Genomic DNA, 115343 nt, shown 5'->3' on the forward strand with positions numbered 1-115343 from the left:
AGCTTGAGCTCGACGCCGATCTCCTTCACCCAGTTCTGTAAGAGCTGGGCATAGGCCGGAATTTCCAGATATTGCGGGGCGGCAAGCGTCACCTGAAAGCCCTTCTCCATCCCCGCCGCCTTCATCAACTCTTTGGCCTTGCGGATGTCCTGGTTGCGCTGCGGCACGGTCGGATCGGTCATGGGATAGACTTTGGCGAAGGGGCTATCGTTGCCGACTTCGGCGCGGCCTTTCATCAGGCCCTTTACGAACTTCTCGCGATCCAAACACAGCGCCACCGCCTGACGGACACGTGGATCCCCGAATGGATCCGAGTCACAGTGCATGTGGACTGGCTGGTTCGCAGTGGATTTTAAGCTAACGATGTCAACGCTCGGGTCGCCTAGCAGTGCCACACCGTCGAGCACGGAGAACTGGTTGACGATGTCGACCTGCCCGGCCTGCAGCGCAAAGATTTGCGCCCGGATATCCTTGAAGAAGATGAATTCTGTTTTCGCCGGCAGCGCCTTTAGTCCCCAATAATCATCATTGCGGACGAAACTCGCGCCGACGTTGCGAGTGAACTTCTCGATCTTGAAAGGACCAGTGGCGTCCCAACTTTCCTCGAAATTTCCCGAATAGCCCGCCGGCAAGATAATAGCATTGTAGTTGTCGGACGACACCAAGTAAGGGAAACTGCCGCTCGCGCTGTCGAGATGGAACTCGACTGTGTAGTCGTCCACCTTTCGGGTGCCGCCCTTTTGCAAAATGCCCTTGAAGACGGAAAGCGCGTTTGACGAATTCTTTGGATCCGCCAGTCGATCCATAGTGGCGACGACATCATCGGCCTTCATCTCGCCGCCAGAATGGAACTTAACGCCTTTTTGTAGCGTGAACGTCCAAACGGTGCCGTCCTGGTTAGGGTTCCAGCTTGTCGCAAGACAGGGCTTCAGCACAAGGTCTGGCCCGTCGATGCAGAGGAACTCACCGACCTGATTGAGCATCAGGACCCCCCCCGTGTCGCCATTCAGGACGGGGTCGACCACGGTCTGCGGCGCATCGCAAGCAACTCGAATGGTGGAACCGGGTTGGACGGCCGCTCTCGCTACGGACGGTGTTGCGCCGAGGCCAACCACCAGCGTAGCCTGGCCAAGAAACGGCAGGGACAGGCCAAGCACACTGCCGTGCCGCAAAAACTCGCGACGACTGACGCGGCCATCGACGTGGCCATCGATCAGGTGGTTCTCGATCGGCGTTAGGCCAGAGCGAAGACCATCGAGCAAGTAAGTGTTTCGTGTCACAGCGGTTCCCCTTTTTCTCAACGTTGATCGTGCACCTGCGTTTACGCCCGGTTCCGATGTCGTCGGGAACCCACTGAGCGATTCCTATGGACTTCCGTCCCGACGCCGTTTTCCGCGTCTACTAGCCTTAGCTTCCTGCGGCGAGTGCCACCTTGACGAGGTCACAAGTGGCCCAAGCTTGAACGAGGCTTCTTCATTTTTTGATGATCAATTGCGCGGCGGCTCGGAGCAAATACAGTTATTTTATGCTCATCATCTGGGAACGAGATGGCCCAGGTCGCCACTGGGACAATGGGTCACCCTTCAGCACATTGCACGGTCAAACTGGGTCCCGCTTCGCCCTCGTTGCAGAAGGCCCCAACGTGTCCAGGACAACTGATTTGCTCCACTTTCCCGCGCCGACGGGCCCTCAGCGTGGAAGGCGGAGCTTTCCGATGTTAAAGCCCGTTCGTTTGATGACGCGCTCGTCTTGTGCAATCTGCTGATGCGGGAAGCGGGCTCCAAATCGACCGTTCGCTGGGTCTGGGCTTCATCGCTCGGCAAGATCAAGAACGGAGAGACGATCCGGATCGGCTTCTCCAACGAGATTCCCTGGGCCTATCCGCGCGACAACAAAGAGCCGCTCGGCTTGGTCAATACGACGCTCGACATTCTGAAGAAGATGGGCATCACCAAGGTCGAGCCGATCGTGACGGAATGGGGCTCGCTCGTCCCTAGCCTGCAGGACGGTCGCTTCGACATCATCACCGGCGGCATGTTCATCCTGCCCAAGCGACTGCAGCAACGTGCCGACAACCGATCCGATCGCCAAGATACGAGTGAGCTGTCTTAGAGTCCGTTTTGAATTCAGGGATGAGTGTTTCTGCGGATAAGATTGCCGGCCATAGCGACGAGGATCATGGCTTGCGAGACATCGATGCGCTGCTCGTAGTCGCGCACGAGGCGGCGCCATCTTGTCATCCAGCCGAAGGTGCGCTCGACAACCCAGCGGCGGGGCAGGATCTGGAAGCCCTTCTGGTCGTCGGATCGGCGGATGATCTCTACCACGAAGTCCAGATAGGCGGCCTTATCCGGTCGTAGGCGCCGTCGGCGAACAGATGCTTCACCCAGGGCCAGCGCTTGCGGATACCATCCAGAATCGCCTGAGCGCCGGCGCTGTCGGAGATGTCGGCGGTGGTGAGGTTGACCATCAAGAGCCACCCATCCGTATCGACGGCAACGTGTCGCTTGCAGCCGACAATCTTCTTGCCGGCGTCGCAACCTCTTGTTTCCGCTTGCGGGCCTCGACCGACTGGCTGTCGATCACGCCAGCCGTGGGACTGGCCTCGCGCCCGGCCCGCTCGCGATCCAGCATCAGCGCCACGTCTTGGATGGTCTGGAAAGCGCCGCGCCAACTCGCGAAACCAGCCGTAGACCGTCTGCCAGGCGCCGAAATGGATCGGCAGCATCCGCCAGCCGCAACCCGAGCGCACAAGGTAGCGCACCGCGTTGATCACCTCACGGAATTCAACCTCGCGCGGACGACCGCGACGCCCAGGCTTGGGCATCAGCGGCGCGATCTGTTCCCACTCCTCGTCCGTCAGATCGGACGGGTAGCGCTTGGTCTTCTTGGCGATCTTGGCCATCCGGCCACGGCTCTGTTCGGTCCACATCCCCAGCTTGAATCACAAACCAGCCTCAGACGAAATCCCAATTTTTCCGATTTTCCAAACGGCCTCTAACGGCTATCACGTTCATCGCGAACGAACCGTAGTTAGTTGGCAAGCGCACCGGCTTCCTGCAGGGCGTCCTAGAGAATAGGGTTGGCTCGCGCGCCGACCGTGGAGCTCCCAGCCGAGCTCGCCGGCATAGAACATTCGGAACGCCCACACCTTGTTGCCTGCGACCTCGATTTTTCTATGCAGTCAGCCATGGAAACGCCTCGTTGGTCAGCGCCGGATCGCGCTCTACAAACCCGATGACGGCCATATGGACCCGGCAGGTGCGACTTTCACGCTGACCAAGGGTGCGCGCCAGATCGGCGCAACGATTACCCGCCAGTGCCGGGTGACTGACATAAAGCCCGGCCAAATGGCGAATGGGGGGTATTCTCCGAGCAGGGCGAGATCGTTTGCGAAGTGAATGCCGGCAGCATCTCCACCGCACGGTGCGCCGTCGTGTCAAGCCGAGCGCACTCTACGGCCGTTTGAAGGAAAAGCGCGGTGTTCGAATGTCTACGGCTGGGAGCGGCCGCTCTCGTTCCCTCGCGGTGGCTTGAGCAGCGCGACCACTATTCATTCCGCCGCCCCGCCCTGGCACCATCTCGCGGGGAGGAGGTTCGCGCCGTGCGCGAACGGGCCGGGCTGATAGATATTTCCGCCTTCACCAAGATTGAGGTGTCGGCTCCAGACGGGCACGCTTTCTCGACCGGCTTGTGGCGAACCGGCTGCCGTCGAAGCCTGGCCGAATCGCGCTGGCGCATCTGCTGAACGACAATGGCCGCATTGAGCTCAAGACGACCATCGTTCGCTTCGCCGATGACCAGTTCTACTTCAGAGCCTTCTTTGAGCAGCGTCTGCTGAATTATTTGGCAATGAACAAAAAGGTCGACGAGGCGGTTACGATCGCGATCCTGTGTGAGGACTGGGGCGCACTCGCGCTGAACGGGCCACATGCGCGTGATATTCTTGCGGCCCGTAGCCGCGCTAGAGGAGCGCGACCTGCTATGAAGGTCACCCGGATTTGCGTGTGTCGGCTCAATCTTCCGCTGACGAACCCTCGCCATCTTGACGTTGGCAAGTTCCACCGCCGAACCGTCAGCCTTCACGCGAACCTTCACATTCGCATCCACGACCCGCTTCACGGGCACCAGGATCTTCACTGAACTCTTTTCCTTTAGTCGATCCACGAGAACTTGAACCCGGGAGAATAGCGAGATCGCCCGGAAGCCAGCTACATTTCTCAGCGCAAGGGCAACGCGATGTGGCAGGACGACAATTGTCGAATCGCGGTTTCATCGCGTAGCACCGCTTATTCGGCGGACAGTTGCTTGGCGGCCGCCATTATCGCGTTCTGCGTCCAAGCGAGATCGCTGCTGGAGAGAGCAAGGCTAGGATAAATCTTGCCCGGCGATTTAAAGATTCCATGCTGACGGAGCCGAGCATTAAACCTGCCTGCCAAACTATTGTCCGCCTTGAGAACATCTCTGTAGAACTTCACCGAACGCTTAGTGAATACGACATCAAAAAGAACAGGATCCCCAACGATTTGATAATCGACTCCTGTTTGATCGAGAGCATCCCTAAGGAAGCCCATGATGGCCTCCCCATTTCTGCGAAGCCGGTCATAGCTGTCCGGACGGCGAAGGATTTCGAGCGTCTTCAGGCCGGCAACGGCTGCAAGCGGATTGCCGCTCAGGGTTCCGATCTGCAGGGTAAAGCGATCTTTGCCGACCACGCTCTTGTCGAAATGAGCCATGATGTCTGCTTGGCCCACCACCGCGGCAAGCGGGAGACCGCCGCCTACGATTTTGCCGACGGTGCAAAGATCCGGCACAACGCCGTACTTTTCTTGTCCCCCGCCGTAGGCCAAACGGAATCCGGTAACTACCTCATCGAAAATTAGCACGATCCCGTGCTTCGAGGTTTCTTCGCGCAACACTTCGAGAAATCCTGGCTCCGGAGGAATCAGGCGCTGAAGCGGTTCAACGATCACACCAGCGATTCTCTCGCCATGTTCATCAAGGAACTGCCGAATAAAATCCGGATCGTTGAACGGCGCGACGTAGATGCTTTCGCGGACTTGTTCGGGTATTCCCGCTGAATCCGGAACGCCATTTGGATAGTTCTCCAGTCTGTCGGGGAAGACACTGATCAGGGCATCTGAAGACATGCCATGATAGCCGCCTTCGAATTTTAAAATGAGGTCCCGACCAGTATGCGCGCGAGCAAGGCGCATCGCGAACATGTCTGCCTCGCCACCGCTCGAAACAAATCGTAGCTTTTCCGCACACTGCAAGGCTTGGCATATCGCTTCGGCAAGCTCTATACCGTGCCTGTTGCTGGCGAAAAACGTCAGTCCTTTTCCTGCCTGCTCTCGAATTGCCTCAACGACCTCTTCATTGTCGTGTCCCAGGATCATCGGTCCCGAGCCAATGAGGTAGTCGACGTATTCCTTCCCGTCCTCATCCCAGACGCGAGCGCCATGGCCTTCGCGAATGACGATCGACGGGTCGAAATTACCGAATCCACCGCCGGGCAGCACACCTTTCGCCCTGTCGACCCACTGCTTCTGCGCCGGCTGCGCAACTGAATTGTCAAGCATTGGCCGCCACCCTCTTCCTCTGGCTGTCTGCGCCTGCATCGGCGCGGGGGCGAACATTGTCGGGATCGAAAGCCGGCTCGCCCAGCACCTCCGCCTTCCGGATTTCACCCATGATCGTGACATCCACCTTTGTTCCCGGGCTCGCGACATCGGGCGACACGTAGGCAAAGGCGAGAATCTTGCCGACGGACGGCGAGTAGGCGATCGAGGTCACCGATCCCACTTGACGGTCTCCCATCAGCACGGCTTCGCCGCCATTTCCATCCGACACCCCGTCGGACTCGATCTGCAGATAAGCGCAGATCCACGACGGGCCCTTCTCCAGAGCGGCCAGTGTGGCCTGCTTGCCCCTGAACTCAGCCTTGTCGGTCTTGACGAAGCGCATCACATCGGCCTCCGGCAAAGTGACCTCGTTGGTAAGTTCGCCAGCCCCCTTGAACATCTTCTCCAATCGCATGACGTTCATCGCGAAAGAGCCGTAGTCGATCAGCCCCATGGCATCGCCAATCTCATGCAATGCATCGTAGACGGCCGGGATGCTCTCTTTTGGTCCATGGAACTCCCAGCCCACCTCGCCCGCGTAGGACATCCGGAACGCCCATACCTTCTCCCCTGCGATCTCGATCTCCTGGGCCGTAAGCCAGGGGAACGCCTCGTTGGTCAAGGCAGCGCTTGTGTTCGGGGCCAGGATCTCGCGGGAGCGAGGTCCATTGAGAGCCAAGGCTCCCCAGGCATCAGACAGATTGGTGATGGTTACATCGTCGTGATCAGTGCGAGCGAACCTCAGATAGTCCAGCAAGCGCTGCTCGAAGAACGCCGCGCAGGTGAAATAGAAGCGATCGTCGGCGAGGCGAACAATGGTCGTTTCCAACTCGATGCGACCGTTCTCATTCAACAGGTGAGTCAACGCAATGCGACCGGGCTTCGAAGGCAGCCTGTTCGGGATGAGCCTATCGATGAATTTGGCCGCTCCCGGTCCAGAGACTTGAACCTTGGTGAACGCGGAAATGTCTATCACGCCGGCGCACTCGCGCACGCTGTTGACCTCTTGCTGGACAAGAGGAAACCAAGCGGGCCTGCGGAAAGAATAGTAGTCTCGTTGCTCGACACCGTCGCGCGCGAACCAGCGCGGACGTTCCCATCCGTAGACTTCTTCGAACACAGCACCCCGACTTTTGAGGCGTTCATAGAGGGCGCTGGGCTTGACTGGCCTGCCGGCATGCCTGTTGAGGTGAGGGAACGGAACTTCATGGCGCAGAAGGTAGTCCTCTTTCGCCTTTGTAACCTGATATCCCTGGTCGGCGAAGCGGCCGAAGCGCCGCGGATCGTAGTCGCGCATGTTGATGTCCGACGCACCGTGGACCATCCAGCGAGCCAGTTCACGTGTCAGCCCTGGGCCCCAACCGATACCGATTTGGCAACCGCAGTTCAGCCAAAAATTCCTGAGCCCCGGTGCTGGCCCGATCAGCGGGTTGCCGTCCGGCGGATGCGAAATCGCCCCGTGAACGGCTCGTTTGATGCCAAGCTGGGAAAGCACAGGCATACGGCCCATGGCGTTCTCTAGCCACGGCATAATCCGGTCATAATGCGGCTCGAAAAGTTCGTGTTCCGCCTCCCAAGGACATTCGTCGATCCAAACCGCATTCGGATTGGCCTTCTCATAAATGCCGATGAGGCCGGACTTCTGCTCCATTCGGATGTAACCGGAGACAAGCTGGTCGTCTCTGATGACGGGCAGCTCCCTTTCTAGGGACATGAATTCCGGCACGGTATCCGTAATCAGATAGTGGTGAGTCATCGACGTGATGGGCACGTCGAGACCCACCCACTTCCCAACCTGGCGGGCATAGGTGCCGCCAGCATTGACAACGTGTTCGCAAACGATCTCGCCCTGCTCCGTGAAGACCCTCCATTCGCCGTTCGGCTCTCGCTTGATGTCGGTGGCGCGGCACTGCCGAATAATTTTGGCACCAAATTGTCTCGCGCCCTGAGCCAAGGCGAATGTAGCGCCGGAGGGATCCACATGCCCATCATCGGGTGTGTAGAGCGCGGCTTGAACGCCTTCGAGATTGTAGAATGGATGCAGCTCCCTTATGCGCTGTGGTCCCACCAATTCCATGGTGAACCCAAGAGCCTTGCCGACGCTCAGGGTTTGACGAAGCCAATCGAGCTCATCGTCAGTGTAGGCGAGCCGCAGCGACCCGCAGCCATGCCAAGTCACCGACTGGCCAGTCTCTTGCTCCAGTACCTTGGAGTAGAGATCGATATTGTAGCCAACGCATTTGCCTAAGGAGAAACTCGATGTCGAATGGGTAATCTGGCCTGCTGCATGCCAGGTAGACCCCGACGTCAACTCGGCTTTCTCCAGGAGAACTACGTCTGTCCACCCCTCGTGCGCCAGGTGGTAGGCCAACCCACAGCCCATGACCCCGCCACCAATAATCACCACGCGCGCATGAGATACGCTCATTGTCAGTTCTCCTAATCGAATGGTCTCAAAACCTAATAGGACAGATGTGCGTTTGTCAATGATAAATCGAAAAATTGTACCATAGCGGGCCATGCGGCCAAGCTTGCGCGAGCAGCCTTACGGGGAGCCTCCTAATGAGATTTTGAGGAATTAGGTGGGCACAGCCGATGCCGCCGAGCGTGAGCACGCCGCGGCTGTTCCCGCTTCCCTAGTGGGAAAGAATCTTTGACAGGAAGTCCTTTGCCCGCCTGTCCGTCGGTGCGGTGAAAAATTGCTCCGGCTCAGCTTCTTCAACTATTCGCCCGGAATCCAAGAAAACGATGCGATCGGCGACCTTGCGCGCGAATCCCATTTCGTGCGTCACGACAACCATGGTCATGCCCGCCTGTGCGAGCTCACCCATGACATCCAGCACTTCTGAAATCATCTCCGGATCAAGGGCGGATGTCGGCTCGTCGAAAAGCATCACCTTTGGGTCCATGGCCAGTGAGCGGGCAATCGCGAGGCGCTGCCTTTGCCCGCCCGAAAGGCGGCCCGGGAACTCGCGGGCCTTGTCGCCTATGCCGACGCGTTTGAGCAGCGCGTGAGCGCGCTCCTCCGCCTCTCGCCTGGCGGTCCCACGCACCAGGCGGGGTGCCAGGGTAATGTTGTCGATCGCGTCGAGATGCGGATACAGATTGAAATTCTGAAAGACCATTCCGACTTCGCAACGAAGCTGCCGAAGGTTCTTCTTGGCTGCGTTCAGATTGTGATTAAGGACCCGCAAAGACCCGGTCTGAAACGTTTCCAGGCCATTGATGCATCGGGTCAGCGTTGACTTTCCCGAGCCGGACGGGCCGCACACAACGACGACTTCGCGCTCCCTCACATTGAGATCGATTTCGTGCAGCACCTGGGCGGTTCCAAAGCTCTTGCTGACCTTGGAGAACCGAATGATCGACTGAATCGTCATGTAACGAAATCCATTCCCTATGCTTCCGATCGCTCAAGCACCTACAGCGGAAACCCGCCCTCGCCACCTTTTCACGACCAAGGAGAGGGTGCCGCAAATGATAAAATATCCAATGCCAACCAAAGTATAGATCGCATACGGACTGAAGGTGTTGCTGTTTGTGATCTGCGCTGCTCTAAAGAAATCAATTACCCCCACCATTGAGACGAGAGACGTTGTCTTGAAAAGCATAATCACTTGCGACAGAAGGGCTGGCATCATGTTGGAAATAGCCTGGGGCAGGATTATCCATTTGAAGGATTGCCAGTTGTTCAAGCCCGTCGACGCAGCGGCCTCCCATTGACCCTTGTCCACGGAATACAACCCAGCTCGAATGACCTCAGCCAGGTACGAAGCCGCGATTATCGACATTGCCACCAGCGCCGCTGTCCAACCGTCGATTGGTTGACCCGTGATGGCCGGAGCGCCGAAGTAGACCCAAAATATCACCATCAACTCGGGCGTCGCGCGAACGATCTCGATCAGGAAAACCGCCGGAATCCTGGCGAAAGACGAACCGTGGACGCGCGCCACCGCCAAAGGTATCGCGGCCGCCAGTCCGATCGCAGTGGACAGGATGGAGAGCTGAATTGATAGCCATAGGCCTTGCGCGATCAGGCCGGCGCTCGGCCAAATGGGAGCCCAGCGAAACCCAGCCGCTTTCCAAGCACCCACAAAGCACAGGAACGCGAGGCAACCGTACCAAATAACCGCCTTCCGGCGATCGGCATCCTCTGGCTGGCGATCGAGATTCATCGGCGTTCCCGGTCCATTAGCACTTGGACAGCGCTCATCGCGCCCGCTATCAGCAAAGCAAGCATCAGGTACAGGACCGTCACCGCGATCGCGGCCTCCATGCCGCGAAACGTCTCCTGCTCGATCTGCTGGGTCATGAACGTGAGGTCTTCAATCGCGATCAGCATCACAGTCGATGAATTCTTCACGACTTGGATAAATTGGCTGGTCAGGGGCGGTACAGTGATCCGGATCGCCTGCGGCAGTATGATCCTCGTAAATACCTGTCGGCCTGACAGGCCGGAAGCGATGCCGGCCTCCCACTGCCCTGTGGGAAGAGCCCGGATTCCTGAGGTCACAACATCAGAGATATAGGCGCCCTGATGCAACGTTAAAGCTATCACGCCGGAAATGGATGCATCGATCCCGAAGGCGTAATATATGGCAAATAATTTTACAACTACTGGTATATCCCTGATGACTTCTACACACGTATCTAAGGACTTTCTGAGATGGAAGCCCGCAGTAACCTTCAAGCAGCCGACAACCGATCCGATCAGAAAAGACAGAGCTATCGAGATCAGAGATATGCGGAGCGTCGTACCCAAACCCTGGAACAGCAGAGCTCGGTACTCCCAGATTATTCCCCAGTCGAGATGCATGAGGTTTCCGTAGGGTTCCGCGTCAAGCCCCGATCACTCAGGTCGACCAGTGGCGCGGCTTTCGCGGCGCTTGTTGGTCCGGCCGACCTGCGTTCATGTCTGTCTGGAAGCTACCACTTATCGGGGCCGTGCACTTCCGCTACGCCAGGCTGCATCATGCCTGGCTGCCACAACACGAACCCTGGCTCTTCGTTGTAGTATTTGCGGTAGATCTCCTGGAGTTTGCCTTCAAGCCAAAGGCGCTGCAGGCCCCAGTTCACCCAGTTGCGCCATTTCGAATCGTTCTGCCGAACCATGATGGCGCTGGAGTCCCGATAGAAAGGCTCGCCCACCGCGAGCTTCGCGTCGGACATTTTTTCGATCATCAGCTCCGCCTGCAAGGAGTCGATCAGAACGCAGTCCACTTGCCCTTGGGCAACGGCCAGCAGCAGTTCCGGATACTGTTGGAAGAGCTTGAACTTGGCGCCAGCATTGGTCGCTCTCCAGTAGCCTATATAGACTGCGCCCTGCGTCGCGCCGATCGTCTTTTCCGTGCCGGCGTAAGCCTTGGGGTCCGTCGGTTCACCTTTCCGGACAAGTATGACCGCCTGCTCGGTGTTCCAGATCAAGGAAAAGTCCACGACTTCCTCGCGAATCTTGGAGTTTGTGGTAGGACCGAACTCGGCATCAATCTGCCCGTTCAGCAAGAGCGGGATTCGGGTCTGCGACGTCGTCTGCACGAACTTGACTTCGACACCCAAGTGCTTGCCGAACTCCCTCGCCACATCCGGTCCGTAGCCCTGCACGACGCCCTGCGCGTCAGCGAAGCTGCCCGGAGGATAATCGTATCGCGCGCCGGCTAACAAGTGGCCGCGCTTCATTATCGCATCCAAGGTCGAGGTGACCTCCTCGGCCTTGGCGCCTTTGGCCACGAGCGATGCGGCGGCCGTGGCCCCCATCGCCGATAACATGCTGCGTCTGTCCATGTTTCACTCCCCTGAGCTTAACCGCTTTTTCTTTTTTGGGATGGGGTTCGCCATCCCTGGCCATCACAACCGTGGAACCGACCGGCGGTTAGAGAACGATTGTTTTCCCGCAGAGAACCTGGCGTACAAACGTTTTTGAGTCAATTCGGATTCGGAGAATTGCTTGGACATCCCAGTGAGGATGAAACGACGTTGACCGGACGGAGCCCTGCGGTAGCTTTAAAAGATGGCCGTCGACCTGATAGGAATGGACAAAGCACCTTCGGCCAAAAGACCGACAAGCTCGGCAGGAGCATCGCAAGCTTTGGCCTTTCGTGTCAGATCGGCGTCCGTCATCGGATTCTTGGGCCCTCCGCGCACATAAGCCACGGCTTTTTCGAGGCGCTGCCCTGATTGCAATGTAACGACAAGGCGGTCGGGAGCTTCTGGCGATAGATCTTGGATGTCATCCGGGACTTGTTCAGGTACGATCGACACTTTCAGCATCAGGGCCCGAGTGTCCGGCTCGCTCAGCGCTGCCGGTTCGAAATCAGCAGGGGTCAACACGCCACACAACATTGCTCTTGCGACGCAATACCGAACTGAGAACCGCGCCTCCGCGGATGTCGTGGGTTCGGCGATCGACACAACTCGCACGAAAGGCGCGGGACTGTGGATCGCTATCGAAGCGATCGATGTGGGATCGATCTGGTGATTCTCGCGTAGCCCGATAGCTGCCTCGATCGGCCTTTGGGTATAGGAACAGCTTGGCCAAGATTTTCGCGCAACCGGATGGTCCATAATTCCTTGCCCGATGATTCTGGTCGCAAGGACCGCCCGAGTTCCTGGAGACGTGGGCGTCCCAAAATTCGCCAGGAAGCCCAAAGGGCCGTCCCAAACAAGGCCGGAAGCTGCTACCGCTCCGACCCTCGCGTACTGAGCCGCAAATACTCCGCCCCTGGCAGCTAAGCCAACATGGGCAACCTTCATGTCTGTTCCGAACTGATGCTGAAGCCCCGCAGATACGCTGGACCCCATATTCATCGCGGCCGCAATGCGTTCGCTTGGCAGGTCCATGGCGTGAGCACATGCGGCGGCAGCGGCGATCGGACCAAGCGTGGATGTTGAATGCCATCCCGACAGGTAGTGCCCGAAGCCGAGAGATTCACCCAGACGAACAATAACCTCATATCCGACCGTCCAGGCTCGAAGGATATCGCCAACGGTCAAGCCGTCGCGAAAGCCAACGGCAAGAAGCGCCGCAAGGATCGGTGCACTGGGGTGCGTCGAGCCGACGAATTCGTAATCGTCGAAATCGAGAGCATGGGAGCGCACGCCATTGAGAAAGGCAGCCCCACCGACACTGAGCATGCCGCCACCAACAATCGAAACCGCACCCTCTCCGGATTCTAACGATATCGCCTTCTCAGCCAGGGCAGACACGGCTGTAGTTCTGCCGCCAAACATGCAAGATGCGGTATCGACAAGGCTTCGGCGCGCCTCCCTTTCGATTGTGGGAGACATATCGCCCCTATAGCGCCCGGCCCATTCGGCAATTGACGAGGCGATATCGAGATTCGGCATATTCATTCAGCTTGCTGATCAAGACTTTGATCGTTTGCAATTGGAGGGCGGCTCAGCTGCGTTAGTGGTCTGCCGGCAGAAGCTCGTTCATTTCGGCGCGGGAAAGCAACTTTCAGAGGCTATGCCATTCCACAAGCTGGGGCACGCACACCCGTGCTTTCAACGCGTGCATCGCGTACATTCATGTGCCTTCTCCGAGCAAACACGCTATAGACAACGCTACCGAACAACTGTATGGATGTCAACCATGAAGCGAATGAATGTACCATCCGAAAGGTCCGCGGCCGCGGTTCTGGAAGAGATTAGAGGGCGGCTCATTTCGTTCACACCGGAATTGCACAAGGCCGCTACCCATGTACTTGAGAACTCAAATCTGATCAGCATCACGTCGATCAGAAACATGGCGCAGGGCGCCGATATCAAGCCAAATACTTTGGTCAGGATGGCCCGCGCTCTGGGCTTTGAAGGGTACGAGGATTTTCGTAGACCCTTTAGAGAACAAGTCATGCGAGGGCGCGACGACTTTCCGGACCGAGCGCGATGGCTTCAGTCACTTTCGAAGGGCGGCAAGCTCGCCAGCCTCTACAGCCAGATGGCGTCGACATCCATAGAGAATATTGAGGGTCTGTTTACTGGTACGAGCGCAACCGAGATAAAGAAGCTCGCCGACGCTATCGTGAGTGCGCGAATGACATATGTGCTTGGCGTAGGCTTCGCCAGTTCCATTGCCCGAAACTTCGCCTATCTTGCGAGCATGGCCGTAGGCGGCGTTGTCGCCATCCCGCGTGAAGGGTCCCTGCCTATTGACGGACTGGTCCACGCCGAGAAGGGCGACATCCTGGTGGCGATGACATTTAAGCCATATCGACGCGAGATCATCGAGGCTGTCGAAGTCGCCCGTTCTTACGGCCTCAAGGTGGTTGGCATATCTGACAGCCCGGCATCGCCGATCCTCGTCCGGGCAGATCAGCGTTTCGTCATACCCACCAACACCCCGCAATTTTTTCCCTCTACCGTTGCTGTTACCGCGCTTTTCGAGACGATCATGGCCTTTGTCGTAGCGGAAGCCAAGACCGGCGCTGTCAATAATATCGAGCGTTTCCACCAACGGCGGCATGATCTGGGTATCTACTGGAAAGATGAGCAAAGGTGATGCCGGCCCGTTCGCACATAGAGGACAGAATGGAACAAAATCTCTTTGAATTGGGCCTGTCCAAAAGAAAGGCCGTACTTGGCGCCGAGTACGTTGAGAAAAACCTCGCGTCGGCAGACGAATTCACCCGCCCGTTCCAGGAAGCGATGACGGCTTGGTGTTGGGGATTTGGCTGGGGAGATGAAGCAATCGATCCAAAGACGAGATCGCTGATGAACCTGGCCATGATCGGCGCCTTAGGGAAGATGCACGAATGGGAGACCCATTGTCGTGGCGCAATCAACAATGGTGTCTCAAAGGACGAGATCCGTGCTGCGATTCACATAGTTGGCATCTATTGCGGCGTGCCACAGGCTTTAGAGTGCTTCAGGGTTGCTCGCAAAGTACTTGAGGAACGAAATCTCTTATAAGCCTAAGAACTCGTCGGGCCTGATATGGTCGACGTTGGGCTGGCGGCCGGCGAAAAGGCTCGGCTTGTGCGAGAATCTTTTCGAGGCCGCGTAGCGTAGCCACCATCAGGTGTTGGGCCGCGGCTTCTGAGCGACATCGAACAATTCTGGGGGTGCGCCGTGAGAATTTGGTCCGGCAACGATGAACGTACTCAGGCTACTCGTGTGAAGACAGGGTTTCGATTTTGCAACGGCTGACACCGCTTGACGCAGCGCGGGGCTCCTCGGGTCGATACAACGAGGCCCGAAAGCAAGGCCTGGAAACCATGCCCGGCAGGTTTAACTTTTACCTGCTTCCCGCTTTTTCCCTGCATGCTTTTTCCTCCGCGATTGAAGTGCTTACGCTGGCTAACGAAGCGACGGGACGAAACGCCTATAGTTGGCAGGTTGTTTCGGGCGACGGACAACCGGTGGTGTCGAGTTGCGGCATCACCATAAGCTCAGCCGCCGCATTGCGATCGGAGCGTGACCGCCTTCGATCAAACCCAGCCACGGTCGCGATAGTGTGTGGAGGCCGTTCCCTCCCTCGACATGACAGCCAGTTGGATGCCTGGCTCAGAGAGTGCCGCAACCGTCGCGCGCGCCTTATCGGCATAGGTGGCGGAACCCTAGTCCTTGCTCGAGCGGGCCTGGCAGAAGGTCGCCGCTGCGCCGTGCACTGGGAGCAATTCCCGCTATTCCTGGAGAAGTTTCCAAGCGTTATAGCTACGCAAGCCGCATTCGAGGAAGATGGTGAGCTGTATACCTGCTCTGGCGCAGGCGCATCCTTTGATACATTCCTGGATCTGGTTGGACGCGATCATGGAGCTGCCGTCGTAAATCGCATATGTGAGAAGGCCATCGCGTGTCGTGTCCGCTCTGTTGGGGACCGTCAACGCTTGCCGCCGAATTCCCGCGTACGATGCAATCACAAGGCAGTGATAACAGTCATCGATCAGATGGAAGCACATATCGGCGATCCCAAGTCGGTAAATGGACTGGTGGCAGCGACTGGCCTTACACGCCGCCAAATTGAGCGACTCTTCAGGCGTGAACTAGGACGAGGTCCGAGCCGCTACTACCTGGAACTGCGTCTCGAGCGCGCGCACTTGCTGCTTCGAAGCTCGAACCTGCCCGTTATAGAGATAGCTGTAGCGTGCGGATTCGTCTCTGCATCACATTTCTCAAAAGTCTATCGGGAAATGTACGGCTGCGCCCCACATCAAACTCGATTGTTGTCGTACGGAACTGGACAAGATCGCCCATATGATCCGCTCGCTGATCCTGCTGGCGGTCCAGCTGCCGACTGCATGACTGCATCCTCCAGAACCATGCGCGCAGAATCATCGGGCTTTAAACCCCGTTAGTCAGGTGCAAGAGACCCATAGGAGGTCCACGGGCAATCAAAATTCAGGGCAAAGGCGGATAAAAGGTCAAACAACCGCTCGGATTGAGCAATGCCGTCAGCCTTGTCGAGAAATCGGCTGAACTCGACCGCAAACGCCTCCCTGGGTGCCTCGGGGAATGCATCGACGAGACTAAGGATCCGCGGGCGTTCCATAATCTCTCTCCGCAGCCATTTTGCGCTGGATGTTGTGATTGGCATACAGATGCACAGAGCTGTCAGGTACCAGGCTCGCCATGCCGTCACCGCAGGTCGGGCGTCGCCAAAGCTGTATCACATTGCCGCAATGCGTAAGGTTATTTTGCGTGAAGTAGATGTTGCGCTAGTATTTCGAAATGTGACCTGTGCAGGTACAATTCTCCAATTTCGGTTGCTGACGCAAATTGATTTCCCACCGGTTAATTTTCAGATTGGATTGGAGACCGGCCTCGTTAAGGTAAGCGTCGTTCTCAGGCCAAGGCCTTGAGCTCCGGCTTGGCGATGTAGGTCCAGGGCAGGAGTTCGTCAATTTGCTGTTCGGATGGCCGTTGACGATCCTGGCGAGCACGTCGGCCAGGTAGCCGAGCGGCTCGACGCCGTTCAGCTTGCACGTCTCGATCAGCGAAGCGACGACGGCCCAGTGCTCGGCGCCGCCGTCAGAGCCCGCGAAGAGGGCGTTCTTCCGGTTGAGCGCGATCGGGCGGATCGACCGCTCGACGATATTGGAGTCGACCTCGATGCGTCCGTCGTCGAGGAAGTGGGTGAGCCCCTCGCAGCGTGACAGCGTATAGCGGATCGCCTCGGCGAGCTTGGTCTTCTGGCTGATCAGGCCGAGCTTCTCGCGCAGCCACGGCTCGAGCTCGACCAGGATGGGCCGGCTCCTTTCCTGGCGCGCGGCACGACGTGCGTCTGCCGGCTGGCCGCGGATGTCGTCCTTGACGCGATAGAGTTCTGAGATGCGCCGGAGCGCCTCGCTCGCGATCGGCGCTGGGCCAGCCGCGGCGAGTTCGTAGAAGCGCCGGCGCACGTGTGCCCAGCAGAAGGCGAGCGTTGCGCCGCCATCAGGCCAGCATCTCGGGTCGCCTTCCGCTTCCGTGGCTGTGCTGGACGCGTCGGCGCGGGTTCCGGAGGCGCCACCACCGCCGGCACGAAGGTCGGGGATTCCTGCTGCACCGAAGCGGCCTGTTTGCGCGCTTCGCGCCGCCAGGCGAACACCTGCTGTGGCCTGAGACCATAACGCCGGGCGACTTCGGAAATGATTGCGTTCGGTTCCAGCGTCTCCGCGACGATCCGCGCCTTGTCATCCAGCGACCAGTGACGCCGGCCGCCAGCACCGTTGATCACCTCGAAACGCCGAGGCTGCCGCTCCGGGTCGAGCGTAAGGTCAAGTCCAGACACAAGCCTATCTCCGATCCCAATACAGGATCGGCAACCTCACAGATCGCGATCACTCCCGAAAGGTGGCCCCGAAACACCGCTTACTCGTTAAGCACGGACTGAAACTGACCATGTGATCCGGATTGGTTCCATGGCGAGGACCTCCATAGTGGGCTGATGCGCCGCGACGCGCTGTGAACGTCCCGCCAGGTCGCCGATCGTGCCCCTGCGGACTCTGGAAGTCCGCTACCTCAGCGAAGAAAAACGAAACGGAGCTTTCGAGCTTTCCGATCACAAGCCCGTTCGTTTTTTTGATGACGCGCACGTCTCGTGCGATCTGTTGATGCGGAAAGCGGGCTCCGAATTGACCGTTCACTGAGTTCGGGCTTCTGGCAAGATCAAGAATGAGAGATCATCCGGATCGGCTTTCGAAGGAGAGAACAACGAGCCTCTCGGCTTGGTCGCTGCGATGAGTTAGGCTCTCACAATGAACCAATTGCAACATATCCTTCAAACAAGCTTGCAGAATCTTTGCGATTGCAAACCGCTGATAGTGGTACGCTGCTGACGACAGTACGTTCACTAGACACTCTGGTCAGGCGAAACTGAAGAAGTTGATGCCTATTTATCTCGACCGCACGCAACGTGGAGACAGCAGAAAATGGCAAGAAGATCGCTCATACTAGTTGAAGCCGGGAGGAGCAATGGTCTTATGTACGTCCAAGCGGCCCAGCGTCTTGGTCTTCATCCAATTACCTTGTCGACTGATCCAACTCAGTACGACTATCTTGCAACCCGAAGCATTGACGCAGTCCGTATCGATACAGACAATCTCGATGCGCTGATCCGTGAATGTTCCCAGCTGCGTGCAACCTATGATATTGCTGGAATTACATCCTCCGCGGAACCGTTCTGTGCGAAAGTTGGCAAGCTCTGCCGGCATTTCGATCTACCCGGACCGGACCCCACCTCTATTGAGCGATGCTGCGACAAATTCGTCCAACGCCAGCTTCTCGCGGAAGCCGGGGTTCCAATACCAGCGTATCGCGTGGCCACTAATGTGGCGGACGTCGAAAGCTCTGCCGCAGAGATCGGCCTGCCAGTGATTCTCAAGCCAGCCGTAGGCACTGGCAGCCAAGGCGTCCGATTGTGCCGCAATATCCACGAGCTAGCCGAACACACGACCTATCTATTGGGCGGCAAGCACATTTGGCGGTCCCCGCCGAGAATACTGGTCGAAGAATTCGCAGAAGGTCCGCATTATATCACTCATGTGATGGGACATGAGGTCATTGGGATTGAGGCAGCTGACTTCGACCGCCCACCGCATTTCGTCTTTCGTGGGGGCATCTTTCCCGCTCCGCTAACTGATGACGAGCATAAGCGTATCATCGATACTTCGTTGAGCTGTTTGCAAGCTCTGAGCCTTGGCTGGGGGCCAACGTGCATTGAACTCCGGTGGACGAAGTGTGGCCCAGTCGTCATTGAAGTCAATCCGCGTCTTGGTGGCGGTCCTGAACACATTCAGCTGGCTTACGGTATCGATCTCATCACCGAGCACATCAAACTTGTCACCGGCGACGAATGGGATTTGCGTAAAAGGCATTCGGAAATTGCTGGCTGGCGGAACCTACTTCCCGATCACGAGGGTACCCTCGACTGGATCGATGACGGCAGTCGGGCAGCTGCGGTACCTGGTGTGGCCGAGATCAAATTGTGGGTCAAACCCAAGATGCCGATCGTTAGGAAAGGCGATTACCTAGACTCCATGGGATATGTCATCGCCTTTTCACGCAGCCATACTCGGACCGAGGCAATACTTCAAAGTGCCGTCGAATTGATCAATTGGTCGATCACACCGTTTCCGCCCGTTAGTGAATAGGAACAGCCTGATCTAACTGGACCGCTTTTGGCCAAGGCATAGATCGGTACACTTGCGAAGCTGGGCGGCGTTTTGTCCTGCGGTCTCAAAGATGTGTCCGCATGATCGCCTTCGGGAAGCGCCAGTTTGGCGGCTACCCGGCCGATTGGTAAGACGCCCGTCGGCACGAACGCCCATCTTTGGTTGAGTGTGACTCGGCCCCTTGCACACCATTGCTGTCGTCGCCGCTTCGACCAAGAAAGGAAAGGCCGGTCAAGGTCCTGTCGCCGACAGTGGCCGGCTTCTTGCCCCCTGTGGTGAGGGACAGCCGGCAACTTCCAGTCCGGGCAAGAGTTCATCGAGCGGGCTGACGATGTGGTCATTGATGCTAGATAGCACGTTGGCGAGACAGTCCTGCAGGTTCAGGTCGGAGAGTTTCGCCGGTCCAATGGTCATCTGATCAGCGATGGTCGCCCCGCAAGGGGAGCGCGACGCGGCGGACGGGGGCGCAGGGCTGATCCTCAGCGTCCCATCCAGCCGCGAAACGTCAGGACATAGCGACCACGATATTGCCGACATGCCGCTTTTCCATGAACGCCTGCTGGGCAGCGGCAAGCTCGCGTAGTGGGTACTGAGCGGCGAGTATCGGCTTCAGCAGACCCCGCTCGATCAGGCGAACAAGGCGTGATGCCGTGCCTGGGGGCACGATCGTCGCGCCGGTGAGTTGCAGGTCCTTGTAGACCAGTTGGCGCAGGTCGAATTCGACAACCGGCCCGGCGATCGCGCCTGAAGTGGAATAGCGGCCGCCGTGACGCAACGCCTCGATCAAATATCCGAAAACGCTGCCGCCAACGACGTCGAGTGCGACATCGACACCGCCGCCGACAGCCGCGCGAATTGCTTCGGCCAAGTCGGGCGATGCGCGGTCAATCACCGTCTCAGCGCCGAGTTCCTCGAGCAGGGCCGCCTTCGAGCGCGAGGCGATCGCGATGACGCGAGCGCCGCGCAACCGGCAAAGTTGTATCGCGGCCGATCCCACTCCTCCCGAGGCGCCGGCGATCACCACGGCCTCCCCAGGCTTCAGACAGGTGCGCGAGATCAAATTCTCCGCCGTGGTGTAGGCACAGGGAAAGGTTGCCAGCTCGGCATCCGACAGCGGGCTCTCGATTCGGATCGCGTTGTCGCCGCGCACGGTAGTGAAGTCGGCAAATCCGCCGTCGCATTCGGACCCGAAATAGGCCGCGCTTTTGGCGTCAAACCAGTCCTCCGGGCCAAGCAGCCACGGGTCGACGATAACCCGTTCGCCGATCCGGCCGGTGTCAACGCCGTCGCCGATGGCCACGATCCGGCCCGCCACATCGGCGCCCTGGACGCGCGGAAACTGCAGCGCCGCGCTTCCCCAACCGCCGACATCGGCCTCGGCCACGGCGAAGCCCGCGCTGCCGCTCGACAGCGTGATGCCGTCATGGACGGCTTTGGAATACCATGCGGTGCGGGTGTTGATGTCGGTGTTGTTGAGGCCGCAGGCTCCGACCTTGATCAACACTTCGCCGGCAGCCGGCGCGGGAATGGGCCAATCTTCGCGGTATTCGAGCTTATCGAGACCGCCGTGGCCGGTCAGGATCACCGCACGCATAGATGTCGGCCGAGTCACGTTTTTCTCCTCGGGATCACGAATAGACCGCAACTGCCTCACCCAGCACCTCGACGTCCGGTTCGACGCCGAGACCGGGGTCGCTCGGCGGGGTAGCAAAGCCGTCGATGTTCCTGGCACCCTGGCCCGCAACCAGGTCGACAGCGAGATGATGATGGCAAAGCCAGCTCGCAAGCCTGTTTTCGGCTGCCGTGGAGGACGCCAGGTGGATGGCAGCCGTATCGGCCAGTGCGGAGCCGCCGAGGTCCTCGATATGCATCTGCCACCCCACCGACACGCCGAAATCCCGGATCTGCCTGGCCTTAGTCAGTCCCCCGACCCGGTTCGGCTTCACCTTGACGCCTTCGCAGGCACCGAGCTTCCAGGCTTCCAGATGGTCCTCGAAAGTGTGCAGGCATTCGTCCAGCATGATCGGCTGGCTCACCCTTCTCGCCACCTGCGCGCACTGCGACAGGGTCTGGCAGGGCTGCTCGACCCAGCCCCGCAGGCCTACATTATTCAAGACCCGGATCGCGACCGCCGGCAGCCAGGCACGATTGACATCATAGGTCACGGTCTCGTCGGGCTGCAGGGCGGCCTCGATTGCCTCTATCCTGGAGATGTCGTGCGCCGGGTCGCTGCCACCCACCTTTGCCGAATGGGTGCGGTAGCCGTGCGCATACGCCTCCCGGATAAGGGCAATCATCTCCTCATTCGAGCCGGTCGAGATCGACGAATTGACTGCGACCGGATCTGCTTCTTCGCCACCAAACAGGCGCCACAGCGGCATGCCGCTCGCCCTGCCGAGAATGTCCCAGCAGGCCATGTCGATGGCCGACTTGACGTAGAGATGGCCGGGCAAGGCTTTGTCCATAGTGCGGTTGATCGCGTCAAGCGCGCACGGGTCGCGCCCGAGCAGCGCTGGCACCAGCGTTGCGATGCCAGCCCGGATGCCAGGTCCGTGGGCAGGCAGGTAGGTGTTGCCCCATGGACAGCCTTCGCCCCAGCCGGACAGACCGGCATCCGTGTCGATGCGCACGAAAGTGCTGTCGAGTTTCTCGAACTTCAGCCGGCCGCCGGACAGCCAGTAAGGTTTCGTCAGCGGAAGCTCGTGCTGCCACACGTAAATCCGGGTGATCTTCATAGCAGCGGGGCGCTCCTCAAGAACCTTGCTGGCGACACGAAAGCTCAAGCGCCTGCGGCACGCCACAGTAGATACCGACGACATGGATCGCGGCGCGGATCTCTTCCATGGACACACCGTTGTTGAGCGCGCCGCGGCAATGGGTTTCCCACTCGTGCATCTTTCCGAGCCCCCCGATTATCGCGAGGTTCATGAGCGATCGCGTCTGGGCGTCGAGCGCTTCGTCGCCCCAGCCGAACCCCCAGCACCAGGCGGTCATCGCCTCTTGGAAGGGACGGGTGAAGGCGTCTGCAGCGGCGAGGTTCTTCTCCACGTATTCGGCCTCCAAGGTGGCCTTGCGCCTGGGAAGGCCCTCGTCGAACAAATCTTTCTTCACACGAAACTCCTAAGATTGAAGTGAGATCGCGATGTTCTTGGTTTGCACGTAGTTCCATAACGCCTCGCGGCCCTTTTCCCGCCCGTAGCCGGACTTGCCATAGCCGCCGAAGGGCGTCTCGACGCCCCCGGCGAACCATTCGTTAACGAAGACTTGTCCGGCGCGCAGCCGCGCGGCTGTTTTCATCGCTCGGGTGACGTCGGCGGTAAAGACGCCACCTACGAGCCCGTAATCGGTTCCGTTGGCAATGCGCACTGCCTCCTCGTCCTCACCGAACTTTAGGACGGACAGGACCGGTCCGAAGATCTCGTCTCGGGCGATGTTCATGTCCGGTGTAACACCGTCAAATATGGTCGGCTCGAGGAAGTAACCGGGCTGGTTGAGTTTGCGACCACCGACCACGGGTCGGGCGCCCTGGCGTTTAGCCTCGCGGCACATTGCCTCGGCGCGATCGCGCTGAGCAGCGGAGATCATCGCCCCCATATTTGCGCCGAAGTCCGGTCGATCGAGGCCCGGTCCGACCGAGATCGAGCGGGCCATATCGGCCACCCGTTCGACGACCTCGTCGTGAACGTCATCATGGACGATCAGTCTGGACATGGCGGAGCATACCTGGCCGGCATTGAAGAAAATCCCCCAGCGCACCGACGACACAAGCGCGTCGAGGTCGGCGTCGGGCCAGACGATCGCGGCCGATTTGCCGCCGAGCTCCAGCACGCAGGGGACGACGTTCCTGGCCGCAGCTGAGGCGATACTGATGCCAGTCGTCACGGAGCCGATGAAGACGATCTGGCTGACGTCTCGGTGGCCGACCAGCGATGCCCCGGCTTCGCGACCAAGCCCGCACAGTATGTTGACTGCGCCGCGCGGCAGGCCAGCATGCTCGGCCGCCTTAGCGATGTATGCGCTGGACAGCGGGGCGAGTTCGGGGGTCTTGACGACGCAGGCATTGCCCGTGGCCAAAGCCGGCGCTAGCGAGCGTGCGGCCATCTCCAGCGGATAGTTCCACGGGATCACCTGCGCGGACACGCCATAGGGCTCGTAGCTGGTGAAGTCGTAATAGCCCTCGCCGAGCGGGATCGAGCGGCCCTCGAACGTTTCGGCCTGGTTGCCGTAATATTCGAAGTAACGCGCCGCACCCTCGACCTCGAGCCGCGCCTCCCAGAGCGGCTTGCCCGCCTCACGACACAGCACTTCCGCAATGATGTCGATATTGGCCAGAAGGTAGTCACCCATCGCCTGGACCATCCGGCCGCGCTCGACCGGACGCATTGCAGTCAGCACGCCAGTTTCGTGACACGCTCTGGCAGCTACGACCGCACGGTTGACATCGCCGGCATCGGCAAGCCCCTGCTCGGCCAGATTTTCACCTGTTGCGGGATCGTCGACCACGATCCTGCCGGCACCGCCGTCGGTCCATGCGCCGTCAATATAGTTCTGCCAATATGCCTTAACCTCAGGCATGGACGGCCTCGCGCATCCACTCTTGGAGCACACGTATCGAGTGCTCGGAATTGACGCCGCAATTGGGGTCGATAACGAGTGGGCCAGGCCGATAGCCGCGGCTTTTCAGACCGCGCTGGACGGATTCAACGATGTGGATATCTTCCTCCACCGTGGTCGCCCGATCTTGGATAGCCAGCTTGCGTATCATATCCGAATCGGCTCCGTTGATCGTGTACCAGCCGCGCCATACGACGACCTCATCCACGCCCTTGGGGCGCCAGTGATAGGTGTTCAGCACGTTGCCGGGGTAGACCTGGAAGGAGAATGTTGGCCACAAGAACCACGACGAATACTTCCGGGCGCGGGGATTGGCGGCGAGATCAATCGGGTAGCTCATGCGCTCCAGGTTCTGGCATTCGGTTGTATGCCTGAGGCAATAGCCTTGAGGCTGGATGTCATAGGTTTCCGGCTTGATCACGCCGGTCGAAAAAGTTTTGTGATTGAACTGGCAGTGATAGCACTCGGAATAGTTTTCGACGGAGACTTTCCAGTTGCAGCGTTCGGGAATCTCGACCCATTCTAGTGGTTTCAACCGCTCGATGTCAGGGACATATTCAGTTAGTTCTTCTCGAACTCTCGAGAACCATTCATCCATGGGGTGCGCATCTGGATCGAGATTCACGAACACGAAGCCCAGAAAAACCTCGGTTCTCACGGATGGCAAACAAACGTCGTGCCGGTCGAAACCCGGAACCGCCTTAATGTTCGGACCGCTGCGCAGTTGTCCGCTGATCTCATACGTCCAAGCATGATAGGGGCAAACGGTGAGCTTTGAATTTCCGGTCCCGTGCACCAACTCATGCGCCCGGTGCTGGCACACATTGTAGAAGGATCGCACTTCACCGTCGCGATCCCGGATACAGAACAGGTTCTGGCCGGCGATCTCGAACGTGAAGTAGTCGCCCGGCTTCTCCACCAGACTGACGTGCCCGGCAAATTGCCATGAGCGAGCTAGCAGGCCGGCCTGTTCCTTGGCAAAGATCTCTAGGTCGGTGTAGTAATGGGCTTCCAGAGATCGCAGGGGCACAATCGGCGGCATCGCGGGGATATTCATCGTTGATCCTCACTCCAGTAGATACCAAGCTCCTGGCGTCGCTGATGAAATCGCTGGATGTTGCTGACGGCCTCGGGACCAGCCTCGGGATGTAGCACCTCGCCGTGCAAGGGACTGTATCCACGGGCGGTAGTGGGGTACACGTCTTGGGCGGCGTGGCCGAAACGTTCCTTTGTCGATTGTGGCAACGCGAAGAACCGCCGGGAAGCCTGGATGGCTTCTGTAATCTGTTCTTTCGGGATGCCGTGCTCAAGGTAGAAGAACCCGGACTCCTCGCATGCCAGGCGCAGGCGCTCGCGCTCTTCGTGTCGCGTTGCATCGGCTGTCAATTTTGTCAGTGAGATTTGCGGTAGCGTGATCATAGCTGCTTCTCCGTTCGCGCATTGGCTTTATGGGTCACCTGGAAAACCCAGTAGTGGGCGCCCTCCTCCGCGAGGTATCTGCCGTTGCTTAAACACTGTGCCGTCACAAGCAGGTCCTCATCCTGCAGACGCCGCACCTCATCTTCAAAGGATGTGGCCTCCGCATAGCTTTTGCGGGTGCTTGCGATGATGAACCCATCGGGGCGCGTCACGCGAGCAAGTTCGCGCAATGCGTCCGGTCGGACGTGCCCGAGCGTGAAGACGCCGCAGCAAACAGTAATGTCATAAGTCGCACTGGAGTAGTCGGAGAGCGGCCCATTAAGGTCGACATCGCCTTGGACATGGCGGTAGACGTGGCTTTTTCGCGCCTTTCCTGCCATGTCTTCGGAAAGGTCGAACCCGTCTAGCAACTGGAAGCCGAGGCGATTCAACTGCGCGCCAACGAGGCCCGTTCCGCACCCGGCGTCAAGGATTGCGATGGCTGCTCGTTCATTGGCAAAATACGCCGTCTGCACCGCGCTCGCGAGTTCCGCAACAACCGTCGGCCCGCAGTAGCCCTCGCGGCCAACATCCAGTTCATAGGAACTGGCCCATCCGCGATAGAAGCGGGCCAAGCGACCGACGTCGCCGTCGAGGGCATGGGAGTCCTTGATGCGCTTTCGTGCGGCTTGCTCTATTGCCGTCTGCTCATTCAGAGTGGTCATGACAGTTCCTCCGTGTAGGGGTAGATGAGATGGGGTACATTCGTCAGCGGCGGGGCAATGGGCTGTCGGTTGCCGTATTGCTGAGCATGGCTATCCGACCATGCGGAGGCGCCTACGCTCCAGGTGATAACGTCGTGGATCAGGGCATCGCTCAGGCCCATGCCGCGCCCAAGATCAAACGCCTCGTCAAGGATCAGGCGATTCAAGTTAGTGAGCTCGACGGACAGAGACTCGAGTAGCCGTATCTGGACGTCACTTAGCGGGACGTCCTCGAGCGGAAACATATGCTCGCGCTTCGGTTTGATCCGTCCGACGGGATCGGTCAGAAATTCTTGGTCTGGCGGATGCGCGGGGTCGGCACCGTATTTGGATGGCGCGCGATAACCCGGCACTTGCAGTCCAGCGCCGTAGGCCGCCTGCGCCAGTTCGACGACGCTCAGATGGCTGTCGTGTCGATCGAACTTCCTTCCCGCCAGGCTATAGCGCTCTTCGATCGTGCGCCCGATCGGCAGTCCCACGCCGAGTTCGTCGGCCAGCTGGACGGTCAAGTCCATATCCTTCATCGTGATCTCCAGAGTGCAAGAGCGATCGTAACTGCCATCTAGGAGAAACGGGACGAATTGCTCGACTGCAACGGAGTTCGCCGAAGAACCGACAAACTTGCGCCACGCCTGCTGGGCTGGAACGCCGTCGCGTACGCTTCGGCAGAGCGCGTCACCGCTGGCAACGGCCGCAGCGTAAAAGAGAAGGTTCGTCAGAAGTTTGACCGACTGGCCCTGACCGATGTTTCCGACATGGAAGGAGACGGCTCCCATGGCTTGCAACGCCGCCTCGCAACGTACATAGGCTTCCAATGGCCCACCCACGAAGAAGCTGACATTGCCAAAATCGACCCCCATGTGAGACAAGTTGCTCACGGGCGCTTCTAGCGAATACACGCCAATTGCTGCCGCCCGTCGGGCGATCTCGATCGTATTGTGGTAGTCGGTAGTAGACGCGTCGATCCACACGCCGCCCGGTGGCATTCCGGCCATAGCGCCCTGCTCGCCCGTCATGTTGTCAAAGACATCGCGGGGCATCGGCAGACAAGTAATGACAATCTCGCAATCGCGGGCCGCGTCACACGGTGCATCATGCCACCGGGCTCCCTTTTCGACCACGTCTTTTGCAGCCGCGGGATCAATATCGTACACATTCACCAGATAGCCGGCCTCCAGGAGCTTGGCGATCATCGGCCGCCCCATGCTGCCGGTACCAACGAATCCGATGCGTTCGGCGTTGCCGAAAAGAGCGGCGGGCGCGGCTTCTACAGTAGACAATGGGACTTCCTTTCATAGGTCAGTCGCGATTAGTGCTACGTACAGTTCAAACAGAACCTAGGCCCACAAATAAATGGATGATGTCATCATGGCAAGCTTTCTTATATTAAAATCACTTTAAATTTTGCACAATTAATATTTACCAAGCATATGTGGATATGACGTAATACGGAACCTCGCAAATTGTGGCGCCGACTTGCTTTCATGAGTTGCCGCACAGTTTGATGAAATTTCGAGAATAAGCCAGAATTCATTGGATTGTCGCTATGACAGTGGTCGGCTGAAGGGACGTGGTTGTGCCCGTTCCCAATCGCCGCCCGAGATACATGCGTAATCTTCCGCGGGTCCACGCTTCCAAGTTGGCAAGCACCCCTGGGGTCTGGCAGAAGCCTAAGTAGCCGCGCCATCCGATGAGGTACTGGCTTCGACGCCTGGGCCAGCTGCCGCAGACTTATGCCCCGGGTCTGGCGTACTCATATCCCGGATCAGCGCCTGAATTTGGCGAGGGCCTTCGGCACTATGCGCCGCTCGCTCCCGTCATTCGCGATGCTCACTTCAGGAACTTCCGATCCTCCGGCCGCGATTCGACGCGTGTTCGGCGTTGGGGATGCCGATTCCGAAATACCGCATGTGCGCAACATCAAGGATGCGATTTACCAAACTCGAGAAGGTGTATCCGGCGGTCCTCGCTGCCAGAACATAAGAGGCGCGCATACGGAGTGACGGCATGTTGTTGATCTCGAGGACAAAGGCCTGGCCGGAGCGGTCGATCCGTAGGTCGACGCGGGCGTAGTCCCGGCACTGGCACTCAAGGAACGTCGCAACCGAAATATCTTGCAGCACAGTCGCAAGCCTACTCCCGATTTGCCCCGGGCAAATTCTCCGCTGCTTAGCTTCCCGAGTCAGACAACGCTTTTCGCGGTCGCGGAAGTCGTATTCCACAAGGGGTAACACCTCGAGCTCTCGATTTCCAAGCAGCGCGACAGTGATTTCTCGCCCATCAATGTATTCTTCGACGAGTGCGTCCTGAGCATACAGCGTTACGATCACCTCCACGGCCTGCCTCAACTGAGCGGGCTCATGTGCCAGCTGTAACCCGAAGCTCGCGCATTCGTAACGCGGCTTCACTACCAATGGGAATCGCAGGTCGCCGGTAGTCTCGGTGCCGAGACGCATCACCCGAAAATTTGGCGTCGGCACTCCGCGATCGCGGATGAGCCTCTTGATGATGACCTTGTCGAACGCCAGACCATATCCAAGCGGGCCCGGTCCGGTACACGGCACGCCTGCCATCTCAAGCATGGCCGGAACGCCGGCTTCAGGGCGCTCGCCCTGACTTCCCCACGCCAAGTTGAAGACGATCCCCGAGGGCCGGGATTGCCGATCGGGGGGCATGAACCGCTCGAGCGTAGCGAGCAGTCCTTTGTCGCCGTCGCAAATCAGCGTCTCGTGACCTCCCTCTTGCAGCGCCGCCACCACGCTTTCCACCTCTTCGCGGTCGCCGAACTCCGGAATAGGCTGCCCGAACCGGTTGATCACACCTGTATGATCATGGTTCGATACGACTGCTACCCGCATAAGCTACTCCCTTGATGTTTGTCCGCCGTCACGTTTATTCGCTCGCCTTCTGTCAATCGAAGGGATCAGCACGTCTGGAGCCCGTGCCCCTTCACTACGTTCCATGCAATCGCCGTGCCGCCGAAGACATGGCGCGAGCAAGAGGAATAATCATGTCATCTGCGCTGCGCCGGCGGAATGGTCGCGCCCCGGTGTGTGGGGATTCGAATATAGACGTCATGAATGGTACACGGTTGAGTACGACAGCAATCGGCGTCTGTCTTATGAGCGGATGATGACGAATTGCCCCCGCTCTTGGAAGATCCCGTGCCATCACCAGTGCCAGTCAGGATTTCCATTGCACTGAACGGCCGCGTGGCTTGGAAAAAAGACACAGGCTGATGCCGCATGCCTGCCGAGCGCACCGCACCATATCCAGGCGCACCGCATGCGCGCGCTCTCATGCCGCTTGGCCACCCGCACCATGATACACCGTCTAGGCACGATCGCACCGCAGCGCTCTATGATTATGCCTTGCATCATGTGGTGCGCACCGCTGGCCGAGCACGGCCGCACTGCTCACCTTGGCTAATTGGGTCGCCTCAAGCACACCCCGAAACGGGGATCACCTCTCTTTCAATAAATGCCGGTTCGCTGTACGGTGCACACCAAAAGTTGAGAGTGTAGTCCGAGCTGGTTCGCACGATGGGCAGCTCGCATATGCGGAGCGAGCCTGGTTGGCGAAATGACAACGTCGGGCGAGCTTACTGAGGGGCTGCACTCGAAACTTGAAGTAGTTGCCGAGGCGACGCTCCTTTGATCGTTCCGGTCGTCCAGCTCGTAAACGCGAGAGATAGCGCTGCGGTTGTGGGAGATAACTGATAATGGCGGCCGATTGCCGAGCGCTTCAGGATCCGGATTCACGCCAATGCCCAGGCCCTCAGGCGGCGCAATATGGCCGCTGCGGCGAGCTGGGGCGAAAGGATCGAGCCGCGGAGTAACGTAACTCGATAGATCGCATGCATTCATGATCCGGCTGGATGGCGTCGACGCGCCAAGTGAAGGAGTGCACCCGTCGTAACGTCGGACCCCCATGTACCCTCGATACACATCACCCCAACCGCGATTCTTTCGTCGGTATCGACGCGGAGCAATGTGAGGCGATGGTATAGGAGGTCGTTCCACCCGCCAAGTTATAAGGAACATGGCTGATCAATGGCACTTGCCAAACCACTAGGCAGGTGATTTTCATTTGAAAGGCGTCGCATCTGAGCACCCTCCGCGCGTCTGAAGCACATTCTTGGCGAGATCTAGTCCCATTGTGACTCCGTCATTAAGATTGCGCCAGCCGCCTCTTAAGATTCCTGATCTCCTTCTTCGTCAAACCGAACTATCTACTGCAACTCTCGCGCCCGCCCGGCGCCATTCCGAGTTTCCCAGATCAAGTCCAAGTTGCGTAACATCACTTCCGTAACGCTGAAGGTTTGCTTCCCTTGCCGGGAAGTTAGGCGAGCGTCGATGTCCGGATAGATAAAGAAGGGAAGGGAAATTCGTTCGGCCGGACCGGTGTGCACGACCTGATGGGGCGTGCTCTGCAATTATATTTACAATCGCGTCAGATGAATATCTCTCACGTTTTCCTCGCTTATAGCAATACCCAAATTCATGAATAATGTGCGTGCAGGCTTGGCATGTTCCTGGCCATCGACCGACCAGGTCTCTAAGTTCACCACGTCGAGTTCCATCACTGCGCTGGCAAGATGGAAGGCGCGGCCTTCCTCAGGAACGAACTGCCCAAAACCGCGATGGTCCCAACCGACGCTTCCTTGGGCCGCACATCTTCGACCGCGTCTGCATCATCATGGGATCGAGCACCGGCTGACCAAACTACCATCCTTGAACCAGCGGTCAGGCCGAGCGGATGAACCGGACAATCGAGGATGCCACGGTCAAGGTCTACCACTACGACGATCTAGAAAGCCTCAAGGCCCATGTCGTGGCCTTCGTCGCCGCCTACAACTTCGCCAAGCACCTCAAGGCTCTGCGATGGAAAACACTCTACCATGATCTGCGGGGCATGGACGAAAGACCCGTCAATCTTCAAGATCGATCCGCGCCATCTCATGCCGGGACCACACAAACAAAGTCATCTCGACCTGCAACTCCCCGGTCTCGAGTGCACCAATCTTTGACGACGATCACCCGTTGCGTAGCTTCCTCCTCTGGTGCGGAGGGTGAGGGGCTTCAGATTGTTCCTGTTCGCCGGAGGTCGGAAAAGGTGTGATCGACCAATTGATTAAGTTGACGGCTCCCTCAAGTATCGTCTCGGTCTCAGAATAGCTGGGTGAAGCAGCGACGACATGTCCGATGCGGTCTCGATAGTCGCCTTTCCTGACGATCGGTGTCTTGGGTTTGGCGTACAATTCCACCTCGGCGACGCCAGGTAAACCAGCCGCCTGACAGTCGCCACTGATCCAATCTAGGGTGCCATCGCGATCTGCGATCAGGAACCGCGCGCCCGCAGAATGCGAATACTTTTTGCGCAAATCCGATCCCTCGCCGACCGTTAGCTTGATGTGCTCGGTGACGAGGTCGACGCCGTAAGCCAGCTGAACCAGCTGAGGATTGGCCCCACCCGCAATGCGCGGATTGACTTCAATGACGACGGGGCCACGCTTCGTCCACCGGAATTCAACGAAGGATGGCCCCCAGCCAAGGCCGAGAGCTCGCAAACAGCTGAGCGAAAGGTCGGCGATGCATTTATACTCCTCACTAGTCAGCGGGGCTGGATGGATGTACTCACGAAAGATGAAATGCGGTGGGGGGCCGAATTCAGCGGCCTCAATCCCAATGACTTCATTTCCCATTATGTCAGCGCTATAGTGCGGGCCTTGTGCGAATTCTTCGACCAATATACGCGGCGAAGACCGGTGCCTCCCGCTCAATAGATAGGTCGCATGTTCGGCTAGATCATCGACGTTGCGGCACAAGCGAACCCCAATGCTTCCGCTGCCTAGGGCTGGCTTGATAACCACCGGCAGACCGATCTGCGCGACAGCGCTTTCAACCTCCGCCGCATTCGCTGCCAAGCGATAAGAAGGCATTGGAACGCCGGCCTCCGCGAGGAGCTGACGTTGAGTAAATTTGTTGCAGCATCCTTCAATCGATGCGGGGTTCGGCCCCGGTAAATCGAAATACCGGCAGAGCTGGCCAACTGTGGCATAGATCGACTCGTCGTCGCCCGCAAAGCCCGTAATGCCAGCAATGTCATACGTCCCACCCAGCCGGGAGCATTCGTAGATCAGCGCATCGAGACTGTTTGTATCGACACGGATTGTCTCGATGCTTTCCGCCGCAAGGTAGTCGTACCGAGCTGGATCAGCCGACAGGGTGATTGGATGAAGACCAAGGCGCTGGGCTGCTTTCATATACAGCAGTCCGATACGATTATGCCCTTCAACCAGGATGAGCGCTCTTCTTGTCATTGGCTGTTCACTCTCCGTTGGGTGCTGTCCGGCTGCCTGAGCGTCAATAGGCGTCGGCTTCTTGTGCCCTACCGAGCCTCAGACCCTTGCGGTGAAGGTAACATTGTCAGCGACTTGCGGTTGCAAAGATACTGTAAAGATGTTTGAAGGATCTGTTGCAGGGTTATGGTTAGCAGCGGTCGGCGGCCGCCTATCCGGAGTCGGCGAGTTCTCCGTGAGAGAAGGCGACGACGCCTCACCATCGATCTGTCGGTCTTGGCACGACGCCGCCGGCGCGACGTGGCAATAGAGGCGGCGTCGACGACATGGCTTTCGATCCCTCGGCCGTGCCAGCAGTCCTGTGATATCGCCGCCGCGGACCGCATGTTTCGACATCTTCTCCCCACTGCGCGGCGACAGCGAGCTGATCAACCAGGTCGATTTGCTGAGTTCCAAAGAAACGAAGATCGCGCCAAGATCGGTGGATAGCGGCAGGCGCCGCAGATCGATCGGCTACAACACGCATCGAACATCGAACCACAAAGCCAAAGCACCCATGGACCAACGGCCGGGTCGAGAGAATGAACCGGACCATCGAGGACGCCACCGTCCAGCGCTTCCACTATGAGAGCCACGATCAGCTCCGGCAGCATTTCACCGACTTCGTCGCTGCGTACAACTTCGCTCGCAGGCTCAAGACCCTCAAGGGCCTCACGCCCTACGAGTTCATTTGCAAGGCATGGGCTGCACAGCAGAACGCTTCAAGCTTGATCCGCTCCGCAAATGCCGGGACTTCTCTATTCGGCGTGTTGAAGGCAATCGCTTTCAAGCTTCCTCTACCACGCGCATTTGATGTCTTTCGCGAGGCCGTGCTTCTCTTCGGGATCGGCGCGTTGGCCCTCCCAGCATGGGATCAGTTGGAGTGAAGGGGACAACATAAACAGCGTTCTCACCATGTTGCCGCGGTGGAAACGAGTCCCGGCACGTCCTCTCTTCATCCTCCGTCCCGCGAAGGACATTCATCCGCCCCTGGCGGATCTGGTTATCGGATGTTCTCCCTTTCGTTTGGTGGACCCGCTTTATCACCGCCGTCGCTTCCTCTCGCGCCCACCGGAACTCATTGCCATCGGACCATATTCTGTGCAGGGCATGGGCAACGGTCGCTCTTTGTCGGCCCCGGCGCTTAGCGACGTTCATCGCCCAAGCTTTCAGCCATGACCACTTTTTCATCACCGTCAGCAAGACTTGAGCGGCTTCATAAAGTAGCGTTCGCATCATGGCGTCACCGCAGGGAATACGTAAGGCTTCGACAGCATGCTGACGCGCGCGCTCGTTGCGGCACGCACCAGGCTGGTCAGGATCACGACCGAACTCTCAAACCAGATCCGAGGGCTCATGAAGACATTCGGACTGCTTGTTCCCGCCGGCAAAGGAAGCACGTTCGAGAGGAATGTCCGCAATCTCCTTGTCGACCAGGACGGCCTCCTATCGTGCTGCCGAGGCTGGAAGCCTGGCGCAACATGCGCGTTCGGGCCGCGGAACTCGGGCGTCAGCTTGTCGCTGGTGCGCGTCAAAGCCGAGCGATCCCCGGTGTCGGCGCAATCACCGCGACTTCGTTCGTGACCGCCGTTGAGGAGCCGGACAACTTCAAGAAATCTCGCTCCGTCGGCGCCTGGCTTGGCCTGACTACCCGACGATACCAATCGGGAGAGGTCGACTATGATGGCCACATATCCCGGCGGGGCGATCGTCATTTGCGGGGGCTTCTCTACGAAGCTGCGACGGTCCCGCAGCTGCGCCGACAGCAGCCTGCGAACATGGGGTCTAAAACTCCGAGAGAGGATAGGCTTCAAACGAGCCGCCGTTGCCGTAGCCCGCAAACTGGCGGTGACAATGCATGCGATGCTCAAGACCGGCGAGTTCTTCGACAGGACCGCTGGCGCGACAGCATGACGGCTTTAAGGATCGCGTTCAGTCTCTGAGCGCGCCGAGACGTCCCTGCCGGGGCGTGGACAGAGCCATTCCGCTGATGGGTTGCACCGCTGGCTCAGCTGAGTGCGGTGCTGCGCTTCTGGCTGATGGGAACGAGGTCACGTCTTTCAGCAGCCTCGACCGCAGGAAAGGGAGAAGCGCAGCATGAAACACTATTGTGCACTGGATGTATCGGTGGAAGAGACCGCGGTTTGCATCATTGATGAAACAGGAACAATTTGCCGCGAAACAAAGGTTACTACTCACCCCGATGATTTGATCTCGGTGATAAAGGACCCGAAGTGGCAGATTGAGCGGATCGGTCTTGAAGCCGGACCACTGTCGCAATGGCTTTACGAGGGACTTGCCAAGGCAGGACTGCCCGTGATCTGCATTGAGACCAGGCATGCCAAGGCATTTGAAAGCTCAACCGAATAAGACCGACCGTAACGATGCCCGTGGGATAGCCCAGATGATGCGCGTCAATCTCTATCGGCCTGTGCATGTGAAGACCCTGACGAGCCAGAAGCACTGGGCATTGCTGACAGCGCGCAAACTCTTGCAGGGAAAAGCCATCGCCATCGAGAATGACATTCGCGGATTGTTGCGCAATTTCGGCCTGAAAGTCGGATTGGTTGGAAAGGTTAAATTCGAGGAGCGGATCAATGGTCTCGTCGAAGACAGGCCTGAGCGACATCATGCAGCCTTTGTTGACTGGGCGCAAATTGCTGCGCCAAGAGTTCACCAAGCTGCACAAGAAGGTCTTGGATTTGGTCCGTGAGGATGAAGTCTGCCGCCGGTTAACGACGATCCCCGGCGTCGGGCCCGTTGTCGCTCTGACCTATACGGCAACCATCGATATACCTGCGCGGTTTGCACATTCAAAGGCAGTTGGTTCGGTGCTCGGCATGACGCCGTATCCTGTTGTGGTGACGCGATGATGCGATCCCTGCTTTAGCAGCGCAGGTCCTGCTGGCTAATGTCAAGAAATGATCTTGGCTAAAAGCCTGGGCGGTGAATATCGCCAAACACCGCGGCAGGCAAAAGGCGGTTGTAGCCTTGGCCCGACGGCTTGCGGTGATCATGCATCGCATGTGGGGTGACGGGACCGAATTCTGCTGGACACGGGAGAGCTTGCCTGTTGCTGCGTAATTAGCAACCAGGATAGCGAGAGCCAAAGGAGACAATAAGATTCCGCCGTCGGTGGAAAGTTGTCCTTCGCAGGGTCGGGCGGCTTGGCCACCGCTGGTCCTGTTCAAGGCGCTTTTACTGCAGTCGCTGTACGGACTTTCGGACCGTGAGTTGGAAGAGGCGCTTGGCGACCGGCTGTCGTTCCGGCGCTTTGTCGGGCTCGGGCTGGAGGAGAGCATTCCCGATCACACGGTGCTTTCGCGCTTTCGCAATCTGCTTGTCGGCGAAGGTCTGCTTGATAAGTTGTTTGGTGAACTGGACCGGCAGTTGGAGAAGGCCGGCGTTATCCTGAAGCGTGGCACGATGCTGGATGCCACGCTGATCAATGCGGTCTCATTGCCGCCGACGGACGAGCGGACCTCAAAGGAAGCGGACGCCCGTGGCACCGTGCGGCAGGGCAAGGGCGGCTTCACCTTCGGCTACAAGGCTCATGTCGGGGTGGATGAGGGCTCTGGCCTGATCCGCACGGTGATCACCACACTAGCCAACGTCAACGACACGGTGATGGCCGATGCCTTGATCTGCGGAGACGAGAAGACGGTGTGGGCGGACGCCGCTTACGACACCCCTGCTCGCCGCGCCCGGCTCAAGGCCGAGGGCAAGAAGGTGCGCATTGCGCGCCGCCCCAACAAGCATCATCCGCAGTTGCCGCCGCTGCTCAAGCACTACAATCGCCTGATCGCAAGACGCCGCGCGACGGTCGAGACTACCTTTGCCACGCTCAAAAACCGCATGAAGCTGACCGCGATCCGTTATGTCGGGCTGGCCAAGGCGACCGCCCAGCTGACGATGGCGGCGACCGCATTCAACATGCGCGGATGGGCCGCCATCACGGGATAGGTGCGCCTACAATCCGGCCGTAAGAGGCCGCACCGCCGCCAAAACCCCACCAAGGCGCTAGAGCTCAAGATTACGAGCGAAATCCCTGCAATCCGATCCCTTCAAACATCCCTCCGCTACTGCGCAACAGGCCCATAATGGGAGGGCCACAAAGGCCGAGCCCGGAGAGAAGCGCGATACTGCGAAGACATCAATGACCATTGGTGCGGATGGTCAGAAGGTGTTTGACCTCACCACGCCAAATAGAGCAGACAACCCATATAAACATCTAGTGTTGGTGTTCGACAAGGTCGCAGAGCTCGACAGAGCCCGGTAGGGAGAGTTCTCTCAGCGCACCTCGCCGAGGTGCGGCGCGTCGTCGCCGTATTTGCGTAGCTTGACAAAGCCCGAACTATCTACTGCAACTCTCGCGCCCGCCCAGCGCCGTTCCGAGTTTCCCAGATCGAGTCAAAGTTGCGTAACATCACTTCCGCAACGCTAAAGGTTTGCTTCCCTTGCCGGGAAGTTAGGCGAGCGTCGATGTCCGGATAGATAAAGAAGGGAAGGGAAATTCGTTCGGCCGGACCGGTGTGCACGACCTGATGGGGCGTGCTCTTAAAGCGGTCTTCGCTCAAGGCCTGAAGCATGTCGCCCAGATTGACAACGAGACTGTCGGGCAAGCTCGGTGCCGGCACCCAGCGCCCCCCGAACCAGACCTGCAAGGAGCGCGTCGGGAGTTCTTCCTGCAGCAGCAGCGTGAAGAACCCATTGTCGGTATGCTTTCCGGCTGTGCCACCAGTAGACGGATACCGGATCACGCGCTGCAGGACGGTCGGCGGGCTGAAATGGCGTCGGAACCAGCCCTCTTCCATTTCGAGCAGGTCGGCCAGCGCGCTTCCGAGCTTCGGCACAACCTCATTGACCACGGTAGCCTGCAAAGCAAGCAGGCTTCGGGCAAAACCAGGAGCCAACGCGTCATCCGGAAGGTGTGTGCGTCCGGCAAACAGGCGCCGGTCACCTTCGTTCTCTATCCCGAGGTCGAACATTTCCTTCGGATCGGGACCAGCCTCGGGATGTAGCACCTCGCCGTGCAAGGGACTGTATCCACGGGCGGTAGTGGGGTACACGTCTTGGGCGGCGTGGCCGAAACGTTCCTTTGTCGATTGTGGCAACGCGAAGAACCGCCGGGAAGCCTGGATGGCTTCTGTAATCTGTTCTTTCGGGATGCCGTGCTCAAGGTAGAAGAACCCGTACTCCTCGCATGCCAGGCGCAGGCGCTCGCGCTCTTCGTGTCGCGTTGCATCGGCTGTCAATTTTGTCAGTGAGATTTGCGGTAGCGTGATCATAGCTGCTTCTCCGTTCGCGCATTGGCTTTATGGGTCACTTGGAAAACCCAGTAGTGGGCGCCCTCCTCCGCGAGGTATCTGCCGTTGCTTAAACACTGTGCCGTCACAAGCAGGTCCTCATCCTGCAGACGCCGCACCTCATCTTCAAAGGATGTGGCCTCCGCCATAGCTTTTCATGTCCACCAGAGAACAAGATCCGCCCGTGCGAACCCGAAAAAGCTGTTCAGCACTAGGCGAGGCTTTCCGTTGCCTGATTGACCGGTGACCCCGTGAACGAAGCCGCCGTCGATCAGGGCGATGTCCCCGGCCTTAAGCTGGAACTCGCGACAAGGAACGGTTTTTAGATAAGCTGCCGAATAGGGATAACCCGTGGCCTCTACACCCTGCAACTTTCGGTCCGCGACGGTCGGCTTATGGCTCCAGAGCCGCAGATTGCCACCTTCCTCGGGCATGCTGGGATAAAAGTTGAGTGCTGCGACAGTGTTGTGCGCCACCGATGAGAGCTCATAACCGCTCCCAGCACATAGGACTTGAGCGACATCGTCGTGGGGGTCCAATGAAAATGTGCCGCTCCCAGACCAGCTGATAGCACGACAAACATTGGCCTGACCGTGTTCTGAACGGGCCAGTCGCAATTCAATGCCCTGATTGTGAAGCTCGCGCTTCAATGCGCTGAATATTGCTCGGACCGGGTCAACCAAATTCTTAAACAGGGCCTCGACGTACGGTCGTGCATTTTCGGCCTCGGCGAAATAGGTGGCTGCATCCTTCCTGTAGTGGGATGCGCCGACATAGTCTCCTGGCACTCCATCTTTTCGCTGCTTGAGACCGGTACTGACACTGAAGTTTGCGCTGATCTCCTCGGCTACTTCAGTACTGAAAGCCTGCTTAACGTGCAGAGCGGTCGTCTCGCCTTTCAGGACTGAGATGATGTCCGCAGTGCTGATCGAGCCGATCCGCTTTATGATGGAAACAGGCGAGATGGCCGGCGCTTGAGGGGCCTTACTACGCATTGTCTTGCTCCTTTAGTGCGTGATCAAGAATGGCAATGCCGTTATCGAGTTCGACATTGGTGATGGTTATCGGCGGGAGAATTTTGATAACGTCGCGAACTGGCCCTGAAGATTCGATAAGCAGACCGTTTTCGAACGCGACATCGTGCACGCGGCCAACAACGGCCGGTGAACGGCACTTGAGGCCAGCCATCAGGCCGCGGCCGCGTTTTTGTTCAATGTATCTGGGAAATTTCGCGACGAGGCCGTCAAGGTGCCCCTGCAGTTTGGCCGCTGTCTGCTCCACGCCTGCAGTAAACCGGCTGTCCGACCACATTTTGGACATGGCCCCTGCCGTCACGAAGGCGAAATTATTGCCTCTGAAGGTCCCGCTATGTTCTCCGGGCTTCCATATGTCTATATCGGGGCGAATAAGGACAATTGAGAACGGACTACCTGAACCGCTCAGTGACTTGGAAAGGCACACGATATCGGGTTCAATTTTCGCGAACTCGAAGGAAAAGAAATCGCCTGTTCGGCCCGCACCCGCCTGGATATCGTCGACGATAAAAACAATGCCGTGCTTGCGGCAAATGCGCTGAATTTCTATGAGCCAAGCCGCGGATGCGGCGTTCATGCCCCCTTCTGCCTGGATGGTCTCCAGAATGATTGCGGCCGGCTTTTCTATGCCGCTCCCTGGGTCGCTCAAAACGCAATCAATGTAATTGGCGGAATCGAACGCTTGGCTCGGATAGCCGTCATAAGGGATACGAATCACATCGTGGCGCGCAACGCCTCCCAGTTCTCTGGTAGACGCCGACCCGGACACCGCCAGCGAGCCGAGGGACATACCGTGGAAAGCATTGGTGAATGCCATGACGCTCGAGCGGCCGGTATACTTTCGCGCAAGGGCCAGCGCCGCTTCGTTGGCGTTCGTGCCGGTTGGCCCCGGAAACTGTATCTTGTAGCAAAGGCCCCTTGGCTTCAGGATCGAATCGACAAAGGCTTCAATGAAGTCACGCTTTGCCACCGTATGCATATCAAGCGACAGGACAATGTTCTCACCGACAAGATATTCAATTGCTGGTCCCATAATATTCGGGTTGTTGTGTCCGTAGTTGAGTGCGCCGGAACCCACAAGGAAATCGATGTGAGGCTTGCCGGTCTCGTCCCAGATCGTCGCCCCCAGGGCCTTCGTAAAGACTGCGGGAAAGGCCCGACAATATCGGCGAACATTGGATTCATGAGCCGTGAAAGCGTTGATGTTCATCTTTAGGTCCTCTGCACGGAGATCATTCACGGGGAGAGTGATAAAACTTTCTGATCGTGGTAAATGTTCTTCACATTGACACCAGAATCGTCGGATCGACTTTTTTTGGGCCGGTACTTCGCCGGAATGCTAATTGGTGTGGCTCTCTCTCTTCAAAATACCCCCATTATTGCGTTGTTCCAGAGCTGGTACCTAGGGGAAATGCGGTGGACAACATATAGATTTTCCAGGCAAGCACCGATACTACGGCATCGAGTAGTTGACGGATCAGCCCCATCGCCCCTGCGAGAATTCGGCCGACCAAAACCATAGGAGTCGTCCGACTGACGTTGCCCCCAGTTTCTATCCAGTTTTGAGTTCGTTTCCGGCGTGGGTTGTGCCCTGCTGGGCGGGTGAAGCGACGGGCGCTGGCGCGGAGCCTTTGGCATAGCGCAGCGCGAGCGACCGTCGCGGGTTGAAGTGCTGGCGAACTCGGCCGCTGTCTGCCAAGCGATTTGGGAGTGCGGCCGCGCGGTGTTGTAGTCGGCGTGCCATAGGGCGATGGCTACGCGTGCCTGAGCCAGCGAGGTAAACAGTGTCTCGTTGAGCAGTTCATCGCGCAATCGGCCGTTGAAGCTCTCGAGGCGCACCAAGAGGGCGAGATCACTGTCAATGGGATCCGGTTGCATAACAAAATGCGCGACCTGACTGAGGTTCGTACGAACGTCGGCATGGTGTTCCAGCACTTCAATCTCTTCCCGCATATGACGGTGCTGATGATCTGCATGGCAGCGCCTGTGTGGATTAAGAGTATGTCCGAGGCCGAGGCAAAGAAGATCGCGCTAAAATTCCTCGAGCGCGTACGCATACCCGAGCAGGCGAACAAATTCCCTGGTCAACTCTCCGGAGGACAACAGCAGCGCGTCGCAATTGCCCGCTCGCTCTGCATGGAGCCTGCGGTCATGCTTTTCGACGAGCCGACCTCGTCTCTCGATCCGGAGATGGTCGCTGAGGTGCTCGAGACCATGACCAGTCTCGCGCGCGAGGGCATGGCGATGGTCTGCGTCACCCACGAGATGGGTTTCGCGCGCTCCGTCGCCGATCGCGTCATCTTCATGGATGCAGGCCGGATCGTCGAGGAAGGCAAGCCGCACGACTTCTTCACCAAGCCTCAGCACGAAAGAACAAAACTCTTCCTCCATCAGATTTTGTCGCACTGAGGTGCGGGTATGCTCGCAACGGCGAACCGGTGATGCTGTTCGCTATTGTCAGCCAGCACTGCCGGTCGAGCGTGGCGCAACAGCTCCTTGTCGACCTCCGCCACCTCGGGATGGGCCAATACACTTCCGCACGCAACGAACCTGCATAGCCGACCAGGCGACGAACGATGGCACCGTTCTTCTGCTCGACCGATGCCTGATCATTCTTCCGATAAGCACGGGAACGCGTCACTTCCAATCCTTGACTTCTGCACCAGGAGACCACGAGTTCATTCATGCGGCGCTTCATTGTCAAAAGTCCACGCCTTGAAGCGGAAAGGGGAACAACGACCTAGCCCGGATGGCAGCAATGACAAGACGACTTTCTCGTCTGCACCGTGGAGTGGGCCCCATTTTCACCGGAGACGCGGCGGTTGGGTTTAGGCACTGAGGCGCAAGAACTCGCGAGGTGAGCGGAACTTGAGGCCGGAGTGCGGGTGGACCTCACCATAATCGTCGAAGCAAGGCCAGGATGGTGTCGGCGTCTGAGAGGATGACGATCGAGGCATAGTCCGTTTTCAGGTTTTGACGAAGGGTAACCGGCCGGTTACTTTTGTTCGACATAGGAGGCACTGCCTACCCCGCCCGACTATGTCGAGTAGCTCTGACCGTAATAGTAAATTTCTGAGCCGCATTTGGCCAAGTTCGACCAGGCCAATATGTGCGCAGTCATTTTGAAGCTTCCGAATCAGATGAGTTTACAAGGGTTGGATAGTTCTTCGGCAACTTCTCCATGGGATATGCGCGTTGCGCTTCGCTCCTGCGCTCTTCCCAGAGGAAGCCATATGGCTCATTGCGCATGGCGGGAACCCAAATGGACTCCATGTCTCTCACGCTGACGAGCCTCGCGTAGGTTCCACCCAGCGCGAACTCACGTGTGACCTCCTTCAATTCATGAACGTCACGGGCGACATTGCGCGAAAGAAATCTGTATTCCGGCCTTCCCACGACATCGCGGACATAGATTGATGATGAGCCGTTAAACGGCCCCGTCCCGAAGTCTAAGACACCCTCGATATCGATCGTTTTCATATAAGGCACGTGAGCCAACAGTTCGCAGCGGTGCACATGCGTGGCATCTGACGTACCGAGGCCCATGACAAGGCCTCCGAGCCGGCTGATCAACCCAAATATCGAGTCATCACCGAACGGACTGCATCTCCACCATTCCGTCTGGCACAATTCGTGCGCTCTCGGGCCGGTCACGACCATTGAATAAGCGGGATGTTTGGTGCGCCCAGCGGGAAGCTCTCGCATCACAAGGTCGGCCAACACTCCTGTTTCAGACTTTGTCTTCGTCCAATGAAAATACCGCGTAGCGCAGTAGCTTAATGTGAACGCTGGAAGAATAACCGTGGACGACGCGGAGACGCGCTCTATCCCTTCAAGAAGAATGGATGCTATCTCATTCGCAGTTACATTCCTCAATGCCACAAGCGACGAATGCAGCACAATCGTGCTGGGTGTCAGTGACTCAATGTATCCGATAATCCGCGCGAGCTCGTCCCTAAATTCGGCAGCCTGTCCGCTCTTGCCTCTGGCGCCCGCTTGAGATCCGCTGCGATCGACTGGTTGGATTCGCCTTGCCCACTCCTCAAGCGACAAGTCTTGCTCTCGATAGACGTCGTCGCAGAACATAAGGCCGGTTTCGGCCAACTTGACCTGTATCTCGAGGAAGTTCAGCGAATCAATGTTGCACTCCCGAGCTATCGAGCTGGGTAATACCCATTTTCGCGTGACGGCGTGTACCGCTCTCAGCAAGTGGTCCAACGGTGACGCCGTTGCATGTTCTGTTTGGGGTGCAGCACAACTCACGTTCGCCCTGAGCGCCTCCTTGGCAGTTCTCTCAAGGGTGCGCTGGTCCAGTTTTCCATTGGCGGTAAAAGGAAGCTCGACAAGAGGCGTAACGAGCCTCGGAACACGATCATTCGGCAGTGCATCCGAGAGCCGCCGGCGAACATCATCCACGTCGACGCTCGTGGGCGTGACGATGCAGACCAACTCCTGCCCCATGTCGTCATCTCTATCCACTACGACAACCGCGGAATCTGCGCATAGGCCCGTCCGATCGATCGCGCTCGTAATTTCCCCTTTCTCCAGTCGGATCCCTCGAAACTTAATCTGATCATCCTTCCTTCCGACAAACCGCAATCCCTGCTCTTCCGACGCCAAGACATAGTCTCCAGTACGATACAGCACTTGTTCACCGTTGGACGTAATGAATGGCACGAAGCGCAGCTGCGATTGGGCATCGTCACCCACGTAGCCTTTGGACGTCTGCATGCCTCCCACCCAGAGCTCGCCCTCGACTTCAAACCCAACGCCGGATTTGGCGCTGTCAAGAACAAAGAAGTCAATGTTGCATGCGGGTTTGCCGATGTACATTGGCAGATCAGCATCACAACGTTGGCAATAGTGATAGCTAACGGCAACGCAACACTCAGTGGGGCCGTAGCTGTTTATTAGATTCGCCCGTGGAATGATAGAGTAGAATCTCTTCCTAAGTGAATCTGGCAAGGATTCACCGTTGCAGATCACATATCTGAGATCCGTTAACTGTTCTACTATGTAGGGAAGACGCTCAAGTGCTCCCAAGAAGCGACGCAGCAGTGTTGGAACGATCTGAACAACATTCGTTTTGCTTTGGATTAGGAATTCGATTGTCTGCATAATCTGTCCACGGAGTTCTGTAGCGGGCAAGACAATTGTCCCTCCGGTCGCAAATGGGACAAAGAACTCGGGGACCGAGAGATCGAACGTTGGCCGCGTAAGCTGCGATATGCGGATGCCCTCCGACAAATCGAGCATATCGATATACCAGTCGACCAGATTCAGAAGAGCCGTCTGGGAAACTGGTACCCCTTTCGGGGTTCCCGTGGTCCCGGAGGTATGCATGATGTATGAGATGTCCGAGAACGCCGAGTTGCTGACACCGCGTGTCAGAAGGTGCTCAACGTGGATGGAACCGCTTGCATCCTGACTAACGATTGCATTGGCGTTTGTGTTGCGGAGTATGGGGTCCAACCGCTGGTTGGATTCAGATGGATCAACAGGCACGAACGCAACGCCCATCATTTGGGTAGCAAGAATGACCGTGACCAAATCAACTGATCGGGGGAGCTTGACAATCACCGCATCGCCAGGCTGGAGGCCGATGGCCTCGAAACGCCGCACAAGACTCGACGCGGACATCCCCAACTCCTGGTAACTTATCTCGCCATTCTCGCTCGTATGAACAGCGGTGTTCGACGCAAATTTTTCCAAAGTCGTGGCGATAACATTTCCGATTTTGTCGTGGCCAAAACGTACCGGCCGGCGCGGACCCGAGAGGGTCGGTATCAGAATCTGCATCGTATGGTCTCCCTCATGGTCTTCGTCTTCCGCCTGCGGTTTTCAGGAAGCAACTAGGACACATCGCACTCCGCACTTGCCTGAGCGCGGCCAATCTCATTTGTCTAGCTTCGCGTGACCCAGCGAGTTGTGCCCTTTGGTCGCTGACTGGACCTGAAACATAGCATGTTGAGCTTTTTCAGGAACTGTCAAAGCTGGTAGGGTGACGCTTCTCACGCTGCGGCGGCTTCGGGACCGTTCTGAACCGCCCCGGGTTGATCGGAGGCTCCAACTTCCTGAGAAAGTCGAGCCACGGCAAGCAAGACGACTAACAAGTTCTCTCCCGAGGTCCGGACCCGCGCGGTTCGGCTGGTTCTGGATCAGAGCATGCCTCGCGGTGGGCGGCGGTCTCGTCGATCGCCGCCAACATTGGCCGTACGGCGCAGACGCTGCATGACTGGGTGAAGGCCGAACGCGACAGTGGCTGACTCAAGGCTTTGGACCGCGAGCTTCGCCAGGCCAACGAGATCCTTCGCAAGGCTTCCGCGTGTTTTGCCCAGGCTGAGCTCGACCGCCGGTTCAGACCATGATCGCGTTCACGACGATCACCGCGAGGCGCATGGGATCGAGCCGATCTGCAATGTGCTGCCGATCACCCCGTCGACTACCACGACCATGTCGCCACGCGCATCGATCCCTCCCGGTGTCGGCTCGGACGAAGCGGGATGAGGCTTTGAACGATGAGGTCCGACGTGTGTTCGAGGCTAACTTCCGCGTCTACGGCGTTCGCAAGGTCTGGCGGCAGTTGCAACGCGAGGGCTTCGACGTCGCCCGCTGCACGGTTGCCCGCCTGATGAAGGCCATGGGCGTCGAAGGCATCATCCGCGGCAAGCCGATCCGCGCCACAGTGAGCGACAAGGCGGCGCCATGCCCTCTCGATCACGTCAACCGCCAGTTCCATGCCCAGGCGCCGAACATGCTGTGGGTCTCCGACTTCACCTACGGTGCGCCCCGTCCCGGCATCGAGAAAGGAGGATTTGAAGAATGCTCTGCTCTGCTGTGATGGGGCAAGAGCCCAAGCGGCGGTGACCTGGCGTCAACTGGCAGGGTCACGTAGCCCGCAGGTAAAGGGAATTGAGGCCGAGGGCTGAGGCGAAATGCTGATGAGGTCGCCGGAGACGTATGTCGGCGGCATCCGAATTTGGGCGTACATGTAGGTCGCCTGCAGGGAGCCATGGGGAGAACACAGCCAGACCATGGCAGCGGCATGGACTTGCGGGACGCAAGGACAAGGACTGCGACCGGCAACCTCCCCAGTCGTGGAATGTCCAGCGTATGAACGAGGAATCTAGGCGGAAGCCACAATTGCTTGAGCTAGAGCGGCGGACTTTAATGTGAGTCCATGTCATGCGGCAGTGAAGTAGTGATCGTGTCCCAGGGCGTAGATGTGGGGCAAGCGGCGAGGGTGTGGCATCTTTCGGCGCTGTTAGAAGCAACTCTTCAGAAGGAGGCGCCCCATGCCACAGTCTTTTGACGCAAGCCGGTCCCTTACCGCTCTCGAACAGGATAACACGATCGTCGCCGTCATCGAAATGAGCAAGGCGAAGTGGCTGATTGCCGCGCTTGTTCCGGGATTCAAGCGCCAGCCGCTAAAGATACCATTGCTGCCGACGCGCCATCATTGTTGAAGCTGATGCAGCGCTGGCGCGGCGAAGCCGGCCCAGGCCGGGCATACGATCAAGCGGATCGCCGTCGCCTAGGAGGCGGCCGGCGACGGCTTTTGGCTGGCGCGCTGGCTGCCGGGCGCGCGACATCGAGGCCTATGCCCCATCCACCCTGCCAGCGTTTCGGTGTCGCGTGAGCACCGGCGTGCCAAGACAGATAGGCTCGACACGGAGCTTTTGATGCGCGCCTTTCTCGGCCGGCTGCGTGGCGAGAAGCGCCATTGCAGTATGGCGGCGCTTCCGACGCTCGAAGAAGAGGACGCGCGGCGGCCGAACCGCGAGCGACAGACCTTGGTTGGTGAGCAGACGCGGCTCGTCAACCGCATCAAGGCGATTCTCGCCCGCTTCGGCATTCGCAGCTTCCGCTTGAGTCTGCGCAATGCGGCCGACAGGCTCATCGCCATCCGCATAGCGGAGGGAACGCCGCTGCCGGACAACACCCGCGCCGAGTTGCACCGCTTGCTTGAGCGGCTCGACCTCCTGCGTGCGCAGATCCGCACAATCGAGGGCGACCGCCTGCGTAGGCTCGCCGCGGCTCCGGCTGCACCAGAAGGCCCGCATGCGATGGTGCGCCTCATCGCACGAGTCATCGGCGTGGGTGTAGAGACGGCGGACATGCTGGTCCACAAGATCCTGTCGCGCCGATTGCGTGATCGCCGCGCGGTGGCGCGCTATGCCGGACTCACGGGTTCGCTCGACGAGAGCGGCAAACGCCGGCGCGAGAAGGGGCTTGCACGCGCCGGCAGTGCCCGCGTGCGGCATGGCGTGATCCAACTGGGCTGGCGCTTTCTCCTCTTCCAGAAGGACGGTGCGCTGGCCCGATGGTTCCAGGCGCGCACGGCGGACGGCCGCAAGGCCACGCGCAAGACAATGATCGTGGCGCTGGCGCGCAAGCTTCTGATTGCGCTGTGGCGCCTCGTCACCACGGGCGAGGCGCCACAGGGCGTCAGTTTGCGTGCGGCGTGGTGGGAACACGTGGGAAGAGGAGAGCAACGCACACCCAATTGGCTGGCCCGCAGACGGTCTGCCGATGATGATCCGAGGTGGCGGCAACCCGAAGCTACACATGGTCCTCAGACCGCGGACGTAGAATGGGCCCGCCGCCCCGGAGCTTCGCCTACCGATGCGCATTCTGCATCATGGTTCAGATCCCCTGAGACGGGATCGGCCTTTGTGGCCCTCCCATTATGGGACCAGAAGAATGGGGCGGAACAATCTAATCGGCGACCTGATCGCAACATGAGACCGCAACAGCAACCATGCGAACTCGCCCCATCCATCGTCCTGCGAAGGACTCTTTCCACCGGCGGCGGAATCTTATTGTCTCCTTTGGCTCTCGCTATCCTGGTTGCTAATTACGCAGCAACAGGCAAGCTCTCCCGTGTCCAGCAGAATTCGGTTCCGTCACTCCACATGCGATGCATGATCACCGCAAGCCGTCGGGCCAAAGCTACAACCGCCTTTTGCCTGCCGCGGTGTTTGGCGATATTCACCGCCCAGGCTTTTAGCCAAGATCATTTCTTGACATTAGCCAGCAGGACCTGCGCTGCTAAAGCAGGGATCGCATCATCGCGTCACCACAACAGGATACGGCGTCATGCCGAGCACCGAACCAACTGCCTTTGAATGTGCAAACCGCGCAGGTATATCGATGGTTGCCGTATAGGTCAGAGCGACAACGGGCCCGACGCCGGGGATCGTCGTTAACCGGCGGCAGACTTCATCCTCACGGACCAAATCCAAGACCTTCTTGTGCAGCTTGGTGAACTCTTGGCGCAGCAATTTGCGCCCAGTCAACAAAGGCTGCATGATGTCGCTCAGGCCTGTCTTCGACGAGACCATTGATCCGCTCCTCGAATTTAACCTTTCCAACCAATCCGACTTTCAGGCCGAAATTGCGCAACAATCCGCGAATGTCATTCTCGATGGCGATGGCTTTTCCCTGCAAGAGTTTGCGCGCTGTCAGCAATGCCCAGTGCTTCTGGCTCGTCAGGGTCTTCACATGCACAGGCCGATAGAGATTGACGCGCATCATCTGGGCTATCCCACGGGCATCGTTACGGTCGGTCTTATTCGGTTGAGCTTTCAAATGCCTTGGCATGCCTGGTCTCAATGCAGATCACGGGCAGTCCTGCCTTGGCAAGTCCCTCGTAAAGCCATTGCGACAGTGGTCCGGCTTCAAGACCGATCCGCTCAATCTGCCACTTCGGGTCCTTTATCACCGAGATCAAATCATCGGGGTGAGTAGTAACCTTTGTTTCGCGGCAAATTTTTCCTGTTTCATCAATGATGGCCGCTACCAATCCGGAGAAGTCGATTAATGACGGCCATATATCCCGACGTGGCGATCGCCATTTGCGGGGGCTTCTCTACGAAGCGGCGGCGGTCATTCTGACGCGCAGCTCAACCGACAGCACTCTGCGCACGTGGGGTCTGCAGCTCCGGGAGAGGATCGGCTTCAAACGAGCCGCCGTTGCCGTAGCCCGCAAACTGGCGGTTATAAGCATACGTTGCTTAAGACCGGCGAGATCTTTAATCCGAATGCTGGAGCAGCCGCATAAATCCGGATAGCGTTCAAACGCTTAAGGTGTCCCTGCCGGGACGTGAGCCGAGCCATTCCGCTGATGGGTTGCACCGCTGACTCAGCAAAGTGCGTCGTCCACATTGAAGGCTCGACCCGCGAAGCTCCATCATGCGGCGGCTAATGTCGACCGCGAAGACAACCCTGCACCCGGCACACGCGTGTTAAGACGTGCAGATACTTGTCATCAACATTGCGATTAGATGGGATATTTGGCTTTGCAGGCTTACCATTGACCCTTGTGGATTGTGGTGCTGCGCTTCTGGCTGATGGGAACGAGGTCATGTCTTTCAACAGCCTCGACCGCAGGAAACGGAGAAGCGCAGCATGAAACACTATTGTGCACTGGATGTATCGGTGAAAGAGACCGCGGTTTGCATGTCGTCAGGCCGATCCACGCGCCAACCGATCGGGATTTCCTGAAGTTGTCCGGCTCCTCAATGGCTGTGGTAAAGGAGGTTGCGGTGATCGCACCGATGCCGGGAATCGACATGAGGATGCGGCAAGCCTGACTCTGGCGCGCGTCCCGGACCAACTGCCGTCCGAGTTCGGCGGCGCGGATGCGAATGCCACGCCAGGCTTCCAGCATCGGAAGCACGATCGATGCAAGTCCGTCCTGATCGGCAAGAAGGCTCCGGACGTTCTTCTCGATGGTGCTTCCCTTTCCGGCGGGAACGAGCAGACCAAAGGTTTTCATGACACCGCGGATCTGGTTGGAAAGCTTGGTAGTGATTCGGACCAACCGGGTGCGCGCTGCGACAAGCGTGCGAGTCAGCATGCTGTCGAATCCCTTCACGCGGACCTCACGAAAGAACCCGACTTCCGCGAGCTGCGCCAGACCATCGGCGTCGTTAGCGTCCGTCTTGTTCGCCGCCATATCGAGCGCCGCCTTAGCATGGCGCGCATCGATGCAGATCGCCGGCAACCCCTCGGTGCGCAGTGAATGATAGAACCATACCGACAGCGGTCCGGTCTCGAACACCACGCGTTTCACGGCTGGCGCCCGCTTGCGGATGAGCTCGGCGATGATGCTGGGATCAGATGCGCACTTGCCGCGCCAGATCCGTTGACCTGCTCGGCGGATCGAGACTGCCGTCTCTTTCATCGACACATCGAGACCGATATATTCTTCCATGGCTGTTCTCCATTCGATGCTTGGGCCCGGCGTCCAGTCGTGAGCCCGTATCTCCATCCTATCGGGGAACAGCCGCTCTCCAAGACTATTGATTGGTTTCAGGGCGACTCGCTTCCGCGATTACATGGCGTGATCGCGGAGCATCGAGCACTCAGCTAAACTGCTGACGTTTGATCTCGCCATGTGGAGAAATGGAATGACGAAGCACTTTGTTGGTCTGGATGTTCCCTCGACCTGACGTCGGTATGCGTTCTTGACGAAGCCGGCGCCGTGGTGTGGCTGGCAAGGTTGCCTCAACACCGGAAGCTTTGACTGAAGCCATTCGCAAACATGCACCATCAGTTGTAAAGATTGGCCTGGAAACAGGACCGTTGTGCACATGGCATTGGCACGCACTCCGGGAAAACGGCCTTCCTGTCGTCTGCCTTGATGCCAGGCATGCGAAGGCGGCATTGTCGGTTCAGCTGAACAAGACGGATGACAATGATGCCTACGGCTTAGCCCAGCTTATTCGGAGCGGCTGGTATAAGAAAGTGCGGTCAAGAGCCTCGACAGCCATCGTGTGCGGACCTTGCTTTCCTCCCGTGCCCAGCTGGTCAACATGCGCCGCGATCTCGGAACAAAGATACGTGGGCTTTTGAAGACATTTGGCAGGATTGTCGGGAAGGTCAGCGGAAGGAAATATGAGGAATCCGTTCGCGAGCTCTGCGCGGGAGAGCTTGGGCTGGAAGGGGCTGTCTCAGCGTTGCTGGCTGTCCGCGCACGCATTGAGCAAGAAATCAGAACGTTGGAAGAGCACATTCTCGGGTTCGCCAAACACAGCGATCCGTGCCGCCGGTCGCCACGACCCACCGCTATGCCGCAGCGGATGTCGAGAGGCGGAGTATTTGCGGCTCAGTACGCGAGGGCCGGAGCGGTAGCAGCTTCGGGCCTTCTTTGGACGGCCGTTTGGGCTTCAAGGCAAATTTTGGGACACCCACGTCTCCAGGAACTCGCGCTGTCCTTACAACGAGAATCATCGGCAAGGAATTATGGACCATTCGGTTGCGCGAAATCTTGGCCAAGCTGTTCCTATACCCAAAGGCCGATCGAGGCAGCTATCGCGCTGCGCGACAATCACCAGATCGTGCGGTCATTCCACCGTCCTACACGTTAAGATCCTATGAGGAGGTGGATAGCGGCCAGCGCTCTGCAGAGTGAGGTTGCTGAATTTCACTCTCTGGAGGCGACCATGCAAGATGCAGCAGAATGACCCGAAACACCGACCCCTATCCGCACCGATCTTGGGGCGCGATTTTCGTTTCGTTGGAACTCAGTCGATCGATCTGGCTGATCACTTCGCCGTCGCCAGGCGGTGGAGAGAAAATGTCGAAGCATACCGTCTCTGGCGCAGATGTTGCAGCGCTCCTCGCGCGCTTTAGCCAACTCCAGGAGAAGGCGCGGGTGCGAACAGGGCGGCACTTTTCGATCATATTCATTCAGGAGGCCGGATTGGACGGCTTCTGGATTCATCGGGTCCTGGAGAAGGAAGGCTTCGAAAGCCACATCGTCGATCCCGCTTCGATCGCAACCTCACGCCGACGCCGGCGGGCGAAGACCGACAAGATCGATGGCGAGGCGCTGGTTCGCGCGTTATTGGCGTACAAGCGAGGCGAGCCTCGGGTGTGTGCGATGGTCAGGGTGCCCACCCCTGAGGAGGAGGACCGCCGCCGCCTCTGCCGCGAGCTCAAGACGCTCATCAACGAGCGCATACGGCACGTCAATTCGTCTCAAGGGACTGTTGTTCGCACAAGGGATCGTCGACTACGAGCCACGGCGCCATGATCGGCACCAGCGGCTAGAGGAACTGCGAACCGGCGATGGGCGACCGTTGCCAACGCATTTGAAAGCAGTGGCTTGCCGTGAACTGGACCTCCTGGAACTGCTGAATAAGCAGATCGATGTGGTGAAGGCGGAGCGGAATGCCCTGCTTGCCGCAGAGCGCGCCGCCGCGTCGGCGCGGGTGGCCATGTTGCTGGAGCTAAAAGGGGTCGGCCCTGGCTTCGCCGGGGCCCTGTGGTCGGAAGGACTCTTCCGTCACTTCGACAATCGGCGCCAGATTGCCGCTTATGCGGGCTTGGCCCCCACACCGTGGCAGAGTGGATCAATCGCTCACGAACAGGGCGTGTCGAAAGCCGGCAATCCGAGGCTACGAGCCACGCTCGTGGAACTGGCATGGCTGTGGCCGCGGCACCAGCCGGCCTCGGAACTCAGTCGGTGGTTCTATGAACGGGTGAGCCGGAATGGCGGTCGTCTCAAGAAGCCGATGATCGTCGCGTTAGCGCGAAAATTATTGGTCGCGCTCTGGAAATATGTGACCGCCGGTGTGCTGATCGAAGGCGCCGCGACGAACAGCGTATGACGATAGCTTTTGCGAAACTAAGCAACCTACCAGGACCTGATCATTCCTGCGGATCCGGGTGGACGAACCGGCGTAGGGTATGGCCCGAAATGCCGAAGTTAAGAATGGTCTCGTCTTCCTGAGCCCTGTCCGCTGCATGCGGGATAATGGTGCAGCCGCCTTGAGCGGCGACCGAATGTGAGTTTGAGCGTGCTCGATATGGAGCCGCCTCCTTAACGGGCTCAGACCTTGGATGCCGAAACAGCGCAGGAGACCTGCAGATGGCACCCTGATAAGCTTGCTTGACCCAAAGCTCCTCATGTGAGCCCTACGGAAGAACAATGCTGCGGATGCTGCTGCAATCTGTGAGGCTGTCTCTCGAGCTGGCATTTGGTTTGGTCCGACTCAAGTCCGAGCAGGATCAGGCATTCCTGATGTTGCAACCGGCCTGCGTCCTTCTGGTGCGCGGCAGCGGACAATGGTGGCGTGCGCGATCCAAGCTCATCTGGCGGAATACGGTCTGATCATCCCGCAGGGGCGGCAACGCGTCGATAACATTGCGATTGCTTTCGAAGAGATCCGCGAGGCCATGCCCATTGAAGCCTGCTTTGCCTCGATACTCTGATTGGTCAGGACGGCGAACTGAACAAACTAAACACGCGCCTTGGCGAGATCGACGAACGGCTGGCGCAAATTCATCGCAACCATCCTATTTGCCGATTGCTCGCCTCGTGCACTAGGGAGGTGCCTGACGCTTTCCAGACCCAGTGGCACGCGCTGGGTTCCTCGGGACAGCTGTCGCTTGTGTGACCCCACAAGCTAAGATCGGACCGAGCGATCCCGCATGGGAGGTCGTCTATCACATCAGCCCATTGCAAGCTTCAGCGTCCATCTAATGTCTAGATGGCAGATATATGCAAATAGTATTTGACCTAATCGTACAATAATTGAATTTTCGGACTTTAACCGCAGACGTTTAATTCAGGAGGGATCGGCGATCTCCGTGGGTGCGATGCCGACGCGCATCAGCCCTTCGGACGAGTTGAGGGTCCGGCGCGCTCGCCTACGTCGTCGTAATCGTCTCGGCGGCTCTTGCGAACGTCATGAGCATGCGGGCTGGGCCGCTGCAGACGTTTTTGAGGATGACGCTGCCGCTGGGGTTCGGCCAGCGCCCTCTTCGCGTTCCTCGCCTCCTTCGATGAAGTCGTCATTACATCGCTAGTAGCCGGATTCTCGATCCACTTTACTTCTGAACATGTGGGAGGATATTCGCAACCAAATCCACATATCGTGGCGACCCAAGCAGACATGATGCTCGCAATGCCCGAAATGTGTCGGCAAGACGCCAACGTCCTACGCGTGTTCCGCCAGGTGCTGGGTGTGCCCAAGTCGAGCCCAAGAAGGATGAATGAAGTGGAAGAAGCAGTGGAGCGACGGATCATTCGCGGATTTAGGTGGCCGGCAGCGTCGCCCCAAAGTTCCGAGACAGTGACCATAAGAACGGTGCACAATCTGCGTGTCCCGATGCGCGATGGGGTCGAGTTGGCTGCTGACCTGATCTGTGCGGACGGAGCCCTTGGACGTGCTTCGCCTGCGATTCTGATCAGAACGCCATACGACAAGACAAACCAGCGCTCTTGGAGTGCGGAGTTCTACCGGAAACTTGTTGAGAACGGCTACGTCGTGATAGTAGTCGATGTTCGAGGCCGCTTCAACTCCGGCGGGAAATTCAAGCCGTACTTCAATGAGGCCATCGACGGCTACGACACCATCGAATGGATCGCTCGACAGGAGTGGTGCGATGGAAATGTCGGCATGCATGGTACGTCGTATGTCGGTCAAACGCAGTGGTACGCCGCATCTGAGGCTCCACCACATTTGCGCGCCATAGTTCCTATCGTTTCGCCGCCGGGGTCGCTGTGGCGGAATGAGCCAATCTTTAATGGTGCGCTGCTCATATCATTCGGAGAATGGGCTGTCGGTATGGGAGATCGCAGCTGGCAAGTCACCGACTTCAGCGAGATATGGTCGCAACAGCAGGAGTATTTCGAGGCCATCCCTTCCAGCTGCCTTCCGGAGATGGCCGGAGCATCAATAGACTGGTGGCGGGAGTGGCTTGAACATCCCACCTACGACGGCTTCTGGGCCGCCGGCTCCTATGAGCGCTATGAACGAATGGCCGTCCCAGCGCTTAGTATTACCGGGTGGTGGGACATGAACTTTCCCGGCTCTCCACTTAATTTTGAGCGAATGCGCGATCAGGGACTCACAGAGAGTGCTAGGCGCGGGCAACGATTGGTCATCGGGCCATGGGCACACCGAGTAAACAAGACGACCACCCTATCAGGACTTGATTTTGGCCCGTCAGCTGTGGTTAGCCTCGATGACTACATCCTGCAGTTCTACGACCATTGGCTCAAAGGCAAACAGAATCAATTGAGCAAGGAGTCATTAGTAAGGGTGTTTGTAGCGGGCGCCAACGAGTGGTGGGCGATGGACGATTGGCCACTCGTGACCACTGAGTACACGTCCTTGTACCTCCGAGCCCCGCAGAATGATGATGCTCGGAGCGACGGACAGCTTTCGTGGAGCCCTCCAACGAGCGCCGAGGAAGCAGATTCCTACGTTTACGACCCTCGTGAATCGCCTCGCATGCTGTGGCGCTTGGAAGCAGGGCCCGTGGATGATCGAGCGATTCGAGGATGCGAGGGCGTCCTGTGTTATACGAGTGAAGTGCTCACGGCCCCGTTGGATGTTGTCGGTTGGGTGACTATGAGGCTGTATGCGTCGTCATCGGCGCGGGATACAGACTGGCATGTCCGTCTTGTTGACCTCTATCCCGATGGTTCGGCTAGGTTCCTGACTCGTGGCGTCCTGCGTGCCCGATACCGCGATTCTCTCGCTAGCCCTCGCCTCCTAGAGCCGCACGAGCCAACCCTCTTCGAGTTCTCAATGGACGCAACCGGGAATCGGTTCCTTCCAGGCCACCGAATCGGTATCGAAGTCATGAGTTCGTGGTTCACGCAGTACGATCGCAATCTGAATGGTGGGACTGCAAACCCATTCCAAGAGACTGAACCGATAGTTGCGCACCAGCGCGTTTTTCACCAGCCAGGGCTCGAATCCTGTGTGATCCTGCCCATAATCCCGTCTCAACATTGACCAATAGCGCATATTAACGGCAGTGGCGGGACCGCGGACCAGAGCACGTTTATCCGGTTCATGCCCTGCGGCCTTGAAGTAATTTGCGCATTCTGTCGTAAAAAAGGTGATGCGCCGCCTACACCATCATTCGGCGTGTTTCTGAACAATGAGGTTTCTGCCGTACGCATCCGGTGAAGACCGCAGACGTGCGTAGGGCCGTGAGGCATCGCTTCGATGACCCTGTAGATAATGTTCGGGTCTTCCGCCTGGATCAGAAGCTCGTGTTGAGGACGGTGAGGGCCGCCTGCGTGCGTACCCTGTGTTTGCTATGGACGAGACCTTTTCCCTTGCCGGCGGGAGCCGCCTGGTTCGATGACTTGACCAACGTTACGCAGCAAGAGCATGCTGACGAACAGAGAGACGTTGACTGCACGCTCCATTTCCTTCCGCTCTTAGGACGTTGTCGCTGACGATCATCCTCGGCCGGCCGCGCTCGGTGATGAGCCGGTCCAATTCGCGGGCAACCCGCATGCCCGAGAGAGACGCATCAACGATGAGTGCCAGGCACTCTCTCGTGCAGTCGTCGACGATGCGGAAGCGGCGCCCGTCGGTGAGCTGGTCCGATACGAGTCAAGCGACCAGCGCTCGTCGGGCCTCAGCGGCACCAGCATCGGCGCCCTGGTCCCCATCGCCCGCTTGCGGCCGCCACGGCGGCGAACGGCGAGCTTCTCCTCCCGATAGAGCCGGAACAGCTTCTTTTGGTTCACGACCAGGCCCTCCCGCCTCAGCATCACGAGAAGACGCCGGTAGCCGAACCGACGACGTTCCTGCGCGATCGCCTTCATCCGTTCGCGAACCTCGCGGTCGTCCGGCCTGCTGGTCTCGTAGCGAACCGTCATGCGGCAACAGCCGATGGCTTTACACGCCCGCCGTTCGCTCATCCCGAAGCCTTCCTTCAGGCGAGCGACAGCTTTCCGCTTGGCCGCGGGCGTCACCATTAATGGGATGGTCCGCCCCGTCCTCCCGCAGCATCATCTGGGCAGTCACAACAAAGGAGGTTGCAATGTCCCCACGCAATGCGCCGCGCCCTGCGGCCGTCTATGGTGTCGATATCGGCAAGAACATCTTCCACGTCGTCGGCTTGGGCAGCGACGGCGAGCCCGTCCAGCGAGTTCGCTTCCGACGCGATACGTTGATGAAGTTCTTTGAGCGGGCAGCGCCGGCAATCGTCGGGATGGAATCGTGCGCTGGATCGCAATGGATCGCCAGGAGACTTCAGGCACTGGGGCACAGGGTTCCCAGCGCAGTTCGTGAAGCCATACGTCAAGTCGAACAAGAGCGACATCATCGATGCCGAAGCTATCGCCGAAGCAGCCACGCGGCCGACGATGCGATTTGCCGCGATCAAGAGCGAGGAGCAATCCGACCTCCAAGCTTTGCATCGGGTGCGCGACCAGATGATCGGCACGCGAACCCGTCTGATCAACCAGATGCGAGCATTCTGCCTGGAATACGGCATCGCATTGAGACAGGGCGCCGGACTGTTCAAGCTCGACTTGCCACTGGTTCTCGATGACCTTTCGAATGACCTCACGCCGGCAATGCGCAAACTGCTCGTGGACCTGTTCGCAGATCTGCGCCAGTTGGAGCAGCGCATCAACGACGTGACGAGGGAGATCGCAGCGATCCAGACCGAGAAGATGTTGCCCGCCGGCTCATGACGATCCCCGGAATCGGAGCATTGGGAGCCACCGCGCTACTGGCGGCCGTCGGCACCGGATGCCAGTTCCAGAAGGCTCGCGACCTGGCCGCATGGCTGGGGCTGGTCCCTCGAGAATACTCGACCGGAGGCAAGCAGAAGCTACTCGGTATCAGCAAGCGCGGGAACCGCTACGTTCGCAAGCTGCTCGTTCATGGCGCGCGATCATGCTTCCGTCACCTGGATCGAACCCGGGATCGCCTGGGAAGCTGGCTTGACGGGTTGCAGAGCCGTATGCACCCGAACAAAGCTGTTGTCGCACTTTCCGCCAAGATGGCGCGCATTGTCTGGGTTGTCCTGACCAAGCCGGGAGCGCTCTACGAACGCAGGGACCCTGCTTTCGCCTGACGCTCCGGCTCGATTGCAAGGCTCGGGAATAGTGATGACGAAACAGTGGATCAGCATGCCGTAAGCCCTGTGCAAAAAAGCGGGCTTCGTGCCCGAACCATTATTGGGAACGGCGTGCGCGGATCTCATCATGGCCTGGCTGCAACAGCAGCTCACTCGCGAGAGGCCGGATCATTTACGCAGCTGGAATCGTCATCGGCGATGTCGCGAACCCTTGCACGGACGGGGCGGACCATACATTCCTTCCCACAAGATCCTTCAACGTTGTCGAGCATGGCGTCGGCCAGAAGCCGCTTCAGCCGCGTGTTATCGTCCTCCAGCGCATTCAGCCGCCGAGCCTCGGAGACATCCATCCCGCCGAAGCGGGCCTTCCAGTTGTAGATCGAGGCGTCGCTGACCCCGTGCTTGCGGCACAGATCGGCAACCGATACCCCGGCCTCGTGTTCCTTCAAAATTCCGATGATCTGCTCTTCAGAGAAGCGGCTGCGTTTCATGTCCTGGTCCTCTCGCTGGGCCAGAACGAACTTCAAACCGGATTAGATCAGAGGGGCAAGGTCACGACCGCTGGAGCACGTCACCACAGGCTGTAGCGCCGCGGTTGCGGAAGCCGCTCGCGAGCGCCCTCAACAGTGCCGCAGCGAGCGAGCGGCATTGCGGCGGTCATCGATGTTCCCGGCAAAGCTCAGTTGCGGGTACCAACCTGATTTAAAGGAATCACCCATGACCGATGACATGACGAACATGCGTGCGCTCTTGGAGAGGAATGTGGATTCCGGTCTCTTGCGGGACATGATAGGCCTTCTGGGCGAGCGAGTGATGGATTTGGAGGTTGGGGCAGCCATCGGCGCCGCGTATGACGAGGCTCGAGCTCCACGACAGGCCGCGCACCGAGCTCTCCGAATCTTCCTTCCTATGGTTCGATAATCCCAAGTTCCACAGCTTTCGCAGCAAGTGCCGTTCTGCGGGTCGTATCCAACTTCCGCATTACGTTTTTCACATGGAAATCAACCGTGTTTTGGGACCGTCCTAATATCGTCCCTATTTCCCCTGACGTTTTTCCTTTCGATATCCAATGAATGCACTCTCTTTCCCTATCAGAGATCTTATAGGCGTGCTCCGATGACCTCTGCGTTCCGAGCTTCGCAACCCTCAGATGAAACTGTACCGCGGCAATTTGCAGATAGGTGATCGCTCTATTTTCCAATTCGCAGTCCGCGGATTTAGCAAAACACATAAGCTTAAAGCTGCCAGCGGGGCCATGTAGCGGAACGGTAACGCCTGACTTCAAGCCGAACGTCCCCGCCTCGTCCAGGACGCGGCGTTCATTTTCAGTTGTGCTTTCGTGGGTATAAACCTCACTCCACCGGAAGGGCCCTACCCCCTTTCGACCTTTCTTGATGAGCGGGTCTATTTTGGCATAACCCATCTTTAAGTAGCGCTCCTGCCATTCATCAGGGTAATTCCACATCATCGCAGAGTCCGGTCGGGTCGGCTTCAAAACCCTTTGTTCTGGTGCAAGCGGGCCATAGGCTATCCACGGGCAATCGAAATTCAGCGCAAACGCGGACAACAATTCGAACAACTGTTCGGATTCAGCGACATCATTAGTCGTGTCGAGGAATAAGCCTAACTCGGCCGCAATCCGCGAGAATTCCATGATCTCTCCTTCAGTTGCGTTCTCATTGGTGCGAGCTGCTCCAGCCCAGCATCCCAATTGCGTGGTGGAATCTGGCCCTGTCGACAGAGCTTCAAGAGTCGTGCCAACTTGGGCGCAAAGCTTTTCTTCGGATTGCAATGGGCTGGGTAGGTACCCAGGAGATGAACCGAACGCACTTTGTCGCGGAGTGAACAATCGTTGGGTCGCAGAATGGCAGCGGAGCACGAACTCAACGGCCTCGTGTCTCTCGACGGCCCAACCGCCCAGGGAGGAATTTGGTCGCGAGCCCTCTGCGCGGAACGCGCTGAACGTTATTACCAGATCATCGACCGTCCGCGAAATTGGCTCCGGCCTTTCCGGTTCGGCACTGTCGTGGACACGTCCGGCACGGCACGGCGGCATACGCGAGCTGTCGCCCGTCAGCCGTTACGGAAGGTGTAGCCGTAACCATTGATTGCGGGCGCGCCACCCAGATGGGCGTAAAGGACCCTCGACCCCTCTGGAAAGACGCCTTTCTGGACGAGGTCGATCATCCCTTGCATCGATTTGCCCTCATAGACCGGATCAGTAATCATACCCTCGAGACGCGCGCACAGACGGATCGCTTGCTTGGTTTCCTCAGACGGAACGCCATAGCGCGGGTACGCGTAGTCCTCGAGCAACACGATGTCAGCCTCGACAAGATCGGTTCCGAGGTTGACGAGCATCGCTGTATGTTGGGCAATACTAAGCACCTGCGCCTTGCTCTTTGCTGGAGTGGCGGATGCATCGATACCGATCACGTTGCGCTGTCGACCGTCCTTCGCGAACCCGACGATCATGCCGGCATGCGTTGAACCTGTGACAGTGCAGACCACAATGTAGTCGAAGGCAAACCCAAGCTGTTTCTCCTGGGCGCGCACCTCGTAAGCGAACCCCACATAGCCAAGGCCACCGTATTTGTGGACAGAGGCCCCGGCCGGTATCGCATAAGGTCTGCCGCCCCGTGCCTTGACGTCATATAGCGCTTTTTCCCAACTGTGGCGGACACCTATGTCAAAGCCCTCGTCGACCAGGCGCACCTCTGCGCCCAAGATGCGGCTCAAAAGAATGTTGCCGACCCGGTCGTAGACAACGTCGTCATGTGGAACCCAGCTCTCCTGAACCAGAAGACATTTCATGCCGATCCTGGCGGCGACCGCTGCGACTATCCGGGTGTGATTGGACTGCACGCCCCCTACGGTGACCAGCGTATCGGCATCTGACGCGATCGCATCCGGAACAATGTATTCGAGCTTACGCAGCTTGTTTCCACCGAAAGCAAGACCTGAATTGCAGTCCTCGCGTTTGGCGTAGATCTCTACCTTGCCGCCCAGATGTTTGCCGAGGCGATCGAGCTTCTCGATCGGCGTTGGGCCAAAGGTGAGCGGATAGCGTGGGAACTTTTTCAGCATGTTTTCTCCAGCAGAGGTAATCAAGCTGAACTACCTTCAGTCTAGGCCATGGGCGTTCTTGCTGAGCCAGCTATGTTCTGGAACGTTGTAGAAGTGACTCAACATCATCGCCGCGTCTCCGTTCGATCGACCCGTGCCGGCGTGCTGCGACGCCTCCTATGTGCGTGGCGAACCTCTGGCCAGTTCAAGCCCACCTGTATGCTTGTCCTATCAATTCGATGTCCCTTGTTGGGCGTGAACGTGAGTTCCGCTCTGTCACTACGCCTCAACACAGCGTCAACACATAGCCCAGTCAGAACGAGCTGAGATCCATCTGAACATTCATTCATCAACTCGTCATCTCATGGCGGCTCGTTCCAACTGCGTTGGCTTACCCTTACCTGTGCTCGACAAGCACACTGGACCGCCAGAGCAGAAAGAGCACGCTGCCGAAATAAACCATCTGGAGCAGTAGCGAACAGGCCAGCGTAGCGACGACGGCTAGACGGATCGCGTGCTAAGCGGAGAGAACGGACACAGCGTTGCCGCTCCAAACCACTGCCGCGAGTCGACTAAAGATGATGAGGTCCAAAGCCGTTCTCCTATCCCGTCATTGATGCTGCTCATGCTGCAATCTGGTCGGCCGCGACATGCGTCTGGCAGTTCTTTGGGCAGACACGGCCACAGGCTCCGCAGCCAATGCAGCGGCCGGCATGGTCCACCACCATGACCATACGATTGAGCTCACCGTCGAAGTCGTCGTCTTCCCCGTCGCAGATGCCTAGGATTTCACCCGCGTCATCCACGCCGTGAAGATGCATGACCCCGCGCGAGCAGACCTTGAAACAGCGACCGCAGCCGATACAGATTTTCTCGTCGATAGCGGCCAGATATTCCGGCACCCATTTGGAGCCGTCGCGGGTGATGCTCTTCATCGTAAGGTCCTCATTTTGGCGAGCTCTCTCCGGGCACTATTCAACTCGGCATAAACAGCGTGCGCTGTCTCGGCGACTTCCGCTATCTCAGTCCATTTGTTCGGGAGGCCCTCGGCAAGGTCGCGCAAGTTCGTCTTGGCAATCGCCGCGCGCAGTTGCAGCTTTCGGACTTTCTTCACCATCTCATCCAGATTTGACATGAGCCTTCCTCGAAATTCTGTTTCATCCTCGCAACGTCGGACAGGCAATGAACGCAGTCGCAACGTCGCCCAGTTTCGTGCTGGCAAGTTTCCGGAAAGTCTCGAAGAGGACGCGGTGGACGTCTCAAACGATTAACTGCCCGACCGTGAAAACCACGAAACCCCGATCGATTTCATCATTGTTGGCGATGTAGTGACGAAAGAGCGCTCCTCGATCACAATCCCCGCTGCTGTGTGAAATATGTCGAGCCTACACAGCAGAATCGCCAATGATCGGGATCTGAAGGACGCAGTTTTTGTGATGATGAAGTCGACCAGCAGCTCGGTCCGATTTGCCCTGGCATCGCCTGTCCTGAGCACGGATCAGCGTCAGGAGCCGTTCGATGGTCTGTCGGGCAAGGGCATTGCTGCCTTCTTGACGGGCAGGAGCAAGCGCGGTGTGAGACATATCGTTTCCTCAATTCAGTGTCGTCCTCAGAGGGCGAGCTCTGCGTTCGGCTGCGCCAACTTCGGGCCGCTTACGCGGCCGCCCTCCGGTTTGGCCGGGCCGGGTTCCAGGTAATGCTGTGCTTGGGCCGACCTTGAACATGTCCTGGACTGTGACGTCCTCCGCGATAGCTAAATTCTCGTCGAACATCGCGTCCGCGGCGATCCGTCTTTGGAGGTCGTTCACGCCCCAGCCTTGACCTACAGCAAACGATCCCCTCGGTGCTGCATGGGCATACTTACTGCGAGCGGGCCGCATGCATTGAGCGAATTGATCAGGGTTCAATTCCTTGTCATGCCTTTTGCAATCTCTGCTCATGAGGCCACTCCGCTTTAGTGTTCAGGAGCCTTGATTGCGGTGCCACACAGAAGTCCCCGCAACAGGCGTTCTCACCCGTGTAGTCGGCCAGGGCTTGAAGCAAGGGGCTAAGGTGTGTCTGTTTGATGTGATCAGGCATTGGCTCCGGAATATCCAGCGATTCCAGTGCCGCTTCGATCAACTCGATCGCGCGAGCGTTGTTGCCGCTCTCGTGGTAATACTGAGCTACCGGGAGGTAGCAACGGAATTTAAGGCGCCCGTCGCCATCCGGGGGATTCAGTGTCAGGATTTGTTCCGAGAGCGTGTTGCCTATCGCAAAGCGCTCAGCACGGGGAAGATGGGCGTTGTCTATCGCGGGATCGAAGAGCTGATTCAGGGCCATGACCATCCAAGACACGGCCTCGTTTTTTTTGTTGATCGCGTCCTCGACTAACTGGCGCATGACTGGCAAGCCGCTCTGCATGTCCCGCAGCTTGTGAAGCAGAAGATTCGCTTGAGTTTGCCGAAACCCGATATAGTCCGGCATCAATGCCAGGCCTTCTTCAACTGCCGAGAGTGCGGCCGGCCAATCCTCGGTCTGTGTCGCGGGCTTAAGTTTGGCGTATATCGGTTTGGTCCGGGCCCGTTCGCGCGCTGTGCGTTGGCTAGTAGCGATCCGCCTTATGTCGGCGGCCCTCGCTTCATTGCTGCTGCGCCAGCTGCCGTTCAGAACTTTGGGTAGAACCTCATTGAGTTCCGCCGGGTGTCCGATGAAAGCGATGCGGCCGTCGCCATCAACCAGGAACGACTCAGGGATTCCGGGAGAAGAACTCGCCTGCATCCATAGTCTGTTCATTTCACCAGTAAAATCGAACGCAATCCGGTAATTCAGATTCGGGAACCTCTCGGTCAGCCACGCATCCAACTTGGTCCGCGCCTCGTCTGCGGTTGGAGCCTGTTCGCTAGCTGCGATTCCGACGACCTCGAATCCACTGTCTTGATATTTCTCTTGCAGCTGCATCAGATGGGGTATAGCCGCCACACAAGGTCCGCACCAAGTCGCCCAAAATTCAACAAGACAGACCTTGCCGGGCTGAAAGTTCGTGATGGGCTCGCCACGCAGCCAAGTGTCCACTTTGATTGGCGGAGCGGGGGACTCAATACGCAACACCGTTTCGTACTCCAAATTCCCACACCTTTCCTGGCGCTTATGCGTTAGCTGGTCGTTCTCTCTCTCAGGAGCGGAACACACGAGTTGGTAGCGACCAATCCGGCTTGCGTGTTCTCATGCGGTCAGCCCTCACGAGTATTGCCGCAAGGGCCGTGCCAGCACGCTTAGTGCCCGTTAACTCCATAGTTACCTTTGAAAACCTCATAGGCCCAGTTGGCCAGCTGTCTTCGACGCGACAAATTTCTGCCGGCCGTAAGTTTTTGGACACCGCAACCACTCCTGCGTAAGAAACCGAACAGCTTGGCTCTCTTCTGCGGTCAGATGGCCTCGGCTTCTCCAGCAGCAGCACTTCGGCGCCGTTCGAAAGGGCGGGGTTAGGTCCGCGACTGGCTCCCGCGTGCAACGACTGAGTGCCGCCCGGTTACGTTGAGCTTTTCTCCTAAAGCCGTTGTCGATGAGGCCCAGCGTCGAGTGCGAGCTGACAGCGCGAATGCTGTTTCGCAGGGACCCGGACGCCGCATCCACCCCGCCCTTCGCTGCAGCGAAGGCGGACAGCATTCCTCGGCCCCCCCGCCGATGATCAGTAGCCGTAGGTCATATCCCGCTGCCCATTTCTTCCGCGACGAGGTGGGGCCAGTTGTCGACGGGGGCAGGTCTGATGAAGCCGGCCTGCTCGCGGTTCGCCTGCGGCACGCGTCCCAGGAGGCTGTCGAGGATGCGACGCGCTCGCCAGGCCAGCAGGCCTAGATTTGGATCAGCCAGCCCGCGCTGCCCGAGGGTCGCGTTCTGTACGAAGATGCGCCTTTCAGGCGGTCCGTCCCAGCACACGGAAAAATCTTCGCGGATAGCCAATTCGTTGTCGCTCTTTTCCAGCCGGCCCGCCATCGGCTCCAAGAAGTCTGGCAACGCGTTCTCGTAACCGGTGGCCAGGATGACGATGTCGGCCGTGACTTCTTCGACCTCACTCCTGCCGCGGCGCAGGCTCAGCCTGTGACCCGCGCCGGCGTTGACGCAGTACGAGACGGTGTAGCCCGGCCGCAGTGTGATTTCGCAGTGGCTTGGCTCCAAAAACGCGTGCCGGTATTGCGCTTGATAAATCGCGCGCAACGTCCCTTCCGAAATGCAGTCGGAAGCAAGCACGAAACGCCTCAGGTACAGTTTGCGCTGCGACTCGCTCATTGCCGCCAAGCGATCCGAAGAGCACGCTATGAACAACTCGTTTGTAAACGGGCTGTTGTCGATGGGCTGATAGTTTTCGCACTCCGAGACCCAAGTGATCGATCGAGGCCGCCGCTCTTTTGGCAGGCCGACAAGGTGTAAAAGCACCTCGGCTCCCAACTGGCCTCCACCAACCACGCAAACGTCCTTTTTCCAAACCTCAGGATGGATGCGCGGTAAATCCGATAAGTGGAACAGGTTGCGTCCGGTCCAGCCCCGAAACTGAGACGGAATCCGCGGCTGCTTGCCGGTGCCGATCACCAGGTCTCTGGCGCCACGAACTGCGTCGTCCGTCCACACCCGAAATTCGCCCTCGAAGCGGATTTCGCGCACAGTCTCGCCGCCGCAGACAAGCGGGTTCCGGTGGAAGGCCCAGTTCAGGTATTGCTCAAACTCAGCTCTGAGCACGGCCTCGAACTGTGCATTCAGGAAGTGGAATAGACGCCCGTTCTCGTATAGGTAGTTTACGAAAGTGTAGGCTGATCGCGGGTTCACCAGCGTGACCAGATCCTTGAGGTGGTTGACCTGGAGTTCCGGCGAATCCAATGCGCTGCCGGGGTGCCAGCGGAAGTCGAGCTGCCGATCCAAGAACAGTGCCCCTCGACCGATCTGCTCGTGTATCTGACACGCAAGGCTGAGATTAGACGGTCCAGCACCCACTCCAATGCAAGAGAGCTCCACTTGTCCTGCTCCTATAAGTGTTTCCCAAACAGGCGATGCTCGCGGCGAACATCGGCCTGGTCATTCGGCTTCCGCACTACGCGGCCATTCTCGACCCCGGTGCGGCTGGATTCGCTAGCGTTTGTCCCGGCGTTCGTGTGGTCGGCTGTGTGAGGCCCAGGGATCCAGCCAACGGATGAGATCGACACTCATGTCGGTGACGTGGGGGCCGTGCGCGGGATCGACGTTTCCACCCCGCTTCGATGATAGCGTCTCGCTCAGCGGATGCTTACCGACCTTATTCGGCGTATGAATCGGGCGCAGTCGCTCGCCTCCAAGGTGATGCGCCCACTTCTGACCGGTTGTGGATCAGCCGAAGCGCGGTCCCAGTGCGGCAACAGCATTCTTCAGTGACCCTGACCCTAGGAGGACATCCTTCTGATGTGTTCAGAAGATTCCCCGCATCGAACGTGCCAGAAGGAAAATTGATCAAAACAACTGGCAGCAGGTTTGTGATCGTGTCGGCTATCCGACGTTGAGGAGGGAAACCTTGCACCGGCGGCAGATTTGTCCCGGTGCTCTTACCGGTAAGCTAGCAGGGTAGCTCCGATCCCGAAAAATGCGCTTGGGTGGGCTAGCTTGTTCGCTTAGCCTGATCATGGCAGGACGTGCGCTGATGTGTTCGGAATGTTCCCTCAATCGACGTGCCAGGATGAAACGTTGATGGAACCAACTGACAGCGGGTTTGTGATCGTGTCGAGTATCCGACGTTGAACGGCAGGCCTTGAAGGTTTGCACTTCGTCGCCCTTCGGAACAGCACCAGCTTGACCAACTCTAGCGTTTTTTTCAGATGGGCGCCGTCCGGGGAATCCGGTAATGTCACATGTGTCAGGCGACGTGGATCTCTCCCATGATCCGATAGGCATAGCATTCTTACGGCGCATGACGCTCCCATTAGCACTCGAATAAGGTGCGCGCGGCAGCTTCTTCGCGCGCCAGCACAAGCTCGCTTCATCGAGGTCAATGCCGATGACGTGGGCCATTAGTCCGACCGCTGCGCTCGAGCTTACATCTCCGCCGGCGCAGCCGCCGTCGATTACGGTGGAAGCCGACAGCGGCTCGAAGCTATCAGCAGCGATTGCGTTGAAGACGCCAGCACGCGCCAAATCGCGGCAAGGAGCGCGCGGCCACCAGGTCGGGACGTTGTTCCTGGCCAGACAATCCTCGTCGCGCGGTTGGTTCAGTAAGGTATCGTCATCGAGATAACGTCTGCAGCTTTTTCATGCATCTCATACGCCGAGACCGCTTTGCACCCTCGGGTCCAACCCACGATCCGGCTTCGGGCGACATCCATTGCGCCGTTAAGTCCGGAGCGAAGCGGACGGCATACCGTTTGAGATAGCTCACCTTCGCCGAAAATCCCTTCGGAGTGTTGAGAAGCTCGCACGGCATCGGATTTAGAGGAATGTAGATCGTCTGCCGGTCGCGCCGAACGGGTCCGCCGGTCGCGAGCACAAATGATCAGGCTCGTGACGCTGCAGGATGGCTCCAGGAAGCGAGCGACTAAATTGAGGATGTACCCTAGGCATCAGAAGGAGGACGCCGCTCCACCTTCCGCCTTGCGCATGACCTGGAGAGATTTCCGGTGGGCGTCGCCTCCCGATCGACGCTTTTTCATGTTCGCTACTCTCCGTAAAATAGATTGTTTCGATGGAGCCCATCTACGATGTGAATTCGGGCGCCTCGCATGCGATCAAGATCCGAACCCCAGAGCTCCATACCGATGCCTGCGCAACTCGCCTGCAAGCTCGACGCCCGATCTACTTATGAGAAACCGTACGATCGGCGATGCCGATCATCCCAATCGGAACCGCCCCACGTGGCACGGGCGAGCTAGTCGATTGTCGAGGAGGAGAGCAGATCGGGCTTGAGAGATGACTGGCCTGCTTCGCAGCTGCGGTAGGTGGCCAATTCGGCAGCGTGCTGTTTCTGACCGGCCGTCCAGCCGCGCTTATAGGTTTCGTCTGTTCAACGGACGCGCGGCAATCGCCGATCGACATCACGGGCGCGGTGAAGGTGGATACTGCGCACATGCGCTAGGTGGGCACAAGGACCGCGGAAGAGATGAGCAAGGCCACATCAATTCAAGTCAAGCTGACGCAAGGCAGCAGGCGATCGATCCGACTGATGATCTCAAGCTCATGTGCGCTGGAGTGGCGATCTTTGCCTTGGCGCCCCGTACCATCGGCGCACCACTGCGCACACTGACAAGCCGGAGTGGCCGGTGACCGGACGGGTTCGCCTCTAGTGAAAAGCCGTCTTTCACTTTAATCGAGCGTGATTGTGCGTTGCGCGATTTGTGTCCGGTCTGGTTCGGTTCTTAGTCGCACGCGATGGGCCGCATTCATACCGTAGATGCACTTCATCGAAACTATCGATTTTACGATGCGTAACGACCATGAAAAACGCTGCTCGGAACCTTCTGAGGACGATCAGCTGCATGAAGTACCGAGCGGATATCAGCGGTCTGCGGGCCGTCGCCGTTGTTCCGGTTGTCCTATATCACGCTGGTTTTTCAGCGGTCAGCGGCGGGTTCGTTGGGGTCGACATCTTCTTTGTGGTCTCCGGCTTCCTCATCACCTCCGACATCATCGAGCGCACCGACAGGGGCGAATTCTCGCTGCTGGACTTCTATCACCGCCGTGTCCGACGGATTTTTCCTGCCCTGTTCGCGATGCTGGCCTCATGTTTTGCGATGGGGTGGTTTGTGCTGCCGCCAGGAGAGTTCATCGGCTTCGGCAACAGCGCCATCGCCGCTGCGATTTCCGCCAGCAACTTCTTTTTTTACGTCAACACCAACTATTTCACTGAAGCCGCGACCTCGCTCCCGCTCCTGCATACATGGTCCCTGGCCGTCGAGGAGCAGTTTTATTTGCTGTGGCCTTTGGCAGTCGTGCTCATGATGCGATGGCTGAGACCATGGGCGTCAATGATCGTCGCGGCGCTGGGCATCATCTCCATCACCGCAGCTCAGCACTGGCTCCAGAGCGATCCGGCCTTTGTATTCTACATGCTTCCGACGCGCGCCTGGGAACTGCTCGCGGGCGGGCTGATCGCGCTGCCTGTGGCTAAGGCAATGAAGCCAAACCAAACGATTGCGGAACTCCTCGCTGCCTCGGGTCTGACGCTCATCACCGCTTCCATCTTCCTGCTCAATCAGGATACGCCATTTCCCGGCCTATACGCGCTTGCTCCCTGCATTGGAGCGGCGCTTATCATCGCCGCCGGCTTTCACCGCGACACGATGGTCTCGAGAGGGCTGTCGATCAAGCCTGCCGCCTTCGTCGGGCTCACATCCTACTCGCTTTACCTCTGGCACTGGCCGTTGCTGGTCTTTGCAGGCATCTATCGGAATCGAGAATTGTTCGTCTCTGAACGTGTCGCCGTCCTGACGGCCGCTGTGCTCGCGTCAGCACTCTCCTGGCGCTTTGTCGAGCGCCCGTTTCGCCGGAGGGCCACAGGCTGGAAGTGGATGGTACCGACCGCCGGCGCAACGGCTGCGGTGTGCTGTCTGTCCCTGGTGATCATCAACAGCTCCGGTTTCCCCAGTCGGGGGCCTGATGGCGGCCCGTCTGTTCAAGCGCTTAGAGCGGAAAGGGCCAAGTTCGAATCCTCTTCCTGCCTCCGGCGTGGCGGGCTCATTCCCAAGACGGGCGAATGCCTCCTTGGCTCCGGCAATGTCGCTCCGAGGATCGTTTTGTGGGGCGATTCTCAGGCTGCCCATCTTGCCTCTGCTTTAGACGAGGCCGCCCGGACGACAGGCGTGCGCGTCAGACAGATCACAAAGGCGGGGTGCGCTCCTTTTCCCGACATGACGATGCTTCCCGCCAGTCCCTTGAGAGCGGATTGCCCGGCCTTCAATGCGTCCGCTCTCCAATCGGTTCTTGCCGATGGCAACGTCACACTCGTGATCCTGGCAGGCCGCTGGAACACCTACTCGGGGCGTGGAGGCAGCTTCCTTTCGAAGGATGGAAGCTGGCCTTCGCAGGAGGCTTCCAAAGCGAACTTCACGTCTGCCATTAAAGAGACCGCGGCCGCACTGGCGACCCGTGGCATCAAGACCGCAGTGGTTGGACCAGCCCCAGAACCGCCCACTGATGTGCTGACTTGCCTCATCCGTGCGGACTTCATGAATGGCGATGCGCCGTGCTCCACCATGCGGGCCGAGAGGTCTTGGCAGAACAATCAAATCCTCGCGGATCTGCTGCCACGAAGCGTACAATTCGTCCCCATAGTCCCAGCTTTGTGTGGGCAGGATAAGTGCCCGCTGAAATCAGGTGAAGACATCTACTACCTTGATGCGATCCATCTTTCGCGCGAGAGCCAGCATATGCTTGCCCCTATTTTCGCCAAGCTCATCTCTTCGTCAGCCATGAATTCGGCTAAGGCAGGCTTTCCGGGGCAGTGAGGATCGCACACTGCTTCCGTCCGGCGCCAGCTAAAGGTCATCACGAGCTGCGGCGAAGCCCTACCTTAAGCTGCCTGAGGGCACTCGTCTTGAGTTCTATGAAGCTGCAATTGCCCTCGACATGGGGCAGCCGGGAACAATGGCAGCCTGTGGTCCGGCGCTGCAAAGACCATTGCCTTGAGCGAACGGCTGTGCTGGCCGGAGCATAGGTCCTAACCCGTGCACCAAGCTAACGACTGTCTTTCTCAACTGAATTAAGCCAAGCTACCATTCTCGACTTAGGCCAACCTGCCGCGGCCGTGCTTCGATAGCGTCGAGCAGCGCCGCTGCACGGCCTTTGGAGCCGTCTCGGGCGAGAGTTCGACAAGCAACTCAAGACCGGAGCATATGATCGGTCAGGCCTCGTGCACTGCCTTCGAGGAGCGTCGCGCCGCCGCGATCTTTTTCCCGATATCTGAATAGTTCACCCAAGTGGACTAGAGCTTCGAGCGGCATCGGTGCAACTGCCGAGCCGGTCAGCGCGCCAAGAACAGCGGCAATGTCGGCTTGTCAACAATCCATTTCGTTACGCCGCCGAAGAGCCGCTCACGCAGGCGACGGCTGCCATAAGCGCCCATGACTATCATGTCGGCAGATGTATCGATTGCGTGCTGCGCAAGCACCTTGGCCGCCGATTTGCCAGCACTTGGCAACAGGTCAACCGACACCCGAGCACCGTGGCGCGTGAGATAGGCAGCAATATCGGCTCCAGGTTTCGCGCCGTACCCTTTGTGGTTCGCCTTCGGACCCACCAGGACAACACGAACTTCCTCAGCAGCGCATAGGAGACCCAGCGCTTCCCGAACGGCACGGGATGCCTCGAGTCGCGAATCCCAACCGACCAGGACGCGCCTTGGCCACAGCGTCGCCTCAGCGCGCTTGGGCACAATAAGTACCGGTTTTCCCGTATCAAGTAAGCTGCCGTTGATGACGACAGGTCCGACAATACTGTCGTTGAGAAGTGCGGGGCCGACAATTGTCAGGTCGGCGCAGAGTACCCGCTGTCGCACCACCTCCCCCACGCCAGTCAAATTACAATAATCCGTATCGACATCATAGGAGAGGCACATGGCCCTCAGCAGTTCCTGGATCTTCTCGGAGCGTCTTTCCAGTCTGGGCACGTCCAGTGTAAATCTCTCTTGCCGAAACTGATTGTTCAATGTGGCCATTGCCTGTCCACGCCCCGTGGGCCACTCGGGGATACCATCTCTGATCGGCCGATATGACAAAACGAGCATCAGAGCCGGTATTATCCGTACGGAAAGATGCGCACCGACTTCAGCACACAAGCCGGCAGCAGTTTCGACGTCATGATCGGAATGGTCTGCGTCCGTCACACAGAGTACGCTTTTAAAACCCATTTGCCTGCTTCTTCCTGAGTATTTCGTTTAGTCTAGGGGGCAGGCCGCAACACCGACTCACAGCGCGAGGGAAAGGGAGTGGCACTACACCTCAACTGATTCAGCCGTCCGGCGTCTGGAGCGAGTAGCCGGCCGACCTCACAGTGAGAATGCCGCCGCCGGGCCAAGCCTTCTTGAGGGCTGTTCTGATCCGGCTGACATGGACATCGACGGTGCGTGGTTCGACATGGATGTTTTTCTCCCAAGCCGCGCCGATAAGCTCCTTCCGGCTGAAGACCTTGCCGGGAGCTTCCATCATAAGCAGCAGCACGTTGAACTCGATGACTCCGAGGTGAATATCGTGGCCATTGCCGCGAATCCGGCGGGCATCCACCTTCATCTCGAGGTCACCAAAGGTGAGCCAGCCGCCGTTTTCAACACCATTTGCGCCCCGCTTCGGCAGTGCCAGCCTCGCCCGTAGAAAGTCGAGCAGGTTGGCCGGAACGATCGGCCGCACAAATCTCTCGTCAATGCGAGCCTTCAGGAGATCGAGGTGCTGTTCCTCGGCACCCGGCGCGATCAGGGCAATAACGGTAAGGTCGGCGGTCCGGGGCTCCCCCTTGAGCCGGGCGCAGATTGGGGCCCCGGTTATGCTCGCCGGACCGCAGTCCAGCACTACGGCCTGGAATTCGCGTTCGTCGGCCAATGCAAGCACTTCTTTGGCGCTCCTTACCGGCTCAGTGGCGAAGCCGTCCACCTCCAGTATGTGGCTGAGCAACAGATAAAGCTCGGCATCTTGCGAACAGATCAGGACGAGTGGCTTCATCGGTGTTACTTCAGGAGCTTGATCCGCCTGGACGGCGTCGGCTGCGACGGCTGGCCACCGCGGCTGCTGAAGATTGTCATGGCCCCTGGGCTCGAAACCTGCTTCATCACGCACGCGCCACCTCGGGATAGGTTTCGATGGCTGCGATTGCGTCGCTGACCAGCTTCGTGCCGGCCCCGGCGAGCTTCCGCAACGTCTCGAAGCCGAACCGGTGGACGTCGCGCAGCGTCTTCGACAGAGCGACCAGCCGCCCAGTCGTGAAAAGCACGCGCCCAAAGCCTTCACGGCTCAGCTCCATGATCGGCGATGCCATCAGGCCGCAGCGCTCCTCGATCGCAAGCCCAATGGCGGTATAAAACATATCTAGCCTCCACAGGACGTCCGGGTCGGGATCGCCTATGATGGGGATCCCACGGCGCTGTTCCTTGGTGATGATGAAGGCGGCCAGCAGTTCGCGGTCCGCTTTGCCTTCCCACGCGCCGTAAGAGTCCTGAGCACGTATTAGCCGCACGAGGCATTTGAGAAACGGGCTGGCAAGCGCCACCTCATCCTCATCGACAGCAAGGCTAAGGGCAGGGTCGAACATTTCGCCTCCTCATTTCAGTCCTCGTCTTCAAAGGACGGCTTCTGTACGCCTGCCTCAGCCAGGACCTTGCGCAGCCAAGGTGGAGGGCAGGTCCTGAGCATCAGCTGCGTGCGAACCAGCACCTCTTGGATGCTCTGAGTATGCCGCACCTTGATCGGATGGATTTTTGCCGAAACAAGCTTGGCTGCCGAAGGTCCACCGATCGCCAGGCAAAACAGGAGGTGGCAGCCCTTCAGCGCTTTTATCTTCGGTGTGATGCGGTCATCCCTCTCGGAGTGATGTTTCCCACTTTCGTCAGAGACGTCGTCGAACTCGATGACTTCCACAAGCTCCCACTCCTCGCGCGTCATATCGTAGATGACAAAGCGCTTGGCCGACCCGAAATGGGCGTTGAGTTGCTTGACGTCCTGGGTAGCGATTGCCACCCGCAAAGCGCCTACTTGTCGTTCACGCATCGGACGGTGAACCTCGTCAGTGACGAGTGAGAAGCGACGCATCGGGCTCACCTGGCGTTTGGCGGTTGCGGAATGGATCGAGCTCATCAGGCGTCGGCGCACGCCGGTCGGCTTGGAACAGGTTGGCAACCTCGAAGACCAGATCACGGGTCCCTTGATAGAGGATCGAGAGCCTGTGCTGGCTGCCAAGCCGGTCGAAGACGGGGAAGCCGATGCGCATAAGCGGAATGCCAAGGCGTTTCGAGGCCTGGCGTCCATGTGAATGGGTGACCAGAAGATCAGCGCCGCTTGCAAGTGATTCCAGATCGCCGAGATCGCCGACCTGAATCGACTCCGCCGGTACCTTTTCCAGAATTTTCGACATATCGGTCGTCGTGACGGCCGCCGTGATTGCGGAGCCCATGTCGACGAAGAACGCTCCGAATTGATAGAGTTGGTCTGGTTCAGCAGCGATCGCAATTTTCTTGCCTCCGAAGTGGAAATGTCCGTCGAGCAACGCATCTTGCAGTTGCGCCCGCCGACGGCGGACGCTTGCCGGCACAGGCTGGCCAGAAATAGCCGACAGCAGCGAAACGAACTGATCGGCGCCCTTCAATCCGGTCAGCGACTGAAACAGCACGTAAGGCACGCCGGTCGCCTTGTAGAGAACCTCGGCCGGGCGGCGCATATGCTCGCCGATCGCGATGCAGTGCCCGGCCGTGCCGAGCTCGCGGATATCCTCGATGCTCGTTCCGCCATAGGTGGTGGGGACCCAGTGGTCTGGCACGGTACCGTCGAGCGAGCCTGAAAGGTCTGGCAAGATCACCGATTGCAGGCCAAAGCTTTCGACGATCTCGCGCAAATGCTCGAGGTCAGCCACGGTGAGGTTCCAGCCGGGCAAGATTGCAAGTTTTTTGGACTGGCGCGCCCGTTCGCCAGGTCGCGTAACAGCTTCGATCATCGCGGTTACAGCGTTGGCCCAGCCCTCTTCGAGGGCGCCGGTGAAATCAGGCGTGTTGGCCAGGACGATTTCCGTGCCGGCGAGGTCTTTCGCCCGTTTCAGCCTGATGTCGGCGACGCCGCCTGCGCAATCTTCGCCTCGGGTTTCCACCAGGGCCGTCGTGCAGACCCCAATCAGCTTTGGCGTCGTGCGGCTCTTGAGGTTGAGGATGGCCTCTTCCAGATTGTCCGACCCGCCGAGGATGGTTGTTATTTCATCCATCGCGGTCGTCTGTAGGGGAATCGTTTCCTTGAAATGCCGCACGAACAGCACGAGGGCGAAGCTGGTGCAGCCTTGGGCGCCGTGGAACAGCGGCACTGCGCCGTCAATGCCGAGAAACGCCAAGGCGGCACCAAGCGGCTGTGACGATTTCAGTGGATTGACCGAGGCTGATTTGGTTTGGGGAAGGATGCGGGTCATAGGATTTCCTCGACAGCCGAAATCGTCCGCGTGGTGGCAGCGAAATTCTGGACAGCGCGCGTCGTCGCCGTGTCATTGTTGGCGCTGGGCAATTGGTGCTTCCCATCGGGCTGGCAATCCCACGGGGGTCGCTCGCGCACCTGGCGCCAGATCGGGTTGTGAATGGCGAGGTCGATCTGGCGTACGAGTTCCACCATGCCGTCATAACCGGCGTAAGGGTGCTGGCGCTCCTGATTGATGTCGAGCCAGGGCGTCTTGGCCTTCAGCGCGACGAATTGCGTGCGCCCGCCAGACAGCATGATATCGGCCTTGCCTCCAGAGAGGATGGCGTAAAGGTCGCGCGCTGACATCTGCTCGAACATATGGTTGTCGTCCTTGAGCATCTGTTGGATGCGCACCTTGTCTTCGGGCGTGGATTTCTTGACCGAGGTGCCCACGATCTCCATGCCGATCTCCATCAGCGCATGGACGACCGACCAGGACTTCACACCGCCTGTGTTGAGCAGCACGCGCTTGCCTTGGAGCCGCGGCCGGTAGGCCTCAAGCTTCTTCCATGCAACCGCCTCCTGCTCGGCAATCAGCGTCTCTGCGCGGTCCAGGATCTCCGGATCGGCACCTTTCCTCACCAGCAGCTTGGCAATTCTGCGAAGTGCCTCCGAAGTGTCCGAGATCCCGTAGAAGGAGCCTTCGAAGAAGGGGATTCCCCAGCGCTCCTCCATCTTGCGGGCTAGAGTGATGAGGGCCGTCGAGCACACCACCATGGCCGCCCGGGCGCTGTGCCCGGAAGCTACGTCGCGATAGCGCGCGTCGCCCGGAATGCAGGCGCGCACCCGGATCCCGAGCCGATCCAGGAGCGGCTTTACCAGCCAGAATTCGCCGCAAAGGTTGAATTCACCAAGGATGTTGATGTCATACGGGCCGGCGTCGTCGGGTTCCACCGTGCCGATGACATGGTCGAGCAACGCCTCCGCGGCAAGCTTGTTGCCGAGGTTCTTGGAGCCAGCCAAGCCCGGCGCGTTGACGGGAACCACGGCCAGGCCGAACTTTTCGGCGGCGCGTTTGCAGACGGCCTCGATATCGTCGCCGATGAGCGCCGTCACGCAGGTCGAATAGACAAAGACTGCTGCGGGCGCATAGGTCTCCGTGATTTGGCGGATCGCCTTGAAGAGCTTCCGCTCCCCCCGCCCCATCACCACATCGAATTCGGTGAGGTCGGTCGTGAAGCTTGTGCGCCACAAGGTTGGCCCGGACGAAGCTGCACCGCGGTTGTCCCAGGAATTTCCCTCGCAGGCGAGCGGCGCATGCACCAGGTGGGCAACGTCAGTGATCGGCTGCAGGACGATCTTGGCCCCGTCGAAGGCGCAGCCGCCCGCTGCCGCTCCCGGCGTCAGCGGCCGTGCGCAGCCTTCCTTGCGCGCCTTGGCGTCCTTGCCACGGTTCTTGTCGCAGGCGGGCTCGTCGAAAACGTCTTGGATCTTGGCACTGAGCGCGGTCATCGCGTCAGCCCCCAAACCCAATTCGGCGACGAACCGCCTGCGCGAAAAGCTGGCCGTATGTTTCAGCGGGTGAGGTCATAGGAATAGTCCGTCACGCCCGTCTGGCTCGTCTCGCGATCGAGTTTGTCGAAGATCTTGTCGAGGATCGTGGTCAGCACGCGCAATCCGCCTTGATAGCCCATGAGCGCAAAACGATGGTGATGGTGCCGGTCGAAGATCGGAAACGTCAGGCGGATCAGCGGCGTGCCGGTGTCACGCTCCAGATACTTGCCATAGGAATTGCCGATCAGCAGGTCGACCGGCTCGGTGAAGAGCAGCGACCGCATCGCCCACAGGTCCTTGCCGGCCCAGACCTGGGCATCCGCGCCGAAGGGCGAGGCGTCAAGCAGCTCCTGCAACTCGGCTTGCCAGGCCGAGGAGCCGTTGGTGGCCAGGCAATGTGTCGGCTCGCCGCCGGTCTCCATGACGAAGCGGGCCATGGCGTACACGAAGTCCGGGTCGCCGTAGATCGCGTACTTCTTGCCGTGCAGCCAGGATTGGCTGTCGGCCATGGCATCAACCAGTCGGCCGCGCTCCAGTCGGATTGCCTCGGGGATTTCCTTGCCGGAAAGCGCCGACACCTTCATCAGCAATTCGTCGGTCGCCTGGACGCCGAGCGGATAATGGAAGGAAGCCGTGGCCTGCCCAACTTGCCCGCAATAGTCGAGCGTTTTTCGGGTGTTGTAGTGCTGGAGCGAAAGCGTTGCCTCGGCGTCGAGTGCCCCCTTCACCTCTTCGATCTTCGTGCCGCCGTCATACATGCGGTATTCCCCGTCCGATGGCGTGTCGAACTGGTCAGAGGCGTCCTGGATGAAGGTGTAGGACACACCCATCATATCGAGCAGGCGTTTGAGTTCCCGGTTGTTGCCGACGCAGAAGCCGTCGAAGCCCGGAATGACGTTGATGGTTCCCTTGGCCTCCGTGCGCTCCTGGCCTTTCCAGAAGTGCTCTAGAATGCCCTTCAGCATGCCGTCATAGCCGTCGATATGGCTGCCGACGAAGGCCGGCGTGTGGGCGAAGGGCACGTCAAAGTCGCTCGGCACCGACTTTTCGTCTTTGGCGTTCTCGATGAAGCTGTGCAGGTCGTCGCCTATGACCTCGGCCATACAAGTCGTCGACACTGCGATCATCTTGGGGTCGTAAAGCTGGTATGTGTTGGCGAGCCCGTCGACCAGGTTCTTCAGGCCCCCGAACACTGCCGCGTCCTCCGTCATCGAGGAGGAAACTGCCGAAGCAGGCTCCTTGAAATGGCGCGATAGATGAGAGCGGTAGTAGGCCACGCAGCCCTGGCTACCGTGGACGAAGGACATGGTCCGCTCGAAGCCTGCGGCCGCGAACACCGCGCCGAGCGGCTGGCAGGCCTTGGCGGGATTAATCACAAGCGCTTGTCGGGCGAGGTTCTTTTCGCGGTACGCCCAGGTCTTGGTGAATTCACCCTGATCGGCAACGATCTGATCCGGGTGCGGACATTCGAAATTCAGCTTCTTCTCGGCGAGCATCTGCCTGTATTCCGGCTCGCGGAACAGCGGAGCGTGGTCGAGAATCTTTTCGGCCGACTGCGGCATTGGTATTACCTCTTTTCCATCTGGCCGCGCCATACGGCAGCTCAGGTACGTCGAGACGTTTGCGGTTTCCCGAGGCTCACAAGCCGCGGGGGTTCATCGTCTCTCTGGGGGAGACTAGGCCTTGGACAGGGCGTCTATTCGGCAGCCATCGCCTGCCCGCGGGACGGGCCTTGTTTCCAAGGTGCCTGGTAGAGGTCCCAGACCGGATTGTTGATCGCAAGATCCACGTCGCGCGCGAAAATGGCGAAGCCGTCATAGCCATGATAAGGTCCCGAATAGTCCCAGGAGTGCATTTGACGGAACGGGATACCCATCTTCTGCACGGGGTATTTTTCCTTGATGCCAGAGCCAACCAGGTTGGGGCGAACTCCCTCGATGAACTTCTCCAACTCATAGCCGGTAACGTCGTCATAGATCAGGGTGCCATTCTTTGCGTAATGGCCCGTGCGTTGATAGTCATCGTTGTGAGCGAACTCGTAGCCGGTGCCAACGATGACCATGCCGAGGTCTTCGTAAGCTGTGATGACGTGGCGGGGGCGCAGGCCGCCGACGTAGAGCATGACGGTATTGCCTTCGAGGCGCGGCCGGTACTTTGAGATGACGGCGTCGACAAGCGGTCTGTACTTGGCGATGACCTTCTCGACTTTCTCCTCGATTTCGGAGCCGAAATGCTTGGCTATTTTACGCAGGGAGGTCTCGATCTGGGACGGTCCGAAGAAATTGTACTCCATCCAGGCGACGCCATACTTTTCCTCCATATGCCGGCAGATGTAGTTCATCGACCGGTAGCAGTGGATGAGATTGAGCTTGGCCTTCGGGGCGCGCTCGATCTCGGCCAGTGTCGCGTCACCGGACCAGTTGCCGACCACGCGCAATCCTATCTCCTCAAGCAGGATGCGCGAGGCCCACGCGTCGCCGCCAATATTGTAGTCGCCGATCACGTTGACGTCGTAAGCACCGGCCTCGAAATCGACGTCCTTCTTGTCGAAGACCCAGTCGCGGATGGAGTCATTGGCGATATGGTGGCCGAGTGATTGCGAGACGCCGCGGAAGCCCTCGCAGCGCACCGGCACGATAGTCTTTTCGTACTCCTTGGCCTTCTTGCGAGAAACTGCCTCGGTGTCATCGCCAATGAGACCGATCGGGCATTCGGATTGCACCGTGATGCCGTTATTCAGCGGAAACAGTAGCTCGATCTCATCGATGATCTGTTCCAGTTTCTTGTCACCGCCGAAGACAATGTCTTTCTCCTGGAAATCGGATGTGAACTGCATTGTCCCGAACGTGTCGATGCCCGTTGTTCCGACGTAGTAGTTGCGGCGCTGTGACCAGGAATATTGGCCGCAACCGACGGGGCCGTGCGAGATATGGACCATATCCTTGACCGGACCCCAGACCACGCCCTTTGAACCGGCATAGGCGCAGCCGCGTATGGTCATCACTCCCGGAATGGACTTGATGTTCGATTTGACGTCGCATTCGGAAAGGATCTCGCTTTCCCCGCCGGCCTGGTCCCCGCTCTTTGCGACGCTGAGATGCTTTTTGCGGCGCTTCGCCGCTTTGTCCGGATATTGCGATAGCACCTCCTCAATAAGCTTCGCATGGAGAGCACCATCATTCTCGTATTCCAGGCTCATGGGACCCCTTTCAAGGTGTCTGGTGACGCCTCACCGACGAGGCGCCGTTCTTTGCAAGGCGTGCCACCTCAAGGAGGGCGCCCAATATCGGTTACTGGGCTGCCGCCTTTGCCGCTTCCTTGGCCTGGAGCTCGGCAAGCATCTGCTCGTCGGTTTTCATGATGCCGAAATCGAGCAGCATGTCCTCGAGCTCCTCCATGGTAATCGGGGTCGGGATGGTACCCTGGCCAGAATTCGCATGTATCTTCTCAGCCAGCGCGCGGTATTCTCCGGCCTGCTTGGAGTCGGGCGCATATTGGATCACTGACATCTTTCTGAGCTCGGCGTGCTGGACGATGTTGTCGCGCGGCACGAAGTGGATGAGCTTGGAGTTGAGCCTGGAAGCCAGTGCTTCGGCCAGGTCAAGCTCACGGTCGGTCTGACGCTCGTTACAGATCAGTCCGCCGAGCCGAACACCGCCCGAATGTGCATATTTCAGGATGCCCTTGGCGATATTATTGGCGGCATAGAGCGCCATCATCTCCCCGGACATGACGATATAGATTTCCTGCGCCTTGCCCTCGCGGATCGGCATCGCGAAACCGCCGCAAACCACGTCCCCGAGCACGTCGTAGGAGACATAGTCGACATCGTCGTAGGCGCCGTTCTCCTCAAGGAAATTGATTGAGGTGATGACGCCGCGGCCGGCGCAGCCCACACCCGGCTCCGGGCCGCCGGACTCCACGCACTTGATGCCTCTGTAGCCTACCTTAAGCACGTCCTGAAGCTCGAGGTCTTCCACCGAACCTTCCTGTGCCGCGAGATGCAGGACAGTATCCTGAGCCTTCGAGTTCAGGATCAGGCGGGTGGAATCCGCTTTGGGGTCGCAGCCGACGATGAGGATTCGCTGCCCGAGGTCGACGAGGGCGGCGAGCGTATTTTGGGAGGTGGTGGACTTGCCGATGCCGCCCTTGCCGTAAAAGGCGATCTGACGCAGACCTGACATTAATAGGTTTCCTTCCTTGGTTTTATCCGTCGCGGCTGCCCGGGACACAAATGCCGATGGGCAGCTCTTGCCGCCTCACAACGAGGTCTCAAGATTCGTGCCAACTTTTCCGAAGGACAGCCAAAGCGGGATTTTTCCTTTTGGCTCAAGCTAGTTAGCTTGTGCGCTAACAAGTGCTCGCTGGCAGATAGATTATTGTTGGAACGAGCCGTGTAGCGGACCCGACAATGCCCGACACAAAACGTCAGGTTCGAGCCACCGGAAATGGTCCTTTGAGTCAGAGCCGGTTTTTGGCTGCTTAAAGGCGGCGGTCATAGCGACCGGCTCGCGTCGTCCCGTCACGGAACATCAGACGTCCGTGCTCGGAACTGCTGGCGCGCATGGCTGGTTCGAGACGGAAGCCGTGGTCGGCATAGAACAGCCTGATGAGACGTCTGCCGACGATGACACCCCCGTCGGGCACGGAGAACCGGCACCGAAATTGCACGCCCTACTATCACAAGATGTCGGGCAGCGATGGCGCGCTTTTGCCTTTAGTTCGGATCATCGCAGCCAACCCATGTTGGGCGAGAATGTTCATGACCGAATCGGCGACGGGTCTTATCGAAACTGTTCTGCACGGCCCAGAAACGCCGGATCGACTATCTCCTCCCGCATGGGGTGCGGTCATTTCGCTTGCTTTGGGCACCTTCGGGCTGGTGGCGGCAGAGTGTCTGCCAGCCAGCGTGCTGACGCTGATAGCGCACGATCTCGGTATCTCAGTGGATGCGGTTGGATATGCGATCACAGCGACGGGCATTGCTGCGGCGATCTCAGCGCCGACGATGGCCATTATTACAAAGCGCCTGGACCGCAGGACCGTCCTGTGGGCAATGATGCTGCTTCAGATCCTGTCCAACCTCCTGGTGGCAGTCGGGTCGTCGCTGCCGGTTTTGCTGGCAGCACGCGTTATGCTCGGCATTGCGCTCGGAGGCTTCTGGTCGATTTCGGCATCGCTGGCGATACGGCTCGTTCCAAATCATCTTCTGCCGCGCGCCATGTCAATCATCCTCGCCGGCGTTTCGGTCGCTCTCGTATGCGTGCCTGCATTCGGCGCCGTCGTCGGCGGCAGCTTGGGATGGCGAGTGGCCTTCACGCTCACCGCAGTGCTTAATGCTGTTACGCTGCTGGTGCTGCTTTTAACGATGCCGACGCTGCCTCCGGTTGAAATGGCTGGATTCCGCAGTCTGCTGGATGCGGCCAAAGATCCGACCATCAAGGTCGCACTTTTGGTCGTACTGCTGGTCGCTTCTGGGCACTTCACCAGCTTCAGCTATATTCGGGTCTTCCTCGAGACGACTCCCAAGCTCGGTACCAACGGGATCTGGATATTGTTGCTCCTTTCTGGCATAAGCGGCTTCTTCGGCAGTTTTGCCGGAGCATTCCTGGCCAAACACAGTCTCAAGGCAGTCGCGGCCCTGCCATCCTTCCTTATGGCGATAGCCGCTGTCTCGTTGCTGAAGTTTGGAGCATCGACCTATGCCTCGGCGATTGCGGTTTCCGTATGGGGCTTTGCCTTCGGCGCGGTGCCGGTGGGGTTGCAGACTTGGATACTGCTGCGTGCCGTCCCCGAGCAGGCCGAAAGCGCCGCCGTGCTGATGACCTCAACGTTCCAGGTAGCCATCGCAGCCGGCGCGATTTTCGGCGGACTGCTGCTGAATGATCCCGACCACGTCACGGGTGTCTTTGCCTACACCGCAATTGCCACATTGCTCGCGGCACTCACAGTGTTCGTATTCGACCCGAAACACGCAACCTAACCGCCTGGTGGGAGAGAAGCTCGCCGTCGAGGTGGACTCGCACCAGCCGCGCGACGCGGTCTGCCCACGATACTTTTTCGATCCAGGCCTTCGTCTCGCCTAGGACGGCCGCCTAATTCGCGGTACTGCCTCTTCCACGTCGGCTCTTCAACGGGCATGGACCAGCGCCGGTGCCTTGCCGGCCTGCACCGAGACTACAGCGAGCGATCAGCGCTCGGCCCGGGCGGACTTGGTCAGGTTGCGCAGCCCATCTTCGCCGACATCGATGTCCTGATATTGCAAGGGTGTCAGCGCAACGACGGTCTCACCTCTCGAATGACTATGTCCGACAACTTCATGGCAACGAACTCGTCCCGCTGGTGGACGCCGACGAGCTTGGGAGATAAGGGCGCAATCTGCTCTTCAATGAGCGTTTGAACGTCGGGCACAAATGGGCAGCAAACTTTTTCGGCGCGAGCTAGCGAGACCCGTCAAATCATCGGTTTTGAAATGCCGATTTAGTGCCTGTCCAGGCATAGCGACCGATATAGGTCACAGAAATCCTTTCAGTTGAGTTGGAGCGGAAGATCAATGCGCTCCTGCATCAAGCGTCCTTAGGGGCAGCCGAGGCTCTCCTCGAAATTTGCAGACGTCCCACTGACAAGATTGTTGGCTATTTGCGTGCCCGGTTGGCGCTCCGTTGCGTTCTGCCGGTTCCCGCAAACAGCGGACGCTTCTTGGCGACCTTTGGGTCGGCTTTGCGACAATTCTAGTCCAGTTTCCGACACAATAGATTTCGATAGGGACGCTCGGCGAGAGGAACACCAAGCGTGTAAAGATCGTAGCGAAAGCGATCCTTATCGAATCCGGATCGTGGCGCTGCCGGCCTGCGTTCACGTTAGTCGCACGTAAAAACACGCCAGGGCAAACACACTGTGCAATCGCTGTGCCGGCCGATGCGGGGTATTGCCCGGGCTTGCCCTGTCTGGCCCGTCCTTTGCCAGCCGGCGCCGGACGCGTGAATACCCTCTCTACACAGGACTTTTGTTCGGTGTGATGACGTGACGGCTCTGGCGCGCACCTCCGGTTGGCGAAGACGTCGTCTCGAAGCGATAGCGCTGGTGCAGGAGCAGCTTCATTGGAAATGGCATGCCGCTTGCTGCCTTGTGCTTAGAGCCCATCAAACCAGGAAGAAGGTGACTACCATGGCTGACGCCCCAAGCTCCAAACGATGGACAAAGGCGACGGTGGCCGTCCTCGCTGAAGATCGGGACGTCGTCCGGTTCGGAGATCCGTCCTCCGAAGCGGCTTTGCAACTGGGGTTCGATGCCGAGACGCCAGATGATGCTCGCGCATTTGCCACAAATCGGTTTGCATCAGCATGTCAGTGGCCCAGAGGCTTCTCAAAGTTTCGGCGGAGCCCACGTCGGCCGGAAACAGGCAAGTCCAGCCAATACGCTGAACCAGTTCAGCCACGCCGCTCTGCGGCGCGGAGAATCACTTTTGCGACGCATATGCTCATCCCGCTGCTGGTCATGTCCGGTTGCCAGCATTTTGACCCCGGGTATGAGGAGTGGGTGATCCATGCCGGCTCCGGCGCCCTAGTCGCGGCAAGACCAATCGCGGCGCTAGAAGGTGCCCTCATCCCTCATATCGATGGCTTTCGGGTGAGAAAGGTCTGGAGCCGGGCCGTTGCCATGAATCGGGAGCCGCGTCCCCCAATCGCTCACGTCGATGCGGTTCGGGTGAAGAACACCTGGAGCCGGGCCGTTCCCATACACCCGAATGGGGAAAGCATCGGGAGCGCCGTCGGCATCATGCCATGCACGAGACCCGCAGCTCGGTATTGCGCCAGCCCCTGCAAGAATCCAGTGCCACCTCCTTTCAAGGAGAAAATTGATGACCGGTAAAAAGAAGGTTCCCTTCGTCACGTTTCTTACGCGTGTCCGCGATGATTCAGTCCAGGGGCCAAATCCATACCGCTGGGAAAAAAGAACATCCGACGACTACTTTGCCGGCAAACGGGTCATCCTGTTCTCTCTGCCCGGTGCTTTCACACCGACCTGTTCGACCTACCAACTGCCGAATTTCGAAGATCTCTATGCGGAATTCAAGAAGGAGGGAATTGACGCGATCTACTGCCTCTCCGTCAACGATGCCTTTGTCATGAATGCATGGGGGAAGTCCTTGGGGTTGCAGAAAGTCGAGCTGATCCCCGACGGTTCAGGCGAGTTCACTCGCAAAATGGGCATGCTGGTTGCCAAGGACAATCTCGGCTTCGGTATGCGCTCCTGGCGCTACGCGGCTCTGGTCAATAATGGCGTGGTGGAGCAGTGGTTTGAGGAGGAAGGTTTCTCCGACAACTGCGGGACCGACCCCTATGGCGTCTCATCCCCGCAGAACGTCCTTCAAACATTGAAGGACGCTGCATGACCTGGTGCCGAAGATGTGCAGCTGCGTTTGGACGCCACTTGCACAAGGGCAAAGCTCTAAAGCGGCGCGTCCGGGATGGTCATTCAAAGGTGACGCGCATGCGAGGCGTCGACCTGTGAGAGATCGAAACCAGCCGCGGTCAGAGCTTCTTGGACAGGAATAAGTGACCATGAAATCGTCGTTGAGCCTACTTCAGAAACAGTCTCTTGGATTATCGCCTCAACTCATCCAGTCGATTCGCCTGCTTCAAATGAACATTCCCGAACTGAATCAGTTCGTGGCCCAGGAGCTCGAGAGAAATCCCCTTCTGGAGTATGCGAAGAGACGGGATCTGCCCAGGCAAGGGAAATCGAGCACCGCGCCTGGCGATCATCGTGCCTTCGAGGAGTTTGTCGCCTTACCAGAAACGTTGCACGACCATGTCGCTTCTCAGATTTCCTTCACCGCCTTCACGCCGCACGAGCGGCTGATTGCTAATGTGCTTGCGGGACATCTGGATGACACTGGTTGGCTTGGGGCAAGTGCTTCGGAGCTGGCCGGGAAGCTAAACATCCCGCCGGCCGAAGTGGAACGAGTTTTGGGTATCTTGCAGCACCTCGATCCGCCGGGGATTTTCGCACGATCTCTCGGCGAATGTCTTGAGATACAGCTGCGCCAGCGAGACCGGTTCGACCCGGCCATGGCGGCTTTGACTGCCAACCTTGACGTGCTTGCGCGACGCGATTTTCGGACTTTGAAGGTGCGTTGCGGCGTCGACGACGAAGATCTTTTCGACATGCTGCAGGAAATCCGTGCGCTCGACCCCAAGCCCGGAAACGCATTCCACTCGGGCGCGCCGGAATGCATCGTGCCGGATGTCTGGGCCACTCCCTCGCCCGGAGGTGGATGGCAGATCGAGCCTGATCCGAACACGCAGCCCAAGGTTTTGATCAAACACACTTATCTCAAGGAAGTTTCACGCCGAGTCGGCAAAAAATCGAAAGAGATGACATTTCTCAACGAATGCTTACAGAATGCGCTCTGGTTAATCAGCAGCCTCGATCAGCGCGCCAAGACGATCGTCAAAGTTTCGAACGAAATCGTGCGCCAGCAGCATGCCTTTCTGGAATATGGCGTCGCCCACCTACGGCCCCTCAATCTCAAGGCGGTCGCTGACGTGATCAACATGCACGAGTCGACTGTAAGCCGGGTAACGTCGAACAAGTACATGCACACCCCACGTGGAGTGTTCGAGCTCAAGTACTTTTTCACTGTCGCGATCGCTTCTTCCGAAGGCGGTGACGCGCACTCCGCCGAAGCTGTCCGCCATAGGATCAAAGCAATGGTCGCCGAAGAATCGTTTGAGAACGTGCTTTCGGACGATGAAATCGCTGACCGGCTCAAGGAAGACGGTATCGATCTCGCTCGCCGCACGGTCGCAAAATATCGCGAGGCGATGAATGTCCCCTCCTCCATACAACGGCGCCGGGAAAAACGCTTGTGGCACAACGGTAATCAAGGCCTCAGGGCCTCGTGACGAACGCGGCGTTTAAACCGGTGTGACGCGTTCTTCACATTCGCCTCTCTCGGGGCCGAAGCAATTTTCGAAATCACTGCATTCCCGACAATTGGGCGCAGTGCACAGCGAAAACCCTTCGGCCTCGCAGAGTTTGCGGTAAAAGTACTTCTTCCATTTCATATTTTGGGTGTTGCCGGCCGCCAGCGTCGGAAAGTGTGTGGCAAGAAGGCGGTTGAGCTCGGCCCGGTCGGGAAGCCCAAGGTCCTGCCACAGATGGCCATCATGCATGGCGCGCCGGGCGAGGATCTTAGCGAAGCGGGCGCTCGCCGGATGGCTCGCCCGGGCATGTGCCAGTAGCAGGCCGCGCAGAAGTTCTTCCTCTATACCCGGCTCAACATCGCTGACGTCTGCCGAGGCGAATGCTGCCATCGCGGTACCAGGGAAACTGCGGGGCAAGACCTCGCGCAGCTCGGCAAGCGAAAGGCCTGTTGACTCCGCCACTGTCGTGCCAGCCTCGACCTCCTTGAACGCACAGGAGAAGACGCAGGCAAGCACATGTTCGTCGAACTCCTTCTCCGGCTGGATCGTCGGCCATTGGCCGGTGCCGATATGCGCATCGTTTTGACCGGACATGTTCCGTTCTCCTGGTCTGTGCCTTCACGCAGCACTCTGCCGAGCGCAACGCGGGTCAGTCAGTCTTTCGGGCACACGTGTGCCCAGGCTCGTGCCCAATGGAGCGGTCGACGAAATCGACCGCCTTGATCATGCAATTGAGCTCGCCTTGAAACGCGTCCTGCAGCCTGTCGGCAGGCGAGAATTTCACCCAGGACACGACGCCGTGAAATTGGCTGACGGCGCGAGCAGGTCCTGAAGCGACGGGTTAGCCGTGAAGGCTCGCCCGTCGGCAGGCGAGATAGTGGGGAACCCCATCTGGGGCCGTCCAGGTGACGGCAGCGCCACTCATCGAAAGCACGCCAAGTTCCGTTCATGAACGTGCCATTTGAAATCGTTTATGCCGAGTGGAACGAAAAAGAAGCTGCGGCACGAAGTTGGACCCCTTATGAATTCAAACGCGCGCATAACCCAGCGCCTTGTTGATTGCGGGAATGATCTTGTCTCCCCAGAGTTCGATCTGGCGCAGCATTAGCTTTTGGTCGAAATCCCCCAACTGGGTCTGGATAGCGATCTGATCCGGATTCAGAATGTCGATCTCTTCCAGCAAGCGATCAATCACGCGATTCACACTGCCGATCGGCAGGTTGTTGCGCATTGCCCCGAAGGACAGATCCTGCTGGGTGGGCGTTTCCTGCAGCAGATAGCCGTCGTGGCTCTGCTGCCGGCGCTGATGCAGCGCCTCGGACAGGCGGCGCTGGAAACGGGCGTTGTCGAGATAGCTTTTGATCTCCTCCTCGTCATCGCTGGCGTAGCAGCAACGCAACAGCGATATCCTGGCGTCCGTCACATTCCTGTCCTCGGAAGCCGCCGCCTCCTTGATTGCTCCGCGCAACGTGCTCAAGCTCGCCAGGCCGTCGTGGAATGCGGTGACAAAGAAATTGTGACCCTCTCGGTAGGCCCGTTTCATGCGGGCCGGCCCGCCGGCCATCCAGATGGGCGGTGCCGGCCTTTGGACGGTGGATACTGAAATCGCTGTCGGGGGTATTTTCTCATAGTGGCCATCGTGCTCGAAGATGTTCTGGTTGAGACCCTTCAAAAGGATATCGAGGTGTTCCGAAAAGATGGCCGGCGCCTCATCGATACTGACGCCGAAGCGCTCGAACTCGAACTGTTGGTATCCAGAGCCGACGCCGAGTTCCAGGCGACCGTTCGCAAGGATATCGGCGAATCCGATCTCGGAGAGCAGACGCTGCGGTTTGTAGAGCGGCAGAACGCAGACGGCAGTGCCGAGGCGAATGGTGCTCGTCACTCCGGCGCAGTGGGCCACCATCATCAACGGCGACGGGATCAGGCTGTAGTTGTTGAAGTGGTGTTCTGCGAACCAGGCTGTGCCGAAGCCGGCCTGTTCCGAAACGATGGCCTGTTCGATCGAGTTTCGGATAACGATCTCGGGGGATTGATGATACCCACGTTGGGCGGCCAGGATGAAGGTGGCGAATTCCACTATGTTTCCTTGTTTGCTGATGGTGGCGAATTTGGAACTGCGCTCATCCGAGACACGCGATTGCCTCGGATCGGGCGCCTGGCAGGGGCATAGTGTTACGATAAGCAGTTTTGCGATCCGCGGTTGCAGGCACGCGCGAGAGCCCCCATACCGAGGGACGTTGCCCCGCCGACATCTTGGATCGGGGCCGCGCCGCGGGCGCGTCCCAAGCCAGGGTCTCCGCTTTCATGGACGGCGCCCGGTTGCGTAGCGATGGTCGACGTTCAAACACCCGCCTCCGCAAAGCATTCGTCGTAGAGTTCGCTGGCGTTTCCTGCGTCACCGAACGCGGTCCAGCCGCCGTCCACATAGAGGATCGAGCCGTTGATGTATGAGGCGTCGGAGGAAGCCAGGAAAAACGCTGCATCTGCAACGTCTTCCGGCCTTCCCATCCTGCCCAAAGGGATCCGTCGGCCGATCGTTGCCAAGTCGATATGGCCGGTTTTCGCCAACTCGCTAATGGCGGGAGTGCGGATATAGCCAGGAGCGACGGTGGCTGTGCGAATGCCGGCGGGCCCCAGTTCGGCCGCCATGCATCGGGTCAGCATGTCCATCGCCGCCTTCGAGGCACCGTAGGCGTGACGCGGCGCGAAGGGCAGAAAACTGTTGATCGATCCGAGGTTGAGGATCACGCCGCCAGGGCGCATTGCTTTGATCGCTTCACGCGCGCAAATGAAGGCGCCAGTGAGATTGACATGCAGGACACGTTCGATGTCTGCAGGCATTTGTTCGATCCCAGCCACAAAAGTGTCGACGACAGAAGCACCGTTGACGAGGATATCGACGCCCCCGAAGCGCTCCCTCAGTTCCTCAAACAGCGCCACCACCTCGGCCTCGACGGCCACATCTACCGATTTCGCGATGTTCTTTCCGCCAAGCAGTGCAGCCAGGAGCGTTGCCGCGGTGCGGTCTTTATCGGCGATCACGACGGTATCACCATTCGCGGCAAAACGGCGAGCAACGGCGGCGCCTATACCGTTCGCACCACCCGTGACGAGCACCACTCGCGCGTCGGCGCGTTGGGCCGGACAGGAGAGTTCGCTTAGGGGAACGCCTTCCACCTCAGGGCAGGCATCCCCAGGTTGGTTGAATGACATCCAGCCGCCGTCGACCGCCAGCACGGATCCCGTGACGTAGTGCGCCTGTGCGCTTGCCAGAAAACGCACAGCCCGGGCGATCTCGTCGGGCCGAGCCATGCGCCCCATTGGCACGCGACGGCGCATCGCCGAGAGGTCCATTTTGCCTGCTCGTTCCAGCTCTGCAGTCATAGGCGTGCGCACGCAGCCCGGCGCTACCGCCGTCACGCGGATGCCGCGAGAAGCCCATTCGCATGCAAGCGACTTTGTCAACGAGATCAGGCCTGCTTTCGAGGCTGCGTAGGCATGGCGTCTGGGATTGCTGGCCACGCCCGACATCGAAGCGACGTTGACGATGGCACCTCCCGGCCTCATGCGCCTCGCCGCCTCGCGCGCCATGAGGAACGGCCCAATCAGGTTTACTGCCAGGCGGCGTCGGAAGGCGTCGACATCGGTGTCGACAGTGGCAGCCACATTGGGTCCCACCGCGGCGTTGTTGATGAGGACGTCGATCTGCCCGAACTGTGCTTCGACCCGGCCATAGAGCGCGAGGATATCTCCCTCTCGCGAGACATCGCACTCGAGGCCAAGGTGCTGCTCGCCGAGATCGCGGGCCAGTTCAAACACGCCGCTCCCAGGAAGGTCCACCGCAACGATAGTGTCTTGATCTGCGGCAAGAACATCGACCAGGGCACGGCCGATTCCGCCCGCGGCGCCTGTTATGATGACGACCCGTCCTGCATGCTTCATGGGAACTTTCTCCAGGAGTCTCTGAATTCTCTGTCCTCGACGTGGTGCGGCGGAATGGTGCGCCCCCGTAGAGCACCCTGTGCTGGTGCCGGTCGCGTGCGTTCCCAGACAGGCGTCCTCCCCATTGGCTGCGATCCAACTCTCGGTTGGATAGCCGAATGTGTGTCCGACGCCTCAAGCACAGGTGCTTGCCTCGATGAGCGGCTCTGCCAAAGTCCAGCAAATCGATGTAGACCGGCCTCGGCGCGCTCGTGGCCTCAGACCAGAGCGCTGTCGCGGTCACGCTGTCGCGGGGCAGAAAGGCTACCCTGGCGGCCGCATCTTTACCGCGCAGGGTGTCGCTAAGCTTGCTGTGGCGTAGCAGAGTTGTCATAAATTATCGTCCCACCGATGTGTTTTCCCGTTCGGAGCTGGGAACGCATTATCGCGAGAAGCAACGCGATGCTTTCCGATCGCGTAGACCGGATCGTTCGGATACGGTGCTCCAATCGGCTGTCGCGGGCCGAACCGTTCGGTCTCAAGCACCGCAGCTGGGACCTGCTCCTCGAGCCAATCGTAGACGACGGTCCGATCGGCAATCCGCCACTCGCCTGCCCTCTTTTGAAACAGATCGCAGTAGCGCCCGCTTAGCAGCATCTGGCGCATTTCTCCGTCTTTGTCCGGTCCGCGTTGCAGCGCGGTGAAATAGCTCTCGACTGCGGCCTGAGCCGGTTTGATGAATTCGACAAGGACGTTCGTGATCTGATGGATGTTGCGCGGTCCGGTCTTGAACACACCGAGCGCAAACCGAATGAAGCCCTCGGCCGAGCCGCGATAGGCCCCGTGATTGTCATGTGCATCAGGCCAGTAGGCGCTACGCAGCGCTGCCTCATCGGCGCGGTCTATCCCGCGGCAGTACCGATACAGACAGTCGCGGATCGCCTCACGGTCGAGTAGTTCGGTAGTTTTTGCGTGGTCCATAGTCGCAAATTCCGGGGTTCTGAGTTGTTCCGGGAGCGGAGTCTTCCGTTTGCGCGTGGCCTCGGCTACTAGGCGCGCAGCAGGCGGATCGTCTATTTCCAGCGCTAGTTCGGGGCAGGATCGCACCCCATCTGCCGCAAGCAGTTGCTCCCCATCCGCAACATCAATGTCGCCAGGTAGGATGTAGCCCGCCTCATCCAGCTTGAAGACTGCCGGCGCTCGCGCCGAGCATTGCGCATGACCCTGGCACCTGGCTTTGTGAACGATAATGCGCACGGCTACTTCCCACGTATGTGCCCAGTTCCGCGCGGCCTTGGTCGAGCCCAATCCAGGACCAGATTTTCGATCCCGAACACATGGCCGCCATGGGTGATGGGTGCTGTTGCCTCCTTGATCCGAAAGGGCGGTATGCGCGCCATCCACTCCTCCAGCCCAACGACAATTTCCCGCCGGGCGAGATGAGAGCCAAGGCAGCGGTGGGGACCATAGCCAAAGGCGGCGTGAGGGTTGCCCTCTCGCGTCAGATCGACCGTGTTGGGGGCCTCAAATTCCGTGGGGTCACGATTTGCAATCATCGTGGCGCAGGAAACAAAGTCTCCCTTGCGGATCGGCGCGCCTTTGAAATCGATATCTTTCCGTGCCACACGGATCATCTGAACGCTCGGATAGGCGCGCAGCAACTCTTCGGCTGCGAGCACAATCCGGTCCGGTTCGTTCCGCAGCAATTCCTGATCTTCGAGGTTGCGCGCGAGATAGGCCAAGTCGAAGCCAATGGCTGCAGCGACGGTGTCGAGCCCCGCAACGAAGGTAAGCACGCCAATGCCACGGACCTCCTGGTCCGTCAGCCCGCGACCCTCGACCTGTGCATGCACGATGAAGCTCATGAAGTCGTCGACGGGCTCTTTGCGGCGCATGGCCGCCAGTTCGTCGATGAACGCCACAATAGTCCGAGCAGCCGCCGGCCGTCTCAGATCGTCGCCGTGGAGCAGATCTTTCGCCCAGCCGACAAATGTATCGAGACGGTGATCCGGCAGTCCGAGAAAGCGAAGGAAGATGTTGACCGCGAAGGGAAAGGCGAAATCCTTCATCACGTCGCAGCTCGTGCCCCGCGAGGCGATGCTGTCGATGAGCGTTATCGCTCGCTCGCGGATAGTTGGTTCAAATTCCGCTACACGCTGTGGCGAAAGCAGCGGATTGAGCAGTGAGCGAAAGACTCCATGGTACGGTGGATCGAGTTCGAGCGGGATCATCGGCCAGTCTTCGCCCAATGCAGATGCGAAGATGCTGCGATGACTGGAAAAGACTTCGGTCTCCTGCAGCACCCGGCGCTGATCTGCCGCGCGAGTGATGACCCAAGTACCCTGTCCGGCCCGCGTGTTCCAAGGCGAATAAAAGATCGGCGGCCCGGCATGCACGCAAGCGACTGCTGCGTGCGGATCGCCGTTGGGCGTCGGGGACATGCATGGCGAGGTAAAAAGACTGAAGTCGCCCACCATTTCCGGGGGGACATGATCTGGAACCGGGTTGGCTACCATTTGGTTCTCCTGCGTTCAGGCGTTTACGCGCTCGACTGAGATACCGCTGAGCTGCGTGACGCACTGCCGACATCGCCTCAGATGACATTGAGCAAATCGCGTGCCGAATAGGGGCACCGTTGGCGCCCGCTCATATATCGTAGTGGCGACCCGGTATGGGGCGACGCCTGGTAGGGCTTTCGACATTCTTGTCCGTTCCAGACATGACAACGTTGCGCATAGAAGCTAACGAGGAGCCTGGTGGAAGCTGCCTAAGGATCGAACGAGGTCCCTCCCAGACCGGGTGTGGCTCGGCGGTAGCGAAGCCGCTCGCGAGCGCGCTCTCCACCAGCGCTGTAGGGAGCGAGCGGCTTTGCGGTGGTAATCGACGGTTCGCAGGCAAGGTTGGATTTGCTGACAGCGATCAGTTCGCAGGAACGATCGCTGACCATGATGAGCCTGCGCGCTCGTGAGAAGAAGGCCTACATCCGCCGAGGCTATCGCGAGGCCGCAAACGGCTGAGCTCTGAAGATTGCGCCCCGACATTCTTCTGCGTCAGGATCACCTCGCCTGGCGGTGACGATCGCCTCGTCGGACAGCTGCTGCTCGCCGGAGAAATCCTCGACCGCACTCGTCGTACCGGCAACCAGGCCGTGGTCTGCTGCGTCGCCGCCCCGGGCCGAGAATCTAACTGCCCTGCTCCGATAGCACGAACAGGATGCGCTGGCGTTCTTTGATGATACGGTCTGCTTCGGGCGGCGTTCAGCTTTGCATCCATCTCGCACGCTACCCTTGCGGACTTGGCATTAGACGCCGACGGGGTTGCCGACCTTATGGATCATTCGAGCACGCCTTTGTGGAGCCATCCCTCTGGAAACTGGACGAGGGGACCGATCGATTTCACCTCGACCACTTGATGCCACCCGGCGCCGTACAGGGCCGGGATGTTGGACGTTCGATCGACGTACAGCTGACGCATTAGACCAGGGGCAGCTTCCGGTTCTGGGACATCGCAACGGAACCATTGAGGGCTAGCTCGCCACGGGTGTAGCGCTCTGGGGCTGGAGACTACGGTCGAGGCGATCCGCGACGGGTCGCAAAAGACAGCTGTGCTCTCGTTGGCCTCGGCAGGCGGAGAGGTGGTCAGCAGAATCCAGAGTAGCGGCGCGGACGCCGAGCGAAAACGGAAATCAATATGCATCGGTCCTACCTCAAGCGGCGGTTGAATTGGTAAAGCGCGGCAGGTTCTCGGTCAGTAACCGCCAGTCGTCGCGCTCGGGCTCGCCTTCCCTGCGCGTCCCGAAAAACTGGATGATCATATTGCCGTCGGCGCCATAGGCTTCGAGTGACGTGACGTGGCCGTCCCTGGTCGGCTTGCGCACGGCCCAAACCTCGCGGATGTGCTGGGTCCTGAGATGCAGGTGGAAAGTGGCGTCGAGTACGTTGATGCAAGGCCCGATCTGCCTGACCAACTTGATCGGGCCGGAATGGATCTGGATGCAGCCAGGATTGCCGACAAAGCACATGATCGGCATCTCGTCCTCGGCGACACGATGGAACATGCCGCCAATTGCAGCATTGTCAAGCAGCCAGGCGTAGTCCTGGCCGACCATGCGGACCGCCCGGCGGCGCCTGAGGTTCAGCGTCTTGAGCATGCCGAAGAACTGGTGTACGTCGGTCAGCTGGCTCCAGTGCTCCCGCAGGTCGTCGATGGTAGCGGCTTGGTCCGGAATCTTTGCCTCGTTTTCGGCTGACCTCGTCTTAACCGATACAATCGGCTCCTGGTTCGAGGATTGGAGCTCGTCTGTCAGTCTTTGATAGGCACAGAGGTTTGAGGACGGCCTCAGATGCACCTTGTGCACTGCCTCGCCTGCGGCGTCGAAAAATTGCAGGCTGCGGCGGATCTCCCCGCCTTCGCGTGTCTCGACGGCAAAGCCATGCGCCCACACCTTCGGGAAGATGCGCAGATCAATGTCATTGCCGAGCACCATGGCGTGATGGTTGCCGGTGAGCACCTTGTCGTAGATGCCTATCTTCTCATGCACGGCACTATCATTGCTGGTCAGCGCCATTACCTCGCCGACCGCCTCGAGAGCGGTTAGAACAACATTGACGCGTGGCTCGATGCGCACAGTGCCAAAACCGCAATGTGCCGCGGAGAGCTCCGCTTCCGAGATGCCCAATTGGCCAGCGAGATCGCGGTCGCGGATTTTGGGGCTGTCTTCGCGTGCCCGCCGGATTCTCTCTGGCGAAGGTTTCTCGCGCTGGTGCATGTCTTACCTCTGCTTGCCCATACTGTCGGTCAGGAGCGTTAGTCCTCGCCAAAAGGGAGCCTCAAAACTCGTGCCAATTTGCCGAAAGCATCTCGGAAACTGGCTTACGTGCCAGCTCGGCGGGAACTCGGGCCCAGCCCCTGTGGCGGACGCGACAAATTCGACAATACGTGTCGATTGCCGGACGCCTTCGCAGCAATTCCGAACCGGAATCGCGGCAGTGTTAGCGATGTCGCACTGTTCCAGCGCCGCTTTTCCCATTGGCACGGACCATGCATGGTGATCCGCAAAATCGTCACGCACCAGGATAAGCGAGCCATGATTACGCTCACCGACAAGGCCGTTGCCGCGGTCAAGACCGCTCTTTCCGCCGCTACTGAGCCCGCAGAAGGCTTTCGCATCATGGTTCAGCCCGGCGGCTGCTCCGGCTTCAAATACTCAATCGGTTTGGAGAGCGTCCCGCGCGAGGGCGACGCGATCCTCGAGACAGATGGGATCAAGGTGTTCTTAGACGCCGGCTCCCAACCGCATGTCGCCGGCATGACCGTCGACTTCGTCACGGGGCTCGAATCCTCCGGCTTTGTCTTCGATAACCCTAACGCGCGAGCGAAGTGCTCATGCGGCAAGTCCTTCAGCTGATCGTCGAAGCAGGAGAGAGGGCCCGGGAGGTGAGCTCGTCGATCGCGACGGCGGCGCCGGTCTAAATCAATTTGTGGGTGCTGCACCGGCTCTGGATCGTCTCGGCTATCAACGGCGGCTGCAAGCGCGATGAGTCCTTGCGCTTAACGTCATTCCGCTCGATTGGAGACCACACCCATGACAGTTCTCTATCTCGACAACAACGCAACGACACGGGTCGATCCCGAGGTCGTTCAAGCGATGTTGCCCTTCCTTACGGATCAATTCGGCAACCCTTCGTCGGCGCACGGTCTTGGCACCCTTGCCGGCGCCGCGTTGAGAAACGCGCGGCGGCAGCTGCAGGCGCTGATCGGCGCGGCGTTTGATGACGAGATCACCTTCACCTCGGGTGGGACGGAAAGCGACAACGCGGCCATTCTTTCGGCGCTCGAGGTGATGCCTGACCGAACAGAAATCGTGACGTCCGCCGTTGAACATCCCGCAGTGCTGGCGCTCTGCGCACATCTTGAGCAGACGCGCCGGGTCAAGGTGCACAGGATCCCGGTGGATCACCATGGCCGGCTCGACATTGACGCTTACCGGGCAGCCCTCAGCTCAAACGTGGCAATCGTCTCGATCATGTGGGCCAACAACGAAACTGGTACGATCTTCCCCGTCGCAAAGCTCGCCGAATTGGCGAAGGAAGTCGGCGCCCTTTTCCACACCGATGCCGTGCAGGCGGTCGGCAAGCTCCCTATGGACCTGAAATCGACCGCTATCGACATGCTATCGCTCTCCAGCCATAAATTGCATGGACCGAAAGGCGTCGGCGCACTTTTCCTCAAGCGCGGTGTGCGCTTCCACTCGCTGATCAAAGGCGGTCACCAAGAGAGAGACCGGCGTGCGGGAACCGAAAACACGCCCGGCATAGTCGGGCTCGGCAGGGCAGCCGAACTCGCCCTGAAATTCATGGATGATGAGACCACACGGATAAAGTGGCTACGCGACCGGCTGGAGAACGGGATTCTTCAGCGTGTACCAAACACCTTCGTCAACGGCGATCCCGTCGAGCGCTTGCCGAACACCGCAAACATCGCCTTCGAACGTATCGAAGGTGATGGAATCCTGCATCTCCTCAACCGCGTGGGTATCGCCTGTTCCTCAGGCTCCGCCTGCACCTCTGGCTGTGCACAGCCGAGCCATGTGCTGAGGGCGATGAACATCCCACATGGGGCGGTCCGTTTCTCGTTCTCGCGTGACAACGACCAAGACGACGTGGACCGGGTGCTCGAGGTCTTGCCTGCCATGGTGGAGAAGCTGCGCGCGTCCCTCAGTTCTGCGCCGGAAGGGCGGAGTGCCGAAGACCTTCAATGCGGTCCCTGTCTCAGCGCCGGAAGCTCCGGCGACCATTCATGAGCAGTCAGGTCTTTCTCAAGGATACGACTCTGCGCGACGGCGAGCAGGCACCCGGCGTTGCCTTCACCGTGGCGGAAAAACTTGAGATCGCTGAGTCGCTTGCAGCAGCCGGCGTCCCTGAGATCGAGATCGGCACGCCGGCAATGGGCGCCGACGAGGTCGCGCGCAGCCTCTCGGTGCGGCTCACGGCCTGGTGCCGGATGACCTCACCGGATCTCGAAGCAGCGATCGAGAGCGGGGTCCGGGCCGTCAATCTGTCGTTTTCTGCATCGAACATCCAACTTGCCACCAAGCTCGGCCTCGATCGGGCGGGAGCGCTCCAGCTTATCGAACATATGGTCGGGCGCGCAGCCGCCAGCGGCTCCTCCGTCGCCGTTGGCTGCGAGGATGCTTCACGGGCCGACCGGGATCATCTCGGGCGCGTTATCATGACGGCGGCGCGCGCCGGCGCAAGGCGCGTGAGGCTGGCTGACACAGCCGGCGTTCTCGACCCCTTTTCGACCTTCGAGCTTGTCGCCCAGCTGGCGGCGATCCGCGCCGGCGCGCGCCATGCCTCGGTCACCCTCCTTGGACTCAGCGAGCGCGGGGGCAATGCCGCGCTGGAAGAGGTGGCCGCCGCGTTGGCTGTCCTCCAGCACGCACATGCTGGCATCGACCTGACCGCATTGCCCGCCCTGGCAGCCAAGGTGGCGCAGGCGTCACGCCGACCGACAGCCGCCACCAAGCCGATCGTCGGGGCTGTGCCCTCCAAAGCCCTCCGGAGATCAAGGGGCATGATCCGGCCGCGTCTGGCCGATCTCCTCATAGATGCCAGCAACAAGACCTCGGTCCCACCCAGGTCGGAGCCCGGCAGATCGAGAGCCAATGCGGCAATAATCGAGCCCATCTCGCACTGCTCGGCGCTGCGCATGGCGCCTGTTCGCCACGCCCGGGCACCGGGGCGCCCAGCCTTGCGGCCTCGCTGGCTCAGCCCACCTCGTCATCAAACTGCGGATTTTCGCGGCTGTAGATCAGAGTTTTTCGTATTTGACCCAACAGTTTTCCGACAAGGGAGAATGTAATGACCTGTTCCGCTGACGGCCGTCCCATCGATGTCACCGATATCGTTACGCGACTGAAAGGAGTGTCGGCCGCGGAGGAGTTCTTCTCTGTCCTTGGCGTCGCCTATGATCCGAAGGTGCTCAACGTTTCACGGCTTCATATCATGAAGCGTGTGGGACAATACCTTGCTGAGGAAGATTTCTCCGGTCTGCCCGACCAGGTGATCGCCGCGCGCGTGCGCGCCCTGCTGGAACGGGCTTACGGGGACTTCGCGGTTTCCTCGCCGCTCACGCACCGGGTCTTCAAGGTGCTCAAAGATCACGATCCGGATAAAGCTTGCACGACACGCCGCGCTTTCGTTCCTTTCGATTCCGTCCTGAAGCCGTTCGGCAGGGAATGATCGCGACATAGACGCGACGCGACAATGTCAAGAAGTCGACAAATTCGGGATCGCAACGGCACCATCCGTAATGAGCAGCCCGAACTTAGGGGAACAGGGCCGCAAAGCACTTGGCACGAATGATGCAGCCAAGAACTCGCACCGCCAGCCCGCATCCGGATAACAGCGTAGAGAAACGCCAATGCACATCGTCGTCAGCATTAAGCAGGTGCCGGACTCGGCACAGATACGGGTCCATCCGGTGACGAACACCATCATGCGCCAGGGTGTGCCGACCATCATTAACCCCTATGACCTATTCGCCCTCGAAGAAGCTCTCAGGCTACGCGACGCTTATGGCGGCGAGGTCACCGTGCTCACCATGGGTCCGCCCATGGCAGAGGACTCCCTGCGCAAAGCGCTTGGCTACGGCGCCGATCGCGCGGTGCTTTTGACCGACCGCTATTTTGCCGGTTCCGACACACTGGCGACATCACTTGCTCTCTCCCAGGCAATCGCGAAGATCGGCGAAACCTTCGGCACGCCGGACGTGGTCTTCACGGGCAAGCAGACGATCGACGGCGACACCGCGCAAGTCGGGCCCGGCATCGCCAAGCGTCTCGATCTCAGCCAACTCACCTATGTCGCGAGAATCGCTACCATCGATCTTGCTGCGCGCGAGATCACGGTGGAGCGTCGTTGCGAGGGTGGGACGCAGACGCTGAAGAGCAAGCTGCCTTGCCTCATCACAATGCTGGAAGGCACCAACGAGATGCGTCGGGGCTCGATCGAAGACGCATTGAGCGCTGCGCGGAGGCAGGTGGTGAAATGGAGTGCGGCCGAGGCGGGCATTGAGGACCTCACCAAGTGCGGCTTGCGTGGCTCGCCGACGGTCGTCAGACGCGTTTTCGCCCCTACCGCGCGGTCGGAAAAGGCAGCGCAAATTGACACGGCCGAGAAGACGCTGCGCGATCTCGCCGACGAACTGATTGTTGCAATTTTCACCCGCCAGCCGGCACTGGAACCGGAACTCGCCTTCGACGGCGCCTGACGGCAAGGAGCAGACCATATGTCGAGCGCGAACCCAGACACTCCCCGCCCGCCCGCCGGCCGTGCCGGGATGACGAAGGAGCTGCCCGAGCGTTTCAGGGCCTATCGGCACGTTTGGGTTTTCATCGAGCTTGAACGCGGCCAGGTCCACTCCGTGTCCTTCGAATTGCTTGGTGAGGGCCGCAAGCTGGCAGACAAACTTGGCGTCCAGCTCGGGGGCGTTGTGCTCGGACCGCCGGAAGAAGCCACCCAGAACGCGGTCGCCGAAGCCTTCGCCTATGGCGCCGACCTTGTCTACTTCATCGAGTCGCCGCTGCTCGCCGACTATCGGAATGAGCCTTTCACCAAGGCGATGACCGATTTGGTTGATACTTACAAACCCGAGATTCTGCTTCTTGGAGCGACCACGCTCGGCAGGGATCTCGCCGGGTCCGTCGCGACGACCTTGCTAACAGGGCTCACGGCCGACTGCACCGAACTCGATGTGGATGCCGACGGTTCGCTGGCCGCGACCCGTCCGACTTTCGGGGGCTCGTTGCTATGCACGATATACACGCTGAACTACAGGCCGCAGATGGCGACGGTGCGACCGAGGGTCATGCCCATGCCGCAGCGGGCGGACAGAGCGATCGGGCGCGTCATCGCGCACAAGCTGTCACTGGCCGAGGATGAAATCGTCACCAAAATCCTCGGCTTCCTGCCGGATAGCCAGTCAGGCACAGCCAATCTCGCCTATGCCGATGTGGTGATTGCGGGAGGGCTCGGCCTCGGCGGGGCGGAGAACCTGCAGCTTGTGAAGAGTCTCGCGCGAGCGATTGGCGCCGAATTTGGCTGTTCGCGGCCGCTGGTCCAAAAGGGCTGGATGCCGGCGGATCGGCAGATCGGCCAGACTGGCAAGACAATCCGGCCGAAGCTTTACATAGCGGCTGGTATTTCTGGCGCGATCCAGCACCGCGTTGGGGTTGAGGCAGCCGATCTCATCGTGGCCATCAACACCGACCCGAACGCTCCGATTTTCGATTTCGCTCACCTCGGGATCGTCACCGATGCGGTCCGCTTCCTCCCCGCGCTCACCGAGGCCTTCACCCGGCGGCTGTCACCGCACAGCCGCGACAAGCTTGCGAGCTAAGGGAGATGGAGATGATCAACGAAGAATTCGACGCCATTGTTATCGGAGCCGGCATGTCCGGGAACGCAGCTGCTTACACCATGGCAAGCGACGGCTTGAAGGTGCTCCAGTTGGAGCGAGGTGAATATCCGGGCTCCAAGAATGTTCAGGGCGCCATCATGTACGCGAACATGCTGGAGAAGATCATCCCGGATTTCCGCGATGATGCACCTCTGGAGCGGCATCTGGTCGAACAGCGGCTATGGGTCATGGACGAGACCTCCCACACCGGGATTCACTATCGGTCTGAGGACTTCAACGAGGTGAGCCCCAATCGCTATACCATCATCCGTGCCCAGTTCGACAAGTGGTTTTCGCGCAGGGTGCGCCAGGCGGGCGCGACGCTTCTGTGCGAGACGACCGTGACGGAACTCGTGCGTGACGACAAGGGCAAGGTGATCGGGGTCCGGACAGATCGGGCTGGCGGAGCGATCTACGCGGATGTCGTTGTTCTTGCAGAAGGTGTCTGCGGGCTGCTTGGCACGCGAGGCGGCCTGCGCAAGATGCTGACGCCGGAAGCCGTGGCGCTGGCCGTCAAGGAAATGCATTTCTTGCCCGAAGAGGTCATTGAGCAGCGGTTCGGCGTCAAAGGGAGTGAAGGCTGCGTGATCGAGGCAGTCGGCACGATATCCCACGACATGGCCGGGCTCGGGTTCCTCTACACCAACAAGGAATCGATCTCACTGGGCATCGGCTGCCTCGTCTCGGATTTCACCGCGAAGATGGAGAGCCCTTACGCCCTCCTGGACGCGCTAAAAAACCATCCTTCGATCCGGCCGCTGATCGCCGGCTCGGAGGTGAAGGAATACGCGGCGCATCTCATTCCTGAAGGTGGCTACAAGGCAATTCCGCAGCTCTTTGGCGACGGTTGGGTCGTTGTTGGCGATGCTGCGCAATTGAACAACGCCATTCACCGCGAGGGTTCGAACCTCGCCATGACCTCCGGTCGCATTGCGGCTGAAGCTATCATCCAAGTCAAGAGACGCAACGATCCCATGACCAAACGGAACCTCGCCCTTTACAAGACGATGCTGGACGAATCCTTCGTGGTGAAGGACCTGCGGAAATACAAAGACATGCCAGCCTTACTCCATAATAACGCCGGCAATTTCTTCACGACCTACCCGCGGCTAATGTCGCAAGCCGCGCAGAACTTCATGCGGGTCGACGGCACGCCAAAGATCGAGAAGGAAAGGGCTACTACCGCAGCCTTCATCAAGGCGCGATCGCGGTTGGGTCTGGTCAGGGACGCTATCCGCCTGGCATTGGCGTGGCGGTGAGGCACTGACCACATGGCAAACCCAGTGACGAACTTGCGTGTAGAGGACAAGCTTTACCAGAACCGCTATCTGGTGGACTCCGGCCGTCCGCATATAAAGGTGCGACCGCACGAGCAACCAAGCGCGAATCTGGTCGCGCTGACCCTCGTCTGTCCAGCGAAATGCTATGAGTCGAACGACAAAGGTCAGGTTGAAATCACCGCTGATGGCTGCATGGAGTGCGGCACCTGCCGCGTCTTGTGCGAGGCCAGCGGCGAGATCGAATGGAACTATCCGCGCGGTGGCTTCGGTGTCCTCTTCAAGTTCGGATGATCCGCGTTTGCATAGGGCACGTGTGTACTCCTGAAGTTACCACAAGCGCCAACCGCTTCTGGCACCATCCTCGCAAAGGGGGGCGGGTGAACAGTGTACTTCCAGAATTGAATGAATGCTACTTGGGGGGAGCATTGGACCACAACTCCTGAGGTGTTTCCAGGGCTCACATACCGCCGGACCGGGTTAACGAACGCGGCAGGTCGGATACGCTTTGCGCCGACATGACATCGAGGTGAAGAAATTCCAGCGTTCTCACGATGTCGAGAACAAGACCATACCCCTGCGCCAGGTGCGCGGGAACTGTCCGTGCCAGGGCCAAGCTGCTCGGTCTCTGACGATGATCACGCTCTTGATCGCGATCATGAGGAGCCCATGCGGGCGTCTGGACGAGAGTAAAGGGGAGGCACGCACTCTCCTAGCTGGAACCATGCCGACACAGTATGCGGCGACACCTTCACCGCCGATGAGTTCACAGTCGCCGAGATCGACATCTTCGTCGGAGACCGGTCGAGAACGTTGTGCCGAGGCGCTCACGGGTGAAGGGATCGACACGGGATTTCTGTCTCTCAATGATGTCCGGCCGTAGTCGCCTTCCTCACCTTATGCGGCTGCCGCTGTCCGAGGTCCGACAAATTTATGTCGGAGCAGCCTCATGATATCCGACGCGAAAGCCAATTGCCGATCATAGTGCCGCCTTTTTAGTTGGCATTGCGCTTGCGCTTTGAACCGCGACGTTAACCCGCAACGGAGCCGTTCAATGTCCGCACCGGCAATTTCGGTTGAGAGCCTGACCGAGACGAAGCTCTCCGACCAGTTGCTGGCGAGCGCGAATTCGGGTGGCTGCGTATCTACCTCCTGCGGGTCGTCGACAAGACCGGACGATCTGGATCCGGCTGTCTGGGACAAGATCAAGGATCATCCGTGCTTTTCTGAAGAGGCGCATCACTATTTCGCGCGCATGCACGTCGCTGTCGCGCCTGCGTGCAATGTCCAATGCAACTATTGCAATCGCAAATATGACTGCTCCAACGAAAGCCGGCCTGGGGTTGTCTCGGAAAAGCTGACGCCCGACCAGGCGGTACGCAAGGTTATCGCGGTCGCCAACGAAGTGCCGCAGCTTTCCGTGCTGGGCATCGCCGGACCGGGCGATGCCTGCTACGACTGGGAGAAGACAAAGGCGACGTTCGAACGCGTCGTCAGGGAAATCCCCGACATCAAGCTTTGCATCTCTACCAATGGGCTCGCGCTGCCGGACCATGTCGCCGAGCTTGCCGACATGAATGTCGATCACGTGACGATCACCATCAACATGGTCGATCCGGAAATCGGAGCAAAGATCTATCCCTGGATCTTTTACGACCACCGCCGCTATGTCGGCATCGAAGCCGCCAGGATCCTGCACGAGCGACAGATGCTGAGCTTGGAGATGCTGAGCGCGCGCGGCATCCTCACCAAAATTAATTCGGTGATGATCCCCGGGGTGAACGACCAGCACCTGGTTGAGGTGAACAAGCAGGTCAAGCAGCGCGGCGCGATCCTGCACAACGTCATGCCCCTGATTTCAGACCCGGCTCACGGCACGTACTACGGACTGACCGGGCAGCGCGGCCCAAATGCACTGGAGATGAGGGCTCTTCAGGATCGTCTTCAAGGCGGCGCCAAGCTGATGCGCCACTGCCGGCAGTGCCGGGCAGATGCCGTCGGCCTGCTCGGCGAGGATCGTGGCCAGGAATTCACGATCGACCAGATTCCTGGCGAGCTCACCTATGATGCCGGCAAGCGCGAAGCCTATCGGGAGCTGGTCGCGGACGAGCGCCGTGATCACCTGGCGGCCAGGAGCGAAGCGATTGGAATGGTCAAGGCAGCCGGCTCCGGCAAGTCCCTGGTCGTCGCGGTGGCGACTAGGGGCGGTGGCCGCGTCAACGAACACTTCGGCCATGCCAAGGAGTTCCAGGTGTATGAAGCCTCGCCGATAGGTATCAACTTTGTCGGGCACCGCAAGGTTGAGCAGTATTGCCTCGGCGGTTGGGGCGAGAACGACACTCTCGAGTGCGTCATCGCCGCGCTGGAAGGCGTAGACATCGTGCTTTGCGCCAAGATTGGAAACTGCCCCAAGGATAAGTTGGCGGACGCCGGTATCCGAGCAACCGACGCTTATGGCCATGACTATATCGAAACGGCAATCGGCGCGATTTACGCCGGCGAGTCCGGCGTCCCGGCCCTCGCGGCGAACGCCTGAGCCGTCTCATTCCACTCGAACAGGAGTCAAAATGGCTTTCAAGATCATCGCATCCCAATGCACGCAATGCGGCGCCTGCGAATTCGAATGCCCGTCTGGTGCGATCAAGTTCAAAGGCGAGAGCTACGTGGTCGAGCCGCAGAAGTGCACAGAATGCCAGGGAGAATTCGACACGCAACAATGTGCCTCGGTATGCCCGGTGCCGAAGACCTGCGTTCCTGCCTGACCCGGCATAGGGCTGCTTCCGAGAAAGCCTGCGCGCCTCATCAATAACTCTGGCCTCAAACAAACAAGGAACCGCCATGCGCCTCGCACGCGAACAGGAGGTCGAAATCCGCAGGCCTCCCCAATTCAGGCCGGGGGAGCGGGTCCGTGCCACTCGTCACGTCAAGAACGACGGCACCTATCCTGGCAGGGAGATCGGCGAAAATCTCGTGCGCAAGGGTGAAGAGGGTTATGTGCGCGACATCGGCACCTTTCTACAGCAGTTCTTCATCTATGCCGTCGAATGGATCGACCGTGGCACGGTCGTTGGCATGCGAGCGCGCGAATTGATGAGCCTCGACAGGGCCGACCTTGCCCGTAGGGCCGAAGAAAACGCGAAGCAAGGGACGGCCTGATGAAAGTTATGATCCGCAGGACCGATTCCGGGTTGTCGGCGTACATCCCCAAAAAGGATCTCGAAGAGCCGATTATCGAGCTCGAGAAGCAAGACCTCTGGGGCGGCGTCGTAACGCTCAGGAACGGGTGGCGGCTCCTTCTACCCGATCTTCCGCCGCATACGCGCCTGCCGATCACTGTCGAGGCAAGGAAGCTTCCCGACGAGGGCTGACGCTGACCCTCAATGAAAGGCGTCAAGAGGAAAAAGAGCATGAACACGATCCCGACCTCGGGCCACCTCTTCGTCGTCCGCGACAGTTTTGCCCGAAAGCTGCTTGAACTGGCCAGACGAGCGCTCGTCTACGATCAGATGATCCCGTATCTCGGTCCGGGTCTGCTGCGGCTAAGCTCAGCGGAGCCGCCTGTACCGTGCACCCCAGAGGCCGTCGCCGCCGCACTCAACACCCGGGCCACAGCTCCCTCGAAGATCCGCACCAACATGTGGTCGGTCGCGCAATTCATCGAGCAGCGCCGGCATCGCCGCACACTTCAAGCCTGGATGGCAGATATATTCGCGGGGCCGACGGCGCCGACGCCCCTCCACAACTGGCTCGCAAAGCTCCCGCTCTCCCTCATCGTCGACAGCTGGTACGAAGGCGCCATGAGGGCGGCGCTGGCTGAGGCCGGCCGAACCGACGTCGCCGAGATCCAAGGCGTCACCCGGGCGAACGAAACTCGCGACATTTGGACCAGAACCTACGACTTGTTCGGGACGGAGCTCGAGCCCGGAGCAGCGACAAAGACGGTTCTCTATGCGCCTCATGGCAGTATCAGGCCGGCCGCAAATTTCCTCATAGCCGATTCCGACTATGTCGAAGCCCTGACCGAGATCGACATCCAGACCCCTATCCCTGACGTGGTCAAGGAACGGCGCACCGACCGGGGGTTTTTTTTCGTCGGCTGCCGCTTCAATGATCAGATGCTGCGCACTTACGCCAGGCAGATCATGAAGCGCTCAGAAGGCCCACGTTACGCGATCATGGACGGACAAACGCTGACCAGAAACGAAGCGCGTTTCCTTGGGGCAAGCGGGATCACGGTGATTGACATGCCAGACAGCGATGCCGTGGCGCAACTCGCCGGGTCAACGACTTGAGCCAACGCCTGGATCAACTTGAGGACTTCGTTGGTGTGAGTCGACGGCTTGCTTTTGAAGGCGCTAAGTTCAGTTAGGGACACACTGTGAGCAGTGATGCTGTTGGCACGACCTCTCTCAAATCGTCCGCGCATGTGAAAGCTGCCGGGTGGGGCCGGGGCTTGAGCACGCTGCTGCGCATCACGCGCATGAATCTGAGGCATCCGGGCCAAGCCGCGCTTGCGATCGGGTCGACAATCGCAGCCGTAATCCTGCAGGTGCTCATTCCTCAGCTTCTCGGCGACGCTATCGACCAGACCAAGGTAGTCCTCGGGGGCGGTGCCACGGGGGCGGCTGCAGAACAAGCGCTCTGGGTTCCGGCTCTCCTGCTGCTCGCCGCGAGTACGCTACGCGGCCTTTTCACGATGGCGCAAAACTATTTTGCCGAGGCCGTCGGACATCACGTCGCGTACGAACTGCGGCTGGCTTTTTACGACAAGGTCCAGCGCCTCAGCTTTTCCTTTCACGACCGGGTGCATTCAGGCGACCTGATCACCCTCGGCATCCTCGATCTCGATGGTGTGCGGATGTATTTTTCCACCGCCCTGGTTCGCTTGCTTCTGCTCACCATGCTGATCGGGATCGGCGGCTACAGGATGATCTCAACCGACACGCTGCTCGGTCTCATGGCGCTGAGCTTCGTGCCTTTCGTAGCCTGGCGATCGTCGATCACGCAGGTCAAGCTACGCGCCATCTGGCTCAACCTGCAGGAGCGGCTCTCCGTCCTCGGCCGTGTGATGGAGGAAAATCTCGCGGGTATCCGCGTTGTCCGGGCCTTTTCGGCACAGGCCTACGAGATGGCAAAGTTCGACCGCGCGTCGAAAACCGCGCTCGAAGTCGCTCACCAGCAGGTTGACGTGTACGTGCCAAATACGTCGGCAATGACCCTGGCCTTCTTTCTCGCCATGGGGTTGGTCCTCTGGCTCGGTTGCAACAAGGTCATTGTCGGGCAGATCAGCGTTGGGACGCTCACCATGTTCCTGGCCTTCATGACGATCCTGCAAATGCCCGTCCGGCAGATTGGCCTGATGGTCAACGGCTTCGCCCGCGCTTATACTTGCGGTTCGCGCCTCTTCGGTCTGCTCGATCAGGACAATACGATCAGGGATGTCCCCACCGCCCGACCACTTGAGATCGGTGAAGGCACTCTGCGCTTCGACAATGTCTCGTTTGCATATCCCGGCACCGGAAACCGGGCCGTTCTGGAGAATGTCACTTTTTGTGCCCGTCGGGGCGAGACGATCGCGATCGTGGGTCCGCCGGGTTCGGGCAAATCGACAATCGCTCACCTGATCCCCCGCTTTTACGACGTCACTGGGGGCGCCATCATGCTTGACGGGCAGGACATCCGTGGGGTCACCCTCGCCACGCTTCGCAAGGCGGTCGCTGTCGTACAGCAGGATGCATTCCTGTTCACTACCACGATCGAGAACAACATCGCTTATGGCGACCCTTGGGCAAAGGAACAGCGGATCGAGCGCGCTAGCGAATCCGCCCAGTTGCACAACTACATCCTGGACCTCCCCGCAGGTTACAAGACGGTCGTCGGCGAACGCGGCACTTCTCTGTCTGGGGGCCAGCGGCAGCGCCTCACCATAGCTCGCACCATGATGTTACGTCCATCAGTCGTCATTTTCGACGACTCAACGGCCGCGATCGACGCCGCCACCGAACAGCGCATTCGCCTGGCGATACGGCGTTTCGCCAAGGATAGGGTGACGATCATCATCGCCCACCGGCTAAGTTCGCTCAAGCACGCCGACCGGATCCTGTTTGTCGACAACGGCAAGATCGTGGAACGTGGTACCCATCAAGAGCTTTTGGCCAAGCAAGGACGCTACAAGGCCCTTCATGATCTGCAGTTGCGCCCGGGAGATGACATTGTGACGAAGTATAGAGGCGCGCCCTGATGGCCCAGGAGCACGCCAGCGAAATCGAAATCGAACCCAATGACGGCGGCAGACGTCCCCCGCGCGCGGTCGTTGGTTCCCATCGCGCCGAGGAGGAGATATTCGGCCGGGCCTTTGACCAAAAGATCATTCGGCGCATCTGGGCCTTCGTTCGTCCCTACCGGGCCACGGCAGCCATCTCCGTCGCCGCATTGCTGATTTTCACTGGCACGCAGCTTCTCATCCCGCTGATCATCCGCTACGCGATCAACGAGGCCATAACCCCGGCAGGCGTTGATCGCTACGCCCTGCTTGAGGCCGCCGGCGCGTTTGCGCTCGCCATTCTGGTTAATTTCGGCGCCGCTTACGCACAGGAAGCCGTGATCGGGAAAATGGCCGGAAACGTCCTCTTCGACATCCGCCGCGCCATGTTTGCGCATCTGCAGATGGTATCGCTCTCCTTCATGGACAAGACCGAGATCGGACGCCTGATGTCCCGCCTCCAAGGCGACGTCAACTCTATCCAGGAATTCCTCGAAAGCTCAATCTACTCTGTAGGCGACATAACGCTTCTCTTCGGCATCATTGTCGTTATGCTGTGCGTCAACTTCAGGCTCGGCCTTCTGACGCTCTCTGTCTTGCCGGTCCTGTTGATTATCCGCATCGTCTGGCTGCCGCGTGCTCGCGACGCCTTCACTGCTGCACAAGACACCAATTCAGTTGTTAACGGCGCGTTGGCCGAAGCCATTCACGGCGTGCGCACCGTTCAGTCCATGGACCGCCAGCAGGTAAACTTCGCATTGTATGACGACAAGGCACATGCTGACCTCACAACCCACCTGATCGCTGCCAGGTATACACAGATAATGGTGCCGATCGTGGATGGCCTCACGGGCCTCGCCATGGCTGTCGTAATTGTGGTCGGCGGCTCCATGAATGGTCGCATCGAAGTAGGAACGTTGGTTGCCTACATATTCTATATCCAACGCTTCTTTGACCCAATTCGCTCACTTACCCTGCAATATTCGGTCATGCAGAGAGCGATGGCCTCCGGCAAGCGCCTGACCGATGTGCTCGACGTCAAGGTCGAAATCCAGGACAAACGGGATGCGAGTGTCCTTTTGCCGGAAATGGCCTGCTCAGTCGAGTTCAGGGACGTCACGTTCGGCTACGACCCCAAAGATCCGGTGCTGAAGAATGTCTCCTTCGAGGTCAATCCCGGCGAGACGGTCGCCTTGGTCGGGCCGACTGGCTCTGGTAAATCCAGCGCGATGGCCCTCGTCCACCGCTTCTATGATGTTCAGCAAGGTCAAGTGCTGGTCGGCGGACATGATGTGCGCGATCTCACACAGGAATCGCTCGGCAACCAGATCGCTATGGTGCTGCAGGAGCCGTTTCTGTTCACCGGAACGGTTTTCGAGAACATCCGCTACGGCAACACGGAAGTCTCGCGCGAGAAGGTGATTGAGGCCGCCAAGGTGGTCGGAGCCCACGACTTCATCATGAACCTTCCCGACACGTACCAGACTCAACTCGGCGAACGCGGCGGCAATCTTTCTCTCGGCCAGCGTCAGCTTGTCAGTTTCGCCCGCGCTCTCGTCGCCGACGCCAAGATCCTTGTTCTTGACGAGGCCACCGCCAGCATCGACAGCTACACGGAAATGCTGATCCAGAAGGCACTCGGAAAGCTCCTTGAAGGCCGTACCGCGCTTGTCATCGCTCACCGTCTCGCAACAATCCGGGGTGCCGATCGCATCATCGTGCTTCAGAACGGCCAGGTTATTGAGACCGGCAACCATGACAAGCTGATGGCTTTGGGCGGGCTCTATTCCAAACTATACAATCTGAACTACTCGTCATTCGACGACATTCCCGATGAGGAGGCCGATCCGACTGGACAAGCCGCCTCGCGTACCTGATGCATGCATCGCCGGCAGTATCCGCTTTAGGCGCGTCGGCGAACGCCGCGGATGAAGCGGGCAGAGAAAACCGCTCGCACTCAAGGAAGCCAACTGCGTGACGGCCGTATGATGAGCGGGATAACCCTGTCCGTTGCCAATCAGACGAACGCTGCCTGGCCTCCAGCAAGCCCTGGACAAGAGGCCGTGCGAACGAGACCGATCAGAAAACGGCGGCAACCATTGGCTCCAAGCGTTGAAGAAACGCTGATAGACCTGACGCAGGTGCCATAAGCCCCGACGGGTGGGCAATTGTCCAGCGGATGATGTTTGATCTGCGGTCACTTCAGGTTTTTCCCCGGTAGCATACTGTCCCGCAACAGGCGTGTAGCTCTGGTCTAGGCAAACCGGCTGCCGCGCGCCGAGCGTGTGGCGCGTGGCATCGACGGTCCACGCCACCTCTTCCTGTTCCACACCAAGGCTCGCAAAAATCGTATCAACTCACCCATCGACCCGACATTCGTTTCCAACAGTTAGCCTAAGCCCCAGAAAAGAAAGTGCCTAAACCAAGAGGTTTGTCGCGGACCCGACAATCCCCACACTCCGTGTCGGACGGCGATCATAAACGCTATCGTACTCGGATACCGGAAAAGTGGGGCAGCGAGTGGGACGCGATTGAGCACGAGACCGCTGGAGGCCATTCGGATAGTCGGTTCGGATGCCATTGATCCCGCGGATCCGGCGCCCAGCCGTCTGGTGCAATGCACCTCCCCGCTGTTTGTGGGACGCATCAATCGACGAACCCGCGACCAGTCTACGTTCGCGCCAGCCGCGTTCCAGTAGCCGCGTCGCTCAACCATCATTGCCGAAGCTGGCCGTCTTCGACGTGTTCATCGCCAGTTTCTAAGTTCTGCCTGCTGGACACTCGACACAGCCGTCAGGCCAATATCGAGGCCAGCCCGCCTTTTCCAAGTTCGGCGACGACAGGCTACGTCTCACCCGGACGAGGCCGGCAAGTCTGCAGGCGTCAGTGTGAGAACTCATTCTTCGGGCATAGTTCGAGCACTCCTTCGCAAGAGATCGCGACACCAGCAGACGCACGTGTTGTGCAGCATTGGCGAATGCGGTCCGACTACCGGCCTTTCGTTAAGGGCGGGGCGTTCCCGACCATGGCAGGAGCACCAATTGCGCAATCCCCTCGCCTTTTTCCTCTCGAGTGCCACAGATGCGATCGCTCCGTCTCGCCGGCGTCTCCATCTAAATGCTGGGCGCGAGCTGACGATCTCGCGCAAGCAGGCCCTCGCTTTTCCGGCCGATCCCGACGCCTACCTCAACGGAAAGCCGCTATGTGCTCGATGATACCTCAGCGCTACGAATACGAGACCTTCGGGGCACAGCATCATCCCTCGCGGAACGTGGCCACGGCGCTCAGGCCTACGCCAGCAAGGGCCAACTCAGATAGCAACCCAGAGACGAAAACCACGTGAACCTGCACACGCTACAGCCGGCGACGACTGCGCAATCGACAAATGACCTGCACGCCCGGCATTTTGCTGTTGTCGGCGCTCTCCTTGGCACGAGGATTGCTCTGACCGTCACCGAACTAGCCAGGAATTCGAAACCGTTAACAGGAGCAAAGATGGATACCGCACAATTGGACCGGGAGATCCACAAGATCGCCAACCAATGCGTGAGCGAGGCCAGGGCAGTCGTCACGAAACGAGGTTTCCAGCCCCAGGAACTAACCGCGAAAACCGTCGCTGCCGGCGTCGACACTGTCGAGATCGTACGCTCGGCCGACGCGGCCATGAGCAAGGTTGACGAGGGGACGTGGCTGTGACGACGATCGCCTACAAACACGGCGTAATGGCCGCCGACAGCCGTGCCTACGGCGCCGGCCTGGGATCAATCGGCTCCAAGCTCAAAATCCGCCGTCTTCCGGATGGACGCCTGATTGGCGCAACGACTCCCCAGGTTGGCGCCGGTGAGGCCATTCTGGACTGGTACGCCGCTGGCGCTGACGTTCACAACACGCCAGAGGGTGTAAAAGGCTCCAACGTCGGTCTGCTGGTCGTTCATCCCGACGGGCGCGCTCAGGTGGCGTCTGGCGCCTGGACACTGACCGGCATGCTCGAAAGCCCCTATTTTGTTATCGGCAGCGGCTCCCATTACGCGGAGGCCATTCTCGAATCCGGCGGGACCTCACAGCAGGCTGTAGAGATCGCCTGCAAGTTCGATTGGTGCTCCGGGCTCCCGGTCGTGTCCCTGATGCACGGAGCGCCCTGCCCTTCCCCGCGCCACCCCAGGCGGGCCAAGTGGCTGTCGTGGGTCGGCAGGAGGTTCAAGATTACGGGCTAGCTATCGTCGCAGCTGCCGGCCGTGACAATAGGATGAAGGGAGTTTGATGGGGTACAAACCGACGCGGCACAAGCCGCGCGAGGCAGCCCTGATCCGCTGGATCATCAACGGGTTCGGGACCCAGCGCCGGCGCCGCTGGTAGCGATCGCGCTGCTGGCGACGTCGGCCATCCAGTTCGCCGGCGTACCGGTCTCAGTCGTGGCGCTATTGTTCTAGCGCCAGCTTAGGAATCTTTCAGTTAATTGTACACCAAAAACGATAACGAGCGCACAGAGCTCATGTCGGGTGGTAGCACCGGTTCCTCGTTCTATTTTGCTTTACATAACGGCCGCCTGTCGTTGGGGCCAACTAGGTCGAAACAGCTTAAAATTGGCCTCCTGCCCGCCAATCTCATTGCTAGGTAGCAAAGCGTCATCTCGGGTGAGGCCCCATGTTCTTGCCTGGGTCGATCGAATCGAAATGGCGATGCGGGGACCCCACATCGCTCGTCTCAAGGCGCCAAAGCACCAAGGCTTCATCTGGTTCGGTTGACTCTTCACAGACGCTTGATCTCAATGCCGTATTTCCTCAGCGTGTAGCCTATCTGGCGCGGCGTCAGTCCAAGCAGGCGTGCCGCCTTTGCCTGGACCCAGCCACATCTTTCCATGGCCGCGATGACAGCTTCAGCACCGGTCGTTCTCGTACCGTTCAAGTGAGCTATCCTGCTCAGTGGCGGCTCCCCTGTGGTCTCAGGCGGGACTGCGACGGAGGGAGACGTACCGGCAGCAGCCGGCGTTATGGCCGCACCCCCTGGCGCCGGCAACATCGGCCGCGATTGCAGCGCCAGGCTGTCGGATCTGACTTTATGCAGCGCCGCTGCGAAGCATTGGCCTTGGCAGCATGCAAAGTCGCCTCTCCCTATCGATGCACCCATCGCCAGAACCGCTGTCCGATACACGCAGTTTTGGAGCTCGCGAATGTTGCCGGGAAAATCACAGTTCATCAGCACTTCAACCGCACCGGGATCGAGGGTCATCGTAACGCCGTTCTCATCATTGAAATTTTTGAGAAACTCGGCTGCGAGGAGCGGAATATCACTGCGCCTTTCGCGCAGCGCCGGCACCCGCACCGCAAACACATTGATGCGGTAATAGAGGTCCTCCCGGAACTCATTTCTGGCAACTGCCTCTTCCAGGTTCTTGTTCGTGGCAGCGATGATCCGAACATCGACTTTGACGGTCTGGTTGCCGCCGACGCGCTCGAACTCCTGCTCCTGCAGCACACGCAAGAGCTTTGCCTGGAACGATGGCGAGATCTCGCCGATCTCGTCCAGGAACAGCGTCCCTTTGTCGGCGAGCTCAAAGCGCCCCTTGCGCGAGTTGAACGCGCTTGTGAAAGCGCCCTTCTCGTGACCGAACAATTCGGATTCCAGGACTGTCTCGGATAACGCAGCGCAATTGAGCTTGATGAAGGGGCGTTTGGCGCGCGGCGACAAATCATGGAGGGCCTTGGCGACCTTCTCCTTCCCGGTACCCGACTCGCCTCGCAACAGAACCGCAATCTTGAGCTTGGCTACGACCTGGATATTCTCAATCAGATCGCGAAACGGCAAACTGTCGCCAATCATCCCCTCGATGTGAATCTTGTTCCGCTGCCGCGCCGGTTGGTTCTGCTTTGGCTGCAGGTCGTGCTGGGCCATGGGTTGCTGGCGACCGCCCCCTAGGGAGCGACGAAACTTGACTGTCTGACCTACCAAGTTAGCGATTTGGTTGAGCAGATAGAGGTTGTGATCGAGCCAAGCTCTTGGGTCTTCGCCCAGTACGTGGTCGATGGTCAGTGTGCCCACGACATCCGCATCGACGCGAATGGGAACGCCGATGAAGGACACTGCTGCGTTGTTGGAGACCCCGAGCACGTCCGTGTCGGCGGCGGTGAAAGCCGAATGAAAGGCGATGTTCTCGGTGACCAGGGGCGTGCCCGCCCTCATAATCTGGTCGATCGCCTTCCGCGGCACACGGCGGCTCTCGCTCGAGCCGGCGCCGAAGATTTCCAGTTCGCCATGACTGTTGAAGAGAGAGATGATGCCGTGCCGCATCGGCAGAAACGATCGCAGAATATCTATGACCTTTGTCAACGTGACATCGAGCGCGGAGGGGGCGGCAAGTGCTGTAGTAAATATTTCCACTACGCCGGCAAGCTCGCTCTCACGTGACGGCAGAGTAGCGGATTCCACATCGTCCCTTTTGGCGTCGTGAAGCGATGGGCAGCATGACGGCGTCTGCTCAGCACTTTCTTCAGATTGGCGATTGTTGTCATGATTTAGCATGTCATCCTCCATTCCGGGCCGCGACAGCAACGCCGCGCCATGTGGGCCTGCGACGTCGCCGGGCGTAGAGGCCCTCGTCAAATGGCATCGGCGCCCCAGCCACCGTTGGCCGGGACCGGCATGAGTCTTCGCCCCGTAGGCCGCCGCAGATTGGCGCACTTGCTCGCGCGTCGGAGCCACGAGTGCTTGGGACGTCGATAGAAACAATCGTGACGCGGGGTTGGCGGCAGCACGCCGGAGTTCCGCAGGAGGCATAAGACGAAAAGTAGGTTTCGGTTTTTGGCTTCGTCAGGGCCCGATGAAAGGCAGGCGCGAAAAATGCGGGAGGCGATGCTCGATGCATGGCTGGACTATCCTTACTGAATCGGGGCGCTCTACAGGCTCTTTCCGGTGGCCACCACTGCTGCTCGGAACGAGATGGGCAGTCAACAGCTGCTCGGAACGAGGTGGCCAATCAACCGAACTTCCTTGCATTTCTGATAGGTTGAGAGAGGCTATGATAGAATCCATCATTCAGATTCTTGCCAGGAGATCGATTCGGAACGGCAAAGATGTTTGCCCCGGCGTGTCGAGGGTGCCTGGCGCGCTGAGCGAGCCGACGCATTTGCGTCGCTTCTATCGCCGGCAATCGCTGCCGACGTCCTCCTGGCTCGCTGAGTTGATCGCGACAATCGTTCATTCCTCGCTATTTGATGCCATTCCCACGAGAGCAGGCGGCGCGTGCCGTGGCGCGAAGTTGTCGTCGTGCGGGGCTTCAGTGT

The 115343-nt window shown here is 59.0% G+C and carries 77 protein-coding genes, 23 pseudogenes and 1 other annotated feature (1 of these 101 running past the window's edge); of the genes and pseudogenes, 41 read left to right on the forward strand and 59 right to left on the reverse strand.

The window, feature by feature from the left end:
• Positions 1–1280: the 5' portion of an ABC transporter substrate-binding protein gene (locus tag MESAU_RS28200; protein WP_013533443.1), read on the reverse strand. Its footprint begins 385 nt before the window's first position; the window shows 1280 of its 1665 coding nt (coding positions 1–1280); its start codon is at positions 1278–1280; its stop codon lies beyond the left edge, outside the window.
• 484 nt (positions 1281–1764) lie between these two features.
• Here MESAU_RS28200 and MESAU_RS28205 point away from each other — a divergent pair, with 484 nt between their 5' ends.
• Positions 1765–2112 carry a transporter substrate-binding domain-containing protein gene (locus MESAU_RS28205; RefSeq protein ID WP_013533444.1) on the forward strand — a complete coding sequence of 116 codons (348 nt, stop codon included), beginning with the start codon at positions 1765–1767 and terminating at the stop codon, positions 2110–2112.
• A 14-nt stretch (positions 2113–2126) separates the two neighbouring features.
• On the opposite strand, the pseudogene MESAU_RS28210 reads toward MESAU_RS28205, so the two are convergent.
• Positions 2127–2932, reverse strand: a pseudogene (locus MESAU_RS28210) (IS5 family transposase).
• A 761-nt stretch (positions 2933–3693) separates the two neighbouring features.
• Between MESAU_RS28210 and MESAU_RS32480 the strand changes: the two are divergent.
• Positions 3694–3906: pseudogene (locus MESAU_RS32480) on the forward strand (hypothetical protein); the annotation flags it as partial.
• 383 nt (positions 3907–4289) lie between these two features.
• On the opposite strand, the gene MESAU_RS28220 reads toward MESAU_RS32480, so the two are convergent.
• The 7 genes from MESAU_RS28220 to MESAU_RS28250 form a co-directional block, all read right to left on the reverse strand.
• Positions 4290–5582, reverse strand: a complete 1293-nt coding sequence (locus tag MESAU_RS28220) for an aspartate aminotransferase family protein (RefSeq protein WP_013533446.1) — start codon at positions 5580–5582, stop codon at positions 4290–4292.
• A complete protein-coding gene (locus tag MESAU_RS28225) occupies positions 5575–8052 on the reverse strand; it encodes an FAD-dependent oxidoreductase (protein ID WP_013533447.1) in 2478 nt (825 codons plus the stop codon). The genes MESAU_RS28220 and MESAU_RS28225 overlap by 8 nt, the downstream gene beginning before the upstream one ends.
• Before the next feature lie 208 nt (positions 8053–8260).
• Positions 8261–9004, reverse strand: a complete 744-nt coding sequence (locus MESAU_RS28230) for an amino acid ABC transporter ATP-binding protein (protein WP_013533448.1) — start codon at positions 9002–9004, stop codon at positions 8261–8263.
• A gap of 33 nt (positions 9005–9037) precedes the next feature.
• Positions 9038–9799, reverse strand: a complete 762-nt coding sequence (locus MESAU_RS28235; RefSeq protein ID WP_013533449.1) for an amino acid ABC transporter permease — start codon at positions 9797–9799, stop codon at positions 9038–9040.
• The gene (locus tag MESAU_RS28240; protein WP_013533450.1) at positions 9796–10440 is read right to left on the reverse strand and encodes an amino acid ABC transporter permease; all 645 of its coding nucleotides are present in this window, start codon (positions 10438–10440) and stop codon (positions 9796–9798) included. The genes MESAU_RS28235 and MESAU_RS28240 overlap by 4 nt, the downstream gene beginning before the upstream one ends.
• A 110-nt stretch (positions 10441–10550) precedes the next feature.
• Positions 10551–11405, reverse strand: a complete 855-nt coding sequence (locus MESAU_RS28245; RefSeq protein ID WP_013533451.1) for a substrate-binding periplasmic protein — start codon at positions 11403–11405, stop codon at positions 10551–10553.
• Positions 11406–11624: 219 nt separating this feature from the next.
• Positions 11625–12974, reverse strand: a complete 1350-nt coding sequence (locus tag MESAU_RS28250) for an MmgE/PrpD family protein (RefSeq protein WP_245262919.1) — start codon at positions 12972–12974, stop codon at positions 11625–11627.
• 241 nt (positions 12975–13215) lie between these two features.
• Between MESAU_RS28250 and MESAU_RS28255 the strand changes: the two genes are divergently transcribed.
• The 3 genes from MESAU_RS28255 to MESAU_RS30720 all read left to right on the forward strand — a co-directional run bounded on the left by MESAU_RS28255 (position 13216) and on the right by MESAU_RS30720 (position 15916).
• Complete coding sequence (locus MESAU_RS28255; RefSeq protein ID WP_013533453.1) at positions 13216–14121, forward strand: MurR/RpiR family transcriptional regulator; 906 nt, start codon at positions 13216–13218, stop codon at positions 14119–14121.
• Between the two features lie 29 nt (positions 14122–14150).
• Positions 14151–14531 (forward strand): carboxymuconolactone decarboxylase family protein, encoded by a 381-nt coding sequence (locus MESAU_RS28260; protein WP_013533454.1) that lies wholly within the window; start codon positions 14151–14153, stop codon positions 14529–14531.
• Between the two features lie 305 nt (positions 14532–14836).
• Positions 14837–15916 (forward strand): GlxA family transcriptional regulator, encoded by a 1080-nt coding sequence (locus tag MESAU_RS30720; protein WP_013533455.1) that lies wholly within the window; start codon positions 14837–14839, stop codon positions 15914–15916.
• On the opposite strand, the gene MESAU_RS28270 is transcribed toward MESAU_RS30720, so the two are convergent.
• From MESAU_RS28270 to tnpA, 3 genes and pseudogenes are all read right to left on the reverse strand, one after another.
• Positions 15913–16110, reverse strand: coding sequence for a hypothetical protein (locus MESAU_RS28270; protein ID WP_013533456.1), 198 nt, complete (start codon positions 16108–16110; stop codon positions 15913–15915). The genes MESAU_RS30720 and MESAU_RS28270 overlap by 4 nt on opposite strands.
• A gap of 293 nt (positions 16111–16403) precedes the next feature.
• A pseudogene (gene tnpC, locus MESAU_RS28275) lies at positions 16404–16993 on the reverse strand (IS66 family transposase); the annotation flags it as partial.
• 26 nt (positions 16994–17019) lie between these two features.
• Positions 17020–17331: pseudogene (gene tnpA, locus MESAU_RS32485) on the reverse strand (IS66-like element accessory protein TnpA); the annotation flags it as partial.
• Positions 17332–17971: 640 nt separating this feature from the next.
• Between tnpA and MESAU_RS28280 the strand changes: the two are divergent.
• Complete coding sequence (locus MESAU_RS28280; protein ID WP_013533457.1) at positions 17972–19192, forward strand: ATP-grasp domain-containing protein; 1221 nt, start codon at positions 17972–17974, stop codon at positions 19190–19192.
• Positions 19193–19718: 526 nt separating this feature from the next.
• On the opposite strand, the gene MESAU_RS28285 is transcribed toward MESAU_RS28280, so the two are convergent.
• From MESAU_RS28285 to MESAU_RS28325, 10 genes are all read right to left on the reverse strand, one after another.
• Complete coding sequence (locus MESAU_RS28285) at positions 19719–20825, reverse strand: alcohol dehydrogenase family protein (protein ID WP_013533458.1); 1107 nt, start codon at positions 20823–20825, stop codon at positions 19719–19721.
• Between the two features lie 16 nt (positions 20826–20841).
• Positions 20842–21948, reverse strand: coding sequence for a mandelate racemase/muconate lactonizing enzyme family protein (locus tag MESAU_RS28290; RefSeq protein ID WP_013533459.1), 1107 nt, complete (start codon positions 21946–21948; stop codon positions 20842–20844).
• Between the two features lie 16 nt (positions 21949–21964).
• The gene (locus MESAU_RS28295; protein WP_013533460.1) at positions 21965–22324 is read right to left on the reverse strand and encodes a carboxymuconolactone decarboxylase family protein; all 360 of its coding nucleotides are present in this window, start codon (positions 22322–22324) and stop codon (positions 21965–21967) included.
• Positions 22325–22333: 9 nt separating this feature from the next.
• Positions 22334–23788: an aldehyde dehydrogenase family protein gene (locus tag MESAU_RS28300; protein WP_013533461.1), complete on the reverse strand. Its 1455-nt coding sequence runs from the start codon at positions 23786–23788 to the stop codon at positions 22334–22336.
• On the reverse strand, positions 23781–24884 hold the full coding sequence (locus MESAU_RS28305; RefSeq protein WP_013533462.1) for an aromatic ring-hydroxylating oxygenase subunit alpha: 1104 nt from the start codon (positions 24882–24884) through the stop codon (positions 23781–23783). The genes MESAU_RS28300 and MESAU_RS28305 overlap by 8 nt, the downstream gene beginning before the upstream one ends.
• Complete coding sequence (locus tag MESAU_RS28310; RefSeq protein WP_013533463.1) at positions 24881–25246, reverse strand: 2-oxoglutarate and iron-dependent oxygenase domain-containing protein; 366 nt, start codon at positions 25244–25246, stop codon at positions 24881–24883. Before MESAU_RS28310 ends, MESAU_RS28305 begins: the two co-directional genes overlap by 4 nt.
• Positions 25243–25950 carry a class I SAM-dependent DNA methyltransferase gene (locus tag MESAU_RS28315; protein ID WP_013533464.1) on the reverse strand — a complete coding sequence of 236 codons (708 nt, stop codon included), beginning with the start codon at positions 25948–25950 and terminating at the stop codon, positions 25243–25245. Before MESAU_RS28315 ends, MESAU_RS28310 begins: the two co-directional genes overlap by 4 nt.
• Entirely contained in the window at positions 25947–27269 is a 1323-nt protein-coding gene (locus tag MESAU_RS28320) for an NAD(P)-dependent oxidoreductase (RefSeq protein ID WP_013533465.1), read from the reverse strand. The genes MESAU_RS28315 and MESAU_RS28320 overlap by 4 nt, the downstream gene beginning before the upstream one ends.
• A gap of 250 nt (positions 27270–27519) precedes the next feature.
• On the reverse strand, positions 27520–27639 hold the full coding sequence (locus MESAU_RS32490) for a hypothetical protein (protein ID WP_245262920.1): 120 nt from the start codon (positions 27637–27639) through the stop codon (positions 27520–27522).
• A gap of 185 nt (positions 27640–27824) precedes the next feature.
• Positions 27825–28847 (reverse strand): D-alanine--D-alanine ligase family protein, encoded by a 1023-nt coding sequence (locus MESAU_RS28325; protein ID WP_013533466.1) that lies wholly within the window; start codon positions 28845–28847, stop codon positions 27825–27827.
• A 1689-nt stretch (positions 28848–30536) separates the two neighbouring features.
• Between MESAU_RS28325 and MESAU_RS30730 the strand changes: the two are divergent.
• Positions 30537–31018, forward strand: a pseudogene (locus MESAU_RS30730) (integrase core domain-containing protein); the annotation flags it as partial.
• Between the two features lie 6 nt (positions 31019–31024).
• On the opposite strand, the gene MESAU_RS28335 reads toward MESAU_RS30730, so the two are convergent.
• Both MESAU_RS28335 and MESAU_RS30735 read right to left on the reverse strand, forming a co-directional pair.
• The gene (locus MESAU_RS28335; protein WP_013533467.1) at positions 31025–32311 is read right to left on the reverse strand and encodes an ATP-grasp domain-containing protein; all 1287 of its coding nucleotides are present in this window, start codon (positions 32309–32311) and stop codon (positions 31025–31027) included.
• Positions 32312–32556: 245 nt separating this feature from the next.
• Positions 32557–32800: pseudogene (locus MESAU_RS30735) on the reverse strand (IS110 family transposase); the annotation flags it as partial.
• A 14-nt stretch (positions 32801–32814) separates the two neighbouring features.
• Here MESAU_RS30735 and MESAU_RS28340 point away from each other — a divergent pair.
• Positions 32815–33103, forward strand: a pseudogene (locus MESAU_RS28340) (integrase core domain-containing protein); the annotation flags it as partial.
• A 273-nt stretch (positions 33104–33376) separates the two neighbouring features.
• On the opposite strand, the pseudogene MESAU_RS32100 reads toward MESAU_RS28340, so the two are convergent.
• Positions 33377–33577: pseudogene (locus MESAU_RS32100) on the reverse strand (IS110 family RNA-guided transposase); the annotation flags it as partial.
• Between the two features lie 15 nt (positions 33578–33592).
• Here MESAU_RS32100 and MESAU_RS30740 point away from each other — a divergent pair.
• From MESAU_RS30740 to MESAU_RS28360, 3 pseudogenes are all read left to right on the forward strand, one after another.
• Positions 33593–34243, forward strand: a pseudogene (locus MESAU_RS30740) (IS110 family RNA-guided transposase); the annotation flags it as partial.
• Positions 34244–34426: 183 nt separating this feature from the next.
• A pseudogene (locus tag MESAU_RS28355) lies at positions 34427–35413 on the forward strand (IS110 family RNA-guided transposase).
• A gap of 72 nt (positions 35414–35485) precedes the next feature.
• Positions 35486–36292: pseudogene (locus MESAU_RS28360) on the forward strand (IS5 family transposase); the annotation flags it as partial.
• 395 nt (positions 36293–36687) lie between these two features.
• Here the strand turns inward: MESAU_RS28360 and MESAU_RS28365 are convergent.
• The 4 genes and pseudogenes from MESAU_RS28365 to MESAU_RS32105 form a co-directional block, all read right to left on the reverse strand.
• Positions 36688–37617: a 2-oxoglutarate and iron-dependent oxygenase domain-containing protein gene (locus MESAU_RS28365; RefSeq protein WP_013533468.1), complete on the reverse strand. Its 930-nt coding sequence runs from the start codon at positions 37615–37617 to the stop codon at positions 36688–36690.
• Between the two features lie 173 nt (positions 37618–37790).
• On the reverse strand, positions 37791–38630 hold the full coding sequence (locus MESAU_RS28370) for a 2OG-Fe(II)-dependent halogenase WelO5 family protein (RefSeq protein ID WP_013533469.1): 840 nt from the start codon (positions 38628–38630) through the stop codon (positions 37791–37793).
• A complete protein-coding gene (ectB, locus tag MESAU_RS28375; RefSeq protein ID WP_013533470.1) occupies positions 38623–39879 on the reverse strand; it encodes a diaminobutyrate--2-oxoglutarate transaminase in 1257 nt (418 codons plus the stop codon). The genes MESAU_RS28370 and ectB overlap by 8 nt, the downstream gene beginning before the upstream one ends.
• A 342-nt stretch (positions 39880–40221) precedes the next feature.
• A pseudogene (locus MESAU_RS32105) lies at positions 40222–40502 on the reverse strand (integrase core domain-containing protein); the annotation flags it as partial.
• On the opposite strand from MESAU_RS32105, the pseudogene MESAU_RS28380 reads away from it, so the two are divergent.
• Positions 40437–41078: pseudogene (locus tag MESAU_RS28380) on the forward strand (amino acid ABC transporter ATP-binding protein); the annotation flags it as partial. The pseudogenes MESAU_RS32105 and MESAU_RS28380 overlap by 66 nt on opposite strands.
• Positions 41079–41786: 708 nt before the next feature.
• On the opposite strand, the gene MESAU_RS28385 reads toward MESAU_RS28380, so the two are convergent.
• Entirely contained in the window at positions 41787–44468 is a 2682-nt protein-coding gene (locus tag MESAU_RS28385; RefSeq protein ID WP_013533471.1) for an AMP-binding protein, read from the reverse strand.
• A gap of 348 nt (positions 44469–44816) precedes the next feature.
• Between MESAU_RS28385 and MESAU_RS30755 the strand changes: the two are divergent.
• A pseudogene (locus MESAU_RS30755) lies at positions 44817–45450 on the forward strand (IS3 family transposase); the annotation flags it as partial.
• Positions 44992–45107: a sequence feature (AL1L pseudoknot), on the forward strand. It overlaps the preceding pseudogene by 116 nt.
• Positions 45451–45964: 514 nt before the next feature.
• A pseudogene (locus MESAU_RS32495) lies at positions 45965–47137 on the forward strand (IS110 family RNA-guided transposase); the annotation flags it as partial.
• 389 nt (positions 47138–47526) lie between these two features.
• Here the strand turns inward: MESAU_RS32495 and MESAU_RS28400 are convergent.
• Positions 47527–48489, reverse strand: a pseudogene (locus MESAU_RS28400) (IS110 family RNA-guided transposase).
• Between MESAU_RS28400 and MESAU_RS31415 the strand changes: the two are divergent.
• A pseudogene (locus tag MESAU_RS31415) lies at positions 48466–48732 on the forward strand (transposase); the annotation flags it as partial. The pseudogenes MESAU_RS28400 and MESAU_RS31415 sit on opposite strands and share 24 nt — an antisense overlap.
• Positions 48733–49116: 384 nt before the next feature.
• On the opposite strand, the pseudogene MESAU_RS28405 reads toward MESAU_RS31415, so the two are convergent.
• Positions 49117–49887: pseudogene (locus MESAU_RS28405) on the reverse strand (IS110 family RNA-guided transposase); the annotation flags it as partial.
• Between the two features lie 275 nt (positions 49888–50162).
• Here MESAU_RS28405 and MESAU_RS32500 point away from each other — a divergent pair.
• From MESAU_RS32500 to MESAU_RS28415, 4 genes and pseudogenes are all read left to right on the forward strand, one after another.
• Complete coding sequence (locus tag MESAU_RS32500; RefSeq protein WP_420845286.1) at positions 50163–50528, forward strand: hypothetical protein; 366 nt, start codon at positions 50163–50165, stop codon at positions 50526–50528.
• A 629-nt stretch (positions 50529–51157) separates the two neighbouring features.
• Positions 51158–52288, forward strand: a pseudogene (locus tag MESAU_RS28410) (IS110 family RNA-guided transposase).
• A gap of 320 nt (positions 52289–52608) precedes the next feature.
• The gene (locus MESAU_RS30765) at positions 52609–52791 is read left to right on the forward strand and encodes a hypothetical protein (protein WP_013533473.1); all 183 of its coding nucleotides are present in this window, start codon (positions 52609–52611) and stop codon (positions 52789–52791) included.
• Positions 52792–53671: 880 nt separating this feature from the next.
• Positions 53672–55429, forward strand: a complete 1758-nt coding sequence (locus tag MESAU_RS28415; RefSeq protein WP_245263017.1) for a CocE/NonD family hydrolase — start codon at positions 53672–53674, stop codon at positions 55427–55429.
• A gap of 441 nt (positions 55430–55870) precedes the next feature.
• On the opposite strand, the pseudogene MESAU_RS28420 reads toward MESAU_RS28415, so the two are convergent.
• Positions 55871–56409: pseudogene (locus MESAU_RS28420) on the reverse strand (IS3 family transposase); the annotation flags it as partial.
• A gap of 65 nt (positions 56410–56474) precedes the next feature.
• On the opposite strand from MESAU_RS28420, the pseudogene MESAU_RS28425 reads away from it, so the two are divergent.
• Positions 56475–57518: pseudogene (locus MESAU_RS28425) on the forward strand (IS110 family RNA-guided transposase).
• Positions 57519–57778: 260 nt separating this feature from the next.
• Here the strand turns inward: MESAU_RS28425 and MESAU_RS30775 are convergent.
• The 9 genes and pseudogenes from MESAU_RS30775 to MESAU_RS28470 form a co-directional block, all read right to left on the reverse strand.
• A pseudogene (locus tag MESAU_RS30775) lies at positions 57779–58012 on the reverse strand (transposase); the annotation flags it as partial.
• A gap of 129 nt (positions 58013–58141) precedes the next feature.
• A complete protein-coding gene (locus tag MESAU_RS31420) occupies positions 58142–58309 on the reverse strand; it encodes a hypothetical protein (protein WP_015319221.1) in 168 nt (55 codons plus the stop codon).
• A gap of 119 nt (positions 58310–58428) precedes the next feature.
• Positions 58429–59175 carry a LuxR family transcriptional regulator gene (locus tag MESAU_RS28440; RefSeq protein WP_013533476.1) on the reverse strand — a complete coding sequence of 249 codons (747 nt, stop codon included), beginning with the start codon at positions 59173–59175 and terminating at the stop codon, positions 58429–58431.
• A gap of 419 nt (positions 59176–59594) precedes the next feature.
• Positions 59595–60608, reverse strand: a complete 1014-nt coding sequence (locus tag MESAU_RS28445; protein WP_013533477.1) for a 1-aminocyclopropane-1-carboxylate deaminase — start codon at positions 60606–60608, stop codon at positions 59595–59597.
• Between the two features lie 376 nt (positions 60609–60984).
• Positions 60985–61098, reverse strand: a complete 114-nt coding sequence (locus MESAU_RS32345) for an exopolysaccharide production repressor protein (RefSeq protein WP_338048537.1) — start codon at positions 61096–61098, stop codon at positions 60985–60987.
• Between the two features lie 112 nt (positions 61099–61210).
• A complete protein-coding gene (gene fdxB / locus MESAU_RS28450; protein WP_013533478.1) occupies positions 61211–61522 on the reverse strand; it encodes a ferredoxin III, nif-specific in 312 nt (103 codons plus the stop codon).
• Positions 61519–61722, reverse strand: coding sequence for a CCE_0567 family metalloprotein (locus MESAU_RS28455; RefSeq protein WP_013533479.1), 204 nt, complete (start codon positions 61720–61722; stop codon positions 61519–61521). The genes fdxB and MESAU_RS28455 overlap by 4 nt, the downstream gene beginning before the upstream one ends.
• A gap of 779 nt (positions 61723–62501) precedes the next feature.
• On the reverse strand, positions 62502–63677 hold the full coding sequence (locus MESAU_RS28465; RefSeq protein ID WP_013533480.1) for a TlpA disulfide reductase family protein: 1176 nt from the start codon (positions 63675–63677) through the stop codon (positions 62502–62504).
• A 594-nt stretch (positions 63678–64271) separates the two neighbouring features.
• A complete protein-coding gene (locus MESAU_RS28470; protein ID WP_013533481.1) occupies positions 64272–65576 on the reverse strand; it encodes a lysine N(6)-hydroxylase/L-ornithine N(5)-oxygenase family protein in 1305 nt (434 codons plus the stop codon).
• Positions 65577–68056: 2480 nt separating this feature from the next.
• On the opposite strand from MESAU_RS28470, the gene MESAU_RS28475 reads away from it, so the two are divergent.
• Complete coding sequence (locus MESAU_RS28475; RefSeq protein WP_013533482.1) at positions 68057–70024, forward strand: acyltransferase family protein; 1968 nt, start codon at positions 68057–68059, stop codon at positions 70022–70024.
• A 515-nt stretch (positions 70025–70539) separates the two neighbouring features.
• On the opposite strand, the gene MESAU_RS28480 is transcribed toward MESAU_RS28475, so the two are convergent.
• The 9 genes from MESAU_RS28480 to nifH all read right to left on the reverse strand — a co-directional run bounded on the left by MESAU_RS28480 (position 70540) and on the right by nifH (position 80391).
• Positions 70540–71232: a universal stress protein gene (locus MESAU_RS28480; protein WP_245262922.1), complete on the reverse strand. Its 693-nt coding sequence runs from the start codon at positions 71230–71232 to the stop codon at positions 70540–70542.
• Between the two features lie 292 nt (positions 71233–71524).
• Complete coding sequence (locus MESAU_RS28485) at positions 71525–72343, reverse strand: response regulator transcription factor (protein WP_013533484.1); 819 nt, start codon at positions 72341–72343, stop codon at positions 71525–71527.
• Positions 72336–72815: a NifX-associated nitrogen fixation protein gene (locus tag MESAU_RS28490; RefSeq protein ID WP_013533485.1), complete on the reverse strand. Its 480-nt coding sequence runs from the start codon at positions 72813–72815 to the stop codon at positions 72336–72338. The genes MESAU_RS28485 and MESAU_RS28490 overlap by 8 nt, the downstream gene beginning before the upstream one ends.
• A gap of 14 nt (positions 72816–72829) precedes the next feature.
• Positions 72830–73321, reverse strand: a complete 492-nt coding sequence (nifX, locus tag MESAU_RS28495) for a nitrogen fixation protein NifX (protein ID WP_013897120.1) — start codon at positions 73319–73321, stop codon at positions 72830–72832.
• A complete protein-coding gene (gene nifN / locus MESAU_RS28500; protein ID WP_013533487.1) occupies positions 73287–74669 on the reverse strand; it encodes a nitrogenase iron-molybdenum cofactor biosynthesis protein NifN in 1383 nt (460 codons plus the stop codon). The genes nifX and nifN overlap by 35 nt, the downstream gene beginning before the upstream one ends.
• Entirely contained in the window at positions 74666–76165 is a 1500-nt protein-coding gene (nifE, locus tag MESAU_RS28505; protein WP_013533488.1) for a nitrogenase iron-molybdenum cofactor biosynthesis protein NifE, read from the reverse strand. The genes nifN and nifE overlap by 4 nt, the downstream gene beginning before the upstream one ends.
• A gap of 62 nt (positions 76166–76227) precedes the next feature.
• A complete protein-coding gene (gene nifK, locus MESAU_RS28510; RefSeq protein WP_013533489.1) occupies positions 76228–77769 on the reverse strand; it encodes a nitrogenase molybdenum-iron protein subunit beta in 1542 nt (513 codons plus the stop codon).
• Positions 77770–77903: 134 nt separating this feature from the next.
• On the reverse strand, positions 77904–79406 hold the full coding sequence (gene nifD, locus MESAU_RS28515) for a nitrogenase molybdenum-iron protein alpha chain (RefSeq protein WP_013533490.1): 1503 nt from the start codon (positions 79404–79406) through the stop codon (positions 77904–77906).
• A 91-nt stretch (positions 79407–79497) separates the two neighbouring features.
• Entirely contained in the window at positions 79498–80391 is an 894-nt protein-coding gene (gene nifH, locus MESAU_RS28520) for a nitrogenase iron protein (RefSeq protein ID WP_013533491.1), read from the reverse strand.
• A gap of 578 nt (positions 80392–80969) precedes the next feature.
• Between nifH and MESAU_RS28525 the strand changes: the two genes are divergently transcribed.
• From MESAU_RS28525 to rpoN, 3 genes are all read left to right on the forward strand, one after another.
• The gene (locus MESAU_RS28525; protein ID WP_013533492.1) at positions 80970–82190 is read left to right on the forward strand and encodes an MFS transporter; all 1221 of its coding nucleotides are present in this window, start codon (positions 80970–80972) and stop codon (positions 82188–82190) included.
• Between the two features lie 1878 nt (positions 82191–84068).
• On the forward strand, positions 84069–84602 hold the full coding sequence (locus tag MESAU_RS28535; RefSeq protein WP_013533494.1) for a peroxiredoxin: 534 nt from the start codon (positions 84069–84071) through the stop codon (positions 84600–84602).
• Between the two features lie 169 nt (positions 84603–84771).
• A complete protein-coding gene (gene rpoN, locus MESAU_RS28540) occupies positions 84772–86118 on the forward strand; it encodes an RNA polymerase factor sigma-54 (RefSeq protein WP_013533495.1) in 1347 nt (448 codons plus the stop codon).
• Positions 86119–86130: 12 nt separating this feature from the next.
• On the opposite strand, the gene MESAU_RS28545 is transcribed toward rpoN, so the two are convergent.
• The 7 genes and pseudogenes from MESAU_RS28545 to MESAU_RS28570 form a co-directional block, all read right to left on the reverse strand.
• A complete protein-coding gene (locus tag MESAU_RS28545) occupies positions 86131–86733 on the reverse strand; it encodes a nitrogen fixation protein NifQ (RefSeq protein WP_013533496.1) in 603 nt (200 codons plus the stop codon).
• Positions 86734–87166: 433 nt separating this feature from the next.
• The gene (locus MESAU_RS28550) at positions 87167–88219 is read right to left on the reverse strand and encodes an LLM class flavin-dependent oxidoreductase (protein WP_013533497.1); all 1053 of its coding nucleotides are present in this window, start codon (positions 88217–88219) and stop codon (positions 87167–87169) included.
• A gap of 263 nt (positions 88220–88482) precedes the next feature.
• On the reverse strand, positions 88483–90084 hold the full coding sequence (locus tag MESAU_RS28555; protein WP_013533498.1) for an SDR family oxidoreductase: 1602 nt from the start codon (positions 90082–90084) through the stop codon (positions 88483–88485).
• Positions 90085–90453: 369 nt separating this feature from the next.
• Complete coding sequence (locus tag MESAU_RS28560) at positions 90454–91044, reverse strand: nuclear transport factor 2 family protein (protein ID WP_013897121.1); 591 nt, start codon at positions 91042–91044, stop codon at positions 90454–90456.
• A gap of 105 nt (positions 91045–91149) precedes the next feature.
• Positions 91150–91320, reverse strand: a pseudogene (locus MESAU_RS32125) (ferredoxin); the annotation flags it as partial.
• A 2-nt stretch (positions 91321–91322) separates the two neighbouring features.
• A complete protein-coding gene (locus MESAU_RS28565) occupies positions 91323–92579 on the reverse strand; it encodes a cytochrome P450 (protein ID WP_013533500.1) in 1257 nt (418 codons plus the stop codon).
• Between the two features lie 1190 nt (positions 92580–93769).
• Positions 93770–94831, reverse strand: coding sequence for a hemin-degrading factor (locus MESAU_RS28570; RefSeq protein WP_013533502.1), 1062 nt, complete (start codon positions 94829–94831; stop codon positions 93770–93772).
• Positions 94832–95149: 318 nt separating this feature from the next.
• Between MESAU_RS28570 and MESAU_RS28575 the strand changes: the two genes are divergently transcribed.
• The 17 genes from MESAU_RS28575 to MESAU_RS28655 all read left to right on the forward strand — a co-directional run bounded on the left by MESAU_RS28575 (position 95150) and on the right by MESAU_RS28655 (position 112277).
• A complete protein-coding gene (locus MESAU_RS28575) occupies positions 95150–95470 on the forward strand; it encodes a HesB/IscA family protein (protein ID WP_013533503.1) in 321 nt (106 codons plus the stop codon).
• 177 nt (positions 95471–95647) lie between these two features.
• The gene (nifS, locus tag MESAU_RS28580) at positions 95648–96865 is read left to right on the forward strand and encodes a cysteine desulfurase NifS (protein ID WP_013533504.1); all 1218 of its coding nucleotides are present in this window, start codon (positions 95648–95650) and stop codon (positions 96863–96865) included.
• Positions 96862–97926: a beta/alpha barrel domain-containing protein gene (locus tag MESAU_RS28585; protein WP_013533505.1), complete on the forward strand. Its 1065-nt coding sequence runs from the start codon at positions 96862–96864 to the stop codon at positions 97924–97926. The genes nifS and MESAU_RS28585 overlap by 4 nt, the downstream gene beginning before the upstream one ends.
• On the forward strand, positions 97926–98306 hold the full coding sequence (nifW, locus tag MESAU_RS28590) for a nitrogenase stabilizing/protective protein NifW (protein ID WP_013533506.1): 381 nt from the start codon (positions 97926–97928) through the stop codon (positions 98304–98306). The genes MESAU_RS28585 and nifW overlap by 1 nt, the downstream gene beginning before the upstream one ends.
• 181 nt (positions 98307–98487) lie before the next feature.
• Entirely contained in the window at positions 98488–99336 is an 849-nt protein-coding gene (locus MESAU_RS28595) for an electron transfer flavoprotein subunit beta/FixA family protein (RefSeq protein ID WP_013533507.1), read from the forward strand.
• A gap of 18 nt (positions 99337–99354) precedes the next feature.
• Positions 99355–100464, forward strand: coding sequence for an electron transfer flavoprotein subunit alpha/FixB family protein (locus MESAU_RS28600; RefSeq protein ID WP_013533508.1), 1110 nt, complete (start codon positions 99355–99357; stop codon positions 100462–100464).
• An 11-nt stretch (positions 100465–100475) separates the two neighbouring features.
• The gene (locus MESAU_RS28605; protein ID WP_013533509.1) at positions 100476–101783 is read left to right on the forward strand and encodes an FAD-dependent oxidoreductase; all 1308 of its coding nucleotides are present in this window, start codon (positions 100476–100478) and stop codon (positions 101781–101783) included.
• Positions 101784–101795: 12 nt separating this feature from the next.
• The gene (locus MESAU_RS28610; RefSeq protein WP_013533510.1) at positions 101796–102095 is read left to right on the forward strand and encodes a ferredoxin family protein; all 300 of its coding nucleotides are present in this window, start codon (positions 101796–101798) and stop codon (positions 102093–102095) included.
• A gap of 760 nt (positions 102096–102855) precedes the next feature.
• Entirely contained in the window at positions 102856–104337 is a 1482-nt protein-coding gene (nifB, locus tag MESAU_RS28615; RefSeq protein ID WP_013533511.1) for a nitrogenase cofactor biosynthesis protein NifB, read from the forward strand.
• A gap of 31 nt (positions 104338–104368) precedes the next feature.
• The gene (locus MESAU_RS28620) at positions 104369–104563 is read left to right on the forward strand and encodes a 4Fe-4S binding protein (protein WP_013533512.1); all 195 of its coding nucleotides are present in this window, start codon (positions 104369–104371) and stop codon (positions 104561–104563) included.
• 76 nt (positions 104564–104639) lie between these two features.
• Positions 104640–104957 (forward strand): nitrogen fixation protein NifZ, encoded by a 318-nt coding sequence (locus tag MESAU_RS28625; RefSeq protein ID WP_013533513.1) that lies wholly within the window; start codon positions 104640–104642, stop codon positions 104955–104957.
• Positions 104957–105169 carry a putative nitrogen fixation protein NifT gene (gene nifT, locus MESAU_RS28630; protein ID WP_013533514.1) on the forward strand — a complete coding sequence of 71 codons (213 nt, stop codon included), beginning with the start codon at positions 104957–104959 and terminating at the stop codon, positions 105167–105169. The genes MESAU_RS28625 and nifT overlap by 1 nt, the downstream gene beginning before the upstream one ends.
• A 39-nt stretch (positions 105170–105208) precedes the next feature.
• Positions 105209–106093 carry an SIR2 family NAD-dependent protein deacylase gene (locus MESAU_RS28635; protein ID WP_013533515.1) on the forward strand — a complete coding sequence of 295 codons (885 nt, stop codon included), beginning with the start codon at positions 105209–105211 and terminating at the stop codon, positions 106091–106093.
• Positions 106094–106179: 86 nt separating this feature from the next.
• On the forward strand, positions 106180–108042 hold the full coding sequence (locus MESAU_RS28640; protein WP_013533516.1) for an ABC transporter ATP-binding protein: 1863 nt from the start codon (positions 106180–106182) through the stop codon (positions 108040–108042).
• A complete protein-coding gene (locus tag MESAU_RS28645; protein WP_013533517.1) occupies positions 108042–109940 on the forward strand; it encodes an ABC transporter ATP-binding protein in 1899 nt (632 codons plus the stop codon). The genes MESAU_RS28640 and MESAU_RS28645 overlap by 1 nt, the downstream gene beginning before the upstream one ends.
• A 1462-nt stretch (positions 109941–111402) precedes the next feature.
• Positions 111403–111759, forward strand: coding sequence for a hypothetical protein (locus tag MESAU_RS32130; protein ID WP_245262923.1), 357 nt, complete (start codon positions 111403–111405; stop codon positions 111757–111759).
• On the forward strand, positions 111756–112277 hold the full coding sequence (locus MESAU_RS28655; RefSeq protein ID WP_013533520.1) for an Ntn hydrolase family protein: 522 nt from the start codon (positions 111756–111758) through the stop codon (positions 112275–112277). Before MESAU_RS32130 ends, MESAU_RS28655 begins: the two co-directional genes overlap by 4 nt.
• Before the next feature lie 535 nt (positions 112278–112812).
• On the opposite strand, the gene nifA is transcribed toward MESAU_RS28655, so the two are convergent.
• Entirely contained in the window at positions 112813–114582 is a 1770-nt protein-coding gene (gene nifA, locus MESAU_RS28660; RefSeq protein ID WP_013533522.1) for a nif-specific transcriptional activator NifA, read from the reverse strand.
• Between the last annotated feature and the right edge of the window lie 761 nt (positions 114583–115343).

The sequence above is a fragment of the Mesorhizobium australicum WSM2073 genome (genome assembly GCF_000230995.2).
Classification (GTDB): domain Bacteria; phylum Pseudomonadota; class Alphaproteobacteria; order Rhizobiales; family Rhizobiaceae; genus Mesorhizobium; species Mesorhizobium australicum.

Excerpts from the sequence above, each read along its gene's own strand:
- MESAU_RS28205 (WP_013533444.1), top strand. The coding sequence starts at position 1,765 with ATGCGGGAAGCGGGCTCCAAATCGACCGTTCGCTGGGTCTGGGCTTCA.
- MESAU_RS28220 (WP_013533446.1), bottom strand. The coding sequence starts at position 5,582 with ATGCTTGACAATTCAGTTGCGCAGCCGGCGCAGAAGCAGTGGGTCGAC.
- MESAU_RS28225 (WP_013533447.1), bottom strand. The coding sequence starts at position 8,052 with ATGAGCGTATCTCATGCGCGCGTGGTGATTATTGGTGGCGGGGTCATG.
- MESAU_RS28230 (WP_013533448.1), bottom strand. The coding sequence starts at position 9,004 with ATGACGATTCAGTCGATCATTCGGTTCTCCAAGGTCAGCAAGAGCTTT.
- MESAU_RS28235 (WP_013533449.1), bottom strand. The coding sequence starts at position 9,799 with ATGAATCTCGATCGCCAGCCAGAGGATGCCGATCGCCGGAAGGCGGTT.
- MESAU_RS28240 (WP_013533450.1), bottom strand. The coding sequence starts at position 10,440 with ATGCATCTCGACTGGGGAATAATCTGGGAGTACCGAGCTCTGCTGTTC.
- MESAU_RS28245 (WP_013533451.1), bottom strand. The coding sequence starts at position 11,405 with ATGGACAGACGCAGCATGTTATCGGCGATGGGGGCCACGGCCGCCGCA.
- MESAU_RS28250 (WP_245262919.1), bottom strand. The coding sequence starts at position 12,974 with ATGAATATGCCGAATCTCGATATCGCCTCGTCAATTGCCGAATGGGCC.
- MESAU_RS28255 (WP_013533453.1), top strand. The coding sequence starts at position 13,216 with ATGAAGCGAATGAATGTACCATCCGAAAGGTCCGCGGCCGCGGTTCTG.
- MESAU_RS28260 (WP_013533454.1), top strand. The coding sequence starts at position 14,151 with ATGGAACAAAATCTCTTTGAATTGGGCCTGTCCAAAAGAAAGGCCGTA.
- MESAU_RS30720 (WP_013533455.1), top strand. The coding sequence starts at position 14,837 with ATGCCCGGCAGGTTTAACTTTTACCTGCTTCCCGCTTTTTCCCTGCAT.
- MESAU_RS28270 (WP_013533456.1), bottom strand. The coding sequence starts at position 16,110 with ATGGAACGCCCGCGGATCCTTAGTCTCGTCGATGCATTCCCCGAGGCA.
- MESAU_RS28280 (WP_013533457.1), top strand. The coding sequence starts at position 17,972 with ATGGCAAGAAGATCGCTCATACTAGTTGAAGCCGGGAGGAGCAATGGT.
- MESAU_RS28290 (WP_013533459.1), bottom strand. The coding sequence starts at position 21,948 with ATGAAGATCACCCGGATTTACGTGTGGCAGCACGAGCTTCCGCTGACG.
- MESAU_RS28300 (WP_013533461.1), bottom strand. The coding sequence starts at position 23,788 with ATGCCTGAGGTTAAGGCATATTGGCAGAACTATATTGACGGCGCATGG.
- MESAU_RS28305 (WP_013533462.1), bottom strand. The coding sequence starts at position 24,884 with ATGAATATCCCCGCGATGCCGCCGATTGTGCCCCTGCGATCTCTGGAA.
- MESAU_RS28310 (WP_013533463.1), bottom strand. The coding sequence starts at position 25,246 with ATGATCACGCTACCGCAAATCTCACTGACAAAATTGACAGCCGATGCA.
- MESAU_RS28315 (WP_013533464.1), bottom strand. The coding sequence starts at position 25,950 with ATGACCACTCTGAATGAGCAGACGGCAATAGAGCAAGCCGCACGAAAG.
- MESAU_RS28325 (WP_013533466.1), bottom strand. The coding sequence starts at position 28,847 with ATGCGGGTAGCAGTCGTATCGAACCATGATCATACAGGTGTGATCAAC.
- MESAU_RS28335 (WP_013533467.1), bottom strand. The coding sequence starts at position 32,311 with ATGACAAGAAGAGCGCTCATCCTGGTTGAAGGGCATAATCGTATCGGA.
- MESAU_RS28365 (WP_013533468.1), bottom strand. The coding sequence starts at position 37,617 with ATGATCACGCTACCGCAAATCTCACTGACAAAATTGACAGCCGATGCA.
- MESAU_RS28370 (WP_013533469.1), bottom strand. The coding sequence starts at position 38,630 with ATGCGTAGTAAGGCCCCTCAAGCGCCGGCCATCTCGCCTGTTTCCATC.
- ectB (WP_013533470.1), bottom strand. The coding sequence starts at position 39,879 with ATGAACATCAACGCTTTCACGGCTCATGAATCCAATGTTCGCCGATAT.
- MESAU_RS28385 (WP_013533471.1), bottom strand. The coding sequence starts at position 44,468 with ATGCAGATTCTGATACCGACCCTCTCGGGTCCGCGCCGGCCGGTACGT.
- MESAU_RS30765 (WP_013533473.1), top strand. The coding sequence starts at position 52,609 with ATGCTGCGGATGCTGCTGCAATCTGTGAGGCTGTCTCTCGAGCTGGCA.
- MESAU_RS28415 (WP_245263017.1), top strand. The coding sequence starts at position 53,672 with ATGAATGAAGTGGAAGAAGCAGTGGAGCGACGGATCATTCGCGGATTT.
- MESAU_RS31420 (WP_015319221.1), bottom strand. The coding sequence starts at position 58,309 with ATGTCCCGCAAGAGACCGGAATCCACATTCCTCTCCAAGAGCGCACGC.
- MESAU_RS28440 (WP_013533476.1), bottom strand. The coding sequence starts at position 59,175 with ATGGAATTCTCGCGGATTGCGGCCGAGTTAGGCTTATTCCTCGACACG.
- MESAU_RS28445 (WP_013533477.1), bottom strand. The coding sequence starts at position 60,608 with ATGCTGAAAAAGTTCCCACGCTATCCGCTCACCTTTGGCCCAACGCCG.
- fdxB (WP_013533478.1), bottom strand. The coding sequence starts at position 61,522 with ATGAAGAGCATCACCCGCGACGGCTCCAAATGGGTGCCGGAATATCTG.
- MESAU_RS28455 (WP_013533479.1), bottom strand. The coding sequence starts at position 61,722 with ATGTCAAATCTGGATGAGATGGTGAAGAAAGTCCGAAAGCTGCAACTG.
- MESAU_RS28475 (WP_013533482.1), top strand. The coding sequence starts at position 68,057 with ATGAAGTACCGAGCGGATATCAGCGGTCTGCGGGCCGTCGCCGTTGTT.
- MESAU_RS28480 (WP_245262922.1), bottom strand. The coding sequence starts at position 71,232 with ATGGCCACATTGAACAATCAGTTTCGGCAAGAGAGATTTACACTGGAC.
- MESAU_RS28490 (WP_013533485.1), bottom strand. The coding sequence starts at position 72,815 with ATGTTCGACCCTGCCCTTAGCCTTGCTGTCGATGAGGATGAGGTGGCG.
- nifN (WP_013533487.1), bottom strand. The coding sequence starts at position 74,669 with ATGACCCGCATCCTTCCCCAAACCAAATCAGCCTCGGTCAATCCACTG.
- nifE (WP_013533488.1), bottom strand. The coding sequence starts at position 76,165 with ATGACCGCGCTCAGTGCCAAGATCCAAGACGTTTTCGACGAGCCCGCC.
- nifK (WP_013533489.1), bottom strand. The coding sequence starts at position 77,769 with ATGCCGCAGTCGGCCGAAAAGATTCTCGACCACGCTCCGCTGTTCCGC.
- nifD (WP_013533490.1), bottom strand. The coding sequence starts at position 79,406 with ATGAGCCTGGAATACGAGAATGATGGTGCTCTCCATGCGAAGCTTATT.
- nifH (WP_013533491.1), bottom strand. The coding sequence starts at position 80,391 with ATGTCAGGTCTGCGTCAGATCGCCTTTTACGGCAAGGGCGGCATCGGC.
- MESAU_RS28525 (WP_013533492.1), top strand. The coding sequence starts at position 80,970 with ATGACCGAATCGGCGACGGGTCTTATCGAAACTGTTCTGCACGGCCCA.
- MESAU_RS28535 (WP_013533494.1), top strand. The coding sequence starts at position 84,069 with ATGACCGGTAAAAAGAAGGTTCCCTTCGTCACGTTTCTTACGCGTGTC.
- rpoN (WP_013533495.1), top strand. The coding sequence starts at position 84,772 with ATGAAATCGTCGTTGAGCCTACTTCAGAAACAGTCTCTTGGATTATCG.
- MESAU_RS28545 (WP_013533496.1), bottom strand. The coding sequence starts at position 86,733 with ATGTCCGGTCAAAACGATGCGCATATCGGCACCGGCCAATGGCCGACG.
- MESAU_RS28555 (WP_013533498.1), bottom strand. The coding sequence starts at position 90,084 with ATGAAGCATGCAGGACGGGTCGTCATCATAACAGGCGCCGCGGGCGGA.
- MESAU_RS28560 (WP_013897121.1), bottom strand. The coding sequence starts at position 91,044 with ATGGACCACGCAAAAACTACCGAACTACTCGACCGTGAGGCGATCCGC.
- MESAU_RS28565 (WP_013533500.1), bottom strand. The coding sequence starts at position 92,579 with ATGGTAGCCAACCCGGTTCCAGATCATGTCCCCCCGGAAATGGTGGGC.
- MESAU_RS28570 (WP_013533502.1), bottom strand. The coding sequence starts at position 94,831 with ATGCACCAGCGCGAGAAACCTTCGCCAGAGAGAATCCGGCGGGCACGC.
- MESAU_RS28575 (WP_013533503.1), top strand. The coding sequence starts at position 95,150 with ATGATTACGCTCACCGACAAGGCCGTTGCCGCGGTCAAGACCGCTCTT.
- nifS (WP_013533504.1), top strand. The coding sequence starts at position 95,648 with ATGACAGTTCTCTATCTCGACAACAACGCAACGACACGGGTCGATCCC.
- MESAU_RS28585 (WP_013533505.1), top strand. The coding sequence starts at position 96,862 with ATGAGCAGTCAGGTCTTTCTCAAGGATACGACTCTGCGCGACGGCGAG.
- nifW (WP_013533506.1), top strand. The coding sequence starts at position 97,926 with ATGACCTGTTCCGCTGACGGCCGTCCCATCGATGTCACCGATATCGTT.
- MESAU_RS28595 (WP_013533507.1), top strand. The coding sequence starts at position 98,488 with ATGCACATCGTCGTCAGCATTAAGCAGGTGCCGGACTCGGCACAGATA.
- MESAU_RS28600 (WP_013533508.1), top strand. The coding sequence starts at position 99,355 with ATGTCGAGCGCGAACCCAGACACTCCCCGCCCGCCCGCCGGCCGTGCC.
- MESAU_RS28605 (WP_013533509.1), top strand. The coding sequence starts at position 100,476 with ATGATCAACGAAGAATTCGACGCCATTGTTATCGGAGCCGGCATGTCC.
- MESAU_RS28610 (WP_013533510.1), top strand. The coding sequence starts at position 101,796 with ATGGCAAACCCAGTGACGAACTTGCGTGTAGAGGACAAGCTTTACCAG.
- nifB (WP_013533511.1), top strand. The coding sequence starts at position 102,856 with ATGTCCGCACCGGCAATTTCGGTTGAGAGCCTGACCGAGACGAAGCTC.
- MESAU_RS28620 (WP_013533512.1), top strand. The coding sequence starts at position 104,369 with ATGGCTTTCAAGATCATCGCATCCCAATGCACGCAATGCGGCGCCTGC.
- MESAU_RS28625 (WP_013533513.1), top strand. The coding sequence starts at position 104,640 with ATGCGCCTCGCACGCGAACAGGAGGTCGAAATCCGCAGGCCTCCCCAA.
- nifT (WP_013533514.1), top strand. The coding sequence starts at position 104,957 with ATGAAAGTTATGATCCGCAGGACCGATTCCGGGTTGTCGGCGTACATC.
- MESAU_RS28635 (WP_013533515.1), top strand. The coding sequence starts at position 105,209 with ATGAACACGATCCCGACCTCGGGCCACCTCTTCGTCGTCCGCGACAGT.
- MESAU_RS28645 (WP_013533517.1), top strand. The coding sequence starts at position 108,042 with ATGGCCCAGGAGCACGCCAGCGAAATCGAAATCGAACCCAATGACGGC.
- nifA (WP_013533522.1), bottom strand. The coding sequence starts at position 114,582 with ATGCTAAATCATGACAACAATCGCCAATCTGAAGAAAGTGCTGAGCAG.